100 protein-coding genes, 1 other RNA gene and 3 pseudogenes (1 of these 104 running past the window's edge) are annotated in these 107,310 nt (G+C 31.2%); 52 read left to right on the top strand and 52 right to left on the bottom strand.

The genetic code is table 11. The features are described from left to right. Positions 1 to 278 precede the first annotated feature (278 nt). From ACTF56_RS03920 to ACTF56_RS03905, 4 genes and pseudogenes are all read left to right on the top strand, one after another. Positions 279 to 878, top strand: a complete 600-nt coding sequence (locus tag ACTF56_RS03920) for a sensor histidine kinase (protein WP_438965604.1) — start codon at positions 279 to 281, stop codon at positions 876 to 878. Between the two features lie 161 nt (positions 879 to 1,039). Continuing rightward, entirely contained in the window at positions 1,040 to 6,109 is a 5,070-nt protein-coding gene (locus ACTF56_RS03915; RefSeq protein WP_438965603.1) for a right-handed parallel beta-helix repeat-containing protein, read from the top strand. 132 nt (positions 6,110 to 6,241) lie between these two features. After that, positions 6,242 to 7,051, top strand: coding sequence for a Cof-type HAD-IIB family hydrolase (locus tag ACTF56_RS03910; RefSeq protein WP_438965602.1), 810 nt, complete (start codon positions 6,242 to 6,244; stop codon positions 7,049 to 7,051). Between the two features lie 560 nt (positions 7,052 to 7,611). Continuing rightward, positions 7,612 to 7,986: pseudogene (locus tag ACTF56_RS03905) on the top strand (transposase); the annotation flags it as partial. A 31-nt stretch (positions 7,987 to 8,017) separates the two neighbouring features. Here ACTF56_RS03905 and ACTF56_RS03900 read toward each other — a convergent pair. Then, positions 8,018 to 8,209, bottom strand: a complete 192-nt coding sequence (locus tag ACTF56_RS03900) for a hypothetical protein (RefSeq protein WP_438965601.1) — start codon at positions 8,207 to 8,209, stop codon at positions 8,018 to 8,020. A gap of 291 nt (positions 8,210 to 8,500) precedes the next feature. Here ACTF56_RS03900 and ACTF56_RS03895 point away from each other — a divergent pair, with 291 nt between their 5' ends. From ACTF56_RS03895 to ACTF56_RS03880, 4 genes are all read left to right on the top strand, one after another. Continuing rightward, complete coding sequence (locus tag ACTF56_RS03895; protein WP_438965600.1) at positions 8,501 to 9,271, top strand: sulfite exporter TauE/SafE family protein; 771 nt, start codon at positions 8,501 to 8,503, stop codon at positions 9,269 to 9,271. Between the two features lie 56 nt (positions 9,272 to 9,327). After that, a complete protein-coding gene (locus tag ACTF56_RS03890; RefSeq protein ID WP_438965599.1) occupies positions 9,328 to 9,591 on the top strand; it encodes a heavy metal-binding domain-containing protein in 264 nt (87 codons plus the stop codon). A gap of 83 nt (positions 9,592 to 9,674) precedes the next feature. Beyond that, a complete protein-coding gene (locus ACTF56_RS03885; RefSeq protein ID WP_438965598.1) occupies positions 9,675 to 10,169 on the top strand; it encodes a phosphoribosylaminoimidazolesuccinocarboxamide synthase in 495 nt (164 codons plus the stop codon). 3 nt (positions 10,170 to 10,172) lie between these two features. Then, entirely contained in the window at positions 10,173 to 10,559 is a 387-nt protein-coding gene (locus ACTF56_RS03880) for a hypothetical protein (protein ID WP_438965597.1), read from the top strand. Between the two features lie 151 nt (positions 10,560 to 10,710). Here the strand turns inward: ACTF56_RS03880 and ACTF56_RS03875 are convergent, their stop codons facing one another. After that, positions 10,711 to 12,432, bottom strand: a complete 1,722-nt coding sequence (locus tag ACTF56_RS03875; RefSeq protein ID WP_438965610.1) for a M14 family zinc carboxypeptidase — start codon at positions 12,430 to 12,432, stop codon at positions 10,711 to 10,713. Between the two features lie 262 nt (positions 12,433 to 12,694). Here ACTF56_RS03875 and ACTF56_RS03870 point away from each other — a divergent pair, with 262 nt between their 5' ends. Together ACTF56_RS03870 and ACTF56_RS03865 are read left to right on the top strand one after the other, a co-directional pair. Beyond that, positions 12,695 to 14,044 carry a DEAD/DEAH box helicase gene (locus ACTF56_RS03870; protein WP_438965596.1) on the top strand — a complete coding sequence of 450 codons (1,350 nt, stop codon included), beginning with the start codon at positions 12,695 to 12,697 and terminating at the stop codon, positions 14,042 to 14,044. A 76-nt stretch (positions 14,045 to 14,120) separates the two neighbouring features. Beyond that, entirely contained in the window at positions 14,121 to 14,882 is a 762-nt protein-coding gene (locus ACTF56_RS03865) for a class I SAM-dependent methyltransferase (protein ID WP_438965595.1), read from the top strand. Here the strand turns inward: ACTF56_RS03865 and ACTF56_RS03860 are convergent, their stop codons facing one another. The 3 genes from ACTF56_RS03860 to prmA form a co-directional block, all read right to left on the bottom strand. Then, positions 14,883 to 16,091, bottom strand: coding sequence for a M23 family metallopeptidase (locus ACTF56_RS03860; protein ID WP_438965594.1), 1,209 nt, complete (start codon positions 16,089 to 16,091; stop codon positions 14,883 to 14,885). It lies immediately after the preceding gene. A 340-nt stretch (positions 16,092 to 16,431) separates the two neighbouring features. Further along, positions 16,432 to 16,707, bottom strand: coding sequence for an ATP-dependent Clp protease adaptor ClpS (locus ACTF56_RS03855; protein WP_438965593.1), 276 nt, complete (start codon positions 16,705 to 16,707; stop codon positions 16,432 to 16,434). A gap of 51 nt (positions 16,708 to 16,758) precedes the next feature. Further along, the gene (gene prmA, locus ACTF56_RS03850; RefSeq protein WP_438965592.1) at positions 16,759 to 17,592 is read right to left on the bottom strand and encodes a 50S ribosomal protein L11 methyltransferase; all 834 of its coding nucleotides are present in this window, start codon (positions 17,590 to 17,592) and stop codon (positions 16,759 to 16,761) included. Between the two features lie 135 nt (positions 17,593 to 17,727). On the opposite strand from prmA, the gene ACTF56_RS03845 reads away from it, so the two are divergent. Beyond that, on the top strand, positions 17,728 to 18,309 hold the full coding sequence (locus ACTF56_RS03845) for a glutathione peroxidase (protein ID WP_438965591.1): 582 nt from the start codon (positions 17,728 to 17,730) through the stop codon (positions 18,307 to 18,309). Here ACTF56_RS03845 and ACTF56_RS03840 read toward each other — a convergent pair whose 3' ends face one another. Then, the gene (locus ACTF56_RS03840) at positions 18,310 to 18,807 is read right to left on the bottom strand and encodes a GNAT family N-acetyltransferase (protein ID WP_438965590.1); all 498 of its coding nucleotides are present in this window, start codon (positions 18,805 to 18,807) and stop codon (positions 18,310 to 18,312) included. It abuts the gene before it with no gap. 113 nt (positions 18,808 to 18,920) lie between these two features. Between ACTF56_RS03840 and menD the strand changes: the two genes are divergently transcribed. Then, positions 18,921 to 20,570, top strand: a complete 1,650-nt coding sequence (gene menD / locus ACTF56_RS03835; RefSeq protein WP_438965589.1) for a 2-succinyl-5-enolpyruvyl-6-hydroxy-3-cyclohexene-1-carboxylic-acid synthase — start codon at positions 18,921 to 18,923, stop codon at positions 20,568 to 20,570. A 49-nt stretch (positions 20,571 to 20,619) separates the two neighbouring features. Beyond that, positions 20,620 to 20,958, top strand: coding sequence for a DUF2853 family protein (locus ACTF56_RS03830; RefSeq protein WP_438965588.1), 339 nt, complete (start codon positions 20,620 to 20,622; stop codon positions 20,956 to 20,958). A gap of 106 nt (positions 20,959 to 21,064) precedes the next feature. Here ACTF56_RS03830 and ACTF56_RS03825 read toward each other — a convergent pair. The 3 genes and pseudogenes from ACTF56_RS03825 to ACTF56_RS03815 all read right to left on the bottom strand — a co-directional run. Then, positions 21,065 to 21,334: pseudogene (locus tag ACTF56_RS03825) on the bottom strand (DUF2400 family protein); the annotation flags it as partial. 14 nt (positions 21,335 to 21,348) lie between these two features. Next, positions 21,349 to 23,142 carry a recombinase family protein gene (locus ACTF56_RS03820; protein ID WP_438965587.1) on the bottom strand — a complete coding sequence of 598 codons (1,794 nt, stop codon included), beginning with the start codon at positions 23,140 to 23,142 and terminating at the stop codon, positions 21,349 to 21,351. 60 nt (positions 23,143 to 23,202) lie between these two features. Further along, positions 23,203 to 24,645: a hypothetical protein gene (locus ACTF56_RS03815; protein WP_438965586.1), complete on the bottom strand. Its 1,443-nt coding sequence runs from the start codon at positions 24,643 to 24,645 to the stop codon at positions 23,203 to 23,205. A gap of 571 nt (positions 24,646 to 25,216) precedes the next feature. Here ACTF56_RS03815 and ACTF56_RS03810 point away from each other — a divergent pair. From ACTF56_RS03810 to ACTF56_RS03765, 10 genes are read left to right on the top strand one after another with little or no spacing between them, the layout of a single operon-like run. Then, positions 25,217 to 25,396: a helix-turn-helix domain-containing protein gene (locus tag ACTF56_RS03810; protein ID WP_438965585.1), complete on the top strand. Its 180-nt coding sequence runs from the start codon at positions 25,217 to 25,219 to the stop codon at positions 25,394 to 25,396. Between the two features lies 1 nt (position 25,397). Beyond that, positions 25,398 to 26,000: a DUF1819 family protein gene (locus tag ACTF56_RS03805; protein WP_438965584.1), complete on the top strand. Its 603-nt coding sequence runs from the start codon at positions 25,398 to 25,400 to the stop codon at positions 25,998 to 26,000. A 1-nt stretch (position 26,001) separates the two neighbouring features. Continuing rightward, positions 26,002 to 26,583: a DUF1788 domain-containing protein gene (locus ACTF56_RS03800; protein WP_438965583.1), complete on the top strand. Its 582-nt coding sequence runs from the start codon at positions 26,002 to 26,004 to the stop codon at positions 26,581 to 26,583. Further along, complete coding sequence (brxC, locus tag ACTF56_RS03795) at positions 26,583 to 30,083, top strand: BREX system P-loop protein BrxC (RefSeq protein WP_438965582.1); 3,501 nt, start codon at positions 26,583 to 26,585, stop codon at positions 30,081 to 30,083. The genes ACTF56_RS03800 and brxC overlap by 1 nt, the downstream gene beginning before the upstream one ends. After that, positions 30,083 to 33,607, top strand: a complete 3,525-nt coding sequence (gene pglX, locus ACTF56_RS03790; RefSeq protein WP_438965581.1) for a BREX-1 system adenine-specific DNA-methyltransferase PglX — start codon at positions 30,083 to 30,085, stop codon at positions 33,605 to 33,607. Before brxC ends, pglX begins: the two co-directional genes overlap by 1 nt. Positions 33,608 to 33,613: 6 nt before the next feature. Further along, positions 33,614 to 34,660 carry a 3'-5' exonuclease gene (locus ACTF56_RS03785; RefSeq protein ID WP_438965580.1) on the top strand — a complete coding sequence of 349 codons (1,047 nt, stop codon included), beginning with the start codon at positions 33,614 to 33,616 and terminating at the stop codon, positions 34,658 to 34,660. A 6-nt stretch (positions 34,661 to 34,666) separates the two neighbouring features. Next, the gene (locus ACTF56_RS03780; RefSeq protein WP_438965579.1) at positions 34,667 to 36,685 is read left to right on the top strand and encodes a hypothetical protein; all 2,019 of its coding nucleotides are present in this window, start codon (positions 34,667 to 34,669) and stop codon (positions 36,683 to 36,685) included. Continuing rightward, entirely contained in the window at positions 36,682 to 39,177 is a 2,496-nt protein-coding gene (pglZ, locus tag ACTF56_RS03775) for a BREX-1 system phosphatase PglZ type A (RefSeq protein ID WP_438965578.1), read from the top strand. The genes ACTF56_RS03780 and pglZ overlap by 4 nt, the downstream gene beginning before the upstream one ends. A 3-nt stretch (positions 39,178 to 39,180) precedes the next feature. Beyond that, entirely contained in the window at positions 39,181 to 41,190 is a 2,010-nt protein-coding gene (gene brxL, locus ACTF56_RS03770; protein ID WP_438965577.1) for a BREX system Lon protease-like protein BrxL, read from the top strand. Positions 41,191 to 41,201: 11 nt separating this feature from the next. Further along, positions 41,202 to 41,555, top strand: a complete 354-nt coding sequence (locus ACTF56_RS03765; protein ID WP_438965576.1) for a hypothetical protein — start codon at positions 41,202 to 41,204, stop codon at positions 41,553 to 41,555. Positions 41,556 to 41,557: 2 nt separating this feature from the next. Here the strand turns inward: ACTF56_RS03765 and ACTF56_RS03760 are convergent, their stop codons facing one another. Both ACTF56_RS03760 and ACTF56_RS03755 read right to left on the bottom strand, forming a co-directional pair. Further along, a complete protein-coding gene (locus ACTF56_RS03760) occupies positions 41,558 to 41,959 on the bottom strand; it encodes a hypothetical protein (protein ID WP_438965575.1) in 402 nt (133 codons plus the stop codon). A 38-nt stretch (positions 41,960 to 41,997) separates the two neighbouring features. Next, on the bottom strand, positions 41,998 to 42,276 hold the full coding sequence (locus ACTF56_RS03755) for a helix-turn-helix transcriptional regulator (protein WP_438965574.1): 279 nt from the start codon (positions 42,274 to 42,276) through the stop codon (positions 41,998 to 42,000). A 136-nt stretch (positions 42,277 to 42,412) separates the two neighbouring features. Between ACTF56_RS03755 and ACTF56_RS03750 the strand changes: the two genes are divergently transcribed. From ACTF56_RS03750 to ACTF56_RS03735, 4 genes are all read left to right on the top strand, one after another. Continuing rightward, complete coding sequence (locus ACTF56_RS03750) at positions 42,413 to 42,703, top strand: hypothetical protein (RefSeq protein WP_438965573.1); 291 nt, start codon at positions 42,413 to 42,415, stop codon at positions 42,701 to 42,703. 174 nt (positions 42,704 to 42,877) lie between these two features. Beyond that, the gene (locus ACTF56_RS03745) at positions 42,878 to 43,531 is read left to right on the top strand and encodes a recombinase family protein (protein WP_438965572.1); all 654 of its coding nucleotides are present in this window, start codon (positions 42,878 to 42,880) and stop codon (positions 43,529 to 43,531) included. After that, on the top strand, positions 43,528 to 43,833 hold the full coding sequence (locus tag ACTF56_RS03740) for a hypothetical protein (RefSeq protein ID WP_438965571.1): 306 nt from the start codon (positions 43,528 to 43,530) through the stop codon (positions 43,831 to 43,833). The genes ACTF56_RS03745 and ACTF56_RS03740 overlap by 4 nt, the downstream gene beginning before the upstream one ends. A gap of 256 nt (positions 43,834 to 44,089) precedes the next feature. After that, positions 44,090 to 44,731: a hypothetical protein gene (locus ACTF56_RS03735; protein ID WP_438965570.1), complete on the top strand. Its 642-nt coding sequence runs from the start codon at positions 44,090 to 44,092 to the stop codon at positions 44,729 to 44,731. Positions 44,732 to 44,746: 15 nt separating this feature from the next. Here the strand turns inward: ACTF56_RS03735 and ACTF56_RS03730 are convergent, their stop codons facing one another. From ACTF56_RS03730 to ACTF56_RS03710, 5 genes and pseudogenes are all read right to left on the bottom strand, one after another. After that, positions 44,747 to 45,514: a TIGR02757 family protein gene (locus tag ACTF56_RS03730; protein ID WP_438965569.1), complete on the bottom strand. Its 768-nt coding sequence runs from the start codon at positions 45,512 to 45,514 to the stop codon at positions 44,747 to 44,749. 75 nt (positions 45,515 to 45,589) lie between these two features. Next, positions 45,590 to 46,096: pseudogene (locus ACTF56_RS03725) on the bottom strand (DUF2400 domain-containing protein); the annotation flags it as partial. Next, the gene (locus tag ACTF56_RS03720; RefSeq protein ID WP_438965568.1) at positions 46,089 to 47,699 is read right to left on the bottom strand and encodes an LIC_10190 family membrane protein; all 1,611 of its coding nucleotides are present in this window, start codon (positions 47,697 to 47,699) and stop codon (positions 46,089 to 46,091) included. The pseudogene ACTF56_RS03725 and the gene ACTF56_RS03720, both read right to left, overlap by 8 nt. Then, entirely contained in the window at positions 47,699 to 48,361 is a 663-nt protein-coding gene (locus tag ACTF56_RS03715; RefSeq protein ID WP_438965567.1) for an ABC transporter ATP-binding protein, read from the bottom strand. Before ACTF56_RS03715 ends, ACTF56_RS03720 begins: the two co-directional genes overlap by 1 nt. Before the next feature lie 137 nt (positions 48,362 to 48,498). Further along, positions 48,499 to 48,657 (bottom strand): DUF1328 domain-containing protein, encoded by a 159-nt coding sequence (locus tag ACTF56_RS03710; protein WP_438965566.1) that lies wholly within the window; start codon positions 48,655 to 48,657, stop codon positions 48,499 to 48,501. A 375-nt stretch (positions 48,658 to 49,032) separates the two neighbouring features. On the opposite strand from ACTF56_RS03710, the gene msrA reads away from it, so the two are divergent. The 3 genes from msrA to ACTF56_RS03695 are packed head-to-tail and all read left to right on the top strand — an operon-like array spanning position 49,033 to position 50,627. Next, positions 49,033 to 49,578 (top strand): peptide-methionine (S)-S-oxide reductase MsrA, encoded by a 546-nt coding sequence (msrA, locus tag ACTF56_RS03705; protein ID WP_438965609.1) that lies wholly within the window; start codon positions 49,033 to 49,035, stop codon positions 49,576 to 49,578. Between the two features lie 13 nt (positions 49,579 to 49,591). Continuing rightward, positions 49,592 to 50,266, top strand: a complete 675-nt coding sequence (gene folE, locus ACTF56_RS03700) for a GTP cyclohydrolase I FolE (RefSeq protein ID WP_438965565.1) — start codon at positions 49,592 to 49,594, stop codon at positions 50,264 to 50,266. A 55-nt stretch (positions 50,267 to 50,321) separates the two neighbouring features. Next, positions 50,322 to 50,627 carry a hypothetical protein gene (locus tag ACTF56_RS03695; protein WP_438965564.1) on the top strand — a complete coding sequence of 102 codons (306 nt, stop codon included), beginning with the start codon at positions 50,322 to 50,324 and terminating at the stop codon, positions 50,625 to 50,627. A gap of 38 nt (positions 50,628 to 50,665) precedes the next feature. On the opposite strand, the gene ACTF56_RS03690 is transcribed toward ACTF56_RS03695, so the two are convergent. The 9 genes from ACTF56_RS03690 to tpx form a co-directional block, all read right to left on the bottom strand. Further along, on the bottom strand, positions 50,666 to 51,007 hold the full coding sequence (locus tag ACTF56_RS03690; RefSeq protein WP_438965563.1) for a DUF6787 family protein: 342 nt from the start codon (positions 51,005 to 51,007) through the stop codon (positions 50,666 to 50,668). A 1-nt stretch (position 51,008) separates the two neighbouring features. Beyond that, positions 51,009 to 51,437 carry a DUF6146 family protein gene (locus ACTF56_RS03685; RefSeq protein WP_438965562.1) on the bottom strand — a complete coding sequence of 143 codons (429 nt, stop codon included), beginning with the start codon at positions 51,435 to 51,437 and terminating at the stop codon, positions 51,009 to 51,011. An 83-nt stretch (positions 51,438 to 51,520) separates the two neighbouring features. Then, a complete protein-coding gene (locus ACTF56_RS03680) occupies positions 51,521 to 52,150 on the bottom strand; it encodes a DUF937 domain-containing protein (protein ID WP_438965561.1) in 630 nt (209 codons plus the stop codon). Positions 52,151 to 52,251: 101 nt separating this feature from the next. After that, the gene (ribB, locus tag ACTF56_RS03675; protein ID WP_438965560.1) at positions 52,252 to 53,382 is read right to left on the bottom strand and encodes a 3,4-dihydroxy-2-butanone-4-phosphate synthase; all 1,131 of its coding nucleotides are present in this window, start codon (positions 53,380 to 53,382) and stop codon (positions 52,252 to 52,254) included. Beyond that, on the bottom strand, positions 53,372 to 54,829 hold the full coding sequence (locus ACTF56_RS03670) for an LptF/LptG family permease (RefSeq protein ID WP_438965559.1): 1,458 nt from the start codon (positions 54,827 to 54,829) through the stop codon (positions 53,372 to 53,374). The genes ribB and ACTF56_RS03670 overlap by 11 nt, the downstream gene beginning before the upstream one ends. Before the next feature lie 10 nt (positions 54,830 to 54,839). After that, positions 54,840 to 55,481: a LolA family protein gene (locus ACTF56_RS03665; RefSeq protein WP_438965558.1), complete on the bottom strand. Its 642-nt coding sequence runs from the start codon at positions 55,479 to 55,481 to the stop codon at positions 54,840 to 54,842. Positions 55,482 to 55,485: 4 nt separating this feature from the next. Continuing rightward, positions 55,486 to 57,996, bottom strand: coding sequence for a DNA translocase FtsK (locus ACTF56_RS03660; RefSeq protein ID WP_438965557.1), 2,511 nt, complete (start codon positions 57,994 to 57,996; stop codon positions 55,486 to 55,488). 35 nt (positions 57,997 to 58,031) lie between these two features. Beyond that, on the bottom strand, positions 58,032 to 58,406 hold the full coding sequence (locus tag ACTF56_RS03655) for a diacylglycerol kinase (RefSeq protein ID WP_438965556.1): 375 nt from the start codon (positions 58,404 to 58,406) through the stop codon (positions 58,032 to 58,034). A gap of 6 nt (positions 58,407 to 58,412) precedes the next feature. Then, entirely contained in the window at positions 58,413 to 58,910 is a 498-nt protein-coding gene (gene tpx / locus ACTF56_RS03650; protein WP_438965555.1) for a thiol peroxidase, read from the bottom strand. Between the two features lie 138 nt (positions 58,911 to 59,048). On the opposite strand from tpx, the gene ACTF56_RS03645 reads away from it, so the two are divergent. From ACTF56_RS03645 to arsB, 4 genes are all read left to right on the top strand, one after another. Then, complete coding sequence (locus ACTF56_RS03645) at positions 59,049 to 59,372, top strand: ArsR/SmtB family transcription factor (RefSeq protein WP_438965554.1); 324 nt, start codon at positions 59,049 to 59,051, stop codon at positions 59,370 to 59,372. A gap of 63 nt (positions 59,373 to 59,435) precedes the next feature. Beyond that, positions 59,436 to 59,909 carry a DUF6428 family protein gene (locus tag ACTF56_RS03640; RefSeq protein ID WP_438965553.1) on the top strand — a complete coding sequence of 158 codons (474 nt, stop codon included), beginning with the start codon at positions 59,436 to 59,438 and terminating at the stop codon, positions 59,907 to 59,909. Positions 59,910 to 60,008: 99 nt separating this feature from the next. Further along, the gene (locus ACTF56_RS03635; RefSeq protein WP_438965552.1) at positions 60,009 to 60,623 is read left to right on the top strand and encodes a low molecular weight phosphatase family protein; all 615 of its coding nucleotides are present in this window, start codon (positions 60,009 to 60,011) and stop codon (positions 60,621 to 60,623) included. Next, a complete protein-coding gene (gene arsB / locus ACTF56_RS03630; RefSeq protein ID WP_438965551.1) occupies positions 60,624 to 61,655 on the top strand; it encodes an ACR3 family arsenite efflux transporter in 1,032 nt (343 codons plus the stop codon). It begins immediately after the preceding gene. Positions 61,656 to 61,752: 97 nt separating this feature from the next. Here arsB and ACTF56_RS03625 read toward each other — a convergent pair whose 3' ends face one another. From ACTF56_RS03625 to ACTF56_RS03595, 7 genes are all read right to left on the bottom strand, one after another. Continuing rightward, positions 61,753 to 62,010, bottom strand: coding sequence for a DUF6952 family protein (locus ACTF56_RS03625; protein WP_026716035.1), 258 nt, complete (start codon positions 62,008 to 62,010; stop codon positions 61,753 to 61,755). 103 nt (positions 62,011 to 62,113) lie between these two features. Further along, entirely contained in the window at positions 62,114 to 62,422 is a 309-nt protein-coding gene (locus tag ACTF56_RS03620; RefSeq protein ID WP_438965550.1) for a thioredoxin family protein, read from the bottom strand. An 84-nt stretch (positions 62,423 to 62,506) separates the two neighbouring features. After that, positions 62,507 to 63,142, bottom strand: coding sequence for a peroxiredoxin (locus ACTF56_RS03615; protein ID WP_438965549.1), 636 nt, complete (start codon positions 63,140 to 63,142; stop codon positions 62,507 to 62,509). Positions 63,143 to 63,392: 250 nt separating this feature from the next. Continuing rightward, entirely contained in the window at positions 63,393 to 65,570 is a 2,178-nt protein-coding gene (katG, locus tag ACTF56_RS03610) for a catalase/peroxidase HPI (RefSeq protein WP_438965548.1), read from the bottom strand. A gap of 151 nt (positions 65,571 to 65,721) precedes the next feature. Further along, positions 65,722 to 67,161: a Na+/H+ antiporter NhaC gene (gene nhaC, locus ACTF56_RS03605; protein ID WP_438965547.1), complete on the bottom strand. Its 1,440-nt coding sequence runs from the start codon at positions 67,159 to 67,161 to the stop codon at positions 65,722 to 65,724. Positions 67,162 to 67,272: 111 nt separating this feature from the next. Further along, the gene (locus tag ACTF56_RS03600; protein ID WP_438965546.1) at positions 67,273 to 68,625 is read right to left on the bottom strand and encodes a M28 family peptidase; all 1,353 of its coding nucleotides are present in this window, start codon (positions 68,623 to 68,625) and stop codon (positions 67,273 to 67,275) included. Between the two features lie 84 nt (positions 68,626 to 68,709). Next, complete coding sequence (locus tag ACTF56_RS03595; protein WP_438965545.1) at positions 68,710 to 69,912, bottom strand: aminotransferase class I/II-fold pyridoxal phosphate-dependent enzyme; 1,203 nt, start codon at positions 69,910 to 69,912, stop codon at positions 68,710 to 68,712. A gap of 200 nt (positions 69,913 to 70,112) precedes the next feature. On the opposite strand from ACTF56_RS03595, the gene ACTF56_RS03590 reads away from it, so the two are divergent. Beyond that, positions 70,113 to 70,565: an Lrp/AsnC family transcriptional regulator gene (locus tag ACTF56_RS03590; protein ID WP_438965544.1), complete on the top strand. Its 453-nt coding sequence runs from the start codon at positions 70,113 to 70,115 to the stop codon at positions 70,563 to 70,565. Positions 70,566 to 70,661: 96 nt separating this feature from the next. Then, complete coding sequence (gene lpdA, locus ACTF56_RS03585; RefSeq protein ID WP_438965543.1) at positions 70,662 to 72,065, top strand: dihydrolipoyl dehydrogenase; 1,404 nt, start codon at positions 70,662 to 70,664, stop codon at positions 72,063 to 72,065. 72 nt (positions 72,066 to 72,137) lie between these two features. Here lpdA and ACTF56_RS03580 read toward each other — a convergent pair whose 3' ends face one another. Next, positions 72,138 to 72,515: a DoxX family membrane protein gene (locus ACTF56_RS03580; protein WP_438965542.1), complete on the bottom strand. Its 378-nt coding sequence runs from the start codon at positions 72,513 to 72,515 to the stop codon at positions 72,138 to 72,140. An 85-nt stretch (positions 72,516 to 72,600) separates the two neighbouring features. Between ACTF56_RS03580 and ACTF56_RS03575 the strand changes: the two genes are divergently transcribed. From ACTF56_RS03575 to ACTF56_RS03560, 4 genes are all read left to right on the top strand, one after another. Continuing rightward, positions 72,601 to 73,896: an anthranilate synthase component I family protein gene (locus ACTF56_RS03575; RefSeq protein ID WP_438965541.1), complete on the top strand. Its 1,296-nt coding sequence runs from the start codon at positions 72,601 to 72,603 to the stop codon at positions 73,894 to 73,896. A gap of 98 nt (positions 73,897 to 73,994) precedes the next feature. Beyond that, entirely contained in the window at positions 73,995 to 74,351 is a 357-nt protein-coding gene (locus ACTF56_RS03570; RefSeq protein WP_438965540.1) for a four helix bundle protein, read from the top strand. A gap of 52 nt (positions 74,352 to 74,403) precedes the next feature. Then, entirely contained in the window at positions 74,404 to 75,714 is a 1,311-nt protein-coding gene (gene tilS / locus ACTF56_RS03565; RefSeq protein ID WP_438965539.1) for a tRNA lysidine(34) synthetase TilS, read from the top strand. After that, positions 75,711 to 77,759, top strand: coding sequence for a protein-disulfide reductase DsbD family protein (locus ACTF56_RS03560; RefSeq protein WP_438965538.1), 2,049 nt, complete (start codon positions 75,711 to 75,713; stop codon positions 77,757 to 77,759). The genes tilS and ACTF56_RS03560 overlap by 4 nt, the downstream gene beginning before the upstream one ends. Before the next feature lie 92 nt (positions 77,760 to 77,851). Here the strand turns inward: ACTF56_RS03560 and ACTF56_RS03555 are convergent, their stop codons facing one another. Further along, entirely contained in the window at positions 77,852 to 78,925 is a 1,074-nt protein-coding gene (locus tag ACTF56_RS03555) for an alanine/ornithine racemase family PLP-dependent enzyme (RefSeq protein ID WP_438965537.1), read from the bottom strand. Positions 78,926 to 78,928: 3 nt separating this feature from the next. Then, the gene (locus ACTF56_RS03550; protein ID WP_438965536.1) at positions 78,929 to 79,363 is read right to left on the bottom strand and encodes a GNAT family N-acetyltransferase; all 435 of its coding nucleotides are present in this window, start codon (positions 79,361 to 79,363) and stop codon (positions 78,929 to 78,931) included. 279 nt (positions 79,364 to 79,642) lie between these two features. On the opposite strand from ACTF56_RS03550, the gene ACTF56_RS03545 reads away from it, so the two are divergent. Continuing rightward, positions 79,643 to 81,178: a YifB family Mg chelatase-like AAA ATPase gene (locus ACTF56_RS03545; protein ID WP_438965535.1), complete on the top strand. Its 1,536-nt coding sequence runs from the start codon at positions 79,643 to 79,645 to the stop codon at positions 81,176 to 81,178. Positions 81,179 to 81,215: 37 nt separating this feature from the next. On the opposite strand, the gene ACTF56_RS03540 is transcribed toward ACTF56_RS03545, so the two are convergent. The 10 genes from ACTF56_RS03540 to panB all read right to left on the bottom strand — a co-directional run bounded on the left by ACTF56_RS03540 (position 81,216) and on the right by panB (position 89,031). Further along, complete coding sequence (locus ACTF56_RS03540) at positions 81,216 to 81,638, bottom strand: DUF2452 domain-containing protein (protein WP_438965534.1); 423 nt, start codon at positions 81,636 to 81,638, stop codon at positions 81,216 to 81,218. A gap of 1 nt (position 81,639) precedes the next feature. Further along, entirely contained in the window at positions 81,640 to 81,930 is a 291-nt protein-coding gene (locus ACTF56_RS03535) for a TIGR03643 family protein (RefSeq protein ID WP_438965533.1), read from the bottom strand. Positions 81,931 to 81,999: 69 nt separating this feature from the next. Continuing rightward, positions 82,000 to 82,335 (bottom strand): SET domain-containing protein-lysine N-methyltransferase, encoded by a 336-nt coding sequence (locus tag ACTF56_RS03530; RefSeq protein ID WP_438965532.1) that lies wholly within the window; start codon positions 82,333 to 82,335, stop codon positions 82,000 to 82,002. Positions 82,336 to 82,475: 140 nt separating this feature from the next. Then, complete coding sequence (locus ACTF56_RS03525) at positions 82,476 to 83,831, bottom strand: hydroxymethylglutaryl-CoA synthase family protein (protein ID WP_438965531.1); 1,356 nt, start codon at positions 83,829 to 83,831, stop codon at positions 82,476 to 82,478. Positions 83,832 to 84,005: 174 nt separating this feature from the next. Beyond that, positions 84,006 to 84,866: a KPN_02809 family neutral zinc metallopeptidase gene (ypfJ, locus tag ACTF56_RS03520; RefSeq protein ID WP_438965530.1), complete on the bottom strand. Its 861-nt coding sequence runs from the start codon at positions 84,864 to 84,866 to the stop codon at positions 84,006 to 84,008. Between the two features lie 20 nt (positions 84,867 to 84,886). After that, entirely contained in the window at positions 84,887 to 85,666 is a 780-nt protein-coding gene (locus ACTF56_RS03515; RefSeq protein WP_438965529.1) for a hypothetical protein, read from the bottom strand. 7 nt (positions 85,667 to 85,673) lie between these two features. Then, positions 85,674 to 87,026 carry a hypothetical protein gene (locus ACTF56_RS03510; protein ID WP_438965528.1) on the bottom strand — a complete coding sequence of 451 codons (1,353 nt, stop codon included), beginning with the start codon at positions 87,024 to 87,026 and terminating at the stop codon, positions 85,674 to 85,676. 77 nt (positions 87,027 to 87,103) lie between these two features. Beyond that, positions 87,104 to 87,796: an RluA family pseudouridine synthase gene (locus ACTF56_RS03505; RefSeq protein ID WP_438965527.1), complete on the bottom strand. Its 693-nt coding sequence runs from the start codon at positions 87,794 to 87,796 to the stop codon at positions 87,104 to 87,106. Beyond that, positions 87,789 to 88,151: a four helix bundle protein gene (locus ACTF56_RS03500; RefSeq protein ID WP_438965526.1), complete on the bottom strand. Its 363-nt coding sequence runs from the start codon at positions 88,149 to 88,151 to the stop codon at positions 87,789 to 87,791. Before ACTF56_RS03500 ends, ACTF56_RS03505 begins: the two co-directional genes overlap by 8 nt. Before the next feature lie 61 nt (positions 88,152 to 88,212). Further along, entirely contained in the window at positions 88,213 to 89,031 is an 819-nt protein-coding gene (gene panB, locus ACTF56_RS03495; RefSeq protein ID WP_438965525.1) for a 3-methyl-2-oxobutanoate hydroxymethyltransferase, read from the bottom strand. Between the two features lie 144 nt (positions 89,032 to 89,175). Between panB and ACTF56_RS03490 the strand changes: the two genes are divergently transcribed. Then, the gene (locus ACTF56_RS03490; protein ID WP_438965524.1) at positions 89,176 to 89,610 is read left to right on the top strand and encodes a nuclear transport factor 2 family protein; all 435 of its coding nucleotides are present in this window, start codon (positions 89,176 to 89,178) and stop codon (positions 89,608 to 89,610) included. On the opposite strand, the gene ACTF56_RS03485 is transcribed toward ACTF56_RS03490, so the two are convergent. Beyond that, a complete protein-coding gene (locus tag ACTF56_RS03485) occupies positions 89,607 to 89,927 on the bottom strand; it encodes a DUF2809 domain-containing protein (protein WP_438965523.1) in 321 nt (106 codons plus the stop codon). The two genes, ACTF56_RS03490 and ACTF56_RS03485, sit on opposite strands and share 4 nt — an antisense overlap. Before the next feature lie 52 nt (positions 89,928 to 89,979). Beyond that, on the bottom strand, positions 89,980 to 91,401 hold the full coding sequence (locus tag ACTF56_RS03480; protein ID WP_438965522.1) for an L-serine ammonia-lyase: 1,422 nt from the start codon (positions 91,399 to 91,401) through the stop codon (positions 89,980 to 89,982). 238 nt (positions 91,402 to 91,639) lie between these two features. On the opposite strand from ACTF56_RS03480, the gene dnaK reads away from it, so the two are divergent. Then, positions 91,640 to 93,529 (top strand): molecular chaperone DnaK, encoded by a 1,890-nt coding sequence (dnaK, locus tag ACTF56_RS03475; protein WP_438965521.1) that lies wholly within the window; start codon positions 91,640 to 91,642, stop codon positions 93,527 to 93,529. A gap of 43 nt (positions 93,530 to 93,572) precedes the next feature. Here dnaK and ACTF56_RS03470 read toward each other — a convergent pair whose 3' ends face one another. Then, positions 93,573 to 94,463 carry a Brp/Blh family beta-carotene 15,15'-dioxygenase gene (locus tag ACTF56_RS03470; RefSeq protein WP_438965520.1) on the bottom strand — a complete coding sequence of 297 codons (891 nt, stop codon included), beginning with the start codon at positions 94,461 to 94,463 and terminating at the stop codon, positions 93,573 to 93,575. A gap of 121 nt (positions 94,464 to 94,584) precedes the next feature. Between ACTF56_RS03470 and ACTF56_RS03465 the strand changes: the two genes are divergently transcribed. After that, positions 94,585 to 95,307: a bacteriorhodopsin-like gene (locus tag ACTF56_RS03465; protein ID WP_438965608.1), complete on the top strand. Its 723-nt coding sequence runs from the start codon at positions 94,585 to 94,587 to the stop codon at positions 95,305 to 95,307. An 81-nt stretch (positions 95,308 to 95,388) separates the two neighbouring features. On the opposite strand, the gene ACTF56_RS03460 is transcribed toward ACTF56_RS03465, so the two are convergent. Continuing rightward, on the bottom strand, positions 95,389 to 97,926 hold the full coding sequence (locus ACTF56_RS03460) for a zinc-dependent metalloprotease (protein ID WP_438965519.1): 2,538 nt from the start codon (positions 97,924 to 97,926) through the stop codon (positions 95,389 to 95,391). A 168-nt stretch (positions 97,927 to 98,094) separates the two neighbouring features. On the opposite strand from ACTF56_RS03460, the gene ACTF56_RS03455 reads away from it, so the two are divergent. Beyond that, a complete protein-coding gene (locus ACTF56_RS03455; protein ID WP_438965518.1) occupies positions 98,095 to 99,045 on the top strand; it encodes an NAD(P)H-dependent flavin oxidoreductase in 951 nt (316 codons plus the stop codon). Positions 99,046 to 99,075: 30 nt separating this feature from the next. Then, the gene (locus tag ACTF56_RS03450; RefSeq protein ID WP_438965517.1) at positions 99,076 to 99,576 is read left to right on the top strand and encodes a DUF4442 domain-containing protein; all 501 of its coding nucleotides are present in this window, start codon (positions 99,076 to 99,078) and stop codon (positions 99,574 to 99,576) included. Here the strand turns inward: ACTF56_RS03450 and ACTF56_RS03445 are convergent. Then, on the bottom strand, positions 99,565 to 100,248 hold the full coding sequence (locus ACTF56_RS03445) for a hypothetical protein (protein ID WP_438965516.1): 684 nt from the start codon (positions 100,246 to 100,248) through the stop codon (positions 99,565 to 99,567). The genes ACTF56_RS03450 and ACTF56_RS03445 overlap by 12 nt on opposite strands. Positions 100,249 to 100,251: 3 nt before the next feature. Continuing rightward, positions 100,252 to 101,304, bottom strand: coding sequence for a glutaminyl-peptide cyclotransferase (locus tag ACTF56_RS03440; protein ID WP_438965515.1), 1,053 nt, complete (start codon positions 101,302 to 101,304; stop codon positions 100,252 to 100,254). An 87-nt stretch (positions 101,305 to 101,391) separates the two neighbouring features. On the opposite strand from ACTF56_RS03440, the gene ffs reads away from it, so the two are divergent. The 3 genes from ffs to fsa all read left to right on the top strand — a co-directional run bounded on the left by ffs (position 101,392) and on the right by fsa (position 103,164). Continuing rightward, positions 101,392 to 101,489, top strand: an RNA gene (gene ffs, locus ACTF56_RS03435) — signal recognition particle sRNA small type. A gap of 115 nt (positions 101,490 to 101,604) precedes the next feature. Next, entirely contained in the window at positions 101,605 to 102,408 is an 804-nt protein-coding gene (locus ACTF56_RS03430; protein ID WP_438965514.1) for an SDR family oxidoreductase, read from the top strand. Between the two features lie 99 nt (positions 102,409 to 102,507). Then, positions 102,508 to 103,164: a fructose-6-phosphate aldolase gene (gene fsa / locus ACTF56_RS03425; protein ID WP_438965513.1), complete on the top strand. Its 657-nt coding sequence runs from the start codon at positions 102,508 to 102,510 to the stop codon at positions 103,162 to 103,164. Positions 103,165 to 103,269: 105 nt separating this feature from the next. Here fsa and ACTF56_RS03420 read toward each other — a convergent pair whose 3' ends face one another. After that, the gene (locus ACTF56_RS03420) at positions 103,270 to 104,673 is read right to left on the bottom strand and encodes a TlpA family protein disulfide reductase (RefSeq protein ID WP_438965512.1); all 1,404 of its coding nucleotides are present in this window, start codon (positions 104,671 to 104,673) and stop codon (positions 103,270 to 103,272) included. 165 nt (positions 104,674 to 104,838) lie between these two features. On the opposite strand from ACTF56_RS03420, the gene ACTF56_RS03415 reads away from it, so the two are divergent. The 3 genes from ACTF56_RS03415 to ACTF56_RS03405 form a co-directional block, all read left to right on the top strand. Next, entirely contained in the window at positions 104,839 to 106,458 is a 1,620-nt protein-coding gene (locus tag ACTF56_RS03415; protein WP_438965511.1) for an ABC-F family ATP-binding cassette domain-containing protein, read from the top strand. Between the two features lie 70 nt (positions 106,459 to 106,528). After that, positions 106,529 to 107,077 (top strand): DUF1697 domain-containing protein, encoded by a 549-nt coding sequence (locus ACTF56_RS03410; RefSeq protein WP_438965510.1) that lies wholly within the window; start codon positions 106,529 to 106,531, stop codon positions 107,075 to 107,077. Positions 107,078 to 107,188: 111 nt separating this feature from the next. Beyond that, positions 107,189 to 107,310, top strand: partial view of an OsmC family protein gene (locus ACTF56_RS03405; RefSeq protein ID WP_438965509.1) — the 5' portion only. Its footprint extends 289 nt past the window's final position; only the first 122 of its 411 coding nucleotides appear in the window; the start codon lies at positions 107,189 to 107,191; its stop codon lies off the right edge, out of view.

Below are 107,310 nucleotides of genomic sequence, written 5' to 3'. Positions count from 1 at the left end.
ATCGTAACAGAATTAATTCTGTTACGATTTAACTATATTTGAATTATTAACGAGTCAACCTTTTTTAGGACAACTCAGTGTAATTACCAAATTTAAACTAATTGATTATTTAAAAAGCAATGCAATTAACGATAAAGTAATAACCACAAATACAAACCCTTTAGAAATTGCTATTAATTATGAAGAACTTTATAATTTAAAAATTAAGCTATTTACAATCATATCGCATGATCTTGTTGATCCATTCAACGCTTTATTAGGGTTACAGTTCCTATGTTTTGGATAATTTTAAAGATATAAATCATGAAGAATTAAAAAAGCATATTGTTTCCATACACAAATCGGCCAACAAAAATTACCAACTCACTCAGCAATTGTTAAGTTGGTCATTAAAACAACAAAACGGCTTTAATTTAATTAAGACAACTATAAATGTTAATCAGATGCTTAATGATATCATTGATAATTTATATGCTTTACTACTTCAAAAAAACATTACTATCATTAATAATTGCGACCAATTTATTTCGTTTGAATTGGATAAGGATATTATTTCTAAAGTCATTCATAATTTACTAGCCAATGCCATAAAATTCAGTAATAGAGATGCATTCATTGATGTAAATTTTTCTCTAATAGACCATCAATTAAATATTGAAGTGTTAGACAGAGGAAAAGGCATCAATGAGAAGGATTTAGTCTCACTTAACAATCAAAATAGTGCTAAGAACCTCAATATTTTCAAATTTGAAAAAAATCGTCAAGGAGGTTTTGGATTGTTCTACAGTAAAGAATTAATGGAGCTGCACCAAGGAAGATTAATTTTTGATTCTGTTTTAAATGAAGGTACAAGAGCTAGGATAGAATTAGTTTCTTAGTTTAATTATTAGTGCAAAACATAAAAAAACTTTATGAATTTTATTAATACTTTTCTAAAAAAATAAATTAATCTAGAAAAAACACCCCAATTAAAAACCGATAAGGTAATTCTCACGTATGTTGTTATATAAATGCATATTAACCATTTAAATAACAATCTATGAAACAAAGAATTACTTTCAAAATGTTTGTCTCATCAATGCTTCTATTTATAGGAGTTTTTGGCGCTTTTGGACAAACAGTTACTAGTAATGCAGATGATGGATCGCCAGGCACTTTACGAAGTCAGATTGCAGCGGCAGCATCAGGAGCTACGATTACTATTGACGCAAGTGTCACTACAATTACACTTACAATGGGACAAATTACTGTGGACAAATCACTGACATTAGTTGGTAATGGTGCTGCTGTAACAACAATTAATGGTAACGCCAATGGTAGAATTTTTGATGTTACAACAGGAAATTTTGCTGTCAACAACTTAGCACTTACCAATGGTTTAGCAGACAATGGAGGAGCCATTCAAGTCGTAAGTGCAAATTTAAGTTTAGCAGGTACTAAAATATCCAACAGTAGAGCCAACGGTGCTTCGGGTAGTGGTGGTGCTATTTTGGTAGGTACAGGAGCAACTTTAACTGCTTCTAATTCAGATTTTTTTGATAACATTTCAAACAGAGCTGGTGGAGCTATTGAAGCTGTATCGGGTACAACAGTATCTTTAAGTACAGTTAATTTGTATGGAAACAAAACGGGAGTTAGTCCTGCAACTGCAGCACCAGGAAATGGTGGTGCATTACACGTTACAGGTGCAGGAACAGTTACTATCGCAAACAGTTATGTTTACAACAATATTGCTGCTGCCGAAGGTGGAGGTTTATGGAACGGAACTGGAACAATGACTATTACAAGTTCTTTTATTTATACCAATACAGCTTCAGGAGCTGCTGCTGATAATGGTGGTGGAGGTATTTACAACTTAAATAACGGAACCCTTAACATAACAGGAAGTATTATTACAAACAATTTTGCTAATGGAACTGCAGGTTCTGGAGGTGGAATTTTAAATGATGTTGGAGCAACTGCTAACATCACAAATACTTTAATAACAGGAAATACGGCTAACAGAGCGGGTGGAGGAATAGAAGGAAATGCAACAGCAGGAACTTCTTTCATCAATTTAACTAACGTTACATTAAATTCCAATACAGTGTTTTCTGCTCCAGGGAATGGTGGTGGATTACACATGACAGGTCCTGGAACTATTTCTATCTCAGGTGGAACAGTAAATAACAATACTGCTGGTTCTGAAGGTGGTGGATTATGGAACGGTTCTGGAACTATGACAATTGATGGAACTACCATCAACGGAAATACAGCTTCAGGAGCTGCTGCTGATAACGGTGGTGGTGGTATTTACGTAAATAATGGCGGAACATTAATTGTTCAAAACAATACCATGATTACCAATAATGTTGCTAACGGAACTGCAGGTTCTGGAGGAGGAATATTAGCTGATGTAGGTGCTACAGTTACAGTTACCAATGCAACTATTTCAGGAAATATATCTAACAGAGCCGGTGGAGGAATTGAAGCTGTTGCTGGAACTACAACAACATTAAATAATGTTACTTTAATCAATAACAATACAGGACTTGCTCCTGCTGTTGCTGCTCCAGGAAATGGTGGTGGATTACACATTACTGGTTCTGGTAATGCTACTGTAACCGGTGGTACTGTAAACAATAATTTTGCAGGTGCTGAAGGTGGAGGTTTATGGAACGGTTCAGGAACCATGAGTGTTACTGGAACAACTATTGACGGAAACATGGCTTCAGGAGTTAATGCTGATAATGGAGGTGGAGGTCTTTACAACCAAGTAGGGACATTAAATCTTACAGATGCTATGGTTACAAATAACATGGCTAATGGTACATTAGGTCTTGGAGGTGGTATCTTAAATGATGGTGCTGCTGTAAACTTAAGCAATACTTCAGTTAATGGTAATACTGCTAACCTTAGAGGAGGTGGATTTGCCAATACAAACGGAACGGTTACAATCAACAATAACTCATCAATTACTTCTAACATCGCTTTAGGTGCAGCTGCTCCAACAGATGGTGGTGGAGGTATTTATATTAGTGCTGGTACTGTAAACATGACAGGCGGTTCTATTGCTTCTAACCAAGCGTCTACAGGAGCTGGTTCAGGAGGAGGAGTATTTAATTTTGCTGGAACGTTCTCTGCAACAAATACTGCAATTACTCAAAATGTTTCTATTAGAGCAGGAGGAGGAATTGAAGCGGCTGCAGGTTCAACAACAAATTTAACGGGAGTTACTCTTAACAACAACAACACAAATGGTGGTGCTCCAGGTGCTCCAGGAAATGGTGGTGGATTACACATTACTGGTTCTGGTAATGCTACTGTAACCGGTGGTACTGTAAACAATAATTTTGCAGGTGCTGAAGGTGGAGGATTATGGAATGGTACCGGAACAATGACTATTGACGGAGCTACAATTAATGCTAATATAGCTTCAGGACCTACCGCAGATAACGGTGGTGGAGGTATTTATAATTTGAATGGAGGAACATTAAATGTTTCTGCAGCAACAATATCAAATAACGTAGCTAACGGAGCTGCTGGTTCTGGAGGTGGAATTTTAAATGATGTAGGATCAACAGCTAATATCACAAATACAATTATTACTGGAAACACAGCTAACAGAGCAGGTGGTGGAATTGAAGGTAATGCAACAGGAGGTACTTCTTTCATCAATTTGACTGGAGTAACATTAAACTCCAATACTGTATTTTCTGCTCCAGGGAATGGAGGTGGATTACACATGACAGGTCCTGGTACCATTTCTATTATCGGAGGAACAGTAAACAACAATGTAGCTGGTTCAGAAGGTGGTGGATTATGGAACGGTTCTGGAACAATGACTGTTGACGGTACAACTATTGACGGTAATACAGCTTCTGGTGCTGCACTTGACAACGGTGGAGGGGGTATTTATGTAAACAATGGAGGTACATTAATACTACAAAACAATACTGTTGTAAGTAACAACATTGCTGATGGGACTTTAGGTTCTGGAGGAGGAATTTTATCCGATGTTGGAGCTACAGTAACGATTACTAATTCATCAGTTACGGGTAACAGAGCTAACAGAGCAGGGGGTGGTATTGAAGTACAATCGGGTACTACAACTACTTTAAATAATGCTACTTTAACAGGAAACAATGTAGGTGTTGCACCTGCAGTGGCTGCTCCTGGAAATGGTGGTGGTCTTCATGTTTCTGGAAATGGAAACGTAATAATAACAGGAGGTACTGTAAATACAAACGTAGCTGCTGCTGAAGGTGGTGGTTTATGGAACGGAACTGGAACAATGACTATTGATGGAACAACTATCAATGGAAATACAGCTTCTGGTAATGACGCTACTAATGGAGGTGGTGGTATTTACAACCTAAATGCAGGTAGTGTAAACATTCAAAATGCAACAATATCAAATAATATTGCTAACGGAACTGCTGGTTCTGGAGGTGGAATTTTAAATGATGTAGGTTCTCAATTATCGGTTTCTAACTCTTCTATTACAGGAAATACTGCTGTTAGAGCAGGTGGTGGTATTGAAGATAATTCAGGAACTAGTATGATTCTTTTAACTAACGTGAATTTAAATTCAAATTCGGTAACCGGACCTCCAGGAAACGGTGGTGGATTGCATATCACAGGGGGAGGAAATGTAACAATTACTGGTGGAACAGTGAACAACAATACAGCTTCTCTTGAAGGTGGTGGTTTATGGAACGGTTCAGGAATCATGAGTGTTACAAATACTATTTTAAACGGTAACGTAGCAAGTGGTCCAGGTGCTGATGACGGTGGTGCAGGTATTTTTAACAATGCTGGTACTTTAACCTTAGATACTGCAACTTTATTGAATAATAAGGCAACAGGAACTTCGGGTTCTGGTGGAGGTATCTTAAGTTTGGTAGGTACTATTTCTATTACAAATTCTTTTTTACAATCTAATTCGGCTAATCGTGCAGGTGGTGCTATTGAAGTGGTTAATGGTACTTTAAATATCACCGAATCTTTTCTTAATGGAAATGATGTAGATGGTGATGCTGGTACTGCTAACCCTGGAAACGGTGGAGCAATTCACATTTCAGGTGCAACTAATACAACTATTACAGGTGGTACCATCAATTCTAATGATGCTGCTCGTGAAGGAGGAGGATTATGGAATCAAACAGGAAGTACAATGACGGTTAACAACGTTCAAATTGCTGGAAATACGGCAAGTGGAAATGGTGCTGCCTTTGGTGGTGGTGGTATTTTCGTAAATGGTGGAAATGTGATTGTAAATTCGTCTACAATTTCTAATAACTTTTCTGATGGTGCTGCTGGAAACGGTGGAGGAATTCACGTGAAAACGGGATCTGCAACAGTGACTACTTCTACAATATCAGGAAACTCATCGGTAAATAAAGGTGGTGGAGTATACTCAAACGCTGGCTTGAATATTAACGCTTCAACAATAGCAGATAACATTGCTACTGTAAGTGGTGGAGGTATTTCTAATGATAGTGGTACATTCCCAATCTTAAAAAATACTATTGTAGCTTTAAATACTAGTAATTTAGATGCAGATGTGTCTTCATCAACAGGAGCTTTTACTTCTAACGGATACAACTTAATTGGTACAGCAACTGCGGCTTCTTTCGTAGCTGCTACAGGGGATTTAGTAGGTACAACGGCTGCTCCAATTAACCCAAATGTTGGACCTTTACAAGACAATGGTGGCTTATTATTCACTCATGCATTATTACCGGGAAGTGTTGCTTACAATGCTGGTGATGTTGCTGATACTTTTGTGGATCAATTGGGCAACGCTGTATTTGACGGAACTAGAGATATTGGGGCATTTGAAGCACAAACGGTATTATTATCTAATTCAATTTTTGCTACTAGAATTGCTTCTATTTATCCAAATCCTGCTAATGATGGCTATGTTACAATTCAATTGTCAGAAAACTTTATTTCTGAAATTACGGGAAGTATCATTGAAGTAGGTTCAGGAAAATTAGTAAAACAATTTAAAATGAATGGTTCAGAAAGCCAAATAGCTTTAGACAATTTAGCTGTTGGGGTTTATGTAATCCAATTGAGTGGTCAAAACTTCTCAGAAAATCATAAATTAATAATTGGAAGATAATTCATTCGCCTTAAATAATGAAAGCCTCTACTTTATGTAGAGGCTTTTTTTTTGTTTATTTGCAAAATAATGGAGCGGTGCAATGAACCTAATTAAAACGGTTAATGGACTTCTTTTTAAAACAATAAAAAAATGCCTTATAAAATGCTGGTTCTGGATATGGACGATACCTTATTGACAGACAACCATACACTATCTGCAAAGAATAAAGAACTGATTTTGAAAGTTCAAGAACGGGGAGTTCATGTGATCTTAGCTTCGGGAAGACCCACAACGGCCATGACTGCTTTTGCTAAAGAGCTTAAAATGGACGACTACAATTCGTATATGATATCTTTTAACGGTGCAGTAGTGAGCAGGGTTAGTGATGGTACTATCCTTTTCAAACAAACCTTATCTAAAGATCAAATTCATGCTTTGTATGATTTTAGTGTGAACAGTAAAACGGATATCATTACTTATTTGAATGATGCTATTGTGAGTGAAACGGATTCGGAATACATTGAAATTGAAAAGCACATTACTGGAATGCCTCACCGTAAAGTCGCTAGTTTTAAAGATGCCGTTACAACCGATGCTGTGAAGTGCATTTTGTTGGAAGAACCAAGTTATTTAAAGCAGGTGGAACAAGCATTGAAAGTCGCCAAACCGCATTTGAGTGTTACGATGTCGAAACCGTTTTTCCTGGAGGTAGCACAACAAGGCATTGATAAAGCTGCAAGTGTTCGATGGGTTGCGCATGAACTGAACATTCATCCAAGTGAAATTATTGCGGTAGGGAATGCAGGAAACGATTTAAGCATGATCCAATTTGCGGGTCTGGGGGTTTGGGTTGCTAATGTGAGTCCTGAATTAAGACATCATGCAGATGTTGTTGTAGCTTCTAATAATGAGGATGGAGTAGCAGAAGTTATTGAGCGGTTTATTTTGGGTGTTGGTTGATGGGTGAGAAGGGATTAATGAGAAGGCAGAAGGCAGAATGGAATGGTAGTAGTTTTATAGTATGTTTTTTCCTCATAACACTTGATAACTAATTCATAAACTCTGTGCAACTTTGAGCTCTCTTTTGTGTGACTTTGTGTTACAGTATAAATTATTTTTTTAACGCAATGAGGCAAGGGTTTTGTAGCACTAAGTTGCTCTTAGTTTGGCTCTAAGTTTCACTAAGTTTTTAATGAAAAGGAGAAGGGATTAGTTTATTTTACGATTTTCTACTCAATACTTAACAAATAAATTCTGTGAAACTTTGAGCTCTCCTTTGTGTGACTTTGTGTTAAAGTATAAATTATTTTTTTAACGCAAAGTTCGTAAAGTTTTATGGCACTAAGTTTCATGAAGTTTTTAAAAGTAAAGTTCGTCAGGGTTTATTTTATCGTTGTCTTTGATTTTGTCATTCTGAACTTGTTTCAGATTTTTTTTTTTAACGCAAAGGCCCTAAGTTTTTCGCAAAGTTCGCAAGGGTTTTGTAGCACTAAGTTATTAAAGAAAGGAAGCAGATTGCAAAAGGGAAAACTCTTGCCGCTTGGAAAATGGCCATAAGAAACAGAACCTTTCAAAAAGGATTGATTTTTCATTCTGATAGAGGAGTTCAATATGCAAACAAAAAATTTACTAATACAATTGAATCTTTTGAAGTGATTAGAAGTATGAGTAGAAAAGGAAACTGCTGGGATAATGCAGTAGCAGAGAGCTTCTTTAAATCATTAAAGACCGAATTAATTTATGGAAACAAACTCATAACAAAACAACAAATGGAACTAGAAATCTTTGAATACATAGAAATCTGGTACAACAAAAAAAGACGACACGGTGCATTGAATTACAAAACAATCGAAGAATTTAATAATCAAAACAACATTTACAAAAATGTCGCTTAACTTAAACTGTAATTTTTATTTGCATATCCATTTATACATTACTAACTTTTAAGGTATAGTTGGTGTATATTGAATTGTTGGTTTTGTAAGCTTCTTTTTTAATTATTTGTCCCTGTACAATAAGTTCTGAATTTAAAAATTTGGTTTCAAGATCTACTTTTATGATTTGAGCATGAACCCAAGTAAAAGGAATAAAAACGATTAGTAAAAGTAATTTTTTCATGGTGTGTTATTTTTTAGAAAGCACTTTTATTGAATTGAATGTGCGGTTTGAAAAACTAAAGGATATTTTGTGTAATGGACTGTTGCAAACCTAAATATTTAATTCATAATTGGTTATGTTTAATAGACCTTTAATGATAAGGTTCATTAACCCTTTTTTATTAATCTGTAGATTTGGTATTGCATCACGTCGTTGTATTATTAATAATCGAAAATTGAAAAAATATCTCTGAGAAAATCCAACAGAAGTTAAATTGTAACTATTTTTACAATGTAATCGTAATCAACCTCTTTGACTCCATTTATTATGCAAGAATATGTACCTTATTTGTTATTAATTGCTCTTGGATTTACAGCAGGATTTTTAAATACAATTGCTGGTGGTGGCACCTTATTGACTTTGCCTATTTTAATTTTTATGGGATTGCCAGCACCTTTGGCACAAGGAACCAATCGAGTAGCTATTTTATTGCAAACATTTACGGCTGTTAGAGGATTTAAAAGCAAAGGAGTTTCTACTTATCCTTTTAGTTTGTATGTGGGAATTTCATCTTTGTTTGGTGCCACAATTGGGGCTTATTTGGCCTTAGATTTTGAGGGAAAACCTTTTAACAGAATGTTGGCTGTAGTGATGCTTATGGTTTTGGTTTTAACGGTTTTCAATCCCAATAAAAACAAAACTAATTTAACGGAAAAGCTAACAGGAATGCCTTTGATTATCTCCATTATTGTTTTCTTTTTTTTGGGTATTTATGGCGGAATTATCAATGCGGGCATCGGTTTTTTAATGCTTTTGGTTTTGCCTTATGTCAATGGAATGAGTCTTTTACGTTCCAACGCTACTAAAGTTTTTGTAGTATTTGTTTATACTTTGGGAGCAGTAGTAGTTTTTGCCATTAATGACAAAATTGACTACGGATTGGCTGCTGTTTTATCGGTTGGTAATGTCTCTGGGGCATGGTTTGGAAGTCGTTGGTCTGTAAAAAAAGATGATAAAGTCATTAAACTTTTTTTAATTGTAACGGTAACCGCTTTATCCATTAAATTATGGTTTTTTGATTAATTTTGTATAAATTAGTTGCTTAAATAAAAATCGATAATATGAAAAAATTATTTTTAGTGTTGGCTTTTGCTTCTTTAACTTTTGTTTCTTGTAAAGATAACGCCACAGAAACCTCAGAACCAGCTGCTACCACATCAGGTGAAGAAACAGCAATGTCAGGTTTTGTATGTCCAATGGATTGCGAAAACGGAAAAACGTATGAAGTGGCTGGGAAATGTCCTGTTTGTGAAATGGATTTAGCCTCTTTGGATGCGGATGCACATGAAGGTCATGATCACGAGGGCCATGATCACAGCGATCATGAAGGACACAATCATTAATATTGGAATGAATTTTTACACGAATTTCACTAATTAGCACAAATTAATTGGTGAAATTTGTTATTTTTAAGATATGCTTAATCATGATTGAAGAAATGTATAAATCTTTTGAAACTAAAACAGAATTTTGTCATGTTTTTACCGATAAGATAGTGTTTTCTAGAGATATAAATAAAAATAATATTAGTAGAGTTGTTGCAAGTAATAACATTAAAAGAGTTTTAATCATTTATGGACTGATTTCAATCTTTTTATTTTACAAATCTTATGCTGTATTTATAGCGCAAGACTATGTTTTTTTTGTGTTTTTCATTTCTTTAGGATTGTATTTTGTTTACGGTATTTTAACAAGTAGAAATAGCTCTACAACTTCACTCATTTATAGAAATTCAATAAAAGAAGTTGTTTTTGTTAAAGCGAAACCTTACTTGACCAGAGCTTATTTTGAAGTTTATTTTACTGATGAAAATAGCACTACCAAGAAGAGATTAATTATGCTTCCAGGTTCATTTTCTAACGGCAAGAGTGAAACAGAAAAAGCCTTAAAAATCTTTAAAGAAGAAGGTTTAATTAGTTAATAAATGATAACGAAGCACTATTTAAACCAACTTGTTACAATAGAATTCTCGGATATAAAGGACTCTTTTTCAGGATTTTTATTGGATTTTAATGATGATTGGATATTACTAAGAAATAATCCAGTGGATTTTGTTATTGATGGTTTTGTTATCTTAAGAAACAAAAATTTAGAAGCTATAATTAGTGATGATGATACTCAATTTAATGAAAAAGTTATTCGTTTGAAAGAGATAAAACTCACAAATTATACACTAATACCTCTTATTAATTTAGAAGTAATTTTATCCTTTTTGACTAAAAAGTTTGGAGTTTTTCAATTGGCTACAAAAAAGAGTAGCGCAGTTTATTTAGGAAAACTTACTGAATTTAATCAGGACGATTTTTTATAGAATTTCTTAATACTAAAGGTGTTTTTGATGGAGAAATTTCATTTAAGTCCAAAAAAATTAGAGTAATTGAGTTTGATACTGATTATATCAATTCATTAAAAAAATATTCAGAATCTATTCAGTCTTAATACTTAATACTCCAATCTTAATACTACCTAATTCTATAAACAGGATACTGCAAATGTGCTTTTTCGTAATAAGGCGAATGCTTGTAAATCCAATCCAATTGTGTTTCACCACTTTTTTCAAATGCAGCATCTGATTTCTTTTTAGCTTCAAATTCAGCTTTCAAAGTCGGGTTTTTATCTAAAATTTCTTTCGCTAAATCTTCAAAAACATAAGCCGAAAAATACTCTTTTTGTTGTAAAATAGGATCAAAATAATTCCAATTAAAGTAACTGTCAACCGCTTCTGGTTCTAGAGTTTCCAAAAGATATTTCACCCCTTTTTGTTGGGTTTTGATTAAGAAATCTCCTTTTCTAAAACCTATTTTTTCTTTACTTGATGTCACAACAGTATTGTAATGGCCATAATGTCCTTCATACGGATTTTTAGAAGTTTTGTAATCTGCAATTTTATAACTTTCTACCTCAATTACAGTATCGTTTTTGATTTCAGTCATTTCAATTTGGTTGACTTTTAGTAATTCTAAAATCGGCCATTGTGATTTTGGAACTACATAATAAGTCGGAATCACAACATCTTTAGTGGATTTGTAATCATTATAAAACGGAATGTTTTTGGTAAAAGGTTTCGCTCTGTCATAAAATAATCTTGGTTTTCCAGAAACTTCACTTGGTTTATAATCTCCTTCGTAACCTCGAAAAGCAATAGTAGAAACTTTTGAAGAATCAATTTCCCATTGCAAAGGATAAAGATTTCCAACTTTGTAGTTTTCTAAATTTTCAGCTTTTAAAGCTTTGATTTTCTTGTAATTTTTATCCACATAATTCAAACTTGAAACCATATATTCATAAGTCACTTTTACACGACTGGCAAAATCTTTCAGCATGTGTGTTTCAGGCACAGAACCAATTGCGTTGAATAGAGTAGTGTAACCTGTTGCATATCTTGGAGTATCCATAAATTGTGCAAATCCTTCATCTGGTTTGTCACCGTGAATGTTTACGTAAGGCACACTTTCAATGTCTTTTTGCTTCAAATCTTTTACAATTGCAGTATGCATTTCAGTTTTGTAAAATTCCCCTAATTTTCCACCCAAACGTTGATGTTGCGTAGCAATACACGTAAAAGTATATTGATAATCAGCTCCATTGCTCACATGATTATCGATAAACATATCTGGATTTACCAAATGAAAAATCTCTTGAAAACTCTTCGAATTTTTAGAATCTGTTTTGATGAAATCACGGTTCAAGTCATAGTTTCTCGAATTTCCTCTAAAACCATATTCTTCTGGACCATTTTGATTGGCTCTGGAATTTGAATTTCGATTCAAACTTCCACCAATATTATAAACTGGAATCGCTACTAAAACCGTATTTTTTGGAACGGAAACTTTTTTGGTCGCTAAATCACGCATCAACATCATGGTTGCGTCAATTCCGTCTGGTTCACCTGGATGAATGCCGTTGTTGACTAAAATTACAGCTTTATCTTTATTAATTTGTGTAAAACTAAATTGCTTTTCTGGATTAAAAATTACTATATGTAAAGGTTCTCCGCTATCTGTTTTGCCCATTTCTTTTAGATAAACCGTTTCAAAAGCGCTATCTAATTTTTGATAATAAGCAATACATTCTTCATAAGTTGTGGATTGATTGCCATTTCCGTTTTCAAAAGGTGTCAAATATTTTTCTTGGGAAAAAGAAATAATTGATGATAAAAGAAATAATGTTGTGATGAAACGCATAATGTTTGATTTGAATTTCAAAAATAGGAATTTTATTTTGATTGTTATACATGTTCCGTTGGTTGAAACCAACGGCAATGAAGAGTGGTTGAAACTGACTGGAAAATAAATTTAATTCTCGATTTCTTGATACAATTTTCAAAATCTAAATTAGCGTTTTCTTTTTAAAAACCACTAGAAGTGACGGAATGAATCATAATTCGTAATTCATAATTCATAATTTATAATTCATAATTTATAATTCAAACCCTATCTTTGTCAAATGAATACAAATCACCATTCGACAAATTTATTGGTCAATTTAGGAATTGATAGCCTAAATGAAATGCAAGAAGTAGCGCAAACTACGATTCTTAATGACAATAACGTTTTATTACTTTCTCCAACAGGTTCAGGAAAAACCTTGGCTTTTTTGATGCCTATTTTCCAACTTTTGGAAGAAAACATCCATACGGTTCAGTGTTTAATTTTAGTTCCTTCGCGTGAATTGGGATTGCAAATTGAGCAAGTTTGGAAGAAAATGGGAACGAATTATAAAGTCAATATTTGTTATGGTGGTCATTCATTGGATACAGAAATTAAGAATTTAAGCAATCCACCAGCCATTTTGATTGGAACTCCAGGAAGAATTAAAGATCATTTGGAACGCAAATCGTTTGAGGTGGAAAACATCACGACTTTAGTTTTGGACGAATTTGATAAGTCGTTGCAACTGGGTTTTCATGAAGAAATGTCTTTTATCATTGGTCGTTTGCCGAAATTGAATAAACGTGTTTTAGTTTCTGCAACTGCTGGCATTGAAATTCCGAAATACACACGAGTTATCAATCCAACGGTTTTGGATTTTATTGTGGAAGAAGAAGAAAACTCGAATTTGGACATAAAATTGGTCATTTCGAAAGAAAAAGATAAGATAAATACCCTTTTTCAGTTGATTTGTACTTTAAAAGGAGAAAGTGCGATTGTGTTTTGCAACCATCGTGATGCTGTGGAACGTATTAGTGATATGTTGAACGAAAAGGGAATTTACGCAACGTTTTATCATGGTGGAATGGATCAAGACGAACGAGAACGTGCTTTGATTCAATTTAGAAATGGTAGCATGAGTTATTTGATTACGACAGATTTAGCGGCTCGTGGTTTGGACATTCCAGAAATGAAGCATGTGATTCATTATCATTTGCCTTTAAAGGAAGATGAATTTACACACAGAAATGGTCGTACCGCTCGTATGCAAGCTTCTGGAACGGCTTATGCGTTGATTCACGAAAGTGAAAAGCAATTGGATTATTTCGATTATAATTTAGAAAAATTAGTAGTTACTGAAACCACAAGATTGCCAAGACCACCGCAATTTCAGACGATTTATATCAGTGGTGGAAAGAAAAACAAGTTGAATAAATTTGACATTGTGGGTTTCTTTTCGCAAAAAGGAAAATTGGAAAAAGGAGATTTGGGTTTAATAGAAGTGAAAGATTTTATTTCGTTTGCTGCTGTGAAATACGGAAAAGTGAATGATTTTTTGAAGAACATTCGCGATGAGAAGATGAAAGGGAAGAAGTATAAGATTGAAGTAGCGAGAAAGGTTGTGAAGAGAGAGGAAGAAGAATAGGTTTTGTTTCAAATTGTTTCAAATTGTTTCAAATTGTTTCAGGTTGTTTTAATAGTTTCAAGTTGTTTGTTTAGTTATGGATAATTGTCCTTTATGTGATGGAAATGCTAAGGTTTTTTGCGAAAAGCCCAACCATTTATTCTACAAATGCGACACTTGTGAAGGTATTTTTAGACCAAAACATACTCATTTAGATGCAACTGCTGAAAAAGCACATTACGAGCAACATAACAACGATGTGAATGATATTGGTTATCAAAAGTTTGTTTTTCCTGTGGTGAAAGTTGTTTTGGATAACTTTTCTGCTGTTGATAAAGGCTTAGATTTTGGTTCTGGAACTGGACCAGTGATTGCTAAATTGTTGCGTGAACAAAACTATCAAGTAGAAAATTACGATTTGTATTTTGAAAATAAACCCGAATTATTGCAACAAAAATACGACTACATAACCTGTTGCGAAGTAATGGAACATTTTAAAGAACCGTTGAAAGAGTTTCAACAATTGCAAAAAATGCTAAAACCAAAAGGTAAACTAATTTGCAAAACCGAAATCTACAAAAACCAAACGCCTTTTGAAAATTGGTATTACAAAAATGACTTAACACATATTTTTATTTACCAAGAACCAACTTTGCATTGGATACAAAAGAATCTTGGGTTTGAGAAGGTTGTGTTTTTGGATAAGGTTATTGTTTTTGAGGAGGGTTATCGGTCAAGTATAAGAGCAGTAGCGGATTTCAAGACGATTACCTGTCCGCCACCACAAAATTTTATTAAAGGCACAGACCTTGATTTTACCATTGCCACCGCTATTGCTCTTATACAATGTTGGCAATAGTTATTTTACCTCGATTAGTCCATATCCAATTGGCAATTCGTTAGTTCTATTAATTGGATTTAGACTTTCTAATGAAACGCTATTACCATTAAATAATTCTGTTACTTCTTGTTCGGAATATTTTTTTAGTTGTGCGAATTTATCGATGTGATATGGAATTCCTTCTCCGCCAAAATATGTATTACTTTTAGTTTCTAAATGAAAATGTAAATGTGGTGCGTCTGAATTCCCACTATTGCCTAATAAACCAATTACTTGTCCCTTTTTAACTGCATCTCCAATTTTTACTTTGAGACTATTTGGAATTAAATGACCATAAAAAGCATAAATGTCATTCCCTATATCTAAAATAACATAATTACCTCCAATAGTTTCACGAGTTATTTGCACCGCCATCTTTTCAGATAGTGGTTCGTTTTCTATTATTCCATCATTTATTCCAACAACTTTTCCATCGGCTACTGCAATTAATTCAATGCCATAGGTTTTCCAATTCTCATTATTTTTAGTGTCGTTTTTGGCAAAATTTCCATTATCATCAATAAGTGTCCAATCTATTGCAAACCTTTGCGGATAGTTAACTCGACCTTCTGTTAAAAATCGAGCGCCTTGGTGACTTTTTGCCTCATAAAGCCATTTTCCTTTTTTCTTGAAAGGTAAACCTAATGTGAATTTATTTGTTTCTGGAATTTTTACAACTGCAACTTCCATTGGATGTGTTGCTGTTTCTCCATTACCTTTCTTTCTCTCAAAATAGAGTTTGTGAAATATCTTTTCAGGAATTGATTGTTCTTTCTTGAAAATAAGATTGAGGTTTAAAACACCAAACTCGTTTCCCGAAAGTTGTTTTAAATCATCTAAATCGTTATTCCCAGGTCTGTCAAAATTTTGGTCAATATACTCGGAATTAAATTCTGCTATTGGAACATCATCTTTTTGCAAATCGTATATTTCGACTTTTTTTAAAGTAAAAGGTATTCGGTAATTGTTTGAAATATTTAACTCATATCTTAACTGGACAGTGTTGTTCGCCATTATTGGATTAGGTAAATAAGATACATCAGCCTGTATTACTTCAATCGGCAAATCGGTTTTATTGAGTTTTTTCTGTAGTTCCGTTTGAATTTTTAAATTTTCTTGCGCTGAATTTGTTACTTCTTTACAACCTATGATGGTTAGAAAAATTGCTATTAAAATTGTTTGTTTCATTATTTTCGGATGTTCCTTATAATTATTGCTAACTTCTAAATATACGAATGTTCCAAATACAAACACTTACAAATATTTATAAACGTTTGTAATTATTCGTAAATATATAAAAACAAAAAATACAATTAATACGGTTTTTCGCACAAAACAAAAAAAAAGCTAAAAATTAGTTTTAACTTTTAGCTTTCTTCATTAAAAAAATACTTCTATGGCTCAGTGACAATAGTTGTAATTAATTGTTTATGAGTTAAAAAAATAATATGATTTATTTTGATTGCTATTTAAATCAACATTAAGATTTCAGTCTAAGCTTGTCTTAAATAATTGGAAAGGGATTTTTTTATTGTATTTCGGCACTTAAACCTGCTTCTAATAAGGAGGTGCATTGTGGTTTAAGTTCTTCGTAACTTCCTGTTTTAACAGTGCATTGTCCTTTGTAATGTACTAAGATAGCACATTGCTCGGCTTGTTCGTTGGTATGTTCACAAACACGAATTAAAGTGTCAATTACATGATCAAAAGTATTGACATCATCGTTGTATAAAACAATTTCGTTGTTTTCAGAAATTTCCTCTAAAACGGCAACTTCTTCTTGTATTTTTTCTCTAGTACTCATTTCTTATTTGGTAATAGGTTTAGCTAATGGGTGATAGGTTAAAAACTACTGCTAATTTACATATTTTAAAGATACCCAATTATTTCTTTCTAATTTTTTAACAAATGTTAGTCCATTTTTAGTACAAGATGCGTCAATAAACGGAATGTCTTCGTTATAAAATCCGCTAAAGAGTATTGTGCCTTTTGGGTTTAAACAGGCAACATAGGCTTGCATATCGTTCAACAAAATGTTTCTGTTAATATTGGCAATAATTAAATCGTATTTTTGGTCTTTTAAAAGTGCAGCATCACCTTCATACACTGTTATTTGTGAGCAATTATTGCGTTCTGCATTTTCAATAGAATTCAAATAACACCAATTGTCAATGTCAATAGCATCAATAGGTTTTGCTCCTTTCATTTCTGCTAAAATCGCTAAAATAGCTGTTCCGCAACCCATGTCTAAAGTTTTCATACCAGCAATTTCCATGTCTAATAAATGCTGAATCATCATGTGAGTGGTTTCGTGATGACCCGTTCCAAAACTCATTTTGGGTTCAATTACAATATCAAATTGGGCATCCGTTTTGCTGTGAAAAGGAGCTCTTACATGACATGTTCCATCTACATCAATCGCTTCAAAGTTTTTTTCCCATTCTTCATTCCAATTGACTTGTTCAATTTCTTCAAAAGTGTAAGAGATTGTGAATTCATTGTTGGATAAAATCGTAATATTATTCAAAATGGTTTCACTCCACAATTCTTTTTGAACAAAAGCATCTATTCCGTTTTCCGTTTCCATAAAACTTTCAAAAGCAGTTTCTTCTAATTCTGCCATTAAAATTTCACTTCCTAAATCTCTTGGTTCAATGTTGAAATGATATCCAATATAATTATTTGACATGTTTATTTTTTTTGCAAAGTTATAAAAACAAGGAGTCATTTGGTCTATGATTTTTAAATTTCGGACAATTAATTTATGATTTTTTTAGAAGTTGTAAATCAGCTGATTTGTTATATTTGATAAAAATTTGTAACCATGAAAAAATTAGTACACTTATTCTCTCTAGCATTACTAATGTTTAGCTGTCAGAATAATGCTCAACAAACTCAATCCAACTCCAAAGAAACTCCTATGAAACTAGCAAGTATTTATGATTATGAAGTAAAAGATTTAGAAGGTAATTTGTTTCGTTTTTCTGATTTAAAAGGGAAAAAAATAATGATTGTTAATACGGCTTCAAAATGTGGATTAACTCCTCAATATAAAGAATTACAAGCATTGTACGAACAATACGGTGATAAAGATTTTGTAATTGTAGGATTTCCTGCTAATAATTTTGCTTCACAAGAACCTGGAACCGATAAAGAAATCGCTACTTTTTGCGAACAAAATTATGGGGTTACTTTTCCAATGATGTCAAAAGTTTCTGTTAAAGGCGATGATATGCATGAAGTATATCAATTTTTAACTGAAAAAAGTAAAAACGGATTGCAAGACAGCACTGTGAAATGGAATTTTCAGAAATATTTAATCAATGAAAACGGTGTTTTAGAAAAAGTAATTGATCCGCAGACCTTACCTTCTGATAAAGAAATTTCAGAATGGATTGAAGGATAATTATTTTAAAATCAACTGCATAAATACAGTATCTAGCCATTTGTTAAATTTAAAGGCTGATTCTTTCATAAGACCAACAGTTTCAAATCCAAACTGTTCATGAAACGTTACACTATTTTGATTTTCGGCATCGATAACCGCAATCATAGTGTGACGTTTTTGTTTTTTTGCTGTTTCAATTAATTGGCTAAGAAGCAATTTTCCCAAACCTTTACCTTGATGTTTTACCGAAACATAAACCGAATGTTCCACAGTAAATTTATATCCTTCTTTAAAACGGAAGGTTCCATAAGTACCAAAACCAGCAATTTTTTGGTCGATTTCAATGACTAATAAAGGGAAATTATTAGTTGTTTTTTCTTCAAAAATCGCGATTTGTTGTGCTAAAGTTCTAGGTTCGTAATCGTAAATGGAAGTAGTATTTAGAATGTTATAATTTACAATTTCTAAAATACCTTCTAAATCGTTAACTTTCGCTGCTCTTACTGTAAAATTCATAAAACTTTAATATTTGTCAAAGGTAAAAAGTTTCTTTAATAAAAGTAAAAACCTGAACAACTTTGTATCTTTGTATAAACAAAAAATAAACTGCATTAAGATTAAATCATAAAATGATCTACCCAAAAATACCTTTAGCGCAAAGTATTATCGAAATCTTTAAAGCCAAAGGAATACAACATATTGTAATTTCTCCAGGTTCTAGAAATGCACCTTTAACCATCGGGTTTACCCATCAGCAAGATTTTTTTGAATGTTACAGTATTGCAGATGAACGTTGTGCTGCTTTTTTTGCTTTAGGTATTGCCCAGCAAACCAATGAGCCTGTAGCAGTTGTATGCACTTCTGGTTCTGCGTTATTGAATTATTATCCAGCTGTTGCAGAAGCTTTTTACAGTCAAATTCCTTTGCTTGTCGTAAGTGCCGATAGACCTCATAGCAAAATTGACATAGGTGACGGACAAACTATTCGACAAGAAAATGTGTTTGAAAATCACAGTGTTTATAATGCTAATTTGACCGAATATGCTTCCCATGAAAATGATGTAAAAATTAACAGTGCAATTCATTATGCAATGATTAAAAAAGGGCCTTCGCATATTAATGTTCCTTTTGAAGAACCTTTGTATGAGTTGGTTTCTGAGCTTTCGGTTGCTCCAAAAATATTGAATTTTGAACTTTCTAAGCGCGAATTTACTTTACCTGAAACCTTTATTCAAAAATGGAATCAAGCCGCAAAAAAATTAGTTTTAGTTGGAGAATTAAAACCCAATACTTTAGATGATGAAGTTATTAATTTGTTGGGAAAAGATCCTTCAGTTGTTGTTTTGACTGAGAAAACATCGAATCTGCATCATGAAACTTTTGTGGATACGATTGATACTTTAATCACACCCTTTTCAAGCACTGAATTTGAAGCTTTTAGACCAGAAATTTTAATTACTTTTGGAGGAATGGTTGTTTCAAAAAGAATTAAAGCTTTTTTGAGAAAATACCAACCTAGTGCACATTGGCATATCGATACGTTAAGAGCTTATGATACTTATGATTGTTTATCAAAACATTTTGAAACCGAGCCGAATCATTTTTTTAATTTACTTTTTCAAAAGTCTGTAATCGTGTCAAGTTCTTATAAAAATTCGATAGCTTCTGTAAATGCTCTAAGAAAAGAAAAGCATCTTCATTATTGCCAACACATTCCTTTTTCGGATTTTAAAGTTTTTGATTATTTAAGTCATCACTTGCCTAATAATATTCATTTACAACTTAGTAATAGTTCTACCATTCGATATTTGCAGTTAGTGACTATCGATCCTTCTATTGAAGTTTATTGCAATAGAGGTACAAGTGGTATTGATGGTTCAACTTCCACAGCCATTGGAGCAGCTTTAAAAAATAACAAACCTACCGTTTTTATAACGGGTGATATTAGTTTCTTTTATGATAGCAATGCTTTGTGGAACAATTATATTCCCAATGATTTTAAAATTATTTTAATCAACAATAGTGGTGGAGGCATTTTTAGAATTTTGCCTGGTCATGAAGAAAATGAAGTTTTTAATACTTTTTTTGAAACCACACATCACTTAGACGCTTCTAATTTGGCTAAAATGTTTCAGTTGAAGTATTACCATGCCTCAGATGATTTGGGCTTGAATACTGTATTTAATGAATTTCTTTCCAATAATGAGCAACCTGCTCTGTTAGAAATTTTTACACCAGAAAAAATTAATGATAAAATATTGAAAAACTATTTTATTTGATATTATTTTGTTAAATTTGATAAGTATTAATTCAAAAAAACAAAACAAAATGAGTAAAAGAGACGAACTTATAACAAAATACGCTGCAGATTTGAAAGATAAGTGTGGTGTAACTCCAGACATGGATTTATTGACTAAAGTAACTATTGGTTGTGGTCCATCTATTTATAATGCAGATGCTGCAACTGTTGCAGGTTCTGATGAAAAAGAATTGGCTACAGTAAAAAACAATTTCTTAATTAAAAAATTAGGATTGAAAGATAGTGCTGATTTAGACAAAGGAATTGATGCTGTTATGGAACAATATGGTCGTTCAAACAAAAGTAAATATAGAGCTGTTGTGTACTACTTATTGACGGTACATTTTAATAAACAATCAGCTTTTTAAATAAACAACCAACCAAACTAACTTTTAAGTCCTATTCACTTTTGTAAATAGGACTTATTTTTTAAATAAGCATTTTTTAAAACAGCAACTAAAATAAATCAAGAAGTTAAAACCCTTCAAAAACACCTAAACCAAATAAGGCAAAGTCGTATTTTACGGGATCATTTGCATCTAATTTTCTTAAATTAGTGTCTAATTCTAATAAAGCTTTACCATCATTCTGTTTTCTGTTTAAAAGACCTAATTTTCTTGCTACATTGCCACTATGAACGTCTAAAGGACAAGACAAACAAGCACTTGGAATGGATTTCCAAATACCAAAATCAACACCGTTAGCATCATTTCTAACCATCCAACGCAGAAACATGTAGATACGGGTAATTAGAGTGGTTAATTAAAATTTATAATTTCTTCCTCTTTTAATTCAATAATCGTGTGTTCAGAAGAGTTGGATTCCAAACCTATAAAACTTTTACTCCATGGATTTTGTCTATCAATCTCTTCGTCTGACATACCATTTTGTTTTAATTCGTTTATAAATTTTTCATCAATTACTATGTTTTTATACTCTAGCATAGCTATTGCAATTTCTCTATCTTCTTCAATTTGTTCCTGTGTATATGCTTGCTTTCTATACTTTGATTTCCAAATCCAAGTTACTGCAAACCAATTAGTAATAAAAGTTGAAATTTCTTCATAACCACTATATTTAATGTTAATTATAAAAGTACCCATTTTACCTTCGTCCTTAACTTGACCTATTTTAACCCAATCTACAAGTGAATGTACTAGTCTTTTAATATCGTTAAACTCTAAAGTGTTTACATAGTCGCCAATTACTTTCTTTACATTTTCTTTTGCACTATAATTCTTCATCAAGACAACCCTTTCTTCTAAATCATCGATAAGTGTTTTTTGTGTTTCAAATGATTTTTTGGAATCTTTATATATTTTTTGAACATTAGTATCTTCTGCATATTCTGGATTTGTCAACAATGATACTTGATGCTTATAGACTCTTTCTAGAGATAGTAATTTTCCTTTTTGTTCTTTAAGCTCAGATAATAAAACCGAATAATTATTTTCTTTTTCGGGTAGTTCTAAAAGATGTTTTTCTAGTTCTTTTGATTCAAAAAGATGTTTAATTATAAAAGTTTCTAATTTGTAAATATTTATTGCTCTTGATTCTGTGCAAAGATTATTAGGGTAGATTTTACCCTTACATTTATAAGAATTATCTCCAGAAGCAATCCTTTTTTTTCCAACCATTTGCTTACCACAATGGGAACAGAATATTATACCATTTAACAAATAGTTGTAGTGCACTTTTTTACCTACTTTCTTCTTGTTCTCTTTCAGATTTAATATAGCTCTTTCCCAATATTCCTCTGGAACTAATTCTGGAACATCATAGTATTCTTCTCCAAGTTTTTTCTTCCCTTTATTTATTGGATTTTTTAAAATATCATGGACCACATTTCCTCTCCATTTTACGTTACTCTTGTTGTGGAGAAAAACTTCTTTAGTGTATGGGTCAATTCGTTTTATATCTCCTTCAAATTTATTAAATCTAGTTGCTGTTTTCATTTCATTAAGCATATTAGCAATAGTATATGTTCCTATGCCACTCAATGACCAGTCATACATCATTCTAACGTATTTTGCTTCTTCTTCATTAATTAATATATGGTTTTTGTCGTCATATTTATAACCATAAGGTAATTGACCCCTAAATCTACCGTCATCTGCTCTTTTTTTAATTGATAGTTTAACTCTTTGAGATGTTAAACTAGCATATAAGGCATTACTAGCACTATGAACACTTGCAATAAATCTATTGGATGGATTATCTAAATCAAAAAAAACTCCATTTGGATAATATTTACAATCATTATTCAACATTACCCCAACAAATGTTTCCCAGATTAAAGAACTTCTCTCGATTCTATCTTGATTTAGGACGTATACACCAAAATACTTCTTTGATTTTAGTTCTTTTAACATGCTAGCGAAACCAGGTCTATAAGTGTCATCCTTCGTACCGCTAATTCCTTCGTCAACAAAAAAAACAGGCTGAAACCCAAGACTTGAAGCTAATTTAGCACCTTCTTCTTTTTGTGTTGATATTGAAGTATCCTTGTCTTCACCCTTTTTACCACTAATTCGGCAATATACAGCTAGCATAAATTTTTTTTACAAATATACTTATTAATAACATTAAACGGTCAATTAGAGTGGTTGAAATCACTCTACTTTAATTTTTGGATAGACACCAATAATATCCTTAAGGTTTTCTAACATAATTTCTTTGGTTCGTTCCATTGCTTCCTTTGGAACTAGAAGACCATCGTGCATGGTATAAGGAATTATGCCTTCGTTAACTAGTTGTTTACAAATCTTATCAATAAAAACTTCGCTCTCAATCAACTGTAACGATATTGCAAATTGCTCATAATTACTTTTTTTAATTAATTTTATGATGGAGCTTATAAAAGGATACTTTAGAGCAAAAACTTTTTTTAAATTCGGTACTTGATTGTTTTTAGAATACGCTAATAGCATCCATGCACTTTTGCACAAGTTTCTTGCTTGTTCAAAATTTAATTTTTCATCTGGACCATACTTTACATCATAAACTCTAATCAATTCTTCATACCACTTACCAGAAGTGGTGACTTCCAAAAATCTATCTAATTCTTTCAAAACTGCTTGGGATGCGTTCTTACGATAGGTTTGAAGAATCTTATTAAACAAGACTGGTTGCGAGTTGGAAAGGTCCAGATAAGCCATGCTTTCATAACCAATGATGAATGGTCTTAAATCACTTGCCATGTTGGTTAAGTTGTTATCAAGTCTCTTATTGGTATCGTTCCTGTTGAATCTAAGCGTCTTGTTTAATCTTCCATTTTTTATAGCGTTGATTGATGCTATCCGAGATGAATAACGTTTAAATGCTTTGTTCTCCTCATCAATATTGGTTGCTAACAATAATTCGTCAGCATACCTATTATTTGTGTGCTCAATCGCTCCTACATCATCAATATCTAATTGTTTTCTGTAGTGACCACCCATTATTTTGATATGCTTTGGTGCATTGTTTATAAAGACAGAATCTTTCTCATAGTCCTTAGTTAAGTATCGTTTATTCTTACTAGTAATAGGTATCTTAATATTATACCAATTAGTATATATCCTATTTTTTTGAATGTTACTAATCCCTTTAATAGCATAGGTTACAGGTGTTATTTGTATATTACTTTGTAAACAATAGGTATGTACTATCTCATCTATCTTTCTATCTGACAATTTTAATTTAGAAAATATTAAATTATTACAACTTTCAATTGAATGTAAATAATAATGACTTGCATATCCTTCATAAGGAATATCATTCCAAATAACTCCGTTATTAACTATCCAATTAATATAAAATGAATAATCATTACCATATTTAAGTTGAAGGTATTTTGAATACATTGGTATCACATGATTTGGATAATTATCATTTTTCTTATAAATGTTTGACTTTGATAAAATATCATTGATGATAGACAAGCCTATCTCAATTGAGTTTGGATGTGAATCTAATGTTGTGGTGTGTGATGTAATTAATAATAAGTCTACCATTTCTTTTGGTAGGTTTAATGTTCTGTACTTGGTGTACGTTTTGCTTTTAGCTTTCTTCATTTGAATTTTATTTTCGCTTTATGTTATTGTCTCGCTAGTTTAGGCTGGAGCGAAAACCAGATGGAGCAACCCGTCTGGAATCCAGCAAACTCATCATGAAGATGAATTTATACCAATGTAAGCACTGTTGAATCAAAAGTCAAGTGAATTTCTGAAATAAATCCTTCCTGTGGGTGGTCCTTCCTCCGTTGGTTGTTGTTACCCCACTCCTTTAGACCCCTCCTGTGTTGGTAATATCAACACAATGATGGTGTGTTTAAATTTTTTTTACAGAAAAAAATAAGATGATTTTAGGTAGTGACCTTTTTTTGAAAAAATATTTTTAAAATTTTTCGGGTAATTTTTAGGTCAAATAATATCATTAATCATTCATTTAAAGCTCCGTTTTGTCCGCTTATGCTCACGTAAACGCTATGCAATTTACATAGCATATACGTGTGAAGATATTATCAAAAACCTTTTAGTATCAAGGTGTTCAATCACTTTTATTGATTATGTCGGATTTTTTCTCAAAAACAAGCTTTTTTTTCTTAAGTTTACACGAAGGAAAACTTTAATTTTTTTTAAAGACATGCTGTTAAAAGAACTATTGAAAACGAAGGGGGTTAAGCAAAATTGGCTTGCATCGAGACTTGGTGTTAGCGAAGTGACTGTTAGTAATTGGGTAAAGGAAAAAAGTATTCCTTCTCAAAAACACCTTGAAAAATTAAGTGAAATTCTAAACATTCCTGTTAAGGAACTGATTAACTAATATGATAAAAACCAATAAATATGACTTTTCATTTACTGCGTCATCGTTACGATTAAACGAGATGCTATTGGTTGCTCGTGCTTATCATGATGATGTTGAAGTTGATTATACCAATGACTTAGGTGGTGGCAAATCATCAACTGGTAAACGAATGTTATCTGAATTCAAGAAAAGAATATCACACTTAACACCAGCACAGGTTGAAGTGTTGTTAAATAGTGATTTGGTGACCCAAAAACAATTGACATTGGTATCAGTATGTAAATCGTATTCTTTTATTAGAGAGTTTATCGTAGAGGTTGTTCGTGAAAAGGTCTTGGTTTATGACTATCAAATTACAGATGGTGATTACATTTCTTTTTACAGAAGAAAATTTGATTTGCATGAAGAAATGGATTCGCTAACGGAACTAACGGAGAAAAAAATAAAACAAGTAACTTTTAAGATACTTGAACAAGCTGGATTGATTAATGACATTAAAAACAGAATTATTCAACCCCAAATCATAGATTATAAACTTATAAAAGCACTGGTCCAAGACAATCCAAACTGGTTGAAAGTACTATTGGTTTCAGATATGGACATTCAAAGAGCAAAAGATTAACATGGTAGATATAACGGCAAAATTTTCACACTTATTCAATGTGATTTCATCGAAGCGTTTCTTGAACAAAGAAGCGTTGGGCGGTGAAATACCATTTTTTATTACCGCTTATGATGCAAGACAAGAAATTGAAGTATGTGATTCCATAAAACTATTAAAGAACAAGCTGGAGACATCTGGTGTATCGGTATTGGAACTTAATTTATATGATATAGTTTGTGATATACTTGAAGAAAAAGGTGGTATGGAACGCATGTTCAAGATTGAGTTATCTAAGGATAAGGATAAGTTTCTGAGTGCTTTGCAATCAACACTTAACATTCATCAAATCCTTATGCCTAGAATAAAAAAAATGATTGAGGATTACCCAGCCAAGGTTTACTTTTTGACTGGTATTGGGATGGTTTTTCCTTATATACGTTCCCACAATATTTTGAATAACCTTCAGAATGTTGCCAAAGATTCACCAACGGTGACATTTTTCCCTGGTGATTATAATGGTCACACATTGAACCTTTTTGGTTTGCTTAAAGACGACAACTACTACAGAGCATTTAATATAGACATCTTAGAACCTAAATAATGATAGTAAAGGATTTTTTCGAAAAAGACATCAATAGAAATATTGAAACGGTAATCAAAGCAGATGACCGAGATAACATCTCAACTGAAGTTGCAGAGTATGTTATAACTAAAGAGATTGGCAAGAAAATTAGAGACTTGTTCCAGAGCTATAATGATTATAGTGGAGCAAATGGTGTTTGGATTTCTGGGTTCTTTGGTAGTGGTAAATCTCATTTGCTGAAGATTGTATCTTACGTTTTAGAAAACAAAGAATTCAATGGTTATAAAAGTGGTGAATTGTTTGCTGAAAAAATTGAAGATGATGAGATGCTTAAAGCTGATGTGCTTTCTGCAACCAGAATTCCTTCTGAATCTATATTGTTCAACATTGACCAACAGGCTCAAATCACTAGCAAGGCTGATGCAAATGCAATCCTATCTGTGTTCTATAAAGTGTTCTATGACCACCTTGGGTATTATGGATTTCAACCTCACGTTGCGGAATTTGAAATGTGGCTAGATAAACAGGATAAGTATGAAGCTTTTAAACCTTTGTTCAAGTCGAAGCATAATTCTGAATGGGAAACAGCTCGAATCGATTATTTTGACCCATTGGTTACTTCAAGTATTGCTGAAGCATTAGGTGAAATATTTGGAACTGATTCTTCTAAGTACGAAACAATCTTAGATTCTATTGAGGACAAACACAAGCAATCCATTGAAGATTTCTGCCAAAGAGTAAACGAATACATCAAAATGAAACCAAAAGGTTTTAGATTGAACTTTTTTGTTGACGAGGTTGGTCAATATATTAGTGACAATACCAAATTGATGCTTAATCTTCAGACTATTGCTGAAACACTAGCTACAACCACCAAAGGTAATTCATGGATACTTGTTACTTCACAAGAAGATATGGAAAAAGTTGTTGGTGACATGAGTAAAAGTCAACAAAATGACTTTTCACGTATCCAAGCACGATTCAAAATAAAAGTTCCTCTGACTTCAGCAAACGTTGACGAAGTAATCGAAAAAAGACTTTTAAAGAAAAACAAAGATGCACATACGAGTTTGACCAACACCTTTAAAAAAGAAAGTGCTTTATTGGACACTCTATTGAGTTTTTCTGATTCGGGTGTTCAGTTTAAAGGCTTTAAAAGTGATGTTGACTTTGCAAATAAAATGCCTTTCGTATCCTATCAGTTTGATTTATTTCAACAATGTAGAATAGCACTTTCAACTCATAATGCTTTTCAAGGTAAACATGCTTCTGTAGGTGAAAGAAGTATGTTGGGTGTATTCCAACAAGTTATTCAAAACATTGAAGAACGTGGTAACGATGCGTTGGTTAGTTTTGATTTGATGTTCGATGGTATTCGAAATGAACTGAAAGGTCAAATACAATCTTCAATCCAGCTAGCTGAAAGAAACCTAGACAATTTGTTTGCTGTTAAAGTGTTGAAGGCTTTATTTTTAGTTAAATACTTTGGTAATTTCAAAACAACAAAAAGAAATATTTCTGTTTTGATGATTGATTCTATTGGAGTTGATTTGAAAATGCACGAACAAAAAATTGATGAGGCTTTAAATTTGTTAGAGAACCAAAGTTATGTTCAACGCAACGGTGATGTATATGAATTCTTAACTGATGACGAAAAAGACATTGAAGAAGAAATCAAAAACACCGACATCGATGACCAAGCAATTACTAACTTATTAAAAGAGATATTGTTTGACGAAATCATTCGAGACAACAAGATTAAATACAATGACAATAAACAGGACTATGAATTCACCAGCAAGATTGACGGAGTTGTATTGGGGCGTGAAAAAGAACTAGAGATAGAAATTCTTACTGAGAATTATTCTGATTTTACTAATATCACCTTTATTCAATCACAAACGATAGCTAGTTCTGGAATGAAGATTTTACTTCCTTCCGATGCAACATTCATGAAGGATTTAAAGATGTATTTAAAGACTGATAAATACAACAAACAAAATCAATCTACAGCCAACAAAAGTGAGGTGAAACGTATTCTTCAAGACAAAGGGATGCAGAATGCAGAACGAAGAAGGAACCTAGTTTTAATGGCAAACAAAGCCTTGGCTTCAGCTGATGTATTTTTGAATGGTGAAAAGATTCAGATAGGACAATTTTCTGATGGGAAAACACTTGTTATAAATGCTTTCCAAAATTTAATTAAAACGGTTTATGTAAACCTACGAATGTTAGGTACAATTCAGTTTTCTGAAGACACCTTCAAACAAGTAATTGGAGGAAAAGCAGACGATTTATTTAAATCGGATGATGAAACCATGAGCGAAGCTGAGTCAGAAATCTTAACCATTATCAATCGAAGAAAAGCTCAATCTGACAGAACAACTTTAAACGACCTTAAAACCATTTTTGCTAAAAAACCATACGGATGGTATCAAAATGCAGTTTGGACCATTGTGGCTAAGCTATACAAGCGTGGTAAGATAGAAATCAAGAAAGATTCAAACGTATTGGATGATATGGATGTTATTCAAGCTTTATTGAATTCTGCAAGCTATCAAAATACTATAATTGAACCACAAGCTGTAATAGACCCAAAATTGGTTAAAGATTTGAAGGTAGTATATGCAGAAGCATTTGACGAAAATTGCTCATTAAATGACGCTAAAGATGTAGCAAACGCCTTCAAAGAAAAACTCAAAGAAATGAATGGTGATTTAGCTCAATTGATGGCTAGACAAAGCGAGCTTCCGTTTATGTCAAGTTTAACTGAGTTTAAAGAGTTGATAGCTAAATTAGCCAACAAAGAATACAGTTATTACCTTACAAACCTTAAAGATTTCGAAGATGAGTTACTAGATACCAAGGAAAATCTACTGGACCCAATCAAACGATTTATCAATGGTGACCAATTAAAAATTTATGAAGGCATAAGAACAATAGTAAAGAGTGATGTTTCCAACTTTGATTACGTTGAAGGTAATGAATTCAATATTTTAAAAGAGTTATTGGATAACCCAAAACCATATAGTGGTAATTCAATCAAAGAAGCTAAGACAGCTCAAGATGAATTAACTAAGAAAGTTTTGGAACGTATCAGTGAAGAGAAAACTAAAGCTATTTCAGCCATTCAAAGTACAATTGAAGACATCAAGTCCAAAGAAGAATTTATCAAGTTAGATTCAGCGAATCAAAACAAGATTATTCTTCCTTTTCAAGAAGTAATCGATAAACTGCAAACGCAACGTTATATCGCTTTGATTCGGGATGCCAAATCAAAAACACTGGAACATTTATTTCCGAAGCAATTAAACGAAATGATTCGCTTGAGTACTCCAGTAGAAAGTGGCTCTGGTGAAGTACAAGAACCAACACCACATTACATTAGAAGAGCTTCAATCAAGGTTGATTTTGACAAGACAGAATTAAGAACTGAAGCTGATGTAAATGACTATGTTGACGCACTTAAAAAAGCTTTGTTAGAACAAATAAAAGAAACTAGAAGAATTTCATTATAATGAATACAAACGCTCTAAAAAAATTCGCTCAAGAAGCCAGAAGGAAACTCCTAGAACAAGTGGGAGCTAAATTGGAATATGTTTTGCATACGGATACTCCAGAACTTCGTGAGAAAGCAGACCAAGTTCAAAAGCTAAAAAAAGCCATTCAGGACACTTCTAAGGAACAAATAATAGACAAAGTAACATACACTTGGTTTAACCGTTTTATGGCGTTACGTTTCATGGATGCCAACGATTACCAACCTATTGGTATTCGTGTGTTGACACCCAAAGATGGTTATACGCTTCCAGAATTATTAGATGAAGCGAAACAAGGACATATTCCAGAAGAACTTTCGGTTAAGAACCAACGAATCTATGATTTATTGGATGGTAAAATACCAAGTTCCAACGCCCAAAATGAAACTTATAAAGACTTGTTGATTGGTGCTTGCAACCATTTGAACAAAGTATTACCATTCTTATTTGAAAGAATCAACGATTACACTGAGTTACTTCTACCAGATGACCTTACATCAGAATTATCCATAATACAGGATATTCGAGATGGAATGAGTGTTGAAGATTGTGCCGAAGTGGAAGTTATTGGATGGTTGTATCAATTTTATATTTCAGAGAAAAAAGACGAAGTGTTTGCTTCTAAGTCGGCTGTGAAAAAAGAAGATATTCCAGCAGCAACTCAGTTATTTACGCCACGTTGGATTGTAGAATACATGGTTCAAAATACTGTTGGAAAGTTATGGTTACAAAACAAGCCAAATTCCCAGTTAAGGGAACATATGCCTTACTTTATTGAATCTCCTTCGGTTACTAATGAAGATTATCTAAAGCTGAACTCAATTGAAGAATTAACATTGCTGGACCAAGCTTGCGGAAGTGGACACATACTGGTTTATGGATTCGATTTGTTATATAAAATTTACGAAGAAGAAGGCTACAATACCAACGAGATACCAGAACTCATTATCAAGAACAATCTTTATGGATTTGAAATAGATGAACGTGCATCACAATTAGCTGGAATGGCATTGATGATGAAAGCCAGAAGTTACAACCGAAGATTCTTCAGAAAAGAGGTTGAACCAATAATCCTTTGTTACAAAGATTTGGCTTTAACCAAAGAGGAATATACTGAAGCATTTAAGCAGATTGGATTAGATTTATCTGATGAGGTAAATTATGATTTAACCCAAATGCAACAAGCAACTAATTATGGTTCATTGATTGCCCCACATTCTTCACCTCAAGAATTAGAAAAGATATTATCTGGAATAATTGACAAAGAAAACACTGGTGATGCATTCCTAAAGTACCAACTTGAGCAATTGAAAGTATCTATTGAACAGTTGATTCTTTTAGGTAAAAAATACCATTGTATTGTAGATAACCCACCTTACATGGGTGGTGGAAATATGAACAAAATTTTAGGTGATTATGTAAAAGTAAACTACCCAGATAGCAAAGCAGATTTGATGGCTTGCTTTATGGAAGCTGGAATAAATATGTTGCACTCAAAAGGATTTCTGGGAATGATTAACCAACATTCTTGGATGTTCTTGACTAGTTATGAAAGGTTGCGTGATAAATTAATTGATTCTGTTTTCTTTGATACAAATTTGCATTTAGGAGCAAGAACATTCCCCGAGATTGGTGGTGAAGTAGTTCAAAATGCTTCTTTTACTTTCTGGAACAATACAATAGAAAAAAATGGTATTTATCTAAGACTGGTAGACTTTAACACTACTTATTTAAAAAGAGACAATACCTATGAAGCTTTACAGAATTCAAAATGTGGATGGTTTTACACCACAAACCAAAAAGACTTTAAAAAAATTCCTGGAAGTCCAATTGGTTATTGGTTGAGCGAGAAATTAATAAACTCTTTTGAACAAGTTAATATAGGTACTGAATTATTAACAAGAGAGGGAATGGCTACTGCAAATAATGACCGTTTTATGAGATTGTGGTCAGAAGTTGAGATAGAGAAGTCATCAGTCCTAAATTTTACTGTTCAAAAAAAGTGGTTTGGTTATAATAAGGGGGGAACTTTCAGAAGATGGTCTGGAAATGATTATTTTGTTGTTAACTGGAATAATAATGGTGAAGAAATTAGAAACATAAAGGATGCAAAAACAGGCCGTATTCGGTCACATAATTATAATGGTGATTTTGCGTTTAAAGAAGGAATTACTTGGAGTGCATTATCAAGTGGTAATTTTTCCGCAAGATGGACAAACTACGGTTACTTATTTGATTCTAAAGGTGCTAAAGGATTTGCAATAAATGAAAATGGCAAATTAATTCTAGCTGTTTTAAATACCAAAGTAGCTCAAATATTTTTAGATGTATTAGCTCCTACATTAGATTATAAAGTTGGTGATATTATACAAGTCCCATTAAAAATTTTAGATGCAGACCAGATTGAAATTATCGTAGAAGAAAATATTAAAGTTTCAAATTTGGAATGGTATTCAAGAGAAACTTCATGGAATTTCACGCAAAACGAACTTATCAAACACAAATCTCAAGACCTTGAAGAGACTTATGACCTCTACCAACAGTTTTGGATAAACAAATTTTTTCAACTCCATAAAAACGAAGAAGAACTCAATCGTAAGTTTATAGAAATTTATGGTTTGCAAGAAGAGTTAACGCCAGAGGTTCCATTTGAAGAGGTAACAATTCTAAAGGAAGAAACTGTCATCGAGAATGGTCGATTGGTTTTCAAAGAAACAGAGATTTTTGCTCAGTTCATGAGCTATGCTGTAGGTTGTATGTTTGGACGTTATTCTTTGGATAAAGAGGGTTTAATCCTTGCTAATCAAGGTGAAACTCTTGAAGACTATTTAGCCAAATTAGAAAAGACCAAAGACCAACTTAGTTTCACTCCAGATGATGACAATATTATTCCTGTTTTAGATGACGAATGGTTTGAAGATGATATTACAGGTCGTTTTTATGCGTTTTTAAAAGTAAGTTTCGGTACTGGTAACTTCGATAAAAACTTAGCTTTCGTAGAAGAGTGTTTGGGTAAAGATGTACGCAAATACTTTGTAAAAGATTTTTACAATGACCACATCAAACGCTACAAGAAAAGACCTATTTACTGGATGTTTTCTTCACCCAAAGGTTCATTCAATGTGTTGATTTACATGCACCGCTATACGCCAGATACTCTTAATAAAATTTTGAATGGCTATCTAATTGAGTACCGTGAAAAGCTAAACACTCGCATGGAACACTTGGACCATTTAATTGTGTCTGGTTCTTCCACCGAACAAACCAAAGCTCAAAAAGAAAAAGACAAGCTAAAATTAGTGCTTATAGAGCTTCAAGAATACGAAAGAGAAACCTTAAGACCTTTAGCTATAGAACGCATCAATATAGACCTAGATGAAGGTGTTTTGGTGAACTATAATAAGTTTGGAAAAGCAATCAAAGAGGTAAAAGGATTGAATGATGCTAAAACAAAGAAGAAAGTGAAAGAATTTGATTGGATTGATAAAACAACTATAAAATAAAGCAACATGGCAAAAGAAGCATGGTATATAAATGAATCTGAACTTGACGATTATCAAGTTCCAATTATTCAAAAAAAAATGAATAGCTCTTTCGTGGTTAAGGGTTGTGCTGGTTCTGGGAAAACAGTATTAGCTTTGTGGAAAGCACGAGAAATTAACGATGCTAATTTAGGTAGTTATTATGTTATTGTTTATACAAAGGCATTAAGGCAATTTATTAATGATGGAATTAATGAGATAGGTTTATCTCAATCTAGAGTTGTTCATTTTAATCAATGGAAGAATAGATTGAATATGCCACAAGCTGATTTTGTAATAATTGATGAGGTACAAGATTTCACTAAAGAGGAACTAGATTTATTGCAAAAATCTGCTGGAAAAGCATTTATTCTTTTTGGAGATACTGCACAGCAAATTTACAAAGGACTAAAACCAAACTTAATGACTATGGAACAAATAGCTTTTCATACTCAATTAGCAATGGAATCACTAGTTTTAAATCATCGTTTGCCTAAAAAAATCGGTAGAGTTGCAGAATATTTGAACTCAACGGGTGATTCAATTGAAGGAAGATGCACTAAAGAAGGAGCGAATAAACCATTTTTAGTAAAAACTTCTAGTTGGAAAGAACAATTAGACTTCATCAAAGATACTATTGAAGAAAGAGGTTATACAGATGTTGGAATCTTATTTCCACAAAATACAGATGTAAAAAAAGCGGATGAATATTTTAAATCAATTGGTTTTGGTGTAGAATCAAAATATGATATTAACTATCCAGATAATGTAAAGTTTAATTTAAATTTTCATAGTGATAACCCGAAAATAATGACTTATCATAGTTCAAAAGGATTGCAATTTGAAGCAGTATTTATTCCTACAATTGAAGTAAAAGCTCTTACTGGAGAAACTGAGAATCCACTTTATGTTGCATTAACAAGAACTTATCAAGATTTATTTATAATCAAAAATGGAGATGAATTTGGAAAAATACCTATTTCACTTTTCGAAGTGGTTGATTTAAACAATAGTAATACAGATTTACCTTTCTAAACTATTATGGAAAACTATTTGTACATACCCGTTAACAGTTTGAATTTTAATAATATTCTTTCTTCAGAGAGTATCTCTCCACAAATATTTTATGAAAAAAGAGGATATGGATTTAAAAGATTTGAGAAAAGTAATATTAATTCGTTTACAAATTCTATTCTTGTTTACAATAAAATACCAATTACTCATGATATCAAAAGTGACCGTGAAGAATTTATATTTTATTTAGCTGTACCAAGCAATTTAATTAAAAAAGAAACGCAAAAGCATAATTTAAATAATTTCGAAATTTTTCAATTAGATTATACTTTATACATAAATTCTGTAGAGTGTTTTTTTATTACAAGAACAAAAAATGAATCATTAAAATTAATTGCATCAACGAACAGAAGTATAGAGGTTAAAAACGTTGACAATTATGAGAAAAACTTAAAATCATTAGAAGAATATAAATTCGAAAAGGATAATTTCAATTATGATTTATTGGAAAAAATAAGTGATTTTAAAAATTATAATCACGACCAAATAGTATTTGACAGAAAAGTAAATAAAATTAAAGGTTTTGTTTATGGTTATTTAAGTGGTCATCTAAACGAATTGCCTAAAGAAATTTTAAAAGCAAAACTATTCTATCAAGAGTTTATAAACACATATTCACTTTTGTCAAATGAGTTATCTACCACTGTAAATCAAAAAAACAATTATTATCAAAAAGGTAAAAATAAAGAGATTGAGGGTTATTATGATAAATTACAAGAATTAATTGATAATATCTCGCTTTTACTGGACATCTATGATGCAAGTAGTATTGAAAATAATGTTGTTGAAGATTTTAATTTTGACATAGATACTTTAAAAGATTTTAAAAAATATAACTCTAAAAAACTAAAAAAGTCTTTATATCAAATTCTTTTAGATTTATTTAAAGACAGTAATTTAGAATCACTTTCTATTGAAGAATTATTGAATTATTTAATATCTCAATCAAAACGATTTTCTCAAAACACTTCCATTATAAATTATAATTCATTAGAAGCAAAATTTAATTTGGTTAGAGGTATCATTTATCAAAAATTTAATGAAATAGAATTAGCGAATTCTAATTGTGAAAAAATAAATGAATTGCCTTTTGAATATGATGTTAAAAAAATGACTATTAATTTAAAATCCAAAGAACTTGAGCAAAATGAATTATTTTTATACAACTTAATATTAAAAGAATTTTTAAGCCTTGAAGAATTATCAACTGCTGATGAAATTGGACAACGTAGATTGAATATTTTAGCAACTATTGGTAAATTAAGTACGGAATCAAAAGTATTTGAAAAAGATTCAGAAGATATAAAATACCTCAGAAAATTATACGATAGTTTAAAAACAATTGGCATTGGTTTTAAAATAAACGATACAGAGAGTGTTGCTCTTCAATCATTAGCTTGTTTTTTAAATAGGTATTCTGATTTTGAAAAATTGACTGATTATATGATGAAAAACAATGTGTCGAAAAACAGTTTCGTAATGGGTATTTGGGGAGCGGCATATGGTTTTTCAAACACATCCAAGCTTGTTCTTGCTCCATTATTTAGAAATAATGACATATTGATTGAGGCAATTCAACTTTCAAATAATATTGCCACATCTCAGCCTATTTACGAAAATACACTTTATAAATTTGTTTCAGAATTAGAAAGAAACACAATTTTTAATACATATACAATTAAATCAGAAATAAGTATTGTTAAGGAGCCTTTAAGTGATAAATTGGATAAAAAAGATGAATTCTTAGAGATTATTATTTCGAATAAAAAATTAAGAGGTAATGATGAATGGATAAAAATAATTAATGATTGTTTTAAATTAGTAGATAAAGAAATTCGCTCGGGGGAGTTGTTTGATTCTTCAAACGCTAAACTAGATTTATTTATAGAAAAATTAATAGTGAAAGCAAAAGAAACCAAAGGTTTTGGTGATGCAAAAATTAATGAAGCAATTGATGAGTACTCAAAATTTTTAAAAATAAAATGAATAAAATAACTGAGGCATTAATTAAGTTATTCAGTAAACACCGTGTCATTTTTTGGTACGATGAGAAGGAAGAACTTACAGAACAGTATAAAGAAGTTTCGCTAGATGATGTGACTAAAATTCACGTTCAAGGAAACGAATTTGCTGTTAAACACATTATTAATAAACAAAACCCGACTGGAAAGTTTCTACTGTACTTTACTGGCGACAAACCAGCTAGTGAAGACAATTGGTTGTTGGATATGGAACTGGCACATCAAGTTTTTCATACAGACCAAGAAGTGATGTGGCTTCAAGAAATGGGATTGGGTTACCATTTGAAAGAGTTGGTTACAGAACACATGGAATTCTTTAGAGCAAAGGAACGAAGACTGAAGCTTAAAGAATTTCTTGGAGATGGTGATGATTATCAAGAAATCCGATACAAGATGTTGGCTGTTGCATTTGGAACTGAAAACATAAGTTTAGTAACATACATCCATGCACATGCTTCTTCTTTTTCTGACGGCAACGAAAAGTTTGACAAAGACCTAGAAAGGTATAATTTAACTAAATACTACTGGAGCGAGATTAAACGAAAGTATAATTATACCAGTGATATACCTTCTATTTACGATTTCCTTCTGGAAGTATTCAATTCAAACTTTATATTTGGAGTCAAAAATGGCATTGCAAAAGAATCTCGATTGTTGTTGTCGCTATGGAAAGACACCATTCAATTTAGAGAGTTCTTCGGTAAGGTCTCGGATAAAATTGCAATAGACATTGATGTAGAAAATAAGTTGAATCAATCTAATATCGATTCACTTGTGAGTGATGACCTGTTCAAACTAATTGATAAGAAGGTAATCCATGAATTTGTTAACCTTATAATTACTGATGGAATTTCGAATGATAAAGTTCTACAGTATGTAAAGCAACGTGAAAATAAATACTGGTATGGTGAGTTCGAATCATTTTATCAAAGTATCGTTTTTGCGTCTCAAATGATAGCACTGGTAAGAAAACATGGTGACACCAAATACAATTCATTTAATGATGGAACAAAAGATTACGCATCAAATCTGTATGAAATAGATTTGTTGTACCGTAAATTCATTTGGAGTTATAGAAAGTCTAACCAGAATAAAATACTTGCTGACTTAGCTATCAAAGTTGAAAAGGTATATTCTAATGATTGGCTTTTGATATACAATAATAACTGGCAAGGTGTAATTGACAACCTTTCTTCATGGTCAAATGATTCTGCAACCAGCCAAAAACATTTTTATAATACACATGTAAAGCCTGTAGTCGATAAAAAACAACGATTGTTTGTGATTATATCCGATGCGTTTAGATACGAATGTGGTGCTGAATTAACAAAGAAATTACAATCTGAAAACCGATACGAAGCTTCAATTAGTCATATGGTGTCAAGTTTACCTTCATATACTCAATTGGGAATGGCATCATTGTTACCACACAAAGAACTAAGTATTCAAGAAGGTAGTGATTTGGTGCTTATTGATGGAATGTCAACAAGTGGTATTCAAGGACGTTCAAAAATTCTTGAAACCAACTCTGACGCAAGAGCAACAGCTATCAAAGCAGAGGACTTTATGAAGATGAATTCAGCAAAAGAAGGTCGTGATTTTGTTAAACAATATGATTTGATATACATCTACCACAATCGAATAGATAAGACAGGTGATGATAAAACTACAGAAGAAAAAGTATTTGAAGCTGTTGAAGAAGAGTTCGTTTTCTTGATGGATATGTTGAAGAAGATAAACAACATGAATGGTTACAACATGATAATCACTTCAGACCATGGATTTATTTATCAGCATAATGAATTAGCAGATAGCGATTTTAGTGAATCAACTCACACTGGAGAAATCTGGAAGGAGAACAGAAGATTTATCTTAGGTAAAAACCTATCAAACGATTCAGCTACAAAAGCATTTAAAAGTGAACAATTAGAAATCAAATCTGGTGTTGATGTATTGATACCTAAATCGATTAATAGACTAAGAATAAAGGGTGCTGGTTCACGTTTTATTCACGGTGGAGCATCATTACAGGAAATAGTAATTCCGTTGGTTAAAATCACTAAAACAAGACAGGATACTACAACTCAAGTTGACATCGACATTATTAAATCTACAGATAGAATTACAACAAATATTCTAGCAGTTTCATTTATTCAGAAAGATACAGTGAGTGAACAAGTATTGCCTAGAAGTATTCGTGCTGTTATTCGTGCTGAGGATGGTGAAGAATTAAGCGACCAATTCAAGTACAACTTTGATATTGAAGAAGGAAGTGAGAGACAAAGAGAAGTGAAACACCGATTCCAGTTGAGTTCTAAGGCTAGCGGAAAATACAAAAACCAAAGAGTACAATTAGTATTGGAAGAACCTGTTGAGGGAACTTCAAAATGGAAGCAATACCAAGAATACTATTACACCTTGAATATATCATTTACTAACGACTTTGATGATTTTTAACATATGAAAGCATTAGACACAAAATTAAACGAGCATTTTGGGGGTAAAGTGGTTCGAAAAGACCTTACAAAATTGGTCAAAGGAAACGCTATTGTTCCAATATATGTTCTTGAATATCTTCTTGGTCAGTACTGTGCTACAAGTGATGAAGAAACAATACTTGAAGGTGTTGAAACAGTTAAAAATATTATTTCAAAGCACTTTGTTCATAGGGATGAGGCACAAATAATCAAGTCAACTGTAAGAGAAAAAGGGTCACATAGAATTATCGATAAAATATCGGTTAAGCTAAATGATAGAGAAGACCAATACGAAGCTTATTTCGCAAATTTAGGACTTAAAGGTATTCCAATTGCCGATGCAGTTATACGAGAACATCAAAAACTATTATCCAGTGGTGTTTGGTGTATTCTAACTTTAGGTTATGTTTCTACTGATGAAAAAGGAGCTATACCATGGGTGATTGAAACAATTAAACCAATTCAGATTTCAATTAGCAATCTTGATGAGTTTAAAGAAGGAAGAAAATCATTTAGCAAAGAAGAATGGATGGATGTTCTTCTTCAAACTATGGGATTAAATCCAGATGAGTTTACATTTAGGTCCAAGTTGCTTCAATTGACAAGACTTGTTCCTTTTGTAGAAAACAACTATAATTTAATTGAACTTGGACCAAAAGGAACAGGTAAATCACACATATTTTCTGAACTATCACCACATGGAATGTTGATTTCTGGTGGAGAAGTTTCTAAGGCTAAACTATTTGTAAATAATAGTTCTGGAGAAATCGGATTAGTTGGTTATTGGGATGTGGTTGCTTATGATGAGTTTGCTGGAAAAACAAAAAATACAGACCGTGGATTGGTTGACATAATGAAGAATTATATGGCAAATAAATCCTTTTCAAGAGGAACTCAAGTCTATGGTGCTTCAGCTTCAATGGTGTTTGTCGGTAATACAGACCATAGTGTTCCTTATATGCTAAAGCACAGCAACCTTTTTGATGCGTTACCCAAAGATTACTATGATACGGCTTTCTTGGACAGAATCCACGCTTATTTGCCAGGGTGGGAAGTTCAAAAACTAAGAAACGATATGTTTACATCAGACTATGGATTCATAGTTGATTACCTAGCAGAAATACTTAAAGAACTTCGTAAAGAAGACAGAACCAACGAGTATTCTAAATACTTTGAATTATCTGACACCATAACAACTAGAGATAAAACAGCAATAATTAAAACATTTGCTGGTTTAGCGAAGATACTTTATCCACATGGTGAATTGTCTGAAGTAGATATGAAAGAGCTTTTAGATTTTGCTATAGAATGTAGAAAGCGAGTTAAGCTTCAATTACAGAATATGGATGAAACTTTTGAAGAAGTCGATTTTAGTTATACCATAAAAAGTTCTGGCAATAAAGTTGAAGTTGATACACTTGAGGTGTTGGAGCATCTAAAACCTATTTTTGAAAAGCAAGTAATTGAACCAGCTACAAAAACTGAAGAAACAAAGGACACAATTGCGTCTAGTGTAATTTCACTTAGTGGTGGTCAAAAAATAATTAGAGATAACCAAACAGGTATTTCTTATGATTTACTTTTTGGAGCATATTTATTTGGAGCAACAGACTTTAAAGTAATTGACCCTTATGTAAGACTTCCATATCAACTCAGAAACTTTATGGAACTTGCAAAATTAATCTCTGAGAAAAAAGACCCAGAAACGGAAGTTAAATTGCATCTTGTTACAAGCAACAATGAAGATTACATAGAAGGTGCAAAAGACGCATTTGAACAAATGACCTATTCATTAGAATCGATTGGAATTATTTTTACTTATGAATTCGATGAAAACATTCATGACCGTTCAATCAATATGGATAATGGTTGGAAGATTGTTTTAGGTCGAGGATTAGATATTTGGCAAAAGACAGGTGGATGGTATGATGTCAATGAGTACATACAAGAGAAAAGATTGTGCAAGGCTTGTGAGGTGACGTTTGTAAATTAATTAATAGTATTATGTTCAAGGAAGAATCAGAAATAAAAGAGTACAAAGTTTTAACTTTTAATCTTAAACAAGAACCGTTTGACGTAATGGTTACTGGAGAAAAAAAATTAGAGTATCGAGATAATACCCAACATTGGAGAAGTAGATTTTTTAACAAGGATGGAACGCAGAAACATTTTGACTATGTTAAGTTCATACATGCCTACGGTTCTAAAAACCCTTTTTTTTATTGTAAATATGAAGGTTTAGAAATGGTTAAAAACGTACATGTAACTTACAGCTCTGGATTTAGTGTTAATTTTGATGACGAACGATGGGCGGTAAAGTTGGGTGACGTTGTTCTTATAGGAAATATGAATCAATAATACTAAATACTTGTATTGACAGCATAAGATTCCCAATCAAATTTTTGGATACCTTCTTCAATTATAGAATTAATCGAAAACGAAAACAAATCATCGATTGCCCAAACTATAACCAATTCACTTCCATCAAATTGTTTCTTGGGGTCTTTCACGCTTTTGTTTGATGCAAGCCATAGGTAAATTGTGTATTTTTTGAAGTGTTTTAAATCCAAATCAAAACTTTCAGTATTCTTAACCGTTTTTCGAATCCCCCAATGATTTGGTGCTTTCAAGTTTTCATATACATAAATGTTATCCTCAAATCTAGGTTCGCCAACTAAGAACTCACCATAAGTTCTACTTATATCAATTGCGATAACTTCAACTTCGTGACCGCACTCTAATTTTATAATGTCTTTTTTCATAGTGTTCTTTAATGATAAATATCTATCAATTAGGAAAACTAATCAATACCACCCAAAATTTTAAGGCTTTTACTCAGTAGTACTTTTGCTTCCTCAACTTCTTGCTGAGTAACAGCAGTGCCTTTAGTTGGAATAAATAATTCCCTAACATCAACATCTAATACATCAGCAATCTTTATAAGCAGTTGTATTGTTGGAAGATTCTTTTCACTCGATATATTAGATATTGTTGTGGGTGATACTTCGACTTTATTAGCCAAATCATCACGTGAGATTCCTTTAAGAGCCATTATCTCTTTTAATCTTAAAATAGCCATAACGTTTTATTTTTTACAAAGATACAAAAATAATCAAGTAACACTTAATATATTTAAAAATATATCAAACATTACTTGTTTTATAGTGAAATAATACTTTACTTTGTAGTGTATTAATCAAGTATTACTTTACATTATGGAAATAGCTAGAACAATATTAGAACAAATCAAATATGGTGATAAATGGGCTTTGATGGCTTATGGTGCAACAAATTATATAGCATTACAAGAAACTAAAGACTTTCAAGGTGGTGTTAAATTCAAAGTGAATGGTTTGAAACACAAAGGAACTGTAATGGTACAGCTAAAGTGGATTGATACATATACAATAACATTTGTAAATAATAACGGTGTCGCTGTTAAAGAAGTCGAAGATGTTTACTGCGACACTTTGGTAGATGTTCTAGATTACATCGAAGGAAAATAATGCTCATCTGTGTAAAATTAGCTTCAAAAATGTATGAAAATAAAGTGGTATTGTTTAGTACACTTTTTAGCTAGTGAAATTAGTACTTATCAAATCTGAATTGTACTGCATACAAAGTGTACTTTATGAACAATACAATATCAATCTTCAAACCCCAAAAAAAACATAAAGGATATGAAAACATTTAAGAAAGCTAGATACGTTAGAAATTCTGCAATTACAGGTGGTGGGAATCCAGCTAGACAGTTGGCAAAGTTACATCCAGATGAAAAACTCTTTATAGATGTAATCAGTGGAACTGTTCCATTCAAAGAAAGACTACAAGGTAAATTACTAATTGAGGCAGTTGAGAACGGTGAAGTAAACTACTTGAGCGTAATTTCTGTTGATAGATTAGGTCGTACATGCTTTGAAACCCAATCCACACTTAATTGGTTGACAGAAAAAGGAGTTACAGTTCGTGTAGAGAACTTGGGGAATCTTGAAAGTCTTATTGATAAAAAACCAAACCCAATATTCAAGATGATATGCGATGTTTTGGCTAATGTAGCGAGCATCGAGTTGGAAGGTATAAGAGAACGCCAGACACAAGGTTTAGCCATCTACAAGGCAAAAAATGCTCTACTAAGAGCACAAGGTATTACCCGAAAACGTAACAAACCAAAAGTTAGCGATGATGAAATCTTGAAAAAGTATTCGAGTGTGGTCAAGGAGCTAAAAATTGGAAAAATAAGCCTTAGAAAAATTGCAAAATTATGTGGAACCAGTCTTGCTACGGTTCAAAAAGTTAAATCAATTTTGATAAAAAATAAAATTATAGAAGTATGAATTATGTGAATTTGAGTAGAATATACTCAGAAATGTTAACTCATTATCATGCAACATCATTTGGTGTGTCAAGTGTTTTGGACCAATCTCATTCTAAACCTAGCGAAACAATAATTGAGTTTTATTATGACGAACAAGTTCCTGTAGATATTTCTAGACTTAGACTTTTTTTAAAACGTCACATCAGATTTGTAGATGATTTTGTTGTTTATGTAGAAGATGGCAGAATTATGATATGTATACTTTTCAGAACAAATAAGAAGAAACCACTAGACTTTGGTTTTGAGTTCAGCCTTAATTAATAACGAGTATAAAAAATCGAAAATTACAATAACGCATCAGTTAGAAAAAACCAAACATGTATTTTTGGTGCAAGACCCAAATCGATTAACCCAAATAGAAAAGGAACGAATTATGGCTAAAATGAATGTTGAAATGTTATTAATCAATGGTAGACTTTATAAAAAATAAGTAATTCTTTGAGATATTACTGGGTAATTATATTTTATTTTCCTTTCTTAGCTATGTTCAAATTACTAATGAGTATATCTACTAATTATGAAAATTTCAAAACCAAACGAATTTACAGATAAAGAAATAATAAATATTATAATTACACTTCATTCAGACCATTTAATGTTTGTTAAAAACTGGGGTGAATTTATTTATGGCAAAGAATTAAACTTACCACCCGAATTAAAAAATAGAATTTTTTGTATTTGGTTTACTGGATTAATAGATATTATTGTTGAAAAGGAAGACCAACTAGAGATATTAAAGAATGAATGTAATAGTAGAAACCTAATAAACTGTTTGGAATTATTGATTGATTTTGAACATTTAATTGAAGTCATATCAACAAATATCTCAAAAATTAATAAAGATTCACAATTGTTAATTAGCCATCTGAGAAATACAATGGTACATGCAAGAGTTTTTTCTATTCATAATAAAAAGGTCGGTTTTCTTAAATATTATGATTCGAAAGACAATAAAACTCACAGATACGAAGGAAATAGCTTTGACTTCTGGAAAATGAATAGAGAAATAATAACTGGGAGTATTGATGAATTCCTTAACCCCTTGAGAGAATTATTCTTTAGTAAGGAATCGGATTATTATAAGCTTTTAATAACAATATCAGATTCATCTTTTTTTAATCAACTTACTAATATTGCGTATCTAGATTTAAAGGAATAGTTCACCAATTCAATTTTAAAAACCTTCAAAAATACCTAAACCAAACAAAGCAAAATCGTATTTTACGGGGTCGTTTGGGTCAAGTTCTCTTAGTGATTTATCAAGCTCTTCAAGTGCTTTTATATCGTTGTTTTTACGATTAATCAATCCTAATTTTCTAGCGACATTACCAGAATGTACATCTAAAGGACAAGATAGTTTAGCTGAACTAATATCCCAAATACCAAAATCTACACCTTTGTTATCTTTGCGACATAACCACCTAAGACTCATGTTAATTCTCTTCGCAACACTTCCTTTAATAGGGTCTGCAACATGTTTTCTTGTTCTTTGTGGGTGTTCAATCTCAAAGAAAATTCTATTTAACTCATGAATTGCTGGTTGTAATGAATTTTCAGTTTGGTACTTAGTGAATATAGATTCTAAACCACCATGAACTGAATAAACATGTTTTAGAGCTTTAATAAAATACTTAAAGTCTTCACCATTGAAGGTGCGATGCACAAATGTTTCAAGTCGCTCAAGTTGATGTTCTTGGTGAGACATTACAAAATCGTATGGTGAGTCTCCCAACAAATCCATCATGCGGTGACCGTTCTTGGTAATCATTTTACGATTACCCCAAGCAATAGATGATGCAAGGAAACTTGCTATCTCAATATCTTCTTTGCGTGAATATCTGTGAGGGACACTAATAGGGTCTGGTTCAATGAAGTTAACAGTATTAAATTCATTTACCTTTGCATCTAAAAATTCTTTAAGCTCTTCTATGGTTAATCCCATTAGTATCTACAATTATTCTTTGCAAAGATATTATTCTATATACAAAAATCCTACCACTCTAATTACCCGTATTTATATATTGATTCTTTTTGCTGCTGAATTATTTAATGGATCAGAAACATGTTTTTGAGTTCTGGTCAAATGATCAATTTCAAAAAACACTTTTTTAAATTCATGAATGCTTTTTTGAAGGGATTTTTTTTCTTGGTGTTTACTAAAAAGTGTTTCTAAACCTTCATGATTTTTATAAATATTTTGAAGTGCTTTTATAAATGTAATGGCATCATCACTGTTAAAAGTTCGATGTACAAAAGGAGCAAGGTGTTCCAACTGATTTTCGGTGTGATTCATGACAAAATCGTATGGTGAATTACCAAGCATTTCCATTAATCGTTGGGCATTTTTGATGATCATTTTTCGATTTCCCCATGAAATAGTGGCTGTTAAAAAACCTGCAATTTCAATATCTTCATTTAATGTATATAAATGCGGAATTTGAATGGGATCACTATCAATAAATTGGGTGTTGTTGTATAAAATGACTTTTTCGTCTAAAAAATCTTTGAGTTCTTGTTTATTCATTTTTGATTTCTTTGGCATAAAATCCGTCTTTAATATTTGAAGTTCTTTGTTGTGGAGAAACTCTGTAATAATCTAATAATCTTTTGCTTACACAAGGTAATGCTCCGTTAGAAGTTTCAAATAGAGAATGAAATTGAGCATCATAATATTCAAAATTAGAAGTTGAAATTTTATCTAATTCAACATTTTTATATTTTGAATTAGATTCGGGAACTAGTATTTGTTGAAAATGAATGTTATTGATATTTAATGATTTTAAATCGACTAAAACACTTACAATTAAGGCTATAAAACTCACCGAAAGAATTGCAATTGTATTTTTAATGAACTTTATTTTGTTTGAAATATCATATAGAATGATTCCTAAAAACAATATAAAAATAGGTAGAAAAAAGCGGTATTGTGGAGAAGTTATTAATAGAAATAGAAAATGAATCCATAAACACAAATAGAGCACTCTGAATTTAAACTTCTTAAAAAAAGAAGAAAAAGGTACTAAAATGAAAAGTAAAATCACTCCTATATTGAAAACGGCATTCAAGCCTTTAAGATGAATCCATAAATTGAGTTTTTCAATGATATTTAGGTTTTTGGTATAGACTAAATTTTCGGCATAACCAGCATCTATAGTGCCTTGAGTAACCATTTCAAATAAATTGAGAGCCATTTTCCAATCCAAATTTAAATCTATATTATTTAATGGGAAAAGCGGTAAGCCTGTAATTATGCTATTTTTTAATATCCAAACTGTACCCAAAACTAAACTAGTACTTATAAAAAAAGCACTGTTTGATGGCTGTTTTTTTAGCAGGAAGAGTGTCAGTAGTAATAAAGGAGCAACTGTAAGTTTTATGAAACAAATGAACAATATAAATAAGAGTAAGGTCTTACTTTTCTTAGCATCTAAAGTTTTGAAAATGAATTCGTAAAATAAAATACTACAAAATACTAAAATGGGTAAATCTGGTGAAGGTGCATCAATAAATTGAAAGTAAAAAACCAACAATAGGCTATATATAACGAGATATACATTTGATTTTTGAGCAAATTCATTTAAAAAATAATAGACACCAATAAGTACCAATAAACCATTTACATCATTAAATAGAAATCCGATAAAAGAAAAATTGAAACCACTTTGAAACACATGCCAAAAGGAACATTGAGCCAAAAAGGGATGCACATTGGCAATTCCTTTTACATAACCATATTCGTTGAGCCATTTTATGGTTTGAATGTAATAGCTTTCGTTATCAAAAATTGTAGGAACTTGTGCTGATTTAAAAGCGGTTAATAGTATGATGATTCCAAAAAAAGTTTTATGTTTTGGATTTAATGATTTGAAAAAAGCGGCAAAAAATGATTTTACTTCATTCCGAAAAACAGTACTTAATACAACAATTAAAAGCGAGTTTACTATAAAAAAGGCCATTTCAATCTTATAAAAAAAGGCTGCAATACCTATAAAGAGCGTTTGAAATACAATTCCGTAAAGTGGAATAAATGCTTTTTCATCAGTAAGTTTTAGCCTGTTTTTAATTGCAATTCCTGAAACAGAAATCATATAAAAAATAAGCAACCAACTGATTAATATTGTTATCATTACTCAATTATTAAACCATCTTTCATGACTAATTTTCGGTCTGCCATATTGGCTAAATCTTCATTATGAGTAACAATTACAAAGGTTTGATTGAATTCTTCACGAAGTTTAAAAAACAGTTGGTGTAACATTTCAGCCGATTGCGTATCCAAATTTCCTGAAGGTTCATCTGCAAAAATCACAGCAGGATTGTTAATTAAAGCTCTTGCTACTGCAACACGTTGTTGTTCACCACCAGAAAGTTCACTAGGTTTGTGATGAATACGTTTTTCTAAGCCTAAATAAGTTAAAAGTCGCAATGCTTCCGATTCAGCATCTGCTTTGGAACGATTAGCAATGTATGCTGGAATACAGACGTTTTCTAAAGCTGTAAATTCAGGCAATAATTGATGAAATTGAAAAATAAACCCTAAATTTTTGTTTCTAAATTTTGATAATTCTTTATCAGAAAGACTCAAAATACTTTCATTATTGATGGTTAAAACGGTTTTATTATCGCTACTAGGTTGGTCTAAAGTTCCTAATATTTGCAATAAAGTAGTTTTACCAGCACCAGAAGTACCTACTATAGAAACGATTTCACCTTTTTTAATTTCTAAATCTACTCCTTTTAATACATGAAGGTTTCCATAATATTTATGAAGTTCTTTAACTTGAATCATTGTTAGCTATTTTTACAAAGAAACAAAGATTTTTTTGTTTTGTTAAATCTATTGATTTCTTTTTTTAGAAAAATTAGCAACAACATATAGGTTGAATACTTAAAGAAATTCATCTCAAATCTTACATGTATTTATATTTATACTTTTTTACCTCTAATTATGGATAAAATAAAAAGAACAATAAAGATAAAAAATAAGACTCTTGCAATATTTGAAGCACCAGCTGCAATTCCTCCAAAACCTAAAACTCCAGCAACTATTGCTAGAACAACGAAAATAACAGTCCATTTTAACATGATAAATAATTTTTTAATTACTATTTTTTGTTTTGTATTCAACAAAGATTTAATTCTTTAATGATGTACTTTACAAATTTAAAGCACACTAAGTATAAGTTACTTACATCATTTTTTACTTTATTTATACTATTTCCATTAGTAGTACATAAAGCTTTTAATTGTTGTGATTTTAAACCAAAACCTTTGTTTAAACGTAAATAAACCTATAAAGAAAAGTTAAAAACTCAAAAGTGTTTAATTTTTTTGTATATTTGTTAAACAAAAAAAATAGTTATCATGAAATTTTTATTGTGTCTTAGTTTCTTGTCGTTGGGTTTTTGTAAACCTAAAGAAACTGTTGTTGAAAATATAGAATTTAAAAAACCAGTGGTTATGAATACTGAAGAAGGAAAAGAAGTTGCTACTATTGCAGGCGGATGTTTTTGGTGCACAGAAGCCGTTTTTTTAGAATTAGATGGAGTTGAAAAAGTGGTTTCTGGATATACAGGTGGAACCATTAAGAATCCGAGCTACAGAGAAATTTGTACAGGAGAAACGGGTCATGCTGAAGCGATTCAAATCACTTTTGATCCGAAAAAAATTGCTTTTCAAGACCTATTAGAAGTGTTTTTTGCTACTCATAACCCAACAACCTTGAATAGACAAGGTGCTGATGTTGGAACACAATATAGAAGTGAAATTTTTTATCATTCTGAAGAGCAAAAAACTCAAGCTGAAGCTTACATTGCTTTGATTGAAAAAGAAAAGTTATACGAAGACCCAATTGTAACGGCTGTTTCAAGTGCAGTTGTTTTTTATGAAGCTGAGGCTTATCATCAAAATTATTACAATCAAAACAAAACGCAAGGCTATTGTCAAATGGTGATTGCTCCAAAACTTGAGAAGTTAAGAAAATATTATTCATCAAAATTAAAGTAAGGGAAAATTTGCTATGAACACACTTATTGAAAAAGAAATATTTGATATCATTGGAGACAATCACCAAATGACATCTGTAGACACACCTTTAAGAGCAGATGCTTTTGACAAATCTGATGCAGATAAAATGCAAGTTATTGAAAAGCATTTTGAAGTAATTATGAAAGAGTTAGGATTAGACTTAACAGACGATAGCTTGAGTGGAACACCACATAGAGTTGCGAAAATGTTTGTTCAAGAAATTTTTTCGGGATTAAATCCTGCAAATAAGCCTAAAATATCCGTCTTTGATAATTCTTATAATTATGACAAAATGTTAGTAGAAGCTAATATTAGTTTTAATTCTACTTGCGAACACCACTTTTTACCCATTGTTGGAAAGGCTCATATAGGCTATGTTTCTTCAGGAAAGGTAATTGGTTTATCAAAATTGAACAGAATTGTTGATTATTACGCTAGAAGACCTCAAGTTCAGGAGCGTTTAATCATGCAAATTTTTACAGAATTAAAAACGGTTTTAGAAACTGATGATGTAATGGTAGTAATGGAAGCTGAGCATTTATGTGTTTCTAGTAGAGGAATTAAAGACGAAAGCAGTTATACTTCTACTTTACAATATGGTGGCGTGTACCATCAAAAAGAGTTTCGTGATGATTTATACAACATGATTAATAAAAATCAAAAATAGTTTTTGGCATTCTATTTGTATATTTATGGGTAACCTATTAAATAATAAATAATAAATGTCACATGAGATTGAAATTTTAAAAAACAAAACAACTTCAGATAAGCGTTTTAAATTAGTATTAAGTATAATTTTTGACTTAATAGGAATGTTATCTTATGTTATTCCAGTTTTAGGTGAAACTATAGATGTAGTTTGGGCACCAGTTTCTGGGTTATTGTTAGTTGCTATGTATAAAGGTACAACCGGAAAAGTAGCTGGTATTATTGGATTTATTGAGGAAGCTTTTCCATTAATACTTGATTTTATTCCAACGTTTACCCTAACATGGATTTATAAATATGTAATCAGTAAAGAAAATTAAAGATAGTTTTTAGTTTGTTTGTTACTAAAAAAGGAGTTCTATTTTTGAGCTCCTTTTTTAATTTTACTATCTACGTAATTGGCAATAAAGCCTAATTTAATTCGATTTAGCATTTTCTTTTCAAATTCCCAAAAGAATGCAAATTGTCCAAAAAGTGTTCCAACAAAAACCAAAAGGATTTGATATATTGGAAATATTAAAAATAATCTAAGAACACGATATAACCAATAGGGTACAGATGTTTCTGTTATTCCGATAAGTGATAAAAAAGGTTTTGCAATTTGTAAAGAACTGTAACCTGTAATGGCAAATACTATAAAAATTGTGGCTAATGTTAAGTTAGAATCTACGTTCCAACGTTTTTTAAGTTTGTTAAGCATATTAAATTCGGGCTGAAAAAGTTCCTAAAGGTTGATTGTAACGATTTTGAAAAAACACTAAATAGTTGTATATTAAATAATTGACTTCATAACCATAGTCAACATTAGGATCGTAATTTACAGTCATTTCATATAAATTTGGATTGTATTGACTAGGATTCATTGTTCGTCTGTTCCACTCTAAAAGCCAAACTCTATTTCTTGATTCTAAAAAACTTTGAGAATAGTAGTTTCTAGGTCTTGCATTTGTGTAAAGCCATGAGCTGTATTGAGCGTCAATAATAATGACTTCATATTCTAGCTCCTCATTAGCGATTCTAACAGTATCAGAAATGGTACCAGAAGTTGTTTTTTGATCTATTGTTTTTGTAGAATTACAACTAAAAAGCAATATGAAAAGCAGCAAAAAAGTTCCTATATAATATTTCATAGCAAATGATTTATAGTTGGTATAAAGATAAAAAAAAAGCTTCATTAATTGAAGCTTTTCTAGTAGTAATATGGTTGTATAGCCTATTTTTTACCAAATAAACCTCCAAGTAATCCGCCTAATAAGCCACCACTTTTCTTTTTATTTCCGCTTAAAGCTGACATGGCATCTGAAATATCTAATTTTCCATCACCATTTTGATCTAAAACAGATGTCAATACTGAAGAGCCACCAGCTTGATTTGCACCACCTAGTAATCCGCCTAATAAATCTCCTAAACCACCAGAGCTTTGAACTCCTTTATTTTGAACTTGTTTTCCTAAATATCCCATAACAATCGGAGCTAACATTGGTAGTATTTTAGAAATAATACTAGAATCAACACCAGTTTTAGAACTTAATCCTTGAATCATATTGTCTTGATCACCACCTAAAACATGACCAAGTATCTTTTTTCCGTCAGAAAAATCACCACCATTTAAAAAGCCACCTATATTATCTAAAATACTTCCATCGTGTTTTCCACCAAGTAAAGCACCCATTAAACCAGAATCACCAGTTGCAGCATTTTGTTGCATTTTACCTAAAATTTCGGGTAAACCGTTGGTAACAACTGCAGTTGCTTGTGCTGCATTAACACCTGTTTTTTCGGTAATGTTTCCAATGATTTGTTTTCCTAAATCACTATGGATTAAATCTAAAATTCCTGACATTTTGTTTTGTTTTTTGTGTTTATAAGCTCCTAAATTAGAAAATAAAAACTACTTAAGAAATTAAATTTCAGTTATTTCAAATTTTTATTTGATTTTTTGCATTAATAATTCACGTATTCAGTAATTTCTAATCCGTAACCAATCATTCCTACACGTTTGGTTTGTTCAGAATTTGATAGTAATTTTATTTTACTAATGTTTAAATCATGAAGAATTTGAGCTCCAATACCAAAATCTTTAGCATCCATTTTTATTTGTGGCGCTTTTAAAATATTTTGTTCTTGTAAGTTTTTAAGTTCAATAATTCTATTTAGCATTTCAAGGGATTGTTTTTCTTGATTGATAAACAAAACAGCACCTTTTCCTTCTTCATTTATTTTTTTGAACATAGCCTCTAACTTGTTATCTGGATTAGAAGTTAAGGTTCCTAAAATGTCGTTATTTATTTGTGATGAATTTATTCGTGTTAAAACTTCATCACCTTTGTTCCAACTGCCTTTTGTTAAGGCAATATGCACTTGTTTGTTGGTAGTTTGTAAATAAGCTTTTAATCTAAAATCACCAAAACGTGTTGTAATTTCAAAGTCTTCTTTCTTTTGAATCAAGCTGTCGTGTTGCATTCTATAAGCCACTAAATCTTCAATTGAAACAAGTTTCAAATCGAATTTTTTAGCCACTTCAACCAACTGAGGCAATCTTGCCATTGTTCCATCTTCATTCATTATTTCAACAATAACACCAGCAGGAGTAAAGCCAGCTAATCTAGCAAAATCAATAGCAGCTTCAGTATGACCAGTTCTTCTTAATACCCCACCTTGCTTTGCAATTAGAGGAAAAATATGACCAGGCCTTGCTAAATCATAGGGTTTAGTTTCAGTATTGACTAATGATAAAATGGTTTTAGCTCTATCAGCAGCAGATATTCCAGTAGTAACACCATTGCCTTTTAAATCTATAGAAACTGTAAATGCTGTTTCCATAGGATCTGTATTATTGGTAACCATAGTATGTAAATCAAGTTCTTTACATCTGCTTTCGGTTAATGGAGCACAAATTAGTCCACGACCATGTGTTGCCATGAAGTTAATCATTTCTGGAGTAACCTTTTCAGCAGCAGCTAAAAAATCGCCTTCATTTTCTCTATCTTCATCATCAACTACAATTATTATTTTTCCTAAGCGAATATCTTCAATGGCTTCTTCAATTGTGTTGAGTTGTATTTTAGTTGACATTTTTCTCTGGTTTTCTATATTTTGTAAACAATTTTTTAATTGGATCTGTAATCCAGTCAAAACTGATCATTATTCCTATATCGTTAGTAGCTCTGTATGTAAGTAAAATGGCTAATGGTAAGAGTATAATAGAACCCAACCAAGTTCCTAAGAAAGTAGGAAGACTGTCTTCTTGAGCTAATTTTTTTCCAAATGTATTTATGAAATAAAAAGTAATAAAAATCATTGTTGCAAAAACCATGGGTAAGCCCAAACCACCTTTTCTAATGATTGCACCAAGCGGAGCACCAATAAAAAACATGAGTAAGCATGAAAAAGCTAGCATAAATTTTTCATGAATAGCGATCCAATGTTGGTTAATGTTTTTCTTTTTAAACATCAAGTCTTCTCTACTACTTTTGATAGTAAAATCCATACTTGTGGTATTGTTTATAGCAATATCCAATATCTTTTTTTGGTCAACAGGAATGTATAAATCTAAGATATTTTTAAATAGACTGTCTTTTTTTGTGATGTTGTTAGAAGGTAACTTTTGACTTTTTTGGAGTACAAAGGCATTTCTTTGCGTAATATTTTCAGAAAACGAAAATATATCTTCATTGTATTTTTTTTGTAATGAATCAATAGTAATATTTAATTCATTAACATTCAGCATATTGTTGGTATTTGTAATTTCACCAGTATCATTACTTGTGTCTAATTTTCCAATATCAATGGTTAAAATATATTTTTTAAAAGAACTTTTTGCAAAAGGATTTTTATTTTGATCTTCAAATTTTTTAGGATACAAATCTTCATAATAATTTCCATCATAAAGTTCTAAAATCAAAAGATTTTCTTCTTCATCACTTCTCAATAAGCCATTTTTTGCATTGATGATTACTGATGCACCGTTTTGAGTTTTTATGTTTTTTTTGTGTAAAGTGATGCCTTCTAAAAATTGACCTTTATCACCTGTTTTTTTATCTACTTTGATATTTGTAGTTCCAATTTGGTTGAATTGACCTTCAACAATAGCCATTGCAGGTTTTTGCTGAACAATATCTTTTCTTAGGTTTAAAAATTTGTATTGCGCTCTTGGAATCACATTGTTTGAAAAGAAAAACGCCACTAATGCAAGACCACAAATGAATACGGTTAAGAATTTCATAGCTCTGTTTAACGAAATTCCTGATGATTTCATGGCTGCGAATTCATAATTTTCAGAAAAGGTTCCGAAAGTCATAATGGCAGCAAGTAAAACAGATAATGGCAACACTAAAGGAACTATTGTTGGAGCATAAAACGCCAAAAACTTTAGAATTACAATAAAATCAAGGTCTTTACCAGCTAATTCAGAAATGAAAAGCCAAATACCTTGAAGTACGAAAATGAAGAATAAAATTACAAATACAGAAGTAAAAGTAATTAAATAAGACTTTAAAATATATTTATCTAATATTTTCACCGAAGGGTTATTAATCTATTCTATTAATATAATAATCTGGATATTTTGATTCGGTAAAAGTAAAATGATTTTTTGATAAAGGTTGGTTTGTTTTAAAAGAATTAACAATTAAAGTAGTAACTGTTCCTTTTTTATCAGTTTCAATCATGCTATAAATATGATTAGTAGCAGTATCTATTCCGATTTGAACTTCTTTAACATCATCTTTTGTGTTGGTAGGTTTTAATACTACATATTGGATTTTTCTTCCTTTGATATTTTGTAAAATTCCCCAAGAATAAGTGTAACCGGATTGAAAGAAAGTCAACATTTTATCTGGAGTAATTTCTTTATCATTGTCTTTTCCGTTAGAAATAGTGATTTCTTCATCTTCGGGAACAATGGTATATGTTTTTTTTCCATCATAGATTTTGGTAACACCCATAAAATTTAAAACATACTTATTACCATTAATAGCAACGTTTCCTTTACTTTCTTGGTTGATTTTTTCTTTGGTATTTTTTAAAGAATAGTTAAAATCAATCACGATGTTGGTATAAGTTTTTGCTTTTGCAGCTACATCATCTAAAAGTTTTTTTGCTTTTTTTGCATCTTGTGCTTGCATATTAAGGCTTACCAGTAAAAGTAGTGTGATTTTTAAAAAGGTTTTCATTGTATTAGTTATTTTGTTCATTATTTAAAAAATGTTCTAATGAAGTTAAATCGGGAATTAATACAGAACGGGCTTTACTTCCTTCAAATGGTCCAACAATTCCAGCTGCTTCCAATTGATCAATAATTCTTCCAGCTCTGTTGTATCCTAATTTTAATTTTCTTTGAATTAATGAGGCACTTCCTTGTTGAGCAGTTACAATCACTTCGGCAGCTTCTCTGAAAAGTGTATCTCTATCAGAAATATCGATATCAAGTTTTGTGCCACTTTCCTCACCAACATACTCAGGAAGTTGATAAGCTTCAGGATATGCTTTTTGTGATCCTATATAATCTGTAATTTTTTCAACTTCTGGAGTGTCTACAAAGGCACATTGCACACGAACAATTTCATTTCCTTGTGTAAAAAGTAAGTCTCCACGACCAATTAATTGATCTGCTCCACCTGAATCTAAAATAGTTCTTGAATCGATTTTTGAGGTTACTCTAAAAGCAATTCTAGCGGGGAAATTGGCTTTGATCATACCAGTAATTACATTTACAGAAGGTCTTTGTGTTGCAATAATTAAGTGAATTCCAATAGCACGAGCTAATTGCGCTAAACGAGCAATAGGTGTTTCTACCTCTTTACCTGCTGTCATAATTAAATCCGCAAACTCATCCACTACCAAGACAATATAAGGTAAAAAACGATGTCCGTTTTCAGGATTTAGTTTTCTTAATTTGAATTTTTCATTGTATTCTTTGATGTTCCTTACCATTGCATCTTTTAACAAAGAATAACGGTTGTCCATTTCAATACATAGTGAATTTAATGTGTTGATTACTTTAGCATTATCGGTAATAATGGCATCTTCAGTATCAGGAAGTTTGGCTAAATAGTGTCGTTCAATTTTATTAAAAAGTGTCAGTTCTACTTTTTTTGGATCGACTAAAACAAACTTGACTTCAGCAGGATGTTTTTTATATAAAAGCGAAGTTAATACAGCATTTAAACCAACCGATTTTCCTTGACCTGTCGCACCAGCCATTAATAAGTGAGGCATTTTAGCTAAATCAAAAACAAAAGTTTCGTTAGAAATATTTTTACCCAAAGCAATAGGTAATTCCATTTCAGATTGTTGAAATTTAGCGGAAGCGATAACACTTTTCATTGAAACCAAAGTCGGATTTGCATTAGGAACTTCAATACCAATAGTACCTTTTCCAGGAATAGGAGCAATGATACGAATTCCTAAAGCGGCTAAAGAAAGTGCAATATCATCTTCTAAATTCTTAATTTTTGAAATTCTCACACCAGCATCCGGAACAATCTCATACAAGGTAACTGTTGGACCAACAGTAGCTTTTATTTGTGAAATTCCGATTCCATAATTTTTTAAGGTTTCAAGAATTTTATTTTTGTTGGCTTCTAGTTCAGATTGATTAATTGTAATTCCACCAGATGAATACTCTTTTAGAAGTTCAATACTTGGCATTTTGTAATTTGATAATTCCAAAGTTGGATCAAATTCTCCAAAATCCGCGACAATTTTTGCTGCCAAATTACTTTCAACAGTTTCTTCTTCTTCGGCAGTTTCGATTACAAAAGATTCATCACTAGTTTCAATAACTTTCATTGGATTTTTTTCTTCAATAGAAAAGTTTTCCGAGTGATTATCATCTGATTTAAAGAGTTCTTCTTTTTTAATTTTTGGGTCTAATGACAATTCTGAAGAATGAGAAATAGTAGGTTTTAGATTTTCTTTATTAATTTCAAAAGTAGAATTAGCTTTCAATTCAATTTTTGAAATGGCTTCTTCGTCTTCTTCTAAAATAAAGTCTTTATTGTATTTGGATTCATTTATCGGAATTTCAAAAGCACTTTCATTGTTTATTGTATTTGAATTTTCGTTGTTTTGAGTTTCATCATCTTCAATTGGTTGATTGATTTTACTTTTAACTTTTTCAACTTTGTCTTTTATTTTATCAGGAGACATTTTTAATTTAAAAATTAGAAATGCAATCACAATAAACAGAATTACAAGAAAAGCACCAATTTTACCAATATAAAGTTGAATAAACTGATTCATTTCATAACCAACAATTCCTGAAAGGTTTGGAAATTGATTCCAAAAAAAGCCAAAAATTAATGCTATTGTAATGATAGTATATAAATCCCAAAAGAACGTTCTTCTTAATTTAAAAATACTCAAATCTAAAATGAAATAGATACCAATCATGGCAATCATTTTAACAAAAAGAAAAGAAGCTACACCAAATCCATTGTAAATGAAAAAGTTAGATAACTCAGCGCCAAATTTACCCAATAAATTTTTTGCTTTTACCGAGCGATTTGTTAATGCATCCAACTGGCTTTGATCTTCATTTCCACTAAAAAAGTAGGATACAAAAGAAACTAATAAAGCTATAGCAATAAGTACTAAAAAAGAGCCAATTATAAACTTGTATTGTCTATTTCGTTCTTTGTTATTTACTGTTGCTTCTTTTTTAACTGTATTTGTTTTTTTTGCCATATTTATGCTCCTTGATTAAGGTAAATGTCTACGTATTATGAAAAATGAGGAATGTAAATGATACAACCAATTGCAATAGCAGTTAAGGCAGCAAAAAATACTGCTCCAGCAGCAATATCTTTGATAAAACCAATTCTCTCATGATAATCTGGATGAATAAAATCGGCTATTTTTTCAACAGCGGTATTTAATCCTTCTATTCCTAAAATTAAACCAATGGCTAACGTTTGAATCAACCATTCTTCATGAGAAATATCAAAATAAAATCCGGCAATTATCATTAGTACAGCCAAACAACTTTGAACCATTACACTGTGTTCGGTAGTGATTAGTTTTATTGCACCTTTAAAGGCAAATCCCATGCTTTTAATTCTTCCAGTAAAAAGCGTTTCGTCTTTTTCGAATTTCATAAATTGTTATAAGGAAGCGATAGCAGATTCATAATTAGGTTCGTCTGCAATTTCATTAACTTGTTGCGAATGCAAAACAGTGCCGTTTTCATCTAAAACGATTACTACTCTTGAATGCAAACCTGCTAATGGACCGTCAATAATTTCTAATCCATAATCTTTACCAAAACTTCCGTCTTTAAAATCAGATAAGTTAATCACATTTTCTAATCCTTCCGCACCACAAAAACGTTTTTGAGCAAAAGGTAAATCTCTAGAAATACATAATACTTTTGCGTTTTTTAAATTACTAGCTTCGCTATTGAATTCTCTTACAGAAGTTGCACAAGTTCCCGTATCAATACTTGGAAAAATGTTAAGTACCAATTTTGTGCCTCTAAAATCTTCTAAAGATGCCGTTGATAAATCTTCTTTAATTAATTTAAAACTCGGTGCTTTCATTCCTACTACTGGTAATTCACCCGATGTTAATATTGGATTTCCTCCTAAAGTTATTGATGCCATTTTCTTATATTTTTAAACAACAAAAGTAATAAATAAATTTGGAATAGGGAAAGGCATGTTTATTTAAAAAAAGGGAAATAATATTAGTAAGTTTAATTATTATATCGTAATATTGCAATATAATAATAATATAAAAATATGGGAGCATCAAAATCAGAGTCGTTTTCTGTTGAACATAATGAATTGGCAAATTTGTTTAGGGCATTATCTCATCCTGCACGAATTGCGATTGTTGACTATTTATTGTCTGTGGATTCTTGCATTTGTGGTGATATAGTTGATGTTTTGCCGTTGGCTCAGCCTACAGTTTCTCAGCATTTAAAGGAACTTAAAAACGCAAATATTATAAAAGGAAGTATAGAAGGTACAGCCATTTGTTATTGTGTTAATCCAGAAACGATTGCTAAAATTGAAAACCATTTTGGAGGAATCTCTAAAGAATTAAAAAACAAATGTTGTTAAAAACAAAACTAAAATAATTTAACTTTCAGCATTGAAGAGATGTTGAACTAAATTCAGTATAAAATGAAATTATCAGAAATTAAAAACAGTCTTAAAGTACTTGAAACAATTGCTTTTGAATTGCCAAATGGTGAATTGGTTCCAAGCCATTTTCATGTTACAGAAGTTGGAAAAGTGACCAAGCATTTTATTGATTGTGGAGGAACCGTTAGAAATGAAGAAGTTGTGAATTTCCAATTGTGGGAAGCGAATGATTTTGACCACAGATTGCATCCTGAAAAGCTATTAAATATCATAGAGCTATCTGAAAATAAATTAAAAATTCCTGATTTAGAAATTGAAGTAGAATACCAAATGAAAGAAACCATTGGTAAATTTAACCTAGAATTTGATGGTACAAATTTCCTATTAGTTTCAAAATTAACAGATTGTTTGGCTAAAGATAAATGTGGTATTCCACCAGAAAAATTAAAAGTCAAAATAGGAGAGTGGAAAGCTAAAGAAAATAATTGTACACCAGGTTCGGGTTGTTGTTAAACACAGCACAAAGTCTCTTGAAGTTTTTCATGAAGTCTTACAAAGAAATATTTAATAATCCTTAAAATTGACAAAAAAAACTAATCATTATTCACTAAAATGTTAGAAAATCTTACCAAAACCCTAGTAGAAATTTCAAAAATTGCAGTTCCAAACGAACGAAAAGAAGTATTACAACCTTTAGTAGATTACATTCAGAATAAAGTAAATTCTGATCAAGAAATTCGTTTAAACTTTATTTGTACTCACAATTCTCGCAGAAGTCATTTGTCGCAAATTTGGGCTCAAAGTATGGCTTTTCATTTTAAGATTCAAAATGTTTTTTGTTATTCTGGTGGAACAGAAGCTACTGCTATGTTTCCAAAAGTTGGTGAAACATTAGTAAATCAAGGATTTCAAATTCAGCAATTAAGTAAAACTGAGAATCCTGTTTATGCAGTGAAATATGATGACAATTCACATCCAATCATTTGTTTTTCAAAGACTTTTGATGATGGATTTAATCCAAAATCCAATTTTGCAGCCATCATGACTTGTTCGTCAGCAGATGAAGGTTGTCCTTTTATTGCTGGTGCGGAAGTTAGATTACCAATTCGATACAATGATCCAAAAGCATTTGATGGAACGGAATTGATGAATGAAAAATATGCTGAACGAAGTTTAGAAATTGCATCGGAAATGTATTATGTATTTTCTCAAATAAAAAAAAACTAAATGCGAAAAAGATTAGGATTTTTAGACAAATATCTTACCCTTTGGATATTTTTAGCCATGTTAATTGGTGTTGGAATTGGTTATTTTATTCCAAATTCAGCAAATGTTATTAATTCCTTTTCTTCTGGAACTACGAATATTCCTTTAGCAATAGGTTTGATTTTAATGATGTATCCACCTTTGACAAAAATTGATTTTTCGAAAGTGCCTTTAATGTTTGAAAAACCAAAATTGTTGGGAATTTCTTTATTAATCACTTGGATTATTGGTCCTTTTTTAATGTTTTTATTAGCGACATTTTTCCTAAAAGATTATCCCGAATATATGACAGGATTAATCATAATAGGAATTGCTCCATGTATTGCAATGGTGATTGTTTGGAATGAATTAGCAGAAGGAAACCGAGAATTAACAGCAGGTTTAATCGGAATTAATAGTCTTTTACAGGTTTTCTTCTTCAGTTTATACGCTTATTTTTATTTAGAAGTTATGTTGCCTTTGTTTGGAATTAAAGGTTTGGAATTGAATATTACCATTTCTGAAATTGCAAAAACCGTCGGCATTTATTTAGGAATTCCCTTTGCTTTGGCTGTGATGAGTCGCTTTTTAATAAAAAAATATATGGGTGATAAATGGTTCAATCAGAAATTTATCCCTTTTGTTTCTCCTATTACCTTAATTGCCTTACTTTTTACAATTGTTGTAATGTTTAGTTTAAAAGGAGAAATGATTGTTGATTTGCCTTTAGATGTCCTTCGAATAGCAGTTCCATTAGTGATTTTCTTTTCAATAATGTTTTTCTTGATGTTTTTTGTGGCAAAGAAAATCGGAGCAAATTATCGCGATGCTGTAGCTTTATCATTTACAGCTTCTGGTAATAATTTTGAATTAGCTATAGCGGTTTCAATTGGAGTTTTCGGAATCAATAGTGGTCAAGCTTTTGCTGGAGTTATTGGTCCTTTGGTTGAAGTTCCAGCTTTGATAATTTTAGTAAATGTGGCCTTTTGGCTGAAGAAAAAATATTATAAATAATATTCAAAAAAATTTAACCATTAAGACAGTAAGTTTCATTAAGGTTTTCTAAATTTTCTTACTATCTTAATGGTTTAAATAGTTAACAAAGTTTCTTTTATTTATCAATAGATCCTAAAACACGTTTCATGAAATCATTTAACGCAGTTTTTTTGTCTTTTCCTTCTTTCACCATTTTATGAACTTCAAGAGCTCCATACATGTTGGAAATTAATTCTCCAATGACATCTAATTCTTCATCTTTTAAAGACGGAACTTCAGTTAAAGCTTCTAAAACTTCAATGGTTTCCACTAAATAATCTTGATCATTATCCTCAATAAATTGAGTTAAGTGTTTGATAACTGGTAATTTCATTTTATGCTGAGTTTATTTCAGTATTTCATCAATACTGAAGTTTTTGTGTTTAAAAGGTTTAAAGGCTTGAGTAACTTTTAACCTCATAACCTTTTAAACTTTTTTAGATTACTTCATTAACCAATTCTGTTAATACTTCTAACTTGTTAGTCTGTGTTTGATTCACCAATTTTCCGTTTTTGAAAGTTGCAAATGTTGGTAAATTATCTACAGTTGCTAGTTTTCTTGAATCAGGGAATTTTTCAGCATCAACCATTAAGAATGGTATACTTTCGTTATGAGTTGCCAGCATTTTAAATTTTGGTTTCATAATGCGGCAATTTCCACACCAAGTTGCAGAATACTGAACTACAACTGTATCATTTGAAGCTACAACCTCTGCTAAATTATCTTGTTCTATTTCTATAAACATAATTTTGAAAATTTCAATTAAAAAAACCAAATTCTAAAGCTATTTTATTGGAATTTGGAATTTAAATATTTGGGTGTTTGTTTATTAGTTTTGGCTTAAATAAGCTGCTGTACTTAATCTGTCAGCATTCATTGCTTCTTTTCCTTCTTCCCAGTTAGCTGGACAAACTTCACCTTTCGTTTGAACGTGAGTGTAAGCGTCAACTAAACGTAGATATTCGTTTACATTTCTACCTAATGGCATATCGTTTACACTTTCGTGGAATATTTTTCCTTCTTCGTCAATTAAATAAGTTGCACGGAAAGTAACGTTTGAACCTTCTAAGATTTCGTCATTTAATTCTTCGTCAAATACCCATTCAGCATCTAAAATGTCTAAGTTAGCAGCTAAGTTACGAGTTGTATCAGCGATAAGTGGGTAAGTTACACCTTCGATTCCACCATTGTCTTTTGCAGTGTTTAACCATGCAAAATGTACTTCGTTAGTATCGCATGAAGCACCGATTACCATTGTGTTTCTTTTTTCAAATTCTCCTAATGCAGTTTGAAAAGCGTGAAGTTCAGTTGGACAAACGAAAGTAAAATCTTTTGGGTACCAAAATAAAAGTACTTTCTTTTTGTTGTTTACTGCTTCATCTAAAACGTTAATTCTTAAGTTATCACCCATGTGAGAGATAGCGTCTACTGTAATGTTAGGGAATTTTTTTCCGACTAATGCCATTGCTTTTAATTTTATGATTTGTATTTAAATTTCTATCACAAAATTACAACTTAAAGCCACGAATCAATAGCGTAATAATGATTTCTTCTTATTATGATATAGATAATAATTATACATATAATTCCTACAAAAAATTAGCAATTTAATTATGTATATGGTAATTTTATAGAATTTAAATTATAGATATAATAAAAAAACCACCTTTTCAGATGGTTTAATTTTTTGTAAAATATATTTATGAATGATTAACTTAAAATCTATCAGCATTCATAATTTTAGTCCATACCTTTATAAAATCATGAACAAATTTTTCTTTAGAATCGTCTTGAGCATAAACCTCTGCATAAGATCTAAGAATTGAATTTGATCCAAAAACTAAATCCACACGAGTAGCAGTCCATTTTGTTTGGCCGGTTTTTCTATCGTTAATGTTATATGAATTTTGACCTGTAGGAATCCAACTGTTGTTCATATCAGTTAGGTTTACAAAGAAATCATTTGTTAGTGTTCCGACTTTATCAGTAAAAACGCCATGATTTGTTCCTCCATAATTTGTTCCTAAAACACGCATTCCACCTAATAAAACGGTCATTTCTGGAGCAGTTAATCCTAAAAGTTGTGCTTTATCAAGCATTAACTCTTCTGGTTTCACAGCATATTCTTTTTTCATGAAGTTTCTAAAAGCATCATTTGTTGGCTCTAAATCTGAAAAAGATTCAGCATCTGTCATTTCTGCTGTAGCATCACCTCTTCCGGCAAGAAAAGGAGCTTTTACATTTACACCTGCATTATGAGCTGCCTTTTCAACTGCTGCAGTTCCACCCAAAACAATCAAATCGGCAATACTAACTTTTTTAGTAAAACCAGATTGAATTTCAGTAAGCTTATTCAAAACTTTTTGTAGTCTTTCAGGTTCATTACCTATCCAATCTTTTTGAGGAGCTAATCTAATTCTCGCACCATTTGCCCCACCTCTATAATCAGAACCTCTAAAAGTTCTTGCACTATCCCAAGCGGTGTTAATTAATTCAGCACTTGACAAACCACTATTTAACAATTTAGCTTTTAGTTCTTCAACTTCCGCATCCGATAAAGTATAGTCTACTTTTGGAATTGGGTCTTGCCATATTAGGTCTTCTTTTGGAACGTCGGCACCAATATATCTTTCTTTTGGACCTAAATCACGATGCGTTAATTTGAACCAGGCTCTTGCGAATACATCTTCAAAATAAGCTTGATCTTTGTGAAAACGTTCTGATATTTTACGGTATTCTGGATCCATTTTCATAGCCATATCCGCATCTGTCATGATTGGATTGTTTCTTTTTGTAGGATCAAAAGCATCTATTGGCTTATCTTCTTCTTCAATATTTATTGGTTCCCATTGCCAAGCCCCTGCTGGACTTTTCTTTAATTCCCAATCATATTTCATTAGAAGATGAAAGTAACCGTTATCCCATCGTGTAGGTTCTGTAGTCCATGCACCTTCTAAACCACTAGTAACAGTATCTGCAGCATTTCCATTTCCTTTTGGATTCATCCAACCAAAACCTTGGTTTTCAATTTCGCCAGCTTCAGGTTCTCTTCCTAATTTTGAGGCATCACCATTTCCATGAGCTTTACCTACAGTATGTCCACCAGCAGTTAAGGCAACTGTTTCCTCATCATTCATAGCCATACGCTTAAATGTTGTACGAACATCCATTGCCGTTTTCAAGGGATCAGGATTTCCATCAACACCTTCAGGATTTACATAAATTAATCCCATATGTACGGCTGCAAGAGGCATGTCTAGGGTTTCTCTATTTTCAACATCTGAATACCTGTTTTTTGTAGGAGCTAACCATTCTTTTTCAGAACCCCAATAAATGTCTTTTTCTGGATGCCAAATATCTTGACGACCACCAGCAAATCCAAAGGTTTTGAAACCCATAGATTCATAAGCCATATTTCCTGCTAAAATCATTAAATCAGCCCAAGAAATTTTATTACCGTATTTTTTCTTGATTGGCCAAAGTAATCTTCTACCTTTATCTAAATTTCCATTATCAGGCCAACTGTTTAATGGAGCAAATCTTTGATTTCCTGTGTTACTTCCACCACGACCATCAGAAACTCTGTAAGTTCCTGCAGCATGCCAAGCTAATCTTATCATTAATCCTCCATAATGCCCCCAATCTGCAGGCCACCAATCTTGACTATCCGTCATTAAATTTTTTAAATCATTTTTTAAGGCATCTAAATCTAATTTTTTGAATTCTTCTGCATAATTAAAATTTTCACCTAAAGGATTAGTTTTTGAGTCATGTTGGTGAAGTATGTCTAAATTTAAGTTTTCTGGCCACCAAAATTCGTTTGTGGTTTTTGGCTTCACATTATCTTCAATTTGATGAAAAGGACATTTGCCAATGCTGTTAGAATGCTCCATAATTTTAATATTTGTTAGTTATTATATGTTTTTATTATTAATACTCTATTAATTAGTTTAAGATGTTATCAAAAATACAAATAAAAAAACCACTACTTGAATTAAGTAATGGTTATTTTTTATTTTAATATAGATTTTTGTTATGGAAAACCTATTTTTTGATAGTTGAAGCTAATTGTCTTATCTTAATATTAAACGCTGCAAAAATTAATGTCATGATTGGACTTAACCAGTTAAAAATGGCATAAATGAAATAGTCACCAACCCCAACACCTAAAACACCACTTTGATAAGCACCACAAGTGTTCCATGGAATTAAAACTGAGGTAACTGTTCCAGAATCTTCTAAGGTTCTACTTAAGTTTTCAGGTGCTAATCCTTTTTCTTCGTAAGCTTTTTTAAACATTTTACCTGGAATTACTAATGCTAAATATTGATCAGATGCAATGATGTTTAATCCTAAGCAACTGATTACTGTACTTGCGAATAATCCAAAAACTGAAGATGCAAAAGATAATAAAACAGCTGTTATTCTCGCTAAAGCGCCAATAGCATCCATGATACCACCAAAAACCATTGCTGATAGGATTAATAATATTGTCCAAAGCATACCAATCATTCCTTTAGAACTAAATAAATCATTTAATTGTGTATTATCAGTAACTATAGATGTTTCAGTAAAAATAGAATTAGATAATGATGTAACGGTTGAATTTCCAATGGTTTCAAGGATTTGAGGTTGGAAATAAATAGCAAAAAGTGCCGCAATAACTACTCCAGTTGATAATGCAATTAGAGGTTTTGTTTTAAGTAGAATTAGTGCAACAACTAATAATGGCACAATAAATAAATAGATATTGATATTGAAGGTGTTTTTAATGGTTTCTAAAATGCCATTTATATCAGTAGTACCTGTTGTATCAATAGTTAAACTTAAAATTGTAAATACAGTTAAAGTTATCAAATACGTTGGTACTGTTGTAAATGTCATGTATTTAATATGTGTGAACAAATCGGTTCCAGCCATTGCAGGTGCCAAATTTGTGGTATCACTTAAAGGAGACATTTTATCTCCAAAATAAGCACCAGAAATTACAGCTCCAGCAATCATTCCTGCTGGAATTCCTAAGGCGGTTCCAATACCTACTAAAGCGATACCAACAGTTGCCGAAGTTGTCCATGAGCTACCAGTTGCAATGGATATTATTGATGCAATAATTACTGACGCTGGTAAAAAAATTGAAGGACTAAGAACTTGTAAACCGTAATAAACCATTGCTGGAATAATTCCGCTTACTAGCCAAGTACCAGCTAAAGCACCAACAAGCAGCAGAATCATGATTGGAATAAATACACTTTTAATATTAATCCAAATTTCTTGAATCATTGTTTTTATTGAAACTTTATTAAAAAGGCCCATAATAAGTGCAACACCACCTGACAACAATAAAATGATTTGATTAGAATAATCGCCTAACATAGCGCCATCAGCATAAAATATATTGTAAGCCAATAAAAACATTAAAAAAATTACAGGTACTAAAGCTTCTCCTATATTTAACTCCTTATTATTGTTGATTTTGTTATCCATATTTTAATTTTTAAGACGCAATATATAAAAAAAAATCCGCTTAAGGAATGCTCCAACGGACTTTAGTATTTAATGATTTGATTTATAGACGTATTGTTTGTCTGTATTTATTTATTTTCTTTTGAAAGTAGTTTTAATCACATCTGAAGGAAAAACTACTGTGCTTTCATGACCTTCTTTATCAACTGAAGCTACACCGAAATAGTAATTATCAATAACAATTCCTTCCAATGTATATTCGTTTACTTTTCCAACAAACTTGCTTGATTCCCACTGAGGAGAAGTTGTTAAACGCCAATATATTTTGTATCCAGCTATTTTTTCATCAGCAACTACATCCCATTTTAATTTTACACTTGGTTCAACAATTCCGCCAATTTCAACATTTGTTGGAGCAGGAGGAGCCCATGCCAAACTAGCTAAAGTAATGGCATTCACACTAGTAAGTTTTTTAGTGTATTCAAAATTAACACCTTCAACAACATCTCCATATTTTATACCATTTTCTTCTCTAATGTTTTGATGTTGTCTGTTATAGTTTTCATGAGCTTCCATAATTCGAACACCTGCAAAGCCTAAATCATTGAAAGGTCTGTGATGTCCACCACGACCAAATCTATCCAATCGGTAAACCAACATTGGATTCATTTCAGGCATATATGTTTTGGTTGTTTTTTCAATAAATCTTGCCAATTGTCTAGAATTTCCATCGACTTCACCACCATAAAAACGTCTGAGATTTCTTGTTCTTTCGGATTCATTTGCAGGAGTTGGTTCAGAAAAAATTCTAAAAGTTCTGTTGTCAATGACACCATCTACACCTTCTATATTTCCAATCATATCGTTATTTAAAACGCCAATAATTTCCCAGCCCTTATTTTTGGCATAATTAGCAAAACCTTTTCCTCCAAATAAGCCTTGTTCTTCTCCAGAAAGACCTAAATAAATAATGCTATTTTCAAATTTATATTTTGATAAAACCCTAGCCGCTTCGATAGTTCCTGCCATTCCTGATGCGTTATCATTTGCGCCAGGAGCATCCGTTGTAAAATCCATCGTATCAGAGTTTCTACTATCAATATCACCTGTCATTATAATGTATCGGTTGGGATATTTTGTTCCTTTTTGAATAGCAACTACATTTACAATCCATGTGTCTTTTGGCACTCGTTCTCCATCATTTGTAGTAACGTAATCTTTTTGGTAAGTAACTTCCAAACAACTTTTACATTCTTTAGAAATTTTTTCGAATTCAGATTTTATCCATCTTCTGGCAGCACCAATTCCCCTAGTATCAGATAGAGTATCGCTAAAAGTGTTTCTTGTGCCAAAATTAGCTAAAGTGATTATGTCAGATTTAATTCTTTCTGAGGATACATTATTAATTATTTCATAAACTCTTGAATCTGTTTGAGAAAAAAGATTTTGTGATACAATTAGAACAAAAAATAACAACTTTTTCATTTTCTTTTTTTTCAAAGATAAAAAAAATCCGCTTAATTCATTTTTCAATGAAATAAACGGATATTAAATTTTTCATAATTTATTTTATAAGATTTCAAGTTCTTTCATACAAGATTTCATCATTTCATAAGTTCTTTCAATGTTGTTGTCTAAACCAATTGAAAAACGAATTAAGCCATCTGTTAAGCCCATTTCAGCTTGTTCTTCTAATGGAATTTCTGATGAAGTTGATGTTCCGGGAGCACTAAATAAAGTTTTATAAAATCCTAAACTTACAGCTAAATATCCTAAATTTCTTTCTTGCATCAATTCCATTAAAGCATTGGCTTTGTCTAACGAACCTACATCAATAGTCATCATCCCTCCAAAACCATATTCTGGATTAATCATGTTTTTATAAACTTCATGACTTGGGTGACTTTTTAATCCTGGATAAACTGTTTTTAAACCGTCTTTTTCAAATTTATCAGCTAAAAATGTGGCATTATAACTATGTTGTTTTATTCTTAAGTGTAATGTTCTTAGGTTTTTCATTACTGAAGCCGAACGCATACTATCCATTGTTGGGCCTAAAAGCATACTAGCACCTGAATTTACATTCTTTAAATCATTAATAAATTCTTGAGAAGCACAAACTACACCACCAACTGTATCACTACTTCCGTTGATGTATTTTGTTAAAGAGTGGATTACAATATCAGCTCCTAATTTAATTGGTGAAACCGAAAGAGGAGAAAATGTATTATCTACAACCAATTTAAGATTATGTTTTTTAGCTATTTTTGAAAGACTAGCTAAATCTGCAACTTCCAATAAAGGATTACTTACAGTTTCACAATATAAAACTTTTGTGTTTGGTGTAATAGCAGCTTCCACAACATCTAATTTTGTAATATCTACGAAAGATGTTTGAACGCCCATTCTTGGAGCAAAATTTTTCAAAAACGCATAAGTTCCACCATAAATTGTTCGACTTGAAACTACATGATCACCGTTTCCACATAATTGCAATAGAGTAGGAGTTATAGCACCCATTCCAGAAGCTGCTACATTGGCAGATTCTGTTCCTTCCATTGCTGCTAAAGCTTTGTCAAGATATAAATTGCTGGGTGAGGAATGTCGAGAATACAAATAACAACCTTCAGCATTTCCTTCAAAAGTGTCAAACATGGTTTTTGCTGATAGGAATGTATAAGTTGAAGAATCAGATATAGATGGATTTACTCCACCAAATTCACCAAAATATTGTAAATCTTGAATATTGTCAGCTGGATTAAATTTGCTCATTTTTTATAAAGTTTATTGTTTGTTGTTTATGATTTGATAATGTTCAAAATTCATGAATTATAATTAAAAAATCAATAGATGTTTAAATATTTAGATTTTTATACTGTTATTTTTGTTTTAAGTAGATTTTAAAACAGTATAAATTGCAATATTATAAATTTTATAGTATTTTTGAAACTTATTAAGCTAAGCTCAAAAAAATGGATGCAATAGATAAAAAGTTACTTGAATTTCTTCAACAAGACGCCAAAAAAACAACCAAAGAATTATCTTCAAAATTAAATCTTTCAGTAACGGCTGTTTATGAAAGAATCAAAAAATTGGAAAGAGAAGGTGTAATTTCAAAATATGTTACATTACTTGACAAAAAGAAAATCGATAAAGGTTTTATGGTCATTTGTCAAATTAAGTTGGTGCAACACAATGTGGATAGTGTTACTACTTTTGAGAAAGAAGTTGTCAAGTTAGAAGAAGTTCTTGAATGTTATCATGTGAGTGGTGATTATGATTATTTCATAAAAATTTATGTAAAAGATATGGAAGCTTATCGAGAATTTATGTTGACCAAACTAACAACCCTTCAACATATTGGAAGCACCCACAGTGTTTTTATGATTGGTGAAGTTAAGAACACTACAGTTTTTACTATGTAATTCTTAAAACTATAATTATTTAATAAAATTTATAATATTCCCTACAAAAATCTTAATTTTGCCTAACAAATTAAATAACACACAAATTATAAAAATATGAGTCAGTTTGATGTAGTAATTATAGGTTCTGGTCCTGGTGGATATGTTTCAGCCATTCGTTGTGCACAATTGGGATTAAAAACCGCAATCATTGAGAAATATTCAACCTTAGGAGGTACATGTTTAAATGTAGGATGTATTCCTTCAAAAGCCATGTTAGCTTCTTCTCACCATTATGATGAAATGAAACACTTTGCAGATCACGGAATTGAAGTTTCAGGTGAAGTAAAAGTGAATCTTCAAAAAATGATTGACAGAAAACAAGCTGTGGTAGATCAAACATCAGGGGGAGTTAAATTCTTGATGGATAAAAATAAAATTACTGTTTTTGAAGGATTGGGTTCTTTTGAAGATGCTACTCATGTAAAAGTTACTAAAAATGATGGTTCATCTGAAATTATTGAAGGTAAAAATATCATTATTGCAACAGGTTCAAAACCATCTAATTTACCATTTATTACTTTAGATAAAGAGAGAATTATTACTTCGACAGAAGCTTTGAAATTACCAGAAGTTCCTAAACACCTTGTTATTATTGGTGGTGGAGTTATCGGAATTGAATTAGGTCAAGTGTATTTAAGATTAGGAGCACAGGTTTCTGTGGTAGAATATATGGATAGAATTATTCCAGGAATGGATAGTTCTTTATCAAAAGAATTAACCAAAGTATTAAAGAAACAAGGAATGAAATTCTACGTTTCTCATAAAGTTCAATCGGTTGAAAGAAAAGAAAATGAAGTCACAGTAAAAGCAGAAAATGCTAAAGGAGAAATTATTTCTTTGGAAGGTGATTATGCTTTAGTTTCTGTTGGTCGTCGACCATATACTGCAGGATTAGAAGCAGATAAAGCTGGAGTTAAAATTTCAGACAGAGGAATGGTTGAAGTAAACGATCATTTACAAACAAATGTTTCTAATATTTATGCTATTGGTGACGTAGTTCGTGGAGCAATGTTGGCACACAAAGCGGAAGAAGAAGGAACTATGGTTGCGGAAATCTTAGCTGGACAAAAACCACATATTGACTATAATTTAATTCCAGGTGTTGTTTACACATGGCCAGAAGTTGCTGCTGTTGGAAAAACAGAAGAACAATTAAAAGAAGCTGGTGTTGCCTACAAAGCAGGAAGTTTTCCTTTCAAAGCATTAGGTAGAGCTAGAGCTGGTGGAGATATTGATGGATTTGTAAAAATCTTAGCAGATGCTAAAACAGATGAAGTATTAGGAGTTCACATGATTGGAGCTCGTTGTGCAGATTTAATTGCAGAAGCAGTAACAGCAATGGAATTTAGAGCAAGTGCAGAAGACATTTCTCGTATGAGTCACGCACACCCAACGTTTGCAGAAGCTATAAAAGAAGCAGCATTAGCAGTGACAGATAATAGAGCATTACACGTTTAGCATAAAATTTTAATATTAAAAATCCCAAATTCCAAAATATTAAGTTAGGAATTTGGGATTTTCTATTGCATATTAATTTGCTTTAAATAAATCTTTGTAAGAATCCCAATGAGCATAAATTAAAAATAAATTAGCTCCAAGAACAAAAATAGCTACTGGAACTTCAGAAACCTGAGTTACTGTATGAATTAAGAAAATATTTACAGATATTGGTAATAAAGCAAGTAAAGTTACTTTCATAAACTTACCACTTAGTAAACTTAAACCTGCTATTAGCTCAATAGTTTTTGCTAAAGGCAATAAATATTTAGAAGCCATAATTCCTGTCATGAAGGTTAACATGTCTCCTGTTGGAGCTTCTGCTTCTACTAAATCAAAGAAATAGGCTACAGAAGCAAAGACCATCAATGCTCCAAGTAAAATGCGCACAATTAAAATTGCAATTTTCATAATTAGTTTGTTTTATTGGTTAATAATTCAAAGATATTAAATATTTGTTTTGAAAATCGTATTTTTGGACTTCAAATAAAATCACTTGAGAACATCTATTATTAAACAAATTGAGGATATTTCAACCTTCAAAAAGAATATTTTGAACTGGACACAACAGTTTAGAGAAGTTATTTTTTTAGATTCTAATGTTGCTTATAATTCAAATTCAAAATATTCTAGTTATGACTTGGTAGTGGCAGTTGAAGCTTTTACAGCTATAAAAACCGATTTTGCGAAAGCTTTTGAAGATTTATATCAATACCAATCACACACAAAAGATTGGCTTTTTGGCTATTTGTCTTATGATTTAAAAAACGATATTGAAGATTTAAAATCCCAAAATTTTGATGGATTGCAATTTCCAGATTTATACTTTTTTCAACCCAAGAAACTGTTTTTAATTAAAGATAACACATTAGAAATTCAATATCTCAATATGTGTGATGATGAAGTTGAAGATGATTTTGATGAAATTACAAATTACGAATCAGAAATTACGGATTACGAATTACCTGAAATCAACCAACGAATTTCTAAAGAAAAATATTTAGAAAAAGTCTCTAAAATGTTAGAACACATTCATCGTGGAGATATTTATGAAGCTAATTTTTGTATGGAATTTTATGCTAAAGATGCACAAATTAACCCTTCACAAATTTATGAAAGCTTAAATGCGATTTCCGAGCCACCTTTTGCAGTTTATTTTAAGAACAAGGATAATTTTTTAATTTCAGCTTCACCAGAAAGGTATTTAAAGAAAATCGATACAAAAATCATCTCTCAACCCATCAAAGGAACCGCAAAACGTAGTTTTGATTTGGAATTAGATGAAGAACTTAAATTGAACCTATCAAAAGATGCTAAAGAGCGATCAGAAAATATAATGATAGTTGATTTGGTTCGTAATGATTTATCGCACACAGCAACTAAAGGAAGCATTCAAGTGGAAGAATTATGTCAAATTTACACATTTAAACAAGTGCATCAAATGATTTCTACGGTTGTTTCTGAAGTAGAAAATACAACTTCACCCATTCAAATTATAAAATCGACTTTTCCAATGGGAAGCATGACAGGAGCACCAAAAATTTCTGCTATGAAAATAATTGAAGAATTGGAAGAAACCAAACGTGGCTTATATAGTGGAGCAGTTGGTTATTTCACTCCAAATGGAGATTTTGATTTTAACGTTGTAATCAGAAGTATTTTATACAATTCAACCAATCAATATTTATCTTTTTCTGTCGGAAGTGCTATAACATCACAATCCATTCCAGAAAATGAATATGAAGAATGTTTACTAAAAGCAAAAGCTATGTTTGAAGTTTTGAACAAGTAATTTAAGTAAAAGGGGGGAAGTTAAGAAGTATAAGGGAAAGGAGAGAAAGTAATAAGACAATAGGGAAAAGGGATAAGTAAAAAGTAATAAATTATAATATGAAAAGTTACAGAGATTTAATAGTTTGGCAGAAATCAATGAATTTAGTTACTTTGGTTTATTCTTTAACTTCTGAATTTCCAGAAAATGAAAAGTTTGGACTGACATCACAAATTAAAAGAAGTGCAATTTCTATTCCCTCAAACATTGTAGAGGGTTATGGAAGAAATTACAGAAAGGATTACAGTAGATTTTTACAAATGGCTAGAGGTTCTTTATTTGAATGTCAAACTCAAATTGAGATTGCAGTTAATTTAAGTTTTATTTCTATAGATAATTGTAAAGAAATAAATGAATTGTCCATAGAAGTTGAAAAAATGTTAAATTCGCTAATTAATAAATTATCCAAAAACTAATCCCTAATCCCTAATCCCTTATCCCTTATCCCTGATAACTAAAAACTAAATAATGCTTTCAATACTGCAATTTCACATTCAAAATCACTTTCCCTACCTAAAAGACAAAAAACTTCTTTTAGCCATTAGTGGTGGCATTGATAGTATGGTTTTGTTGCATTTGTTTCATATACTTGAGTTTGATATAACTGTTGCTCATTGTAATTTTAGTTTGCGTGATGCTGAAAGTGATGCAGATGAAGATTTTGTTAGAACTACTTGTGAAGCATTAAAAATTCCGAATTACATTCAGAAATTTGATACCAAGCAATTCGCTGCCGATTATAAACTTTCCATTCAATTAGCGGCTCGAAAGTTGCGTTATAATTGGTTTTCTGAACTTTTATCGGAACAAAAATTAGATTATGTTTTAACAGCTCATCATTTGGATGACGAAATTGAAACGTTTTTAATTAATTTAACTAGAGGAACAGGTTTAGAAGGTTTGACGGGAATTCCAGAGAAGAATGAAAATGTAATTCGACCATTATTGAAATTTTCAAGAGAAGAAATTGAGATTTTTGCCAAAGAAAATAATATTCAATGGCATGAAGATTCGAGCAATGCTTCTAATAAATATTTACGAAACAAATTGCGTCATGATGTGGTTCCAATTTTAAAAGAATTGAATCCGAGTTTTATGCATTCCTTTCAAAATACGTTGAATAATTTAAAGCAAAGCCAAACTTTGGTAGATGATGCATCTCGAATTGTTTACAGAAAAGCAGTTCAAGAAGAAGAGCATCAAAAGAAAATTAATATTTCTGCATTAAAACAACTCAATAATTATAAAGCATATCTTTTTCAATGGTTAAAACCTTTAGGATTTTCTGCTTGGGATGACATTTATAAATTAGTTAATGCACAATCAGGGAAACAAATATTTTCAGAAAATTATAGTCTATTGAAAGACAGACAATTTTTGATAGTGACACAACAAAATGATGCTTCTAACTGTAATTCGTATGCAATTGAAAGAGAAACTTTAGAAGTTAAGATTCCCTTAAATTTTAAAATAAGTAGGGTAGATAACATTTCAAATGTTTTAAATACTGTTATATTTGTTGACGAAGAAAAAATTTCATTTCCATTGGAGATACGAAAATGGCGCGAAGGTGATGTTTTTTATCCTTCTGGAATGAATGGAAAAAAGAAAGTGAGTAAGTATTTTAAAGATGAAAAATTCTCATTAATTGATAAAAAAAACCAATGGTTATTGTGTTCTAATAACGAAATTGTATGGATCATTAATCATAGAGCAGACCAACGATTTATAGCAAAACAAACAACAAAAAAAATTATAAAATTCGAAACAAAAGCATGAAGAAAATACTTTTAAGTTTAGTACTATTGGTTACTTTTACAGGAAATGCACAGCTATCTGATCCAGTAAAATGGAAATCAAAATTAGTACAAAAATCAGACACTGAATTTGAGTTGATCATGGATGCAACGATTGAAGATAATTGGCATTTATATTCGCAGTTTACACCTGATGGAGGAGCTCAACCATTGGTTTTTACTTTTAAAGAAAGTGGCAAAAAATACAAATTAGTTGGAAAAACAAAGGAAGGAGCATATAAAAAAGAATACAACGAAACCTTCGAAATTGATGAGTATTTTTTCTCTAAAAAAGCACAATTTGTTCAGTTAATTAAAGTAACAAATCCAAATCTTAAGGAAATTAAAGTAGCGGTAGAAGGTCAAGCTTGTATTGAAGGTAAATGTGTTCAAGAAGACGATAATTTTACTTTTAAACTTCCTGAGATTAAAGTTGCAACTAAAGTAGAAGAAGTTGTTGAAGAAACACCAAAAGAAGCAATTGTTTCAACAGAAACAGTTTCAAATAATATAGATTCACCAACAAATTCAATTGAAAACGCTTCAATTTCTAACGAAGATTCTTCTACAAAAACTATAATTGCAGACGAACCAGTTGAAGAAGAAAAGAGTCTTTGGGGTATTTTTATACTAGCATTTTTAGGAGGATTTGCAGCACTATTAACGCCTTGTGTATTTCCAATGATTCCAATGACAGTGAGTTTTTTTACTAAACAAAGTAAAACTAAAGCTGAAGGAAAAAGAAACGCTATTTTGTATGGAATTTCAATCATTTTAATCTATGTTTTATTAGGCTCATTAGTTACTGGAATTTTTGGTGCTGATGCTTTAAATGCTTTATCTACAAACGTTTGGTTTAATGTGATTTTCTTTTTGTTATTGGTTTTCTTCGCAACATCATTCTTAGGAGCTTTTGAAATTTTATTACCAAATTCATGGGCAAATAAAGTTGACAAACAAGCTGATAGAGGTGGATTTATCGGAATCTTATTCATGGCTTTAGCTTTAGCAATAGTTTCCTTTTCTTGTACAGGTCCAATTGTTGGAACTTTATTAGTAGAAGCAGCTTCAAAAGGTGGATTAGCTCCAATTGTTGGAATGGTTGGTTTTTCTTTAGCTTTAGCGTTACCTTTTATGTTATTTGCCATGTTTCCAGGTTGGATGAATTCTTTGCCAAAATCTGGTGGTTGGTTAAATACGGTCAAAGTTTCATTAGGATTTTTAGAATTAGCTTTGGCTTTCAAATTCTTATCTAATGCAGACTTAGTAGTACAAGGACATTGGTTAGAAAGAGAATTATTCTTAATCATATGGATTGTGATTTTTGGAGCTTGGGCAATGTATTTGTTTGGAAAATTAATGTTGCCACACGATAGTCCAATTTCCTACTTATCCGTTGGAAGATTATACATGGCAATTTTAGTTTCTATGTTTACTTTATATTTAATTCCAGGACTTTGGGGAGCACCTTTAAAATTAATTTCAGGTTTTCCACCACCAATGACGTATAGTGAAAGTCCAAATGGAGTTGGTTATAAAAATGATGGCAATTTAGGAACAATGGTAGCTTTACCAGAACATGCACATAAAGGTCCTCATGGAATTGTAGCTTTTCATGATTACGAAAAAGGTTTAGCTTACGCAAAAGAGGTTGGAAAACCAATTCTATTAGATTTTACGGGTTATGCTTGTGTAAATTGTAGAAAAATGGAAGACTTCGTTTGGTCTAAACCACAAATCTTACCAATATTAAAAGATGATTTTGTGTTGATTTCATTGTATGTTGATGCTAAAGAAGAATTACCCAAAGAAGAGCAATATGTTTCTAAAGAAACTGGAAAAGAAATAGTTTCTGTAGGAAATAAATGGAGTGATTATCAGATAACTAGATACAAAAATAATGCACAACCTTATTATATCATTTTAGATGATAATGGTAAAGATTTAAACAAACCCGTAGGATATACTCCAGATGTAGAAGAATATCAAGCTTGGTTGGATAAAGGTTTGAAAGCTTTTAAAAAGTAATTATTTATTGTCATTCTGAATTTGCTTGTGTTGAATTTATTTCGGTAATTCAGAATCTAAAAAATCCCAGTCATTAGTTTGATTGGGATTTTTTATTCCACTCTTTTTTCAATATAATCAGAATTTAAAAGATACAAAGCACCCATATATTGAAGATTAAACGAAACCAAATCGCCCACTTTATACTTGTTTTTAGAGTTGCTAATATCAATTACAGTCATATCTGAACTTGAATCAATTATAGTTATAGAAGCGTCAGTAGGTGCTAAGTATTGAGGTTGCATGTCTAGTAAACCAAAATCTAAAATGGCACGTAATGAAGTTTCACTTAAATCTGTGTTTTCATCTAATTCATAAGTATTTCCAGCTACATTTTCTCCTAATTCTCCAATTGGATTATTTGGTTTTTCAGTAATTTCAATGATTTCTGCATATAATTTAAATACATCATTATGCATTCCTGTCATAGTTTCTCCAGTAAATAAATCTTTTCCAAAGAAAATAGCTTCACCCACACGAAAATGATTCACAGCCATTGGTCGAGCATTTTTCAACATTAGCGGAACAGCCACTGAAGTTCCACCAGAAACCCATGGAATTTTTACGTTGAATTTAGCTTCAATTAACTGTTTGTATAAACTCAATTGGATTAATTTATCTTGGGTTGGCATTACACCACTTAAACAGTTTAAATTAGTACCAATTCCTCTAATTTCAATATTGGGTAAACTGAATACTTTTTCATAAAATGACATTAGTTCTTCTCCCAAAACACCTTCACGCAAATCACCCATTTCAATCATGATGATTATTTTATGAGTTTTGTTTTGCTTTTTAGCTTCTTCAGATAAAAGTTTAATGGTATAAATTTCGGTATTAAAACTTACATCAGCATATTTTACAATTTTTTCAATATTCAATTTGGAAGGTGGTTTGATGTAGACCGTTTGGATTTCAGAATTTAGTTTTTTGATTTTCTTCAAATTACTAATTCTCGAATCATGCATTTCTTTAACACCTAGATTGATGAGTTCTTTTATGTAAATTGTATTTCCGCAAAGCAATTTGGTTACAATACCCCATTCGATATTTCTTTCTTTAAATAGCGTATCCAGAAAAGTGTAATTTTCTTTTAATTTTTCGCGATATAACTTTATAATTGCCATTTTTTATTTCGTTAAACGCATTTCTAAATATTTATTGGTAAACCCTAATTTTTCATATAATATTTTTGCAGGATTATCAGGTTCAACATGTAATGCTATACTACCATTAGCAGTATCAATGGCTTTTTGCATTAATTTTTTACCAAACCCTTTTCCACGTTGGCTGTTATCTACTGCAATATATACCAAGATATTTTCAGGAATAAATCCACTCATTCCAGTATTGTTTAAAATGACAACTCCAAAAATTTTTTCTTCGTCTAAACCAACAATTATTGTTCCACCTTTTTCAGGATTCATAGCATAATCAATACATTTTAATATGTCTTCTGTTTTGTCACCATATTGTTCTAAATGTGTAAATAGAAAATTTGCAATTGTTGAATGTGAATATGTTTTATTTTCTCCAGTTTCTGGAGTTATGATTTTAAATTCCATTTGAATTTAATAAGTTTTAATGATGTTAACCGATATGGATTTTCCAAAGTGGTTTAAGATGCAAAATGTTGCAAAAGAAGAAATAAGTACAACTTCAGAATTGAAGTTTAGAATAGAATTAAATCCAATCTTATTTCAAATATTAATTTTACAAAGGTAAGGAAATTTAACCAAATGCTTTTTCTTATATTAAATAGAGTCAAAAAAAATTTGGATATTTTAATTTATTTTTTAGATATTTGCATCTGTATAAGCCATTTAAAATTAAAAGTATAAGCCATGTTAGTAAAAGTCTTTGGAAGCGCCGTCTTTGGCGTTGAAGCCACAACCATTACCGTAGAGGTAAACATTGACAAAGGAATTGGATACCATTTAGTAGGATTACCAGATTCTGCGATTAAAGAAAGCAGTTATCGAATTGCTGCTGCACTCAAAAATAATAACTACGAACTTCCCGGAAAAAAGATTACGATAAATATGGCTCCAGCCGATTTGCGTAAAGAAGGTTCTGCTTATGATTTAACCTTAGCTGTTGGAATTTTAGTTGCATCTTACCAAATTAAAGCTGAAAGCTTATCGGAATATGTCATTATGGGAGAATTATCTCTTGATGGTGGATTGCAACCTATAAAAGGGGCTTTATCCATTGCTATTAAAGCGAAAGAAGAGGGTTTTAAAGGTTTGTTTTTACCGATTCAGAATGTAAAAGAAGCAGCAATTGTGGAAGGTTTGGATGTTTATGGAATTGAAAATGTGTTGCAAATTATAGATTTTTTTGAAGGAAGAGGAACTATTGAACCTACAATAATTGATACTAAAGAAGAATTTTCCAAAACATTAGAATTTCCAGAATTTGATTTTTCTGATGTAAAGGGACAAGAATCCATTAAACGTTGCATGGAAATTGCCGCTGCTGGTGGACATAATATTATTTTAATTGGACCACCTGGTTCAGGAAAAACTATGTTAGCCAAACGTTTGCCAAGTATTTTGCCACCAATGACTATGAAAGAAGCTTTGGAAACCACAAAAATTCATTCGGTTGCTGGAAAAACAAAGGAAGTTGGTTTAATGGCACAAAGACCTTTTAGAAGTCCACATCACACAGCATCGAGTGTTTCCCTTGTAGGTGGTGGAAGTTATCCTCAACCAGGAGAGATTTCTTTAGCTCACAATGGAGTTTTATTTTTAGATGAATTACCTGAATTTAAACGAGAAGTTTTAGAAGTAATGCGACAACCTCTAGAAGATAGAGAAGTTACAATTTCTAGAGCCAAATTTACGATTACTTATCCTTCTTCTTTTATGTTGGTAGCAAGTATGAATCCAAGTCCAGGGGGTTATTTTAATGATCCTGATGCACCTGTTACTTCATCCCCAATGGAAATGCAACGTTATTTGAGTAAGATTTCTGGACCTTTATTGGATAGAATAGATATTCACATTGAAGTTACACCAGTTCCATTTGAAAAACTAACAGAAACTAGAAAAGCTGAATCTAGTGTTGAAATTCGAAAACGAGTTACAAAAGCTAGAGAAATTCAATCATTGCGATTTGAAAATTTTGAAAACTTACATTATAATGCGCAAATGAGCAGTAAACAAATAAGACAATATTGTGAATTAAATGAATCATCATTACAAATGCTAAAAACAGCTATGGAACGATTAAATTTATCCGCTAGAGCTTATGATAGAATTTTAAAAGTTGCTAGAACCATTGCAGATTTAGAAGCATCAGAAAATGTGAATTCCAATCATATTGCAGAAGCCATTCAATATAGAAGTTTGGATAGAGATGGGTGGTTGGGATAAAAAAAGGCCTCTAGTATAAACTAGAGGCAAATATAAATTATTCAAAAAATTCCTCTTGTTTTGAGTCAAGATGAATCCATTTTTTGTTGCTGTTTAAAATGAAGGAACCAATATGTTCTTTATTCCAATTATTTGGATGAATTAAAGATAGAAAGTTAGAACCATCTTTTCCTAAATATAAATGATATGTTTCACCAATTACTGGTTCAAATGAAAATTTGGCATTGTAAACAATTTCATTCCATTCATATTCCTGCATTAATTTTTCATATTGAACCTTCAATTCATTGAACTTGGTTTCAAATTCTTTATTAACATTTCTAACTCCTTTATTTTTCCAATCAACAATATTATCGATTTTAATTGCAGGTGCACCTACACTAGTTGAATACGATAGAGAATGCGCATTGTATCCATCTTCTTCTGAAAATACTACGTTATCAGGAATTTTATTTTTCATTTTATCGTTTAGAAATTTTATTGTTGGTTATAGCTCTTTGTAGTTTGCATTTGAATCTATCAATGCCTTCTACACGTTTAGCTAAATGTTTAGTTTTACAGTTTTCAACTCTTTTTCGCCATAATTTGTAACTGCTGAATTTAAGTTCTCTTTTCATTATAACTTTAACATCAGCTTCATTTAAACCAAACTGAAATTTTATGGCATCAAAAGGAGTTCTGTCTTCCCAAGCCATTTCTATAATTCTATCAATTTCAATTTCTGTAAAGTCTTTTTTAGAAACAACGGTCATTTGTTTGATTTTTAATTAAAAAAGTTAAACAAAATTACAAAAAAAAATGGAATAAAAAACAGTTTGGGGCTAAAGATGCTTTTTCCAATACCTTTTTCCATAACCACAAAAAATTTCATTTTGAGTTTTAATGTTTTTTGTAGCTATAATACAAACATTATGTTCATCATCTAAAGAAATTTTTGCATTATTTTTGAATTCTGAAATTTCAAAAGCTTCCGCATCATTGGCATATTTTGCAAAACATTCAACAAGCATTGAATCCATTATAGTTCCATCAATCATATTGATAAAATATTTGTCATTTCCGTTCGCAACACGATTTTTGGCTTCCATTTCAGTTAAGATTTCACCTTCAAAAACCGCAATAATTTCGTGTTTATAAATATCTATACCAGTAAACAAACCTTTACCAGCATTGGGTAATTTCGATTTTTTGATAAATAAATAATCGGATTCTAATGCCTCTATTTTTAATGATGAATTATTCAGGGTTTTTATTTTTGAATGAATAACAAATATAAGTAAACCTAAACAAATCTAGCCTATTCTACAAATTTATAATATCTAGCTCCTTTTAAAACTGGATTTTCTTTTTCGATATAATCTAATACGAATTCATTTGTCGGATTTAAAACAGCAGTTTTTAATTCTTTTTTATGAAGTTTTTCATAAGTTTCGAAATCGATGGCTGTTCTTTGTTCTAAAACTTCAAATAATTTGGTTTTTTCAATTTTTGACTGCCAGTTTTCTTCCACAATTCCTTCAAAAACTTTTGATTTTGAACCACTTCCATATGCTATAAATCCAGTTTTCTTATTGGTTAGAGCAATATTTTCTTTTGAATTATAGTAAAGAGCTGATAAAAATCCTAAAAAGATGGAACCTGTGTAAATATTTCCAACATCACCTGATGCTATTTCAGTTGGTTTTATTTTTTGATTTACGAGTTTTAGATACTCTTCCGATTTGCTTAAAGAACGCATTTTATCTTTTATATTTTCTCCTTCTTGTGCTTCTAATAGACTAGAATTTTCATTAGCAAAAATTTCAATAAAAGTTCTTCTTCCTTGAAAACAGTAGGGTAGATGCATGAAAATTAAATCCCAATTATTAAAAACTATTTCTTTTTGATCGCTTTCTTTTTTGTAATTTTTGTAAGCGTCAGAAATCCTGTTGATGTAACAAGTATTTGAGTATTGTCCATCAAAAACAGGCTGTTCTTTGGTAATTGTAATTTCGGTTTCTAAAATTCCGAACCAATTTTCGTTATTTGAGTTGTTGTTAATTTCAGTTTTCTCAATAGTAACTTTTGGTTTAAAGAAATCAAAAACACCGCTTGTTGAAACTCCGGTTTCAGACGAAAAAGATATAATACTTGGATTTGAAGTTATCAACATAGCAATTGCTCCAGCTCCTTGTGTATATTCACCAGTCGAATTTAAATCATATTTAGCATTGTCTGTTGAAATTACAATAGCTTTTTTTGTTGGATTTAAACGTACATAATCCACACAATTTTGTAACGCATCAACTGCTCCAATACATGCGAAAGTAAAATCAACCACATCACAATTTTGGAAAGAATTTGCTCCAACTTTTTGTTCAACTACTTGTAAAATATAGGATGCAACAGGTTTTGAATTATCAACACTACTTTCTGTTCCAACATAAATTCGAGAAATTTCTGAAGGATTTAAATTTTCTTGTTGTATTAATTTATAAAAAGCATTAGAACCTAAAGTTATAATATCTTGATTAACATCTAAGAAACTCATTTTTTGAAGTCCTAAACCTTTGGTTAGTTTTTCAGGTTCAATGTTTCTATTTTGAGCTAAAACTTCTATGGGTAAATATATCTTGGGAACATCAAATTGTAGGGCTTCTATTCCGACTTTCATAATCAAATTTTTAAAAATTGAAATCAAAATTAAGGATTGATTTTAAAATTGAAATCAAACAAATTATAAAATTTAATTTAAGGTTTAAGTTTTACGAATGTGAGAATTTTATACTTGTTTTATTCAGAATATTATAAAAAAAAGAGCTACTTAATTAGTAACTCTTTTTAGTTTTTATTGAAGAATTTCTTTAAAGGTATCATGTTGATTTATATCACCAGAATTATAACCTTTCATAAACCATTTCATTCGTTGTTCAGAAGAACCATGTGTAAATGTTTCTTGATTTACATGACCTTGCATTTTAGATTGAATGGCATCATCACCAACAGCATGAGCTGCACTCAAAGCTTCTTCAATATCACCAGCTTCTAATAGGTTTTTATTGTAATGAGCCCAAAGACCAGCGTAAAAATCAGCTTGTAATTCTAAGGCAACAGAGTACTTATTAGCTGCTGCTTGACTTTTTCCTTGTTGTGCTTGTCTGACTTTTTGTGAAGTTCCTAAAAGAGTTTGAACGTGGTGTCCTATTTCATGAGCAATTACATAAGCAATGGCAAAATCACCACCTTTAGCTCCAAATCTTGTGCGAAGTTCTTCAAAAAATGTTAAATCCATATACACTTTTCTATCAGCTGGACAATAAAAAGGGCCTGAAGCAGCGGTTGCTCCTCCACAAGCAGTTTCCACAGTATCTGAAAATAATACCATTCCTGGCTCTTGGTAGGTTCCAATGTTACTTTCTTTAAATATTTTAGACCAAGTTTCATTATTATATACAAATACAGCTTCGGAGAATTCACCTAATTCTTTTTCAGCTGATGTAAGTTCTCTTGTTGAAGTTGCTTGCGATTTTGTTTGAGCACCTTGAGTTTGTTCTAAAATAGTACCAATAGTTTGTCCAGTTTCTCCGCCAAAAATATTAAGTAATAAAATAACAATACCAATCATTCCACCACCTACTAATGCTTTACCACCACCAGACATTGTTCTTCGGTCTTCAAAGGAGTCACTTTTTTTTCTTTCCCATTTCATACTTTAATTGCTTAAATTAATTATTCAATTCCAATTTCGTCTATAATTGATTTTTCTTCAAATCCAACAGCTTCATGGTAAATAGCATAGTTTATGGAATAGATGTATGAAAAAGTAAAAAATATTCCAATACATAAACCTAATAGTCCCAATATAGCAAAAATTACTCCAAGTAACATGGCAACCAATATGTGAAAAGGTTGTTTTAAAAATAGTTGAATTCCGATACGAATAGCATCAATATAATTTAAGTTTTTATAAATGATTAAAGGAATTGTAAATACTGAAAATAAGCCAATAACTATTTGAAAAACAATATCAAATATAGCTAAGTCAGTTGATACTAAAACTATATTTATTATTGATTTTAAGAATCCAATTAATAAATAACTCAAAAATAAATTTTTAAAATAGGGTGGTTTGTAAAAGTCGAAAAACACACTAATTCCTAAATCTTGATTAGTTTTTGCTAAATGATTTATGTGTATGAATCCTGCAACTATAGGTGCTGAAAGTGCACTTATTACGCTAGATAATATTAGATTAACCAACATAAATACAGGTTCAGTTGACAAGGTTTCAAACTGTAACATTGTTTCAGTAAAGTTGGTAAAACCATAAGCCAAACCAAATATTCCTCCAAAAATAAATAAAGAAATAATACATAATAGGACAAAACCTACAGTGGAATATAAAAAGGATTTTTTAAATGTTAAAAAGCTAACATCTAATATTTTACCAATATCTAAAAAATAACCTTTGTTGACTAAAGTATCTAAATCGTTTGTTTTGTTTTCCATAATTTTATTAAAATCCTATTCTGAAACCTAAATATAAATCTGCTTGTTTTGTATCGTCTAATGCTGCTGTTAAAATAGAGCCTGAACCTATAAAGAATCCACCTAATCGAACTCCAAAACCACCAGTAAATCCAGAAATTTCGTTATTTGATAATGGTACATAAAATTCATAGTCTTCACTTGAAAATCTTGGTGTAATTGTAATACTGTTTTGAGTTGTAGTATAATCGTTATCGCTGTCTTCAGAAATTTTTTGTTGTGTGTAAGCACTAATTCTGAATTTTCCTCCTAATCTTAGATCAGCGTAAGCAGAAAAAAGTGTTGGAAGATTGATTTTGAAATCCTTACTTTCATTATTTTTTATAAAATCAATGTTACCAGCAGCATTTTCAGCAATTAAAATGTTTTCAATTTGTTGTAAATCATCAATATCCTGAAATTGATTCAAATCTAATGCTTGAGAGCCTTGAATACTTAAGTTATAATCCGTAGAAACATTATTAGCAGCTTTAAAAGTCATAGAACCTATATTTCTGATGGCAATACCTGAATTAAAAACATAGTCATTCTTTTTATCAGTATCTTTAATTTTAAAATTCAAACCAAAATCAGCTGCATAGCCGTTAATTCCAGTACTAAAAAATTCATTAAAGTTGTTAGCATCTGTGAAACCGTTTGCAATTGGACCCGAATAAGCAATGTTAACGTTGGCGCTTGCATTTATTAAATTAACTTGTGTGCCCACATTTTGAATAGTTCCAAAAAATTTATCAGCTCCTAAATTGGCATAAGAACTTGGAAACAGTAAGCGAATATTTGTACCTAAATTAAACTTATATTTTTCATCTTCAAAAAGATTTCTTGCTATAGTAAATCCTAGTTCGCCCCAACTTGCCGCGTTAATTTTTTGATTGAATTTACTTCCAATTGAAGTGCTTGAAAGTAATGCGTTTGAATTTACTAGAGCATCTCCTAAGTTAACATCTACATCAATAATATTTGCTTTTGCAACAGCATTCGAATAAACACCAAAAGCCCATTTATTTGAAGTAAAGGCAAAACCTGGTCCATTTACAAGTAAATCTAAACGCATGTTTACAGGCTCATTACCGTTAAAAATTAAATCTTCAATATCATTTGAATTTACGATATCTTGAAAACTAATTTTATTGTTTGAAATGTTTAAACTTGTTGTAAAAATATTGATTTCGAAACTGTTAGAAAGATTTGATAATTCAGCTGGATTGAAATTAGCATTTAAAATTCCGACTCTTCTTGCAGTATTGATTCCAGAAAAATGTTCTTGTGAAAATCCGAACTGCAATGAAATGATTGCGGTTAATAAAATTATTTTTCTCATGTATGTAAAATTTATTTTTTTTGCGACATACAAAAATATCAATTTTATTCATAAAAAAAAGGGTTATTTAACCTAAATCATAAAGCTTTCCAAATACTATCGTTGGGAACAGGAGCAATAATTGTAAGTTCTTCTTTGGTAACAGGATGTGTAAAACTTAATTTTCTAGCATGAAGATGAATTCCACCATCAGGATTACTTCGATCAAAACCATATTTTAAATCGCCTTTTATTGGACAACCGATTGCTGCTAATTGAGCTCTAATTTGATGATGTCTTCCCGTATGAAGATTGATTTCTAGACCAAAATAATTATCTAATTTTTTGATGATTTTGTAATCTAGACTAGCTTTTTTACTTTCTGGAACTTCTTTAGTGTGAGCTTTTGAAGTGTTGTTCTTGGGATTTCGTTTGAGATAATGAATTAAAGTATCATTTTCTTTTGGAGGACTATTTTTAACAACAGCCCAATATGTTTTTTGGGTTTCTCTGTTTTTAAAAGCATCGTTTAAACGCGATAAAGCTTTTGATGTTTTGGCAAAAACAACTATTCCGGTGGTTGGTCTATCCAAACGATGAATTACACCTAAGTACACTTCGCCAGGTTTTTTGTATTTGTCTTTGATATATTCTTTAACTACTTTCGATAAAGGTTTGTCACCCGTTTTATCACCTTGTACAATATCACCAACACGTTTGTTAATCACAATAATATGGTTGTCTTCATGAAGAATTTGAAGGTTGACTCTCGTAGAGATTATCTTAGACATTTTGGATTTTTAGACTTGAACGAAACTTAGAAATCATTTTTACTATTTCAATTAATTGAAGACATAATTTATCAGATTCTTCAATTGTAATAAAATTTAAATCGGTAGCAATTAAAATTTGAGTTTCTATTTCATAAGCTGAGCCAATTGCAATTTCAAGAAATCTTGAAAATTCTTTATTTGAATTTCTAGAAGAACCTTCAGCTATATTTGAAGGTATTGATACCGATGCTCTCCTCAATTGATTTGTTAATCCAAATTTTTCTTCAGATGGGAAATTTGATGTTGACAAATATATTTCAGAACAAAATAGTCTGCTTTTTTGCCAAATTATTAACTCTTTAAATTGATGCATAATACTATTTTTCTAAAAAATCTAATATATCTAAAATGTCTAAAATGTCTAAAATTTCTAATTAGTATTGTTCATTTTCATTAGGAAAATCAACAGCTTTTACATCAGAAACATATTGTCCAATAGCTTTTGTCATTTGATCAAATAAATCTAAATAACGTCTTAGAAATCTTGGGTTAAATTCATTGTTCATTCCTAACATGTCATGAATTACTAATACTTGACCATCAACACCACTTCCAGCACCAATTCCAATTACTGGAATCGATATACTTTCAGCAACTTTTTTGGCTAATGCAGCAGGGATTTTTTCTAAAACTAAAGCAAAACAACCAATTCTTTCAAGCATTTTGGCATCTTCAATAAGTTTATCAGCTTCTTCATCTTCTTTAGCTCTAACAGTGTAAGTCCCAAATTTATATATAGATTGTGGAGTAAGTCCTAAATGTCCCATTACAGGAATTCCAGCATTCAATATGCGTTTTATACTGTCTTTGATTTCGCTTCCGCCTTCAAGTTTTACCGCATGACCACCACTTTCTTTCATGATTCGAATGGCAGAACGTAATGCTTCTTTTGGATCCGATTGATAGCTTCCGAAAGGTAAATCTACCACAACCAAAGCACGTTCAATTGCTCTTACTACACCAGAAGCATGATATATCATTTGATCTAATGTAATAGGTAAAGTAGTTTCGTGCCCAGCCATAACATTACTTGCTGAATCTCCAACTAAAATAACATCAACACCAGCAGAATCAACAATTTTAGCCATTGTAAAATCATAAGCTGTTAACATAGAGATTTTTTCTCCATTTTGCTTCATCTCAATTAATGATTTTGTAGTGATTCTTTTATAATCTTTTTTAGCGACTGACATAGTATTTGTATATAATTTAAGCAAATGTAGTAAAACCAAATATCTTTCAAATTATGTATGAATAAAAAAACTCAAAAATTTATAAAAACCTAATTTATTGTAACGTTATTCATCATTTGTTTACTAATTATTTAAAATTTTATCATGCAAAGAATTATTTTATATTTGTTTTTAATCAGTACAAGTGTGTTTTATTCACAAGAAATAGAAGTTCAGAAAACCATTGATGCTTTTTTTGTTGGCTTAAATTCTAAAGATACTTTAACCATTAAAAAGACTTGTCATAAAGAAATCATATTACAATCTATAGTAGTAGAAAATCAATCCAAAAAATTACAAACAGATGATTACAATGATTTTTTAAAATCAATTGCAGATATTCCGAAAAATGTAATAATTAACGAGAAATTATTGAGTTATGAAATTCAAATTGATGATAATTTAGCACATGTTTGGACGCCTTATGAATTTTATGTTAATGGAGAATTAAGTCACAATGGTGCCAATTCTTTTACATTAATTAAACAAGATGATTCTTGGCAAATAATTCATATTATTGATACACGAAGAAGAGATTAGTTTTTAATGAATTTAGAATCTATTAAATAAGCTGTAGCACTTCCTATGAAATAACAAAACATATCCAACCAAAGAAAACCTTCTCCAAGCACGTAATGACCTAAAGTTGTTTTTCGAATTAAAACCAACCAATCCCACTGAATCAATTGAGAAGTTTCAATAGTAAAACAAAACAGAATACTAAACATTAAAATATGAATTCTATTTTTTGTTGGAAATAAAAAACAAAATATGAAATAGATTAACACAGAATAAAGCAAATCACCTATATATATAGGTATTAGATTTACTTTTCTTGAAAGTATTCCAATTATCATTACAAATAATAAAGTCAGGAAATATTTGAAGGTATTGCTTTTCAAATTAAAATTAACAATCCGCTAAATTAACCCCGATAGCTAAACCACCTTCAGAAGTTTCTTTATATTTGGTATTCATATCTTTAGCTGTTTCCCACATGGTATTTACAACTTTATCTAAGGGTACTTTTACATTTTTTGCGTCAGTTTCTAGAGCTAATTCAGCAGCGTTAATAGCTTTTATAGCACCCATAGTATTTCTTTCAATACAAGGCACTTGCACCAAACCGCCTATTGGATCACAAGTCATGCCCAAATGATGTTCCATTGCGATTTCTGCAGCAACCGTTACTTGTTCTGGAGTTCCACCCATTGCTTCACACAAAGCAGCAGCAGCCATAGCACTTGAAACTCCAATTTCAGCCTGACAACCACCCATTGCAGCACTAATTGTGGCTCCTTTTTTGAAAATACTACCAATTTCACCAGCTGTCATTAAAAAACGTTTGATATCTTCTGCACCTGCATGGTGATTTTCTATGACTAAATAATACATTAAAACAGCAGGAATTACGCCAGCACTTCCATTGGTTGGTGCAGTTACAACTCTTCCCAAAGAAGCATTTACTTCGTTAACTGATAAAGCAAAACAGCTTACCCATTTTAAAATTTGTCTAAATTTAACTTCTGTTTGTCTTATTACTTGCATCCAAGAATAAGGATCTTCATAAGGTAAAACTCCAATCAAGTTTTTATGCATGTCATAAGCTCTTCTTCTTACATTTAAACCACCAGGTAAAGTGCCTTCCGAATGACAACCAATGTACATACATTCTAACATGGTATCCCAAATACGCATTAATTCATTGTGAATAGCATCTTCCGAACGCATGGATTTTTCGTTTTCATATACAATTTCCCAAATTTGTTTTTTTTCTTGATTGCAAAAATTCAATAAATCATTTGCATTGTCAGTTCTAAAAGGGAAGGAACATTTTATTTCTTCATTTTTTGAGGAATTTACTAGTTCTTCCACTACCACAAAACCACCGCCAATAGAGTAGTAGGTAGTTTCATATTCTGTTTCATTAGTATAAGCAGTAAATTTTAAGCCATTGGAATGAAAAGGTAAAAACTCGCGATTAAAAATAATATCACTATCAAAATGAAAAGGAATAATAATTTCATTTCCAAGAAAAATTTCTTTCTTGTTTTTTATGGCAGTAATAATTACATCAATACTTTCAACAGGAATATATTCGGGATCAGCACCACTTAAACCTAACATTATTGCCAAATCTGTAGCATGACCTTTACCAGTTAATGACAATGAACCATATAAATCAACTTTAACACGATTGATGTGGTCAATAAGATTATTTTCTTTTAATTCTTTTAAAAAGCGTTCTGCGGCACGCCAAGGCCCAAGTGTGTGAGAACTTGAAGGTCCAACACCAATTTTCAACATATCAAAAACTGAAATACATTCCATAGCTAAATCGTTATAGTTGCAAAGATAATCGAAAGTTTAAGAGTTTAGAAGTTTAGAGGTTTAAAAGTTTTAAAGGAGTATTTCAACTTCAATCTTAAATATAAAAAAACCAAAAAAAATGTCATATTGTCATATTTTATTACTAAAACTGACAATTAATAAAAAGTTTTTGAGTTGGCATAGTCCTTGTCATATTGATAGTGAGTTTAAAAATTAAATAAATTAGAAATTAAACAATATGAGTAAAATTATTGGAATCGACTTAGGAACAACTAACTCTTGCGTTTCTGTAATGGAAGGTAGCGAACCAGTAGTAATTCCTAATGCTGAAGGAAAAAGAACAACACCGTCTGTAATTGCATTTGTAGAAGGTGGAGAAATTAAAGTTGGTGATGCTGCAAAACGTCAGGCTGTTACCAATCCTACAAAAACAATTGCTTCGGTAAAACGTTTTATGGGAAACAAATATTCTGAAAGTACTAAAGAAGCTTCAACAGTAGCTTACAAAGTAGTTAAAGGAGACAATGATACTCCAAGAGTAGATATTGATGGCAGATTATATACTCCGCAAGAATTATCAGCAATGACTCTTCAGAAAATGAAGAAAACAGCTGAAGATTATTTAGGACAAACAGTTACACAAGCGGTTATTACTGTACCTGCTTATTTTAACGATGCACAACGTCAGGCGACTAAAGAAGCTGGACAAATTGCAGGTTTAGAAGTAATGCGTATTATTAACGAGCCAACTGCTGCGGCATTAGCTTATGGATTAGATAAACAAGGTAAAGATCAAAAAATTGCAGTTTACGATTTAGGTGGTGGTACTTTTGATATTTCTATCCTTGAATTAGGTGATGGTGTATTTGAAGTTTTATCTACTAATGGCGATACTCATTTAGGTGGAGATGATTTTGACCAAGTTATTATTGACTGGTTAGCTACTGAATTCAACACTGCAGAAGGAATCGATTTAAGAAAAGATCCAATGGCATTACAGCGTTTAAAAGAAGCTGCTGAAAAAGCAAAAATTGAATTATCTGGTTCTGCTCAAACAGAAATCAACTTACCATACGTTACTGCAACTGCATCAGGTCCAAAACACTTGGTACAAACTTTAACAAGAGCTAAATTTGAACAATTAGCAGATACTTTAGTAAAACGTTCTATGGAACCAGTGGCTAAAGCTTTAAAAGATGCAGGTTTATCAACATCTGATATTGACGAAGTAATTTTAGTAGGTGGTTCTACAAGAATACCAGTTATTCAAGAACAAGTTGAAAAATTCTTTGGTAAAAAAGCCTCAAAAGGTGTAAACCCTGACGAAGTTGTAGCTATTGGAGCTGCTATTCAAGGTGGTGTATTATCTGGAGATGTAAAAGATGTATTGTTGTTAGATGTTACACCTTTGTCTTTAGGTATCGAAACTATGGGTGGTGTTATGACTACATTAATTGAATCAAACACAACAATCCCAACCAAAAAATCACAGATATTTTCAACAGCTGCCGATAATCAACCAACAGTAGAATTACACGTTTTACAAGGAGCAAGAGCAATGGCTGCAGACAATAAAACAATTGGTCGTTTTAACTTAGATGGTATTCCACCAGCACCAAGAGGAGTTCCTCAAATTGAAGTAACTTTCGATATTGATGCAAACGGAATTATTAAAGTTTCTGCTACAGATAAAGGAACTGGAAAATCTCACGATATTAGAATTGAAGCTTCTTCTGGATTAACAGCTGAAGAAATTGAAAGAATGAAAAAAGATGCTGAAGCAAATGCAGATGCAGATAAACAAGCAAAAGAAAGAGTTGAAAAATTGAATCAGGCTGATGCTATGATTTTTCAAACGGAAAGCCAATTGAAAGAATTAGGTGATAAATTATCTGATGAACATAAAACAGCTATCGAATTTGCTTTAACTGAATTAAGAATGGCGCACCAATCGCAAGATTTAGCTGCCATTGATAAAGGTTTGGAAAACATTAACGCTGCATGGAAAACAGCTACAGAAGCAATGTATGCTCAAGGTGATCAAGGTGCTGCTCAAGACGCACAACCTCAAGCTGATGCAACTGGAGACCAAACTCAAGATGTAGAATTTGAAGAAGTAAAAGAATAACTAAAATTTAAATTTAGTTTATAATTTGAAACCGAGTAAGTAATTACTCGGTTTTTTGTTTTATAAACATCTTAATAATGATGTATACATGGGGAAAGGTAATTGCAGCCAAAAATGAAAAAAAGATAGATTCAAATATTATCTCATCTTTTAAAATTACATAAAGAATTAAAATTCCGAAAAGCGAAATTATCCAAAAAGGAAATGCCGTAATAATATATTTTTTAATGTTTTCAATATTAATGGAACCGTGCATAAAATTAATTTGATCTCTTATAGAAGGTAAACTGTGCCAAATAACAAAGTATATTGCAAATGCCCAAATTAAATTAGCAGTTTTAAAAATTACTGTAAAAACAATTAAGTAAAATATATTGATTATAAGTTTTTCTCTAAAAATTTCTAAATTTTTATACAATAGAAAACCAAAAAGTAATAATAAACCCATGGTTGCAAAAAGTATGTAATTAAAGTTTAAGTTAGAAATAGAGTAATTTGTAATAGAAGAAATAATGGTTTTTACTTTTACTTCATGCGATTGAAATAAAATGACAAGAATATTAAAACCATAAATGAACTGAAAAATAACTATAGGTATCAAAAATCTTTTATTTTTTAAAAATTGCCAATGTTGTTCTCCAAAATGATAGGAACTCACTATAATAAATAGCAATAACCCAATCACAGGAACATAACAAAACAATAATGTACCTAATAACACAACTGCTACATAATAGGCTATAATTTTCGTATTTGTTAATGATTTTTTTAATACTGTTTTATTAATCAACAATATATCATTTGATCCATGCAGTATTCCAATTAGAAAAATGAAAATAAATCCAATGATTAATTGCCACTTATCGTTTAAATAAGAGTTCATCCATAAACCTATAAAACTTATAAATAATGATATTTTATCAAGCTTAGACATATGTTATAATTTTTTTGTTTAAAGATATTAAAAAAAAACTAAACAAAGCTTGTTTATTTGTTTAACGTTTTGTAGATTTGATAAAACAAAAGTATATTAATTATTAAATTAACAAATTATGATGAGTTCAATTGCTTTATTCGCAAGTGTTGGAAAATTAAGTCCAACGGATTATGTAGGTTTTACTTTTTTTGTAGGATGTATGGCCATGATGGCTGCATCAGCTTTTTTCTTTTTATCGTTAAATCAATTCGATAAAAAATGGAGAACTTCGGTTCTTGTTTCTGGTTTAATTACATTTATTGCTGCTGTTCATTATTTTTACATGAGAGATTATTGGGCAAGTTTTGGAGAATCACCTACATTTTTTAGATATGTAGATTGGGTTTTAACTGTGCCATTAATGTGCTTAGAGTTTTATTTAATTTTAAAAGTAGCTGGAGCAAAACAATCATTGTTATGGAAAATGGTAGTTTATTCTGTAATAATGTTGGTAACAGGTTATTTTGGTGAAGTTGTATTTACCGATAGTGCTGCATTATGGGGATTCATCTCAGGAGTTGCATATTTTGCAATAGTTTATGAAATTTGGTTGGGTGAAGCATCAAAATTAGCAAAAGCTGCTGGTGGAGAAGTTTTAAAAGCACACAAAATTTTATGTTGGTTTGTATTAGTGGGTTGGGCTATTTATCCTTTAGGATACATGATGGGAACAACTGGTTGGTATAATGGAATCATTCCAGCAGGTAATATTGATGTGGCTTACAACATTGCAGATGCTATTAACAAAATTGGATTTGGCTTAGTAATTTATACTTTAGCAGTAAAATCTCAAAAAGATTAATTATTGTTTTAAAAATTGCTAGAAAAAAAACCGTTTCAATGTAAATTGAAACGGTTTTTAGTTTTATAACTATTTTAAATGCTATTTAGGATTTAATCCATTATCAATTTTAGAAACTAAATCTGATAAATGAAATTTACTTAATCGATCAGTAGAATTAGCAGCACCTAATTTTAACTGATTTTTTAATTCTAACAATTGTCCTCTTGCAATTGAAGGAATATCCGTTTCACTATATTTTACAGGTCTTCTGTTTAAACCAGATGCTGTTTTCTTGCCATCATTATCAAGAGCGTTAATTAAATTATTGACAAATAATTTTTGTAAATTTCTACGATAGACATCAATTGGTGCATTGGTTGTTAATTCAGAAAAAATTCCTTTTCTAACATCAGACATTAGCTCATCAACAGAATAATTTTTCTTATCTAAGGCAGAAGTTTCTATCAAACGAATTAATCTATCACCCGAAAATAAACTGTTAAGCGTTCCTCCTTGCAATGATTTCATAGCTTCAACGCCACTATCAGGATTTATTTTACTAATTATGTTTTGGTCTAATAACCAAGTTGGTGTTTTAAACAATTGATCGTTTAAGAATTTAACAGCTTCATTTTGAATGCTTGAAGGAACAACTTCATACATATTACCTTCCATATCAGCGGTTTTTGGAGTTTCGTAAATTCCACCAACATTTTTAGTAACATGTCCCATGTATCTTCTGAATTGTCCGGTTAATGAATTGTATAAACCCTCTAATTCTTCATAATCTTCACCGTCTTCTTTACTCCAAGTAATTAACTGAGGTAATATTCTTTTTAAATTTCTGATTCCATATTCAGAAGCTTTCATGGCATTGTCACCTAAATCTTCTGTTTGATATCTTGGATCATACGGACTAGTTTCAGTACCAAACCATAAACGTCTGTTTTTGTAAGCATCTTTAACCATATTATTTAACAAAGCTTTTTCTTCTTTTTCAGATTTAGCATCTGCAAAGTAAGTATAACCCCATTTAATAGCCCATTTGTCATAATCTCCAATTCTTGGAAACAAATCTTTAACTCCATCTTCTGGTTGTGCTACATAATTAAATCGTGCATAATCCATGATAGAAGATGTGTGACCGTTTTTCTTTTGATAGTCAGGATTTCTTAGCATTTCAACAGGAGTTGCATTACTAGCACCCATATTATGACGTAATCCTAAAGTATGTCCAACTTCGTGAGACGATACAAAACGAATTAATTCGCCCATTAATTCATCATTAAATTTCATATTTCTAGCAGCAGGATCAACAGCAGCAGTTTGAATTAAATACCAATCACGTAATAAACTCATGATGTTATGGTACCAACCAATATGACTTTCCATAATTTCTCCGGTTCTTGGATCATGAACATTTGGTCCGTAAGCATTTTGAATATCAGCAGCAAAATAGCGTACCACTGAATATCTTGCATCTTCTAAACTCATTGTAGGATCATTCTCTGGCCAATATTCACCACGAATTGCATTTTTCCATCCAGCAAATTCAAAAGCCTCTTGCCAATCATCAATTCCTGCTTTAATGTATTTTTTCCATTTATCTGGAGTTGCAGGATCAATGTAATATACTAAAGGTTTTTTAGGTTCAATTAATTCTCCTCTTTTTTGTTTTTCAGCATCTTCTTCATTTTTAGGTTCTAAACGCCATCTAACTGCAAAAATATCAGTATCTGATTTCAATGAATTTTCTTCAAAAACATCGTAACCGTTAGCAAAATAACCTACACGTTTATCAAAAGCTCTTTTACGCATTGGTTTTTCAGGCAATAAAATCATAGAAGTATTTAACTCTAAAGTAACAACACCAGCATCCAAAGCAGCAGGGAAATTTGTTCCAATTCGTGGTGCAGGTGACATTGAAATTTGTGGAGCTTTGGTACTAAAAGTTTTTACAGAACGAATTTCAGTATTTATTGGGAAAGATTTTATTCCTTCGATAAACGATTTATCTTTTTGAAATCCTTGTATGTTTAGCAACTGTTTTCTGATTGGATCAATAGAAAATGTTTGTAAATCAGCATCAAACAATGAAGTTACATCAAAAACATATCCTTTTATTTCTTTTCCATCTTTATTGTAAGCCATAACATCAAAGTTGCCAATAATTGGATCAGCACTTGAATTTTTTACAGCTTTTGTTATGGGTGAATCTTCATTAGGAGTTGCAATCACGTAAGTAACTGATCTCAAAAGGATGTTATCATTCAAACCCTTTTCAAATTTGATTACCTGACGATTAACTTCCTCACCGCCAAAAATTCCACCACCAGCAGGAGTTTTAGAATATCTTGTAATTGTCATAATTTCTTTTCCTAACAAAGCTTCAGAAACTTCAAATAGAAATTTGTCACCCACTTTATGGACATCAATCAAACCTTTTTGTGTAACTGCAGACGAGTCAATTACTTTGTTGTAAGGCTTGGGTTTTTTTGGATCTGGTTTTTTTGCATCCATGTTCATTGCAGGTACTGATGGAGCACCTTTTTTGTCTTTTTTCTTTTTCTGTGCAAATGTGTCAACAGAAAATAGCAATAAAAAACAGGTCGAAATCAAGAAGAGTTTCTTTATCATATTTATGTTATTATAGTTTATAAATCAAATTTATTTTTTTTATTCCTAATATCTATTTTGTTAAGAAAATTATTGGTTTTTTTTAACATAATTTCAAGTCAAAATAGTATGCATGCATAGTAAATTGATATTTATTTTATATATTTGATAAATCAAAAAAACAAAATCATGCAAAAACAATCTTTAACGTCTTTATTAAACATCAGAAAACCTTTAATTATGGCTCCGATGTTTTTAGTTTCCAATACAAAAATGGTAATTGAAGGAATGAAAAGTGGTGTTGCAGGATGTATTCCAGCTTTAAACTACAGAACTTTAGAAGAATTAAGAAATTCTATAAACGAATTAAAAGCTGCAAAAGTTGATGGTGGTTCCTTTGGCTATAATTTAATAGTAAATAAATCAAATTTAAAATATAAAGAGCAATTGCAAGTTATTTGTGAAGAAGGTGTAGATTTTATAATTACTTCATTGGGAAGTCCTGAAGAAATTATCAAAGAAGCACATAAAGTAGGAATTAAGGTTTTTTGTGATGTCACCGATTTGGCTTTTGCTCAAAAAGTGGAAAGTTTGGGTGGTGATGCCTTAATTGCTGTAAATAATGCAGCTGGTGGACACAGAGGAAAAATTGCACCAAAAGATTTGATTCACCAATTAAATGAAGGAACCAATTTACCAGTAATTTCAGCTGGTGGAGTAGGTTGTAAGCAAGAAATGGAAGAAATGCTTTCTTACGGCGCCATAGGAGTTTCTGTAGGAAGTCCTTTTATTGCAACTTTTGAAGCTGGTGTTTCTAACGAATACAAACAAGCTTGCGTGGATTATGGAGAAAAAGATATTGTAATGACCGAAAAAATTTCTGGAACTCCTTGTACTGTAATTAATACACCTTATGTTCAAAAAATTGGAACAAAACAAACTTGGATTGAAAACCTATTAAATAAAAATAAAAGTCTCAAAAAATGGGTCAAAATGATACGTTTTTCAATTGGAATGCGGGCTACAGAAAAAGCAGCTAAACAAGCAACTTATAAAACCGTTTGGGTTGCTGGTCCTAGTATTGAGCATTCAAAAGCCATTTTGTCTGTGCAAGAAGTGGTTAATCATTTAACGGTTTAGTTTTTCATGTACGATAAAATATATACTTTTTTGAACAGATTTTTTAAAGAATCTACCTTGTTTAAAGTAATGTTCAATAGTTCACCGATGTACAAGAGAAGTTGTGGTAAAATTACTTTTGTATCAGAGGATTTGCATTTGGTTAAAATTAAAATTGCGTTGTCTTACAAAAACAAAAATTACGTAGGTTCAATGTTTGGTGGAAGTTTATTTTCGGCTACAGACCCTATTTATATGATTCAATTAATGCTGATTTTAGGGAATGATTATGTAGTTTGGGACAAAGCCACAGAAATTAAATTTAAAAGACCCGTTTACAAGGATGCATTTGTGAATTTTGAATTTTCTAAAGAAGAAATTCAAGAAATAAAGCAAAAAGTGGCCTCACAAAATGAATTGGATTATGTGAAACAATTAAACATTACCGACGAAAAAAAAGAAATTATTTATACAGAATTGAACAAAACAATTTACATAAGCAATAAAAAATATTACAAAGAGAAAAGAAAAAAAAGTAGTTTAACGAAATAGATTTCCAATTTTATAAAATATCCTGCCAATGAAGGTGCGTTTTTTAACCATACCTATTACTATGACATCGCCTTGTAACTCATCTGTCATTAAAGTAATGTCATAATCGTTGTTAGTCCCAACAATGAAACTAGTGGAAGTTCCAACATAAGAAATTTCAATTTTATCGCCAAGTTGGGCTTCAATTTCAAAATTCCCGTCTAAATCGGTTGTTATTCCTTTTAAAGAAATTTTATTAACTACTTGAGCACCTAAAATCCCTCCATAATCATTAGAAACTGAACCTTTAATTATTTTAGGTTTTTTGATTGAATCTTTGGCAGTGTTTATCGAATCACTTTTTGTATTCGTTTGCACAATTATAGGTTTAGTTTGAGCAATAACTTTTTGTGATGTCAATGTAAAAAATCCAGTCAAAGTTGCCAAAGCTATCCACTGAGTTCGGGAATTGGTAGGTTTTATTAAATTTCTATTCAGCTGTTGAAAATTAAAACGACCGCAAATATTTTTATCTGAACTTAAAGTGTCAATAATCTCTGAATCACTAGCATTTAAAAAATTATAGACTTTTTTTTGACAACTGCTACAAAACCTTCCTTTTTCAACGGTAGTCATTTCTTCCCAATTTTCATGACAAGGTTTCGGAATGGATATTTGTATTTTTGTACTCATTTGTTATTCTATTACAATCTCAAAAGCTTTGTCCCAGTTTTTTCCTGTCACTAAAATAGTGTTATTTTTTGGATTATGAGCAATTCCATTTAAAACTTCTCCGCTTTGTAAAGGCTTAGTAACTTTAGATTTTAAGTCACTTAAGTTTAAAATATTTTCAATAGCACCTGTTTTTGGGTCAATTTTAATCACGGTATCTCTTTCGTAAAGATTCGCCCAAATTTTACCATCAATCCACTCTAATTCATTAATGGCTTCTATTTTATTTGAATTAGTGTAAACACTTATATAGTCTATCATTTCAAAAGTTTCTGGATTTACAATGTAAATTTTCTCGGTACCATCACTCATGTATAAATTAGTTCCATCATTTGTTAAACCCCAACCATCCATCTCTTTAAAATAAGGAAAGCTTTTTTCTAGCTTAAAAGTGGTAGCATCGTAAACAAAAACTGTTTTTTCTTGCCAAGTTAATTGGTATATTTTATCATTTAAAACTGTGACACCTTCTCCAAAATAGTTCTTTTCTAAATCAATTTTTTCTTCAACAGTTCCAGTTAAGTAGTTGGTTTTTCTTAAAGATGATTTTCCGTATTGACCACTTCCTTCAATTAAAAAACCTTTATAGAATTCATATCCTTGAGTGTAAGAATTTGGATCGTGATTGTAAGTATTTACAATTTTATAGTTCAATAATTTAGGTTCAGAAGCGGCATAAATAATAAATTGTGACTCATTTGTAGTTTCTTTTTCTTCATGATAAATGGTAGCTTTTACTTTTTTGTAGCCTAATTTTTCTGAAGTTAGTGCATAATTAAATGAATCAAAACCTTTAACAGAACCAATTTTTTTGTCGTTTAAACTAAAAACGATGGAATCATTTTTTTTGTTTTCATCATTTTTCACCTTTAATTCGATGCTTTCATTTGGGTTATAAGCTTGTTTTAACACCGATGTATCAATGGAAAATAGCATTTTTTCATTTTCTTTTTCTTCTCCACATGAAAAAGTTGCAACAGTTAATATTATGAAAGAGAATAACTTATATTTAAACATGACCAATAATTTTAATATTCGAATATACAACGTTTTTTTAAACTTACAATTGCCTTGTAAAAATATAAAAAGATTGTATATTTGCAACGGCAAGTCCTACACGACCAGCTCCTGCAGAATCCTCCAGGGTGGGAACGCAGCAAAGGTATGTGGTTGTAGCGGTGCGATGTAGGTCGCTTGCCATTTTTTTTTAAATCTGAACTTGCTTCAGATTCCTTTATAAATTGTAGTGATCTTCCAAATGGAGGATTTTTTTATACCTAAAAGTTGCGTAACTTAGCCTCTCAAAAAAATAAATAAATGCAAAAAGTTGTTTTTATAACAGGAGCTTCCTCTGGAATTGGAAAAGCCATTGGTGAATATCTACATCATAAAAATTTTATTGTTTTTGGAACAAGTCGGAATCCTTCAAAAGTCGAAAATTCGTTATTTCCATTGGTTCAATTGGATGTTAGAGATTCTAATTCTATCGCATCTGCTGCAGCTGAAGTTATTGAAAAAGCAGGAAGAATTGATGTTTTAATTAATAATGCTGGTGTTGGAATTACAGGTCCTTTAGAAGAAATTCCTTCAGAAGAAATTCGAAATAACTTTGAAACCAATCTCTTTGGTCCAATTGAAGTTATGAAAAAGGTTTTGCCTCAAATGAGAACTCAAAAAAGTGGATTAATCATAAATATCACTTCCATTGCAGGTTATATGGGATTGCCTTACCGAAGTGTTTATTCTTCAAGTAAAGGAGCTTTAGAATTAATAACGGAAGCACTTCGCATGGAAGTTAAATCTTTTGGTATTCATATAACCAATGTTGCTCCTGGAGATTTTGCCACAAATATTGCTGCAGGTCGTTATCATGCTCCAGTTTTAAAAGGTTCTGCATATGAAGTCACTTATGGTGCTACTTTGAATGAAATGAACACTCATGTTGATAGCGGAAGCAACCCTAATGAAATGGCTGAAGCAATTTATAAAATCATAAATACATCTAACCCAAAAATACATTATAAAGTGGGAGCTTTTATGCAAAAGTTTTCGATTGTTTTAAAGAGAATTCTACCAGATAAAGTCTATGAAAAAATGTTAATGAATCATTATAAATTGTAGAATATAAAATAGAGAAAAGAAAAAAGAAGAAAGAGAAAAGATTTAATTTTTGATTTTTTACTTTTGCAAGATAAACAACAAACAACAAACAACTAGAATATGAAATTTTTTATTGACACAGCTAATTTAGCTCAAATTAAAGAAGCACAAGAATTAGGCGTTTTGGATGGCGTTACAACCAATCCGTCATTAATGGCAAAAGAAGGAATTACGGGTAAAAACAACATTTTAAAACATTATGTAGCTATTTGCAATCTTGTTGATGGTGATGTAAGTGCAGAAGTAAATGCTATTGATTATGATGGTATGATCAAAGAAGGAGAAGAATTAGCAGATTTACACGAACAAATTGTTGTAAAATTACCAATGACAAAAGAAGGAATAAAGGCCTGTAAATACTTTTCTGATAAAGGTATAAAAACGAATGTAACTCTAATTTTTTCTGCTGGACAAGCATTATTAGCAGCAAAAGCAGGTGCTACTTATTGTTCTCCGTTTTTAGGAAGATTAGATGATGTTTCAACAGATGGTTTAAATTTAATTGATGAAATTCGTCAAATTTATGATAATTATGGTTTTGAAACTCAAATTTTAGCAGCTTCTGTTCGTCATACAATGCATGTAGTGAATTGTGCGAAAATTGGTGCAGATGTAATGACAGGTCCATTATCGTCCATATTAGGTTTATTAAAACACCCTTTAACAGATATTGGTTTAGCACAATTTATTGCTGATTTTGAAAAAGGAAATAAATAGAAGTTCAAAGTTTGAAGTACAAACTAAAAAGTAATAAAAAAAAGCGATTCTCATTTGAAAATCGCTTTTTTTTTGTTCTAAATTATAAATGAATTGAAAGACTACCTATTTCAAATTATCTTCAAAATTTACGTCAAATAAATCTACAAAAGCATTTTTAATAGTTCCATCTGCATTTAAAATTATGGTTCTTCCTAGTTTGTGAATTACAAATTTCTTTTTAGTGTTTTCATAATTTACAGCAAAAATTTCTGTGATGTTATTTTCAGACATTTCATCAATTTTATTATGCCATTTTTCTATGGAATCATCTAAATCAACTGCAATAAAATCTGTTTTAGGATATTTTAGTTTTAAATCATTTACTTTTTTGTGAGCAGCTTCAAAATTAGATTCAGCCTTTGTTGTTATAAAAAACAAAACGGTTTGTCTTTTAATTAATTCTTCAAAATTTACAGGTTGGTTGTTTTTGTGTAAAAACTCTTCTTTAGGCAATTTATTTCCAACTTTTAATTTTTCAAATGAGCTGTAAATTTCTTTAATTTCATTTTGCATTTCTTTGTCAGAAGAGTATTTCAAATATTTGTCAACAAAATCTTTAGTTTTGTCCAAATTTTTGTTTTCCATTAAATAAAAATAAGTCATTCTGTGAAGAACACTGTTTTTGTTTTTCTTATTCTTGATAAAATTATTAACTATTTCTAATTTATCGAAGTTATTTTCCAAATCAAATTCACTTATATTTCCTTTTTTTTCTGTAAAAACAACATTGTTAAGTAGCGCGGTTGTGTACTTTTGATAAAGATAAAAATTAGATAAATTGGCATTGTCTAAATCAACAACATCTCTATGCTTATAATAGTCTTTTGGAAGTTCGTTAATGACATTTTTTCCCGTTATGAATTTGTGTGCGTAAGGATAAACTTCTTTCTTAAGGTAATAAGGTAAATTCAAACTGGCTAAGGCAATAGTGTCAAAACTCAAATCCCAGTCAACTTTTGATTTGAATTTATCGTATATTTTTTTCTTTACTATGTAACTTGAATCGATGCTTTTAATGTAGTCTTTCGAATCTCTAAAATACAAATCATACACATTGCTTTTGTCTACTTCATTAGCCAAAAACATCTCCATTAAATAGTTGTTTTTTTCATGACCTCTTCCACAAAAAACGATCGAATTATCAAAGTCATTGGTGTTAATAATTAACATCAAACTGTCGTTTTTACCATAATATATGTATTGATATTCAGGATAATGCTTAAATGTATATAAACCAGGAGCTAAAGAATCAAATTTATGAAGAAAACGATTGTCTTTATCTAAGTATATAGTATCTAAAACTTCGTTATCTTTTAAAAATAGAACAAATTTACTTTTCGGATTAATTATTTCTCCTCCAAAATAAGCTGAAAAATCTTCTTTGCTGTGTTTGGTATCACACGACACTAAAAGACTTAATCCTATTATGGAAGCTATGTGTGTTAAAAAATGTAATTGCTTGGACATGTATCTTTTATTTCGAAAACAAATTTATAGTATAGAAAATTACTGCATTGTTAAAGCATCGTTAAATTAAACCTATAAATGTTATAAATAATATTGTAAAAATTAAGTGTTTAAACAACAAAACTAAACGTAATTTACTACTTTTGCAAAAAAAAAATATTTAGCATGTTAACAGTTTCTAATTTATCAGTTCAATTTGGTAAACGAGTATTATTTGATGAAGTAAATACCACATTCACACAAGGCAATTGCTACGGAATTATTGGTGCTAATGGTGCAGGTAAGTCAACATTCATGAAGATAATTGCAGGAGATATGGATCCAACTTCTGGAAGAGTGATTCTTGAACCAGGCAAACGTATGTCAGTTTTAAACCAAAATCACAACATGTTTGATGAGCATACCGTTTTAGAAACCGTTTTGATGGGAAACAAAGTACTTCATAAAATTAAAGCCGAAATGGACGCTTTATATTTAGATTACAATGAAGAAAATGCCAATAGAATAGGAGAGTTGCAAATGCAATTTGATGAAATGAATGGTTGGAATGCCGAATCAGATGCTGGTTCGATGTTGTCTAACTTAGGAATTTCTGCGGATTATCATTATACTTTAATGGCAGATTTAGAAGGAAAACTTAAAGTTCGTGTTTTATTAGCACAAGCTCTTTTTGGTAACCCAGATGTATTGATTATGGATGAGCCTACCAATGATTTGGATTTTGAAACCATTGGTTGGTTAGAAAATTTCTTAGCCAATTATGAAAATACGGTTTTAGTAGTTTCGCACGATAGACACTTTTTAGATTCAGTTTGTACGCATATTTCTGATATTGATTTTGGTAAGATTAATAACTATTCTGGAAACTATACATTTTGGTATGAAAGTAGTCAATTAGCAGCCAAACAAAAGGCCCAACAAAACAAGAAAGCCGAAGAAAAGAAAGCTGAATTAGAAGAATTTATCCGTCGTTTTAGTGCCAATGTTGCCAAATCAAAACAAGCAACTTCACGTAAAAAGATGATTGATAAATTAAACTTGGATGAAATCAAACCTTCAAGCAGAAGATATCCAGCCATTATTTTTGATACAGATCGTGAAGCTGGTGATCAAATCTTAAATGTTCAGAATTTAAGTGCATCAATTGACGGAGAAGTCTTATTCAAAGATGTGCATTTAAACATGGCAAAAGGCGATAAAGTAGTCGTTTTTTCTAAAGATTCTAGAGCAACAACTGCTTTTTATGAAATTTTAAACGGAAATCAAAAACCAGATTCTGGAGAATTTGATTGGGGAATCACCACAACGCAATCGTATTTGCCAGCTGATAATCACGAGTTTTTTGAAAGCAAAGATTTGAATTTAGTAGATTGGTTACGTCAGTACGCAAAAACAGAAGAAGAAAGAGATGAAGTATATATTAGAGGTTTCCTTGGAAAAATGATTTTTTCTGGAGAAGAAGCTTTAAAAAAATGTAATGTACTTTCAGGAGGAGAAAAAGTGCGTTGTATGCTATCAAGAATGATGATGATGCGTGCTAATGTTTTAATGTTGGACGAACCAACCAATCACTTGGATTTGGAATCTATTACTGCTTTTAATAATTCTCTAAAAAACTTTAAAGGCTCTGTTTTATTAACAACGCATGACCACGAATTCGCTCAAACCGTTGGAAACCGAATTTTCGAAATTACACCAAAAGGAGTTATTGACAGGTACATGTCTTTTGATGAATATTTAGATGATCCAAAAATCAAGGAACAAAGAGCTAAAATGTATAGTTAATCACGAATTAGCAATTATAAATTATGAATCCCAATTTTTATGAAGTTGGGATTTTTAATACCTTTAGAAAATGAAACACTTAGCACTACTTCGAGGCATAAACGTATCAGGTCACAATATGATTAAAATGGATGCTTTAAAAAAGCTGCTTGAAGACATTCAATTTCAAAACGTTGAAACCTATATTCAATCTGGAAATGTGTTCTTAGAAACTACAGAAGAGAACCCTAATAGCATAGGTTTTGCCATCAAACAAGAAATCTTCAAACAACTGGGTTTTGATGTTCCAGTAATTGTAATCAGTAAATCTGACTTAGAAAAATGTTTGACCAATAATCCTTTTTTCAAAGAGAAAAATGTCGATACCAAAAAACTATACGTTGCTTTTATTTCAAAAGAACTCAATAATAATGCATTGAATGATTTAAAAATAAGTCAATTCAAACCTGATGAAGCTTTTATTGATGGTAACAGAATTTACATGAAACTCGAAACTGGAGCTGCTAAAACAAAATTGACTCAAAAATACATTGAAAAAAAGCTAAATGTAACAGCAACTTCTAGAAACTGGAACACCGTAAATAAATTATTAGAAATGTTTGATGAAAAGCATCTTTAAGTTTATCAGATAGTTATTTCTTATTTATGAATTGGTTATATCAATAAATTATGAATGTGATTCCAAAATAGTTTCATTAAATTTGTTTCAATAACTAATAAAAAAAGAAACATGAAAAGAAATGCAACAGCTGTTTGGAACGGAGACGTAAAAACAGGAACAGGAAAAATATCAACACAAAGTACCACTCTAAATAATGCTCAATATTCATTCAAAACACGTTTTGAAGACGG

Origin of the sequence: Flavobacterium sp. (assembly GCF_965657075.1) — a bacterium.
In the GTDB taxonomy this organism is placed as follows: domain Bacteria; phylum Bacteroidota; class Bacteroidia; order Flavobacteriales; family Flavobacteriaceae; genus Flavobacterium.
This window is presented reverse-complemented; position numbering and strand designations above follow the sequence as displayed.

What these genes read in the sequence shown, in the direction of transcription:
- ACTF56_RS03915 (WP_438965603.1), top strand. Translation starts at nt 1,040, where the DNA reads ATGAAACAAAGAATTACTTTCAAAATGTTTGTCTCATCAATGCTTCTA.
- ACTF56_RS03910 (WP_438965602.1), top strand. Translation starts at nt 6,242, where the DNA reads ATGCCTTATAAAATGCTGGTTCTGGATATGGACGATACCTTATTGACA.
- ACTF56_RS03900 (WP_438965601.1), bottom strand. Translation starts at nt 8,209, where the DNA reads ATGAAAAAATTACTTTTACTAATCGTTTTTATTCCTTTTACTTGGGTT.
- ACTF56_RS03885 (WP_438965598.1), top strand. Translation starts at nt 9,675, where the DNA reads ATGATTGAAGAAATGTATAAATCTTTTGAAACTAAAACAGAATTTTGT.
- ACTF56_RS03880 (WP_438965597.1), top strand. Translation starts at nt 10,173, where the DNA reads ATGATAACGAAGCACTATTTAAACCAACTTGTTACAATAGAATTCTCG.
- ACTF56_RS03875 (WP_438965610.1), bottom strand. Translation starts at nt 12,432, where the DNA reads ATGCGTTTCATCACAACATTATTTCTTTTATCATCAATTATTTCTTTT.
- ACTF56_RS03870 (WP_438965596.1), top strand. Translation starts at nt 12,695, where the DNA reads ATGAATACAAATCACCATTCGACAAATTTATTGGTCAATTTAGGAATT.
- ACTF56_RS03865 (WP_438965595.1), top strand. Translation starts at nt 14,121, where the DNA reads ATGGATAATTGTCCTTTATGTGATGGAAATGCTAAGGTTTTTTGCGAA.
- ACTF56_RS03860 (WP_438965594.1), bottom strand. Translation starts at nt 16,091, where the DNA reads ATGAAACAAACAATTTTAATAGCAATTTTTCTAACCATCATAGGTTGT.
- ACTF56_RS03855 (WP_438965593.1), bottom strand. Translation starts at nt 16,707, where the DNA reads ATGAGTACTAGAGAAAAAATACAAGAAGAAGTTGCCGTTTTAGAGGAA.
- prmA (WP_438965592.1), bottom strand. Translation starts at nt 17,592, where the DNA reads ATGTCAAATAATTATATTGGATATCATTTCAACATTGAACCAAGAGAT.
- ACTF56_RS03845 (WP_438965591.1), top strand. Translation starts at nt 17,728, where the DNA reads ATGAAAAAATTAGTACACTTATTCTCTCTAGCATTACTAATGTTTAGC.
- ACTF56_RS03840 (WP_438965590.1), bottom strand. Translation starts at nt 18,807, where the DNA reads ATGAATTTTACAGTAAGAGCAGCGAAAGTTAACGATTTAGAAGGTATT.
- menD (WP_438965589.1), top strand. Translation starts at nt 18,921, where the DNA reads ATGATCTACCCAAAAATACCTTTAGCGCAAAGTATTATCGAAATCTTT.
- ACTF56_RS03830 (WP_438965588.1), top strand. Translation starts at nt 20,620, where the DNA reads ATGAGTAAAAGAGACGAACTTATAACAAAATACGCTGCAGATTTGAAA.
- ACTF56_RS03820 (WP_438965587.1), bottom strand. Translation starts at nt 23,142, where the DNA reads ATGCTAGCTGTATATTGCCGAATTAGTGGTAAAAAGGGTGAAGACAAG.
- ACTF56_RS03815 (WP_438965586.1), bottom strand. Translation starts at nt 24,645, where the DNA reads ATGAAGAAAGCTAAAAGCAAAACGTACACCAAGTACAGAACATTAAAC.
- ACTF56_RS03810 (WP_438965585.1), top strand. Translation starts at nt 25,217, where the DNA reads ATGCTGTTAAAAGAACTATTGAAAACGAAGGGGGTTAAGCAAAATTGG.
- ACTF56_RS03805 (WP_438965584.1), top strand. Translation starts at nt 25,398, where the DNA reads ATGATAAAAACCAATAAATATGACTTTTCATTTACTGCGTCATCGTTA.
- ACTF56_RS03800 (WP_438965583.1), top strand. Translation starts at nt 26,002, where the DNA reads ATGGTAGATATAACGGCAAAATTTTCACACTTATTCAATGTGATTTCA.
- brxC (WP_438965582.1), top strand. Translation starts at nt 26,583, where the DNA reads ATGATAGTAAAGGATTTTTTCGAAAAAGACATCAATAGAAATATTGAA.
- pglX (WP_438965581.1), top strand. Translation starts at nt 30,083, where the DNA reads ATGAATACAAACGCTCTAAAAAAATTCGCTCAAGAAGCCAGAAGGAAA.
- ACTF56_RS03785 (WP_438965580.1), top strand. Translation starts at nt 33,614, where the DNA reads ATGGCAAAAGAAGCATGGTATATAAATGAATCTGAACTTGACGATTAT.
- ACTF56_RS03780 (WP_438965579.1), top strand. Translation starts at nt 34,667, where the DNA reads ATGGAAAACTATTTGTACATACCCGTTAACAGTTTGAATTTTAATAAT.
- pglZ (WP_438965578.1), top strand. Translation starts at nt 36,682, where the DNA reads ATGAATAAAATAACTGAGGCATTAATTAAGTTATTCAGTAAACACCGT.
- brxL (WP_438965577.1), top strand. Translation starts at nt 39,181, where the DNA reads ATGAAAGCATTAGACACAAAATTAAACGAGCATTTTGGGGGTAAAGTG.
- ACTF56_RS03765 (WP_438965576.1), top strand. Translation starts at nt 41,202, where the DNA reads ATGTTCAAGGAAGAATCAGAAATAAAAGAGTACAAAGTTTTAACTTTT.
- ACTF56_RS03760 (WP_438965575.1), bottom strand. Translation starts at nt 41,959, where the DNA reads ATGAAAAAAGACATTATAAAATTAGAGTGCGGTCACGAAGTTGAAGTT.
- ACTF56_RS03755 (WP_438965574.1), bottom strand. Translation starts at nt 42,276, where the DNA reads ATGGCTATTTTAAGATTAAAAGAGATAATGGCTCTTAAAGGAATCTCA.
- ACTF56_RS03750 (WP_438965573.1), top strand. Translation starts at nt 42,413, where the DNA reads ATGGAAATAGCTAGAACAATATTAGAACAAATCAAATATGGTGATAAA.
- ACTF56_RS03745 (WP_438965572.1), top strand. Translation starts at nt 42,878, where the DNA reads ATGAAAACATTTAAGAAAGCTAGATACGTTAGAAATTCTGCAATTACA.
- ACTF56_RS03740 (WP_438965571.1), top strand. Translation starts at nt 43,528, where the DNA reads ATGAATTATGTGAATTTGAGTAGAATATACTCAGAAATGTTAACTCAT.
- ACTF56_RS03735 (WP_438965570.1), top strand. Translation starts at nt 44,090, where the DNA reads ATGAAAATTTCAAAACCAAACGAATTTACAGATAAAGAAATAATAAAT.
- ACTF56_RS03730 (WP_438965569.1), bottom strand. Translation starts at nt 45,514, where the DNA reads ATGGGATTAACCATAGAAGAGCTTAAAGAATTTTTAGATGCAAAGGTA.
- ACTF56_RS03720 (WP_438965568.1), bottom strand. Translation starts at nt 47,699, where the DNA reads ATGATAACAATATTAATCAGTTGGTTGCTTATTTTTTATATGATTTCT.
- ACTF56_RS03715 (WP_438965567.1), bottom strand. Translation starts at nt 48,361, where the DNA reads ATGATTCAAGTTAAAGAACTTCATAAATATTATGGAAACCTTCATGTA.
- ACTF56_RS03710 (WP_438965566.1), bottom strand. Translation starts at nt 48,657, where the DNA reads ATGTTAAAATGGACTGTTATTTTCGTTGTTCTAGCAATAGTTGCTGGA.
- msrA (WP_438965609.1), top strand. Translation starts at nt 49,033, where the DNA reads ATGAATACTGAAGAAGGAAAAGAAGTTGCTACTATTGCAGGCGGATGT.
- folE (WP_438965565.1), top strand. Translation starts at nt 49,592, where the DNA reads ATGAACACACTTATTGAAAAAGAAATATTTGATATCATTGGAGACAAT.
- ACTF56_RS03695 (WP_438965564.1), top strand. Translation starts at nt 50,322, where the DNA reads ATGTCACATGAGATTGAAATTTTAAAAAACAAAACAACTTCAGATAAG.
- ACTF56_RS03690 (WP_438965563.1), bottom strand. Translation starts at nt 51,007, where the DNA reads ATGCTTAACAAACTTAAAAAACGTTGGAACGTAGATTCTAACTTAACA.
- ACTF56_RS03685 (WP_438965562.1), bottom strand. Translation starts at nt 51,437, where the DNA reads ATGAAATATTATATAGGAACTTTTTTGCTGCTTTTCATATTGCTTTTT.
- ACTF56_RS03680 (WP_438965561.1), bottom strand. Translation starts at nt 52,150, where the DNA reads ATGTCAGGAATTTTAGATTTAATCCATAGTGATTTAGGAAAACAAATC.
- ribB (WP_438965560.1), bottom strand. Translation starts at nt 53,382, where the DNA reads ATGTCAACTAAAATACAACTCAACACAATTGAAGAAGCCATTGAAGAT.
- ACTF56_RS03665 (WP_438965558.1), bottom strand. Translation starts at nt 55,481, where the DNA reads ATGAAAACCTTTTTAAAAATCACACTACTTTTACTGGTAAGCCTTAAT.
- ACTF56_RS03660 (WP_438965557.1), bottom strand. Translation starts at nt 57,996, where the DNA reads ATGGCAAAAAAAACAAATACAGTTAAAAAAGAAGCAACAGTAAATAAC.
- ACTF56_RS03655 (WP_438965556.1), bottom strand. Translation starts at nt 58,406, where the DNA reads ATGAAATTCGAAAAAGACGAAACGCTTTTTACTGGAAGAATTAAAAGC.
- tpx (WP_438965555.1), bottom strand. Translation starts at nt 58,910, where the DNA reads ATGGCATCAATAACTTTAGGAGGAAATCCAATATTAACATCGGGTGAA.
- ACTF56_RS03645 (WP_438965554.1), top strand. Translation starts at nt 59,049, where the DNA reads ATGGGAGCATCAAAATCAGAGTCGTTTTCTGTTGAACATAATGAATTG.
- ACTF56_RS03640 (WP_438965553.1), top strand. Translation starts at nt 59,436, where the DNA reads ATGAAATTATCAGAAATTAAAAACAGTCTTAAAGTACTTGAAACAATT.
- ACTF56_RS03635 (WP_438965552.1), top strand. Translation starts at nt 60,009, where the DNA reads ATGTTAGAAAATCTTACCAAAACCCTAGTAGAAATTTCAAAAATTGCA.
- arsB (WP_438965551.1), top strand. Translation starts at nt 60,624, where the DNA reads ATGCGAAAAAGATTAGGATTTTTAGACAAATATCTTACCCTTTGGATA.
- ACTF56_RS03625 (WP_026716035.1), bottom strand. Translation starts at nt 62,010, where the DNA reads ATGAAATTACCAGTTATCAAACACTTAACTCAATTTATTGAGGATAAT.
- ACTF56_RS03620 (WP_438965550.1), bottom strand. Translation starts at nt 62,422, where the DNA reads ATGTTTATAGAAATAGAACAAGATAATTTAGCAGAGGTTGTAGCTTCA.
- ACTF56_RS03615 (WP_438965549.1), bottom strand. Translation starts at nt 63,142, where the DNA reads ATGGCATTAGTCGGAAAAAAATTCCCTAACATTACAGTAGACGCTATC.
- katG (WP_438965548.1), bottom strand. Translation starts at nt 65,570, where the DNA reads ATGGAGCATTCTAACAGCATTGGCAAATGTCCTTTTCATCAAATTGAA.
- nhaC (WP_438965547.1), bottom strand. Translation starts at nt 67,161, where the DNA reads ATGGATAACAAAATCAACAATAATAAGGAGTTAAATATAGGAGAAGCT.
- ACTF56_RS03600 (WP_438965546.1), bottom strand. Translation starts at nt 68,625, where the DNA reads ATGAAAAAGTTGTTATTTTTTGTTCTAATTGTATCACAAAATCTTTTT.
- ACTF56_RS03595 (WP_438965545.1), bottom strand. Translation starts at nt 69,912, where the DNA reads ATGAGCAAATTTAATCCAGCTGACAATATTCAAGATTTACAATATTTT.
- ACTF56_RS03590 (WP_438965544.1), top strand. Translation starts at nt 70,113, where the DNA reads ATGGATGCAATAGATAAAAAGTTACTTGAATTTCTTCAACAAGACGCC.
- lpdA (WP_438965543.1), top strand. Translation starts at nt 70,662, where the DNA reads ATGAGTCAGTTTGATGTAGTAATTATAGGTTCTGGTCCTGGTGGATAT.
- ACTF56_RS03580 (WP_438965542.1), bottom strand. Translation starts at nt 72,515, where the DNA reads ATGAAAATTGCAATTTTAATTGTGCGCATTTTACTTGGAGCATTGATG.
- ACTF56_RS03570 (WP_438965540.1), top strand. Translation starts at nt 73,995, where the DNA reads ATGAAAAGTTACAGAGATTTAATAGTTTGGCAGAAATCAATGAATTTA.
- tilS (WP_438965539.1), top strand. Translation starts at nt 74,404, where the DNA reads ATGCTTTCAATACTGCAATTTCACATTCAAAATCACTTTCCCTACCTA.
- ACTF56_RS03560 (WP_438965538.1), top strand. Translation starts at nt 75,711, where the DNA reads ATGAAGAAAATACTTTTAAGTTTAGTACTATTGGTTACTTTTACAGGA.
- ACTF56_RS03555 (WP_438965537.1), bottom strand. Translation starts at nt 78,925, where the DNA reads ATGGCAATTATAAAGTTATATCGCGAAAAATTAAAAGAAAATTACACT.
- ACTF56_RS03550 (WP_438965536.1), bottom strand. Translation starts at nt 79,363, where the DNA reads ATGGAATTTAAAATCATAACTCCAGAAACTGGAGAAAATAAAACATAT.
- ACTF56_RS03545 (WP_438965535.1), top strand. Translation starts at nt 79,643, where the DNA reads ATGTTAGTAAAAGTCTTTGGAAGCGCCGTCTTTGGCGTTGAAGCCACA.
- ACTF56_RS03540 (WP_438965534.1), bottom strand. Translation starts at nt 81,638, where the DNA reads ATGAAAAATAAAATTCCTGATAACGTAGTATTTTCAGAAGAAGATGGA.
- ACTF56_RS03535 (WP_438965533.1), bottom strand. Translation starts at nt 81,930, where the DNA reads ATGACCGTTGTTTCTAAAAAAGACTTTACAGAAATTGAAATTGATAGA.
- ACTF56_RS03525 (WP_438965531.1), bottom strand. Translation starts at nt 83,831, where the DNA reads ATGAAAGTCGGAATAGAAGCCCTACAATTTGATGTTCCCAAGATATAT.
- ypfJ (WP_438965530.1), bottom strand. Translation starts at nt 84,866, where the DNA reads ATGAAATGGGAAAGAAAAAAAAGTGACTCCTTTGAAGACCGAAGAACA.
- ACTF56_RS03515 (WP_438965529.1), bottom strand. Translation starts at nt 85,666, where the DNA reads ATGGAAAACAAAACAAACGATTTAGATACTTTAGTCAACAAAGGTTAT.
- ACTF56_RS03510 (WP_438965528.1), bottom strand. Translation starts at nt 87,026, where the DNA reads ATGAGAAAAATAATTTTATTAACCGCAATCATTTCATTGCAGTTCGGA.
- ACTF56_RS03505 (WP_438965527.1), bottom strand. Translation starts at nt 87,796, where the DNA reads ATGTCTAAGATAATCTCTACGAGAGTCAACCTTCAAATTCTTCATGAA.
- ACTF56_RS03500 (WP_438965526.1), bottom strand. Translation starts at nt 88,151, where the DNA reads ATGCATCAATTTAAAGAGTTAATAATTTGGCAAAAAAGCAGACTATTT.
- panB (WP_438965525.1), bottom strand. Translation starts at nt 89,031, where the DNA reads ATGTCAGTCGCTAAAAAAGATTATAAAAGAATCACTACAAAATCATTA.
- ACTF56_RS03490 (WP_438965524.1), top strand. Translation starts at nt 89,176, where the DNA reads ATGCAAAGAATTATTTTATATTTGTTTTTAATCAGTACAAGTGTGTTT.
- ACTF56_RS03485 (WP_438965523.1), bottom strand. Translation starts at nt 89,927, where the DNA reads ATGATAATTGGAATACTTTCAAGAAAAGTAAATCTAATACCTATATAT.
- ACTF56_RS03480 (WP_438965522.1), bottom strand. Translation starts at nt 91,401, where the DNA reads ATGGAATGTATTTCAGTTTTTGATATGTTGAAAATTGGTGTTGGACCT.
- dnaK (WP_438965521.1), top strand. Translation starts at nt 91,640, where the DNA reads ATGAGTAAAATTATTGGAATCGACTTAGGAACAACTAACTCTTGCGTT.
- ACTF56_RS03470 (WP_438965520.1), bottom strand. Translation starts at nt 94,463, where the DNA reads ATGTCTAAGCTTGATAAAATATCATTATTTATAAGTTTTATAGGTTTA.
- ACTF56_RS03465 (WP_438965608.1), top strand. Translation starts at nt 94,585, where the DNA reads ATGAGTTCAATTGCTTTATTCGCAAGTGTTGGAAAATTAAGTCCAACG.
- ACTF56_RS03460 (WP_438965519.1), bottom strand. Translation starts at nt 97,926, where the DNA reads ATGATAAAGAAACTCTTCTTGATTTCGACCTGTTTTTTATTGCTATTT.
- ACTF56_RS03455 (WP_438965518.1), top strand. Translation starts at nt 98,095, where the DNA reads ATGCAAAAACAATCTTTAACGTCTTTATTAAACATCAGAAAACCTTTA.
- ACTF56_RS03445 (WP_438965516.1), bottom strand. Translation starts at nt 100,248, where the DNA reads ATGAGTACAAAAATACAAATATCCATTCCGAAACCTTGTCATGAAAAT.
- ACTF56_RS03440 (WP_438965515.1), bottom strand. Translation starts at nt 101,304, where the DNA reads ATGTTTAAATATAAGTTATTCTCTTTCATAATATTAACTGTTGCAACT.
- ACTF56_RS03430 (WP_438965514.1), top strand. Translation starts at nt 101,605, where the DNA reads ATGCAAAAAGTTGTTTTTATAACAGGAGCTTCCTCTGGAATTGGAAAA.
- fsa (WP_438965513.1), top strand. Translation starts at nt 102,508, where the DNA reads ATGAAATTTTTTATTGACACAGCTAATTTAGCTCAAATTAAAGAAGCA.
- ACTF56_RS03420 (WP_438965512.1), bottom strand. Translation starts at nt 104,673, where the DNA reads ATGTCCAAGCAATTACATTTTTTAACACACATAGCTTCCATAATAGGA.
- ACTF56_RS03415 (WP_438965511.1), top strand. Translation starts at nt 104,839, where the DNA reads ATGTTAACAGTTTCTAATTTATCAGTTCAATTTGGTAAACGAGTATTA.
- ACTF56_RS03410 (WP_438965510.1), top strand. Translation starts at nt 106,529, where the DNA reads ATGAAACACTTAGCACTACTTCGAGGCATAAACGTATCAGGTCACAAT.